The organism is Pseudomonas sp. LH1G9 (assembly GCF_002949975.1).
Classification (GTDB): domain Bacteria; phylum Pseudomonadota; class Gammaproteobacteria; order Pseudomonadales; family Pseudomonadaceae; genus Aquipseudomonas; species Aquipseudomonas veronii.
In genome coordinates this window covers 2626743-2740426 of record NZ_CP026880.1, presented here as the reverse complement: position 1 = coordinate 2740426, position 113684 = coordinate 2626743, and the positions used below count along the sequence as shown (strand labels likewise).

Sequence of the window (113684 nt, the reverse complement as noted above, 5' to 3'; positions counted from 1 at the left end):
CACCTTGGCGACCATGCAGATCGTGCGCGGCCTGGCCTATATCTTTGCCGACGGCAAGGCGGTAGGAGTGTCCCAGGATCAGTTCTTCGTGTTCGGCAACGGCCAGTTATTGGGCGTGCCGGTGCCGATCCTGATCACCATCGTCTGCTTTGTGTTCTTCGGCTGGCTGCTCAACTACACCACCTACGGGCGCAACACCATGGCCATCGGCGGCAACCCGGAAGCCGCGCTGTTGGCCGGGGTCAACGTGGACCGCACGAAGATCCTGATCTTTGCCGTGCATGGCCTGATCGGTGCGTTGGCCGGGGTGATCCTCGCGTCACGCATGACCTCGGGCCAGCCGATGATCGGCCAGGGCTTCGAGCTGACGGTGATTTCCGCCTGTGTGCTGGGCGGGGTGTCGCTCAGCGGCGGCATCGGCATGATCCGCCATGTGATCGCTGGGGTGCTGATCCTGGCGATCATAGAGAACGCGATGAACCTGAAGAACATCGACACGTTCTACCAGTACGTGATCCGCGGCTCGATCCTGCTGCTGGCGGTGGTGATCGATCGCATGAAACAACGCTGAGCTCCTTCCTTTGCATTAGCGGAAGAACTCGCCGGGAGTGGCGTCGAATTGCTGGCGAAACGCGTTGATAAACGCCGACGTGGATTCATACCCGCACGCCAACGCCACATCCGTCACCCGCTCGCCTTGCTCCAGGGCGGGCAGGGCGCCGAGAAGGCGCAAGCGCTGGCGCCAGGCGCGGAAGGTCAGCCCGGTGTCACGCAAAAACAGGCGGCTGAGGGTCTTCTCGCTGACCGCCAGCTTGCGGCTCCAATCCTCCAGCGTGGTGGGTTGCTCCGGGTGCAGCTCCAAACTGCGATAGATCTGCCGCAAGCGCGGGTCGAGGGGCAACGGCAGCATCAAATCCACCTGGGGCGCCGCCGCCAGTTGGTCCAGCACCACCTGGGCCAGCCTGCCGTCCGGGCCCTCTTCGGCATATTCCACCGGCAGTTCGCTGAAGCGGCGGATCAACTCGCGCAACAAACTGCTCACCTCCAACACCTGGCAACGTTCGTCCGCCCAGGCGGTGACGCTGCAATCCAGGTACAGGCTGCGCATCTCCGTGTGCGGCGAGCTGTAGACCCGGTGCGGCATGCCCGCCGGAATCCACACCGCGCGCTGCGGCGGCGCGACGAAGCGGCCGACGCTGGTCTGGATCTCCAGCACCCCGGAAATCGCGTAGGACAACTGCACCCACGGATGGCTGTGCCGACGGGTCAAGGCGCGGTTGGGCAAGGATTCGGTGCGTCCGTACACCGGGCGTGGCAGGCTGGAAAGCCCGGGCACGCTGCGGCGGACGGTCTTGTCATGTCCTTTAGGCGGCATTTACTGGCTCATTGGCGTTAGTCGGTAATAAAGCGTTACGTTAGAGTCGCGATGACGTTCTTGGCAACCCCGGAAGATCCGCTTATGACTCGCCCGCGTTTTCTGCCCGACAATTTCACCCTGACCCTGATTGCCACTGTGCTCCTTGCGTCCTTGCTGCCCGCCAGCGGCCAGACCGCCGTGGCTTTCGGCTGGGTGACCAACCTGGCCATCGCGCTGTTGTTTTTCCTGCACGGCGCCAAGCTGTCACGCCAGGCCATCGTCGCCGGGGCCGGGCACTGGCGCCTGCACCTGCTGGTGTTCAGCCTGACCTTTGTGCTGTTCCCCTTGCTGGGCCTGGCGCTCAAACCGCTATTGTCGCCGCTGATCGGCAAAGACCTGTACATGGGCATGCTCTATCTGTGCGCGTTGCCGGCCACGGTGCAGTCGGCGATTGCCTTTACGTCCCTGGCGCGCGGCAATATCCCGGCGGCGATCTGCAGCGCGGCGGCGTCGAGCCTGTTCGGGATCTTCCTCACGCCGCTGCTGGTGACGCTGTTGCTGAATGTCCACGGCGAGAGCGGTTCGACCGTCGACGCCATCCTGAAAATCAGCGTGCAACTGCTGTTGCCGTTCATCGCCGGGCAGATCGCCCGCCGCTGGATCGGCGAGTGGGTCGGCCGCAACAAGGCCTGGCTGAAGTTCGTCGACCAGGGCTCGATCCTGTTGGTGGTCTACGGCGCGTTCAGCGAAGCGGTCATCCAAGGCATCTGGCAGCAGATTCCGCTGTGGGAGCTGGGCGGCCTGGTGGTGGCCTGCTGCGTGTTGCTCGCCCTGGTATTGCTGGCGTCCACGCTGCTGGGCAAGGCTTTTGGCTTTAATCAGGAGGACCGCATCACCATCCTGTTCTGCGGTTCGAAGAAAAGCCTGGCGACCGGAGTGCCGATGGCCCAGGTGCTGTTCGCCGGGGCGACCATGGGTGTGTTGATCCTGCCGTTGATGCTGTTTCACCAGATCCAGTTGATGGTGTGTGCGGCCTTGGCGCAACGTTATGCGCAGCGCCCGGAAAGCATTCCGGAACTGATGGGGCAGGTGGACCCGTGATCGGTCTATCAGACATTTCTTAAAGCGACGAAAGGCCTAAAGCCTGCGTCAAAACGGACGACTCACTTCTTGTCAACCCAAGAAGGAGCGTCGACATGAACGTTATACGTTTGTCACTGGTTACAGGCTTCCTCGCTGTATGGACGGGGACGTGCATGGCGGCGCCGCAGGGTGGCGTCGTCCGATTCTACGGCAGTATCGTCGAGCCGGGCTGCACCACGGCGGCGGCGAGCGGCTCGATAATGGACTTGAAAGGCTGCCCGCAGGCCAGTCGCGGCAACCAGCTCGCGGTGCAGCCGGTCCGCAGCGTCAAGGCGGTGGGCGCGCCCAACGCCCATGTGCGGTTGATGGCCGACACCCCCAACGGACGTTATTACGACCAGCGGTATGTCCTGGTGGACGCCTTCGATAAGCCCATTCAGACGGGTAGCTACTTGATCACCCTGACCTCGCCCTGATCGATCCGCAGGCGATTTGCTCCGGATGAGCGTCAACAGCCGCCCGAGAAACCTATAGAATGCTCGGCGGCGGCGCTTGTCCTGGGTGGCCGTTTGATCATCGTCAGAGTGCCGCGCCCTTCAATGAGCCTTTCAACCGCAACGCCCCGTGCCAACTGGCAACCGGTCATCGCCCTCGCGCTGGCCGCCTTTGTGTTCAATACCACCGAATTTGTGCCCGTCGGCCTGCTCAGCGCCATCGGCGCCAGCTTCGACATGCCCATTGCCAGCGTCGGCCTGATGCTCACCATCTATGCCTGGATCGTGTCGCTGACCTCGCTGCCGGTGATGCTGCTGACGCGCAACATCGAACGGCGCAAGCTGCTGATCGTGTTGTTCGGCCTGTTCATCGCCAGTCATATCCTCTCCAGCGTCGCCACCAGCTTCGGCCTGCTGATGGTCAGCCGGATCGGCATCGCCTTGTCCCATGCGCTGTTCTGGTCGATTACCGCGTCCCTCGCGGTACGCCTGGCGCCGGCCGGCAAACAGGTGCAAGCCCTCGGCCTGTTGGCCACCGGCACGTCGCTGGCGATGGTGTTGGGCATTCCCCTGGGCCGCCTGCTGGGCGAAGCGATGGGCTGGCGCACCACGTTCCTGGTGATTGCGGCCTTCGCCGCCGGCCTGGTGTTCTGGCTGGCGCGCACCTTGCCGCTGTTGCCAAGCCAGAACTCGGGCTCCCTGCGCAGCCTGCCGCTGCTGTTCAAGCGCCCGGCGCTGGTGGCGCTGTACGTGCTCACCGCCATGGTGGTCACCGCGCAATTCACCGCCTACAGCTATATCGAACCGTTTGTCGAACGTGTCGCTGGCCTGAGCGGTAACGTCGTGACCCTGTTCCTGCTGGTGTTCGGCGGCGCGGGCATCATCGGCTCGCTGTTGTTCAGCCTGGTACACCGCTTCAACCCGCATCTGTTCGTGGTCGGCGCGGTGTTCCTGCTGGGCGCGTGCCTGGCACTGATGCTGCCGTTGAGTGGGGCCGAATCCTACCTCGTCGGCCTGAGCGTGTTCTGGGGCATGGCGATCATGGGCTTCGGCCTGGCCATGCAGTCCAAGGTCCTGGTACTCGCCCCGGACGCCACCGACGTGGCCATGGCCATGTTCTCCGGCATCTACAACATCGGCATCGGCGGCGGCGCGTTGCTGGGCAGTTGGGTCGGCAGCCACTTCGGCTTCGCCTGGATCGGCGCGGCGGGCGGGTTGTTGGCGGCGCTGGCGTTGATCGGTTATTGCCTGGCGATCCGACGGTTCGGCCAGGGTGTCGCACGCGACTGAAATCAGACAAGTCTTACAGGGCAATTTGATGCCTGTTGCTACCGTCTCCCTGGACCTCCCACATCCTGTGGTGACGGCGATCACCACGCCCTTCGATCAGGGCCGTGGTGTTTGAAAAGCAATGGAGTCGATTGTGCAAAAGCGTTTGACCGCAGAGTTTGCAGGTACCTTCTGGTTGACGTTCGGCGGGTGTGGCAGTGCCATCCTGGCGGCGGCATTCCCGACGCTGGGGATCGGGTTTCTGGGGGTGTCCCTGGCGTTCGGGCTCACCGTGCTGACCATGGCCTACGCGGTGGGCGGTGTCTCAGGCGGGCATTTCAACCCGGCGGTGACCATCGGCCTATGGGCCGGGCGCCGCGTTCCCGGTGCCGATGTGCTGCCTTACATCGCCGCCCAGGTCGCAGGAGCGATTGTCGCCTCTGCCGCCCTGTACGTGATTGCCAACGGGCAGTCGGGTTTTGAGCCGGGTGGTTTTGCCGCCAACGGCTATGGCCCGCTGAGCCCCGGCCAGTTCGACATGAAGGCGGCGTTGCTGGCCGAACTGATCGCTACGTTCTTCTTTGTCCTGATCATCATGCGCGTGACCGCACCGGGCGCGGTTGCCGGCTTTGCGCCGATTGCCATCGGCCTGGCGCTGACTTTGATTCACCTGATCCTGATCCCCGTGACCAACACCTCGGTCAACCCGGCGCGCAGCACCGGGCCGGCGTTGTTCGCCGGGGTCGAGTACCTCGCGCAACTCTGGGCGTTCTGGCTGGCGCCGATTGCCGGCGGGGTGTTGGGGGCGTTGGCGGCGCGCGGGTGGGAGGCGCGCAGCCCGGCTTGAATCGAAAAAGGGGGGAATCAAGCGCATTCCCCCTGCATCACTTCCAGGTCTGCACGTCCTGTGCATCCACCGCCTTGAAGAACGCATCCGCGATCTTCTGCTGCTCAGCCAACTGATCGATCGTCCCCGGTTACAGGTGCGGTTTCACCCATTTCCCGGCCTGTACTCACTGCGCGCACACCCCCGATAAATACTGTTCCGATCTGAGCTTAGGACGCTTTTTGTGCGTTTCGAGGCATCGGGCATAACCATAGAATTATATGGTTCTTTCATAATTGCCGCTGATTAATATAATTAAATTGTAGTTTTGCCGCAGGTGCCCTGCATGACGCAAGGCGCGCAATCTACCTAGCGAACACAATCATGGGAGTTTTTGCATGGCCGCTTTCGATCCTTTAACCCGCCGCCGCCTCCTGGGCATGGCCGGTATTACCCTGGCCAGCCCCTTGCTGCTGTCGCTGCCCCGCCTGGGCTTCGCCGCCGACGAGCACGCCGCGCACCACACGCCCCAGGAGCCCGCCGGCACCGGTGAGTTCATCCGCCTGGATGCGCCTCGCGCGCTGAAACTGGCGGTCAACCTGAATGCCGTGTGCCTGGCCCCGGTGGTGATCGCCCACGCTCAAGGTTTCTTCAAACAGCACAACCTGGATGTGGAACTGGTCAACTTCGGCAATTCCACCGAGGTGCTACTGGAAGCCATCGCCACCGGCAAGGCCGATGCCGGTGTGGGCATGGCGCTGCGTTGGCTCAAGGCCCTGGAGCAGGGCTTCGATGTCAAGCTGACCGCCGGCACCCATGGCGGCTGCCTGCGTTTGCTCAGTGCGGCGAACGGCGGCGTAAGCACACTCGAAGCCCTCAAGGGCAAGACGATCGGCGTGACGGACATGGCCAGCCCGGACCGCAATTTCTTCTCGATCCTGCTCAAGAAGCACGGCATCGACCCGGTGCGCGACGTCGAATGGCGCCTGTACCCGGCCGACCTGCTCGGCACCGCCCTGGAGCGCGGCGAGGTGCAGGCGGTCAGCGGCAGCGACCCGTTCATGTATCGCCTGATCAAATCCGGCGTGGCGCGGGAACTGTCCACCAACCTGGTGGAGGCCTACGCCAACCTCAGCTGCTGCGTGGTCGGTGTCACCGGCAAGCTGGTGCGCGAAGACAAGCGCGTGGTCGCGGCGCTAACCCAGGCGATCCTCGAAGCCCACGACTATTCCGTGCAACACCCCGAGGTCGTCGCCAAGGGTTTCCAGGCCTATGCGTTGAACACCTCCACCGAAGAAGTCCAGGCGATCCTCCACGACCACACCCACGGCCACCATGCGGTCGGCGCCGCGCTGACCGCGGAAATCACCACCTACGTCACCGACCTGAAAACCGTGGAAGTGATCAGCCAGGGCACCGACCCGCTGGCGTTCGCCAAGGAGATCACCGCCGATGTCTTCAGTTGACGCGACCACCCTCAACCCACCCGTGGCGTTCAAGGTCTGGTGGTCGGGCCTGGCGGTGGTCGGCGCCTGGTTGGCCGTGGCGCTGCTGATCAGCTACTGGCCCAATGCGACGCGCGACTGGCCGATGACCCAAGGCTTGGCCCATCTCTGCGTGGGCGTGGCGGCGGTGTTCGGGGTGTCGAGTGTGGCCGGGCGCCGGTTCGCCAGGCTCGGCCTGCGCCTGCGCGGAGCCGCGTCATGGCTGATCGCTTTACCGCTGCTGTTGGGCATTTGGGAGCTGCTCACGGCGAAACTCGCGCTGCTGCCGGTGCCGTTCTTCGCGCCGCCCCAGGCCCTGCTCGCGGTGTATGTCGAAGACTACGCGCGCCTGGCCGACAGCCTGCTGCATTCGGCGTTGCTGCTCGGTGCGGGCGTGGCGTTGGGCGCGGCGACCGGGTTTATCGCCGGCGTGGCCATCGGTTGGTCGACGCGTATCGGCTATTGGCTGCATCCGGTGCTGCGCATCCTCGGCCCGGTGCCGTCGACGGCGCTGTTGCCGTTGTGCTTTTTCCTGTTCCCCAGCAGTTGGAGCGCCAGCGTCTTCCTGATCGCCCTGGCCACTTGGTTTCCGGTCACGGTGCTGACCTGGTCCGGCGTGGCCAGTGTCGATAAAGCCTATTACGACGTGGCGCGCACCCTTGGTGCAAAACAGCCTTTTCTGATCTTCAAGGTGGCGATTCCCGCCGCCTTGCCCCATGTGTTCGTTGGCCTGTTCATGGGCCTCGGCGCCTCGTTTTCGACCCTGGTGGTGGCGGAAATGATGGGCGTGAAATCCGGCATCGGCTGGTACCTGCAATGGGCCCAGGGGTGGGCGGCCTACGCGAATATGTATGCAGCGTTGTTAATCATGGCGCTGGCCTGCTCGGGGTTGATCAGCGGCTTGTTCCGGCTGCGCGACCACTTGCTGGCCTGGCAGAAAGGAGCGATGAAATGGTAGCCCTGGCAACCGCAGTAGAAGCCGCGGCGGGATTGACGCTGCGCATCGAAAACCTGAGTCACGGGTTTGCCTTGGACGGTGAGCATCTGCCGGTGCTGCAGCGGGTTTCGCTGGACGTGGCAGCGGGGGAGTTCGTTGCCTTGCTCGGGCCTTCGGGGTGCGGCAAGTCCACCTTGCTGCGTCTGGTCGCTGGGTTGGAACCGGCGGATTCCGGGCGCTTGCTCGCCGATGGTGAGCCGATCAGCGGCCCGGACCCGAGCCGCGTGGTGGTGTTCCAGGACCCGACCTTGTATCCGTGGCGCCGCGTGTGGGACAACGTCGCCCTCGGCCTCGAAGCCCAGGGCCTGCTCAAGACCCATGCCGCCAAAGTCGATGAAGCCTTGGAAAAAGTCGGCCTCAGCCAATTCGCCCGCGCCTTCCCTCGGCAACTGTCCGGCGGCATGGCGCAGCGGGTTGCGCTGGCCCGTGCGCTGGTGAACCAGCCGCGTCTGCTGATCCTCGACGAGCCCTTGGGCAAACTCGATTCCTTGACCCGCATCACCATGCAAAAGGAACTGATCGACCTGTGGCAACGCCAGGGCTACACGGCGTTGCTGGTGACCCACGATGTGGAAGAAGCCTTGCTCCTGGCCAACCGCGTGATCGTGTTCAGCGACCGCCCGGCGACCCTGCAGGCGCAATTGACCATCGAGCGGCCATACCCCCGGCACCGCGACGATCCTTATCTGGTGGACCTGCGCCGGCAGATACTCGGCTTGCTGGGGTTGGGGGAGAGCTGGTAGGTATGACTTGATCAGTCTGAGCAGCGCCTGGCGACTCAATCTATAAAGCTGTCGATGACAAGGGCCGGTATCTGCATTGGGACGAGTTTCGTCGATATCCAGCGCCGGGTCTCAAGAAAGAGGCCGCATGGGCAGCTATCAAGATGTCCCGGGCTTGCGCGAGTAAGACCCTGGAGCTTCGCAGCGAGTGCGGCAGTGCGTTTTTTTGTGCATCACTGACTTTTGTGAGGCGGTTGTTCACGGCGTCGAGTCGTTGACCTCCAGCTTGGGCGGGGCAGTGGCGTCTTCTCTCCAATACCGCCTGGTGGACTCCTATATCCAGCGCGCAGTTGGAAGGCGCCGCGACGACTCGTAAAATCGCCAAGGACATGTTGGCCAAGGCGCGCATGCCTCAAGACGATGATGAGCGGATGATCCTCAATCCTGTTCCTCGCCTCGCAACTGCACGCTCATCGCCTCGCAACTCTGCGCCCAGTCGCTCAGCCACTGCGGCAGGGGCGGCGATGTTTCGGCCAGCCCCAGCTCCCGCAGGAAATCCGCCGGGGGCAGGGTGCCCTTGGCTGAGCGGAACAGCCCGCGCATCACCACCACGCCGACCACCCGACCCTTGCTGACGAAACGGTGCTCCATCAGGCTCCACTTGTGGTCCCAGCCGAGTATGCGGGTGTGTACCTCGAACACTTCGAACACCTTGAGTTCGCGGCGGAACTTGCCCCAGGTATCGCCCACGATCGGCAGCGCCTTGTTGCGCAGGGCCACGCGAAAAGCGCCAGTGCGCAAGACAAAATCCATCCGTGCAACGTCCGCCAGGGTGAAGTAGCGGCCATTGGTGACATGCCGGTTGAGATCCAGGTCCAGCGGCCACACCCGCATGCGTACCACGGTGGTGGCCAGGCCATGGGCAGGCTTGCGCCAGGGGCGACGGCAGAGCATGTAGAGCAATCGAAACCAGAGATTCATAAAGACGCCACAGAGTTGAACAGTGGCAGCACTGTAAGGGCGCCAAATCGGCTAAGGTAGGTGCGCAAATGACTTATTTAATGCGAAAAGCGCAAAAAGGTCCGTGAATGCACATTACCTTGCTCCTGGCCGATCACTGCTCCGCCGCCAGCGCCACCCTGGCCCTGGAAATGCTCAGCGCCGCCAACCTGTTTGCCGACCATCCGCCCTTCGAGATCGTGGTCGCGTCCCTCGACGGCCAGGCCGTGAATGCCTGGGGCGGGCAGCGTCTGCAAGTGGCCTGTTCGACCGCGCAGATCGCACAGACCGACCTGGTGTTGATCCCCGGCTTTCTCTTCACCTTGAAAGAGGCTTTGCCGACGTTTGCCGCCTTCGGCCCCTGGCTGCGCGAACAGCATGGGCGCGGCGCCGTGCTGGCGTCGATGTGTACCGCCGCCTTTCTGTTGGCGGAAACCGGTGTACTGCAAGGCTTGCGCGCCACCACCCACTGGGCGTTTGCCGAGCTTTTCCGGCGACGCTACGCAGACGTAAGCCTCGATGACGCGCAGATGCTCTGCGAAGAAAACCGCGTGATCACCTGTGGTGGCGCCAGTGCGGCAATGGACTTGATGCTCCACCTGATCCGCCGCTTCGGCTCGCCGGAACTGGCTCACACCTGTGGCAAATACCTGCTGATCGACACGGTGCGGACGGTGCAGTCGGTGTACGCGATGTGGTCGTTGCCCAAGAGCCACGGCGACGCGCAGATACTGCGCGTGCAGCATTGGCTGGAGCAGCACTGCGCCGAGGCGCTGGTGATTGACGAGGTGGCCCGGCACTTTGGTTTTGGTGTGCGCAATTTCAAGCGACGTTTCAAGGATGCCACCGGCTATACGCCGATCGCTTATGTGCAGACCCTGCGCCTGGAGCGCGCCAAGCAGATGCTGGAGTCGACACGCATGACCCTCGAAAGCATCACCTATGCGGTGGGCTACGAAGACAGCAACTCGTTCCGGCGCCTGTTCCAGCAGCGGGTGGGGATGCTGCCGGCAGCGTATCGCAAGCGATTTCAGGCCAGTACCCGATAAGCAGGCGAAAAAAAACCGGCTGATCAGGCCGGTTTGGGGTGCCGCGCACACAGCGAGGGGTCAAGCGTTGTTGCCCTGCAGGCGATCTGCACCGCCTTCAGCCAGGCCACGTTCCTGCAGACGATCCGCACCGCCTTCAGCCAGGCCACGTTCCTGCAGACGATCCGCACCGCCTTCGGCCAGGCCACGTTCCTGCAAGCGATCCGCACCGCCTTCAGCGACGCGACGTTCCAGCAGGCGTTCAGCACCGCCTTCGGCGACACGGTTGCCTTGCAGACGCTCGGCACCGCCTTCGGCGACGCGGTTTTCGTTGAGGCGATCAGCGCCGCCTTCAGCGACGACTGGGTGGGCAAAAGCGTTTGCAGCAAGTACCGAGAAAGCGAGGCTAAGCAAGAGTTGGCGTTTCATGAGAGTGTGCTCCGAGTGTTTGATTAGGGTGTTGCCTGGTGTGGGTTTGATGTTACGCGTTGGCATTTTTAAGAGAACTTCATTGGGCTGATGGTGACTATCGACGCCAGCGATAGCCCGCGTCGGCGGGCTATCGTGCAGCCGTCATGGCATCTGCGGCAGTTCCAGAGGGCGCAGGTCAAATACCAGCACCTCGGCATCGTCACCGTGGCTCAGGCGGATCTGGCGCTCATCGCGCACGCGGGCCCCGTCGCCTTCCTGTAGGCGTTGGCCGTTGATCTCGACGCTGCCGCGGGCCACATGGATGTACACGTGGCGGTCCGGCGCCAGGTCCAGGCTTGCGCTTTCGTCAGCGTTGAACAGCCCGGCATAGACCCGTGCATCCTGGCGCACGTGAAGGGAGCCTTCGGCGCCATCCGGCGAGATGATCAACTGCAAGCGTCCACGTTTCTGCGCTGCACTGAAGTGCTCCTGCTGATAGCGTGGCTCGGCGCCGGAGACATTCGGCACGATCCAGATCTGCAGGAAATGCACGCCACGGCTCTGGCTATGGTTGAACTCGCTGTGGGCCACGCCGCTGCCGGCGCTCATCAGTTGCACATCGCCGGGGCGGATCACCGAGCCGGTGCCCAGGGTGTCCTTGTGTTCCAGGGCGCCTTCGAGCACATAGGAGAAAATCTCCATGTCGCGGTGCGGGTGCTGGCCGAAGCCACGGCCTGCGGCGACGCGGTCATCGTTGATCACCAGCAGGTCGGAAAAACCCTGTTCGGCGGGGTTCCAGTAGTTGGCGAACGAGAAGGTATGGAACGACTTCAACCAACCGTGATTGGCGGCGCCGCGGTCGGAGGCTTTGCGAAGGGTCAGCATGGTGGTGTCCTCAAGTCAGAGCGGGCTGCGAAATGCAGGGCGCTTGCGTTGAGAAGAAGGTTACTGGTTACTGGAATATTCATTAAGGAGCTGATATCTGAATAACTGTCGCATTGAGGTTGACAGTTGCGGACGTGGCATAATACCCGCTGCCTTCCTTCCTGATGGACGTCTCCCTCTATGAACACCGTGGCCATGGCGCTGTTTCCGGACTTCCTCCTGCTCGACATGGCTGGGCCGCTTGAAGTGTTTTCGATTGCCAACCGCTACCTGCCAGCGGCGCAGCACTATCGGATCCTGATCGTCGGCACCGAGCCCGGCCCGCTGCGTGCGTCCAATGGCGTGGTCGTGCAGCCCGACCTGCTGCTGGCCCAGGCGCACGAGGCCTATGACCTGCTGCTGGTGCCCGGTGGTCCCGGTGCCTATAACGAATGCCACCCCGACCTGTTGCCCTGGCTCCAGGCCGCTGCTCCACGCGCGCGGCGCTTCGGCTCGATCTGCACCGGTGCCTTTGTGCTGGGGCATGCCGGGTTGCTCGACGGCCACCGCGTGACCACCCACTGGCATTACACCGAGCGGCTGATCAAGGCCTTCCCCCAGGCCGTTGTCGAAACCGACCGCATCTACCTGCAGGACGGCCGCCTGATCACGTCCGGCGGGGTGACGGCGGGTATCGACCTGGCGCTGTCGGTTGTCGCCCAGGACCACGGCAAGCAGGTCGCGGTGGACGTGGCCAAAGTGCTGCTGGTGGTGATGAAGCGCCAGGGCGGGCAGGCCCAGTTCAGCCCGATGACCGCCGCCGTGGCGCCCCAGGAAACCGCGATCACGCGGGTGCAGAGCCATGTGCTGGCGCATCTGGACCAGCCGTTCACCATCGAATCCATGGCGGCACTCGCCGGCATGAGTGCGCGGCACTTTGCGCGGTTGTTCGCCAAAGAGGTGCAGATGACGCCGATGGCCTTCCTGCAGGGCGCGCGCATCGACCGCGCCCGGCACCTGCTGGAAACCACCGACCTGCCGCTCAAGACCGTGGCCTTTCACGCAGGCTTTGGCAGCGTGCGGCATATGCGCTTTCTGTTCAGTGAAAAACTCGGCCTCAACCCCACCCAATACCGACAGCAGTTCAGTTAACGACAGGATGTCCGTCTCGCTCACCCGATTGTCCGTATCGCTCCCCGTGCCAGCATTGTCCTGTTACAACGAGCTGGCAAGATAACGGCAGGCCCATGGAAGAAGGATGCGCGGAAGCCCAAGCTCGGGTGTTTCAGCGCTTTTACGCAGATGAACAACGACCATGCGATGCGCTTTGGCCCTTACACCTTTCATCGCCAGCAGCGCCTGGTCAGCAAGGCGGGCATGCCCGTGCCGTTGGGCGGGCGCGCGCTGGACATCCTGGCGGTGCTGCTCGAAACGCCCGGGCAATTTGTCAGCAAAGACACCCTGATCGCCCGCGTCTGGCCGTGCAGCGTGGTGGAAGAGAACAACCTGCGGGTGCATATCGCCGCCCTGCGCCGTGCGTTGGACGGTCGTCGCTATATTCTCAATGAGCCCCAACGCGGCTATTGCCTGGTTGCGCCGCTGCAGGAGGCCGCTGGGAACGCGGCACCGCGGCACAACCTGGCGACCCGGCTCAGCCCGCTGATCGGTCGCGACGAACTGGTGGGGACGCTGGTCCGACGCCTGTCGGGGCAACGCCTGATGACCCTCACCGGAGGCGCTGGCGTCGGCAAGAGCAGCCTGGCGCTGGCGTTGGCCGAGCGTGTGTCGCCGCGTTATCGCGACGGCGTGTGGTGGCTGGATCTGGCCGGTGTCGATACGCCCACGGCAATGCTGCGCCACTTGGCCGAGACCCTCGGGCTCGACGCGGCTGACAGTGGCGCGGCACTCTTCCGCCAATTGGCCTCGCGCCAGTTATTGCTGGTGCTCGATGGCGCCGACGTGTTGCTCGGCGCCTGCCGTCATCTGGTGCGCGCGCTGCAGGCCAGCGCGCCTGGGGTGACGCTGTTGTTGAGCAGTCGCGAAGCCTTGCGGGTGCCCGGCGAGTGGGTGCAGCGCGTGCCTCGCCTGGCGCTGCCGATGCCGTCCGCCTGGGGCAGCGTCGAGTAGGCGATGGCCTACTCGGCGGTGCAGGTGTTCGTCGCGCGCGTGCGCGCCAGTCAGCAAGGGTTTGCCCTGCGGCCCCAGGACTTGCCGGCGCTGCGCGATATCTGCCGCCGGCTCGACGGTATTCCGTTGGCCCTCGAACTGGCGGCGGCCCAGGTCGATGCTCTCGGCGTGCAGGGCTTGCAGGTGCAATTGCGCAGCGGCCTGCAAGTGCTGGCGCGCGGTCGGCGCACGGCGCTGGAACGCCACCGATCCCTGGCGGCGGCCCTGGACTGGTCATACGAGCGCCTGAGCCTGCCGGAGCGTTGGCTGTTCCTGCAACTGGGCCTGTTCAAGATGGCGGTGAGCTTGCCCGTCCTGGGGCAGTTGATCGCCGGCACCGAGCTGGCTCACGCCGACCTGCCATACCTGCTGCGGCGACTGGTCGACATCTCGCTGCTGAGCGTGGAGCCCGGCCTCGGTCCCGAGCGTTACCGCCTGCTCAACAGCGTGCGCAGCTACGCCCTGGCGCAACTGCGCGACCCGCTGCAAGTGGCGCGTCTGCAGCAAGGGTATGGGCATTATCTGGGGGCGTTTTCAGGCCGGCCGTTTGTCCTGCAACTCGTCGAGCAGGCGGCGCACGCCGATTAGCTCCTGGGTGGCGAACCCTTCGCTGAATCGCCCGTAGACCGAGTCCAGCAACTCGCGTGCCGCTTGCCGGCGGTCTTGGCGCTGCCACAGCCGCGCCAGCGCGGTCGCACTGCGTAACTCCCAGGCCAGGGCGCCTTGCTGGTGCGCCAGGCCGAGTGCCTCGAGCAACAGCGCTTCTGCCGGGATGTCGTCACTGTGCTCGGCGCGCACCCGCAGGATCTCTGCCGAACACCAGCCGGCCGCGCCGCTTTTGGCGCGTTCGAACATCGCCGCGTCCACCGCGCCCGCGTTAAAGGTCACCAGGGTATCCGCGATCAGGCCGAGCCCGGGCATGGCTTGCGTCGGCGCTGCGCCCGCGTAGTGTCGGGCCCAGGTATGAAACAGCTGCACCGAGTGCTTTTGCGCTTGTTGCAACAACAGTTCCTGCAGCGAATGGGCCGCGGCCGCGTCGCCGTTGTAGCGGGCGATGACCACCCCGGCCAGGGCCAGGGTGTAGCAGATCGAGGTGCCGTGGTTGATCTGCAGCGCCAGTTCCAGGGCCTGGTTCGCGGTGCGCCAGGCCCGCTCCGGGAACCCCCGCAGCCACAGGATGCGAGCGAGGATCGTCAGCGAGGCCACGCCCTGGTCGTACTGCACGCCGAAGCCATGGGTGAACCGGTTCAGATGGCCGCTGTGGGCCATGCGCTGGATCACCTGTTCGGCATTGCGCAGGGCCAATGCCTGGTGACCGGCAAAGTGCTGGGCCAGTACCCGCAGGCGCTGGGCGCTGAGGTCGAGCAAGGGGTCGGCCTGGGGGCCGAGTTGATCGAAGTGCAGGCTTTGCGCAAGTGCCTGGCGATAATTGCCGCAGCACAGGTTGACCGCCATATGGCCCGACACCGCACGCAACTGGCCGCTCAGATCGTTGTTCGCTTCGGCCAGGCGCCGCGCGTAGGCAAAGGCGTCAATGGTCTGCGGCGTACCGCCCTGGGTGTGATACGAAAAACTGCCCAGCGCCAGTTGCAACGCCATGTGCAAGTGCGGGTTCGGCGCGGGCGATTGCGCCAGCCGTGCGAGCGCCTTGCCCACGTACAGCCCGTGTTCCCCCAGCAATGACAGTTCCTGCCACAAGGGCATCGCGCTGACCGTCAGGCGAATACCCAACAGGTGCGTGCCCTGGTCGCCCAGGCCCCAATCCAGTGCGGCGCGGATGTCTTCGCGCAGGGGCGCGTAGCGGTCGATCCAGGGCTGCGTCGCGGTCAGTTCCCAATCGTCCCGGGCCTGTTCCATCAAGGCCAGGCAGCGTGCGGCGTGGCGCTCGCGGGTGGTGTCGAGTTCAGCGGCCACGCTGAGCTTTTCCAGGGCGTAGGTGCGGGTGATGTCCAGCAGGCGGTAGACCATCTCGTCATCGCCGGGCTCGACATTGAGCAAGGACTTGGCCACCAGTTGGGTGATCGAACCCAGCACCTCGGCCGGTGCGATCTGTTCCCCAGCGATCACCGCCGCCGCGCTGGCCAGGCTGAAGCCGCCGCGAAACACCGCCAGGCGGCGCAGGCAGATCTGTTCGCAGGGCGCGAGCAGGTCGAAACTCCAGTCCAGCGTGGCGCGCAGCGTCTGTTGACGGGGCAGGGCACTGCGGCGGCCACGGGTCAGCAGGCGAAAGTTGTCTTCCATCTGCACCAGCAGGCCTTGCAGGCCGAAACGTTCGATCTGCGCCGCCACCAGTTCAATGGCCAGCGGGATACCGTCGAGGCGCTGGCAGATATCAATCGCCAATGGCAGTTCGGCTTCGCTGAGGGCGAAGCTGTCCTGATGGGACATGGCGCGCTCGATCAACAGTTGCAGGGCCGGATAGCCCAGCGCCTGGGCACGGTTGCCGGTGGCGGGCGGGCAGGCCAGCGGCTCCAGGCGCTGCACGTATTCACCCTCGGCGCGCAGTGCTTCACGGCTGGTGGCGAGGATGTGAACGTTGGGGGCGTGGCGCAGCAGGGTCTCGCTGATCAGGGCGATGTCATCGAGCAGGTGTTCGCAGTTGTCGATCACCAACAGCAACTGGCGCGTGTGGAGACTGCGCGCGAGGGTCAACAGCGGCGCGTGTTCGTCGGGGGTGAGGTCGAGCAGGGCGGCGAGGTTGGGCAGGATCATCGACGGTGCGCTGAGGGGGGCGAGGTCGAGCAGGCGAATGCCGTCGCGGTAATGCCCGATCAACAACTCGGCGACACGCAGCGCGACCGTGGTCTTACCGATGCCTCCCGCGCCGGTCAGGGTGATAAAGCGTTGTTGCGGCAGTTGCTGCACCAGCGCATCGATCAGCGCCTGGCGGCCGATCATCCGCGTGCTGCGCAGCGGCAGGTTATGGGCCTGGCTTTGCGCACTGCCGTCGGTTGGAAGGGCCATCGGTTCGATGCTCAGTGGCGCAACAAAACTGTAACCGCGCTGGGCCACGGTGACGATATAGCGCTGCCCGGCCTGGCCATCGCCCAGGGCCTTGCGCAACGCCGCCATATGCACGCGCAGGTTGCCGTCTTCGACCACGCTTTTGGGCCAGACCCGCGCGATCAGTTCCTGCTTGCTCACCACATTGCCGGCCTGTTCCAGCAGGATCAGCAGGATGTCCACTGCCCGCCGTCCCAGGCGCAACGGCCGGCCAGCCTCCAGCACCAGGCGTTGGCGCGGGTGTATCCGATACGGGCCGAAGTGTACGGCCTGTTCGCTGAGGTCGTTCATGCCAGCGCGAGCTCTGAAAAAAGGGTTCGCCCAGCATATTCCACGCTTGCGCTGACCACTAGGCGGCAATCGCCTGCTTGCGACGCAATTGGTGATTACGCCAGGTCATCGGGTTGACGCCTTCGCTGCGCGTGAACATATGGCAGAAGTGCGCCTGGTCGCAGAAACCACATTCCAGGCTGATTTGCGTCAGGCTCAAGGACGTGCCGGTGATCAACTCCTTGGCGCGCTGGATGCGCTGTTGGCGAATCCATTCCTGCGGCGACAGCCCGGTGGTGCATTTGAAGGCGCGGGAGAAGTGGCTGCGCGACAGTGCGCAGGCCTGGGCCAGGTCGGCAATCGCCAGGCTTTCGCCGAGGTTGGCGAGGATCAGTTGCTTGGCGATACGCTCGCGCCGGGGGCAGAGGCCGCCGGTCGCGCAGAAGCTTGGAGCACCGTGCTCAAGTCGGGCCATGACGAAATATCCGCAGTCGATGGGAGCGTTCCCGGTGAATGGATGCAGTGTAGACGGCCTCATTCTTGGTGCCGTGCCGTCCGACTGACGAGTTAATCGTTGTTAATTTCGCCAGTTGTTGGCGTGGAAAAGACAGCACAGGTGTGCAATCGCGCTCGCCGCGCTGCGTGCTTAGCTGGTGCTCTGTCAACTGTTTGGGGACCGCCATGAACCGCAACGACCTGCGCCGCGTCGACATGAACCTGCTGGTGATTTTCGAAGCGCTGATGTTCGAGAAGAACCTGACCCGGGTCGCCGAAAAACTGTTTATGGGCCAACCGGCGGTGAGCGCGGCCTTGGGCCGTTTACGCGATTTGTTCGACGACCCGTTGCTGCTGCGCAATGGGCGCGGCATGGAGCCCACACCACGCGCAATGGCAATACTCAAGGAGCTGCAACCGGCCATGGACACCATCTCGAGCGCGGTCAGCCGCGCCAAGGATTTCGACCCTTCCACCAGCTGTGCGGTGTTCCGCATCGGCCTGTCCGATGACGCCGAATTCGGCCTGTTCCCGCCGTTGCTCAGCCAACTGCGCGACGAGGCACCGGGGATCGTGGTGGTGGTGCGCCGCGCCAATTACCTGTTGATGTCGTCGCTGCTGGCCAGTGGCGAGATCACCGTGGGAGTCAGCTACACCACGGATCTGCCGGCCAATGCCAAGCGCAAGAAACTGCGCGACATTCCGTGCAAGGTGCTGCGCGGCGATGGCGGCACCGCACCGCTGAGCCTGGACGAATACTGTGAACGGCCGCATGCCATGGTGTCGTTCTCGGGGGACTTGAGCGGCAATATCGACCTCGACCTGGCGCGCATCGGCCGGGCGCGCCGGGTGGTGCTGGCGGTGCCGCAATTCAGTGGCTTGCGGGCGTTACTGGCGGGCACGCAGATCATCGCGACCGTGCCGGACTACGCCGCGTGCGCCTTGACCGAAGGCACCACGTTGCGCGCGCAGGACCCACCGTTTGCGATCGACGCCGCAGAGCTGTCGATGGTGTGGAGCGGGGTGCATGACAACGACCCGGCGGAGCGCTGGTTGAGGAGCCGGATCAGCGCGCACATGTCCAGCTTCCCCGCGTAGGCGGCCCGGCAAGTCACCGCGCCAAACAGCACAAACATCCAATTCCGAATCGCCCGTCGCCGCCAAACTCGCCTCATCGCTCAGCTCTCCAGGGGGGAAGAACACACCATGGACCCAACACCTGAAACCGGTTCCGACGAAGTCGTCACCCTGATCGTCAAACACCGGATCAAATCCGGCAGCGAGGCCAACTACGAAGCGTGGCTACGCCGCATAGTACGCATCGCCGGCGAACGCCCGGGCCACCTCGGCGTCGACGTCGTGCGCGGTAAACACGACGGCCTGGCGCTGTTCACCTGCGTGTTGCGCTACCGCTCCACCGACGACCTGCAACGCTGGCTCGACTCCCCCGAGCGCAAAACCCTGATCGAAGAAGCCGCGCCGCTGCTGGCCGACGGCGACCACACCGAAATCGGTGCGGTCAACGAGTTCTGGTTCACCCCCCAAACCGACAGCGTCGCCAAACCGCCGCGCTGGAAACAGGCCGTGGTCACCCTGTGCGTGATCCTGCCGCTGACCCTGCTGGTACCGATCGTGTGGGGCCCGATATTGGGCCTGCACCCGTTCCTGTCCAACTACGTGGTCGCCACCTTCCTGATCACCCTGACCATCGTGTTGCTGGTGGTGTACCTGCTGATGCCGGCGGCTACCCGCCTGTTCGCTCCCTGGCTTGAAGCCTCTGTAAAGGAAACCCTATGAACGCCGATCTGATTTTGTTCAATGGCCAGTTCCACACCGTGGACCGTGAAAACCCACGCGCTACCGCCGTCGCCATTCGCCAGGGGCGCTTCGTGGCCGTGGGCACCGATGGCGAGGCCATGGCCCTGCGCGGCAGCGGCACCGAGGTCATCGACCTCAAGGGCCGCACGGTGATCCCCGGCCTCAACGACTCGCACCTGCACCTGATCCGTGGCGGCTTGAACTACAACCTCGAACTGCGCTGGGAAGGCGTGCCGTCCCTGGCCGACGCCCTGCGCATGCTCAAGGACCAGGCCGATCGCACCCCGACGCCGCAATGGGTGCGCGTGGTCGGCGGCTGGAACGAATTCCAGTTCGCCGAAAAGCGCATGCCGACCCTGGACGAACTCAACCAGGCGGCGCCGGACACGCCGGTGTTCGTGCTGCACCTGTACGACCGCGCCTTGCTCAACCGCGCCGCCCTGCGCGTGGCCGGCTACACCAAGGACACCCCGAACCCGCCGGGCGGCGAGATCGTGCGTGACAGCAACGGCAACCCCACCGGCATGCTGGTGGCGCGGCCCAACGCGATGATCCTGTATGCGACCCTGGCCAAGGGCCCGAAACTGCCGTTGGAATACCAGGTCAACTCGACCCGCCAGTTCATGCGCGAACTCAATCGCCTCGGCCTGACCAGTGCGATCGACGCCGGCGGCGGCTTCCAGAACTACCCCGATGACTACGCGGTGATCGAGCAACTGGCCAAGGATGAACAACTGACGGTACGTATCGCCTACAACCTGTTCACGCAGAAGCCCAAGGAAGAACTCAGCGACTTCAAGCACTGGACCGGCAGCGTCACCCTGCATCAGGGCGACGACTACCTGCGCCACAACGGTGCCGGCGAGATGCTGGTGTTCTCCGCCGCCGACTTCGAAGACTTCCTCGAACCGCGCCCCGACCTGCCGCTGAGCATGGAGCAGGAACTGGAGCCGGTGGTGCGCCACCTGGTCGAGCAGCGCTGGCCGTTCCGCCTGCACGCCACCTATAACGAATCGATCTCGCGCATGCTCGATGTGTTCGAGAAGGTCAACCGCGACATCCCGTTCAACGGCTTGCCGTGGTTCTTCGACCACGCCGAAACCATCACCCCGCACAACATCGAGCGCGTGCGCGCCCTCGGCGGCGGGATTGCGATCCAGGACCGCATGGCGTTCCAGGGTGAGTACTTTGTCGAGCGCTACGGCGCCAAGGCCGCCGAAGCCACGCCGCCGATCAAACGCATGCTCGCCGAAGGTGTACCGGTCGGCGCGGGCACCGACGCCACGCGGGTGTCGAGCTACAACCCGTGGACCTCGCTGTACTGGATGGTCAGCGGCCGCACCGTGGGTGGCCTGGAGCTGCACGCCGAAGGACTGCCGCGCCTGACCGCGCTGGAACTGTTCACCCACGGCAGCGCCTGGTTCTCGTCCGAGCAGGGCAAGAAGGGTCAGATCAAGGTCGGCCAGTTGGCGGACGTCGCCGCGCTGTCGGCGGATTTTTTCAGCGTCGATGAAGAGGCCATCAAGTGGATCGAGTCGGTGCTGACCGTGGTCGGCGGCAAGGTGGTGTATGGCGCCGGCGACTTCGAAGATTTCGCACCGCCGCGCGTGCCGGTGCTGCCGGACTGGTCGCCGGTGGTCAAGGTGCCGGGACACTGGCGTCCCGCTTCGCCGCTGCAGGCGCAGGCTCACCACTGCAGTGGCCCGTGTGGCGTGCATGCTCATGGCCATGAGAAAGCGCGTCTTTCCAACGTGCCGGTCAGCGACTTCCAGGGCTTCTGGGGTGCGTTTGGCTGCTCGTGCTTTGCGTTCTGATACCTAAACCCACAAAGGAGTTAACCCATGACTTACAAGCGCTTGAACAAAGATGACGCCGTGGTGCTGTTGGTGGATCACCAGACCGGCCTGATCTCCCTGGTGCAGGATTTCTCCCCCAACGAATTCAAGAACAACGTGCTGGCCCTGGCCGACGTGGCGAAGTTCTTCAACCTGCCGACCATCCTCACCACCAGCTTTGAAAGCGGCCCCAACGGCCCGCTGGTGCCCGAGCTCAAAGCACTGTTCCCGGACGCGCCGTACATCCCGCGCCCTGGCCAGATCAACGCCTGGGACAACGAAGACTTCGTCAAGGCGGTGAAGGCCACCGGCCGCAAGCAGATCATCATTGCCGGTGTGGTGACGGATGTGTGCGTAGCGTTCCCGACCCTGTGCGCTCTTTCCGAAGGCTTTGAGGTGTTCGTGGTCACCGACGCTTCCGGTACCTTTAACGAAACCGTGCAACAGGCTGCCTGGGCTCGTATGACCGCAGCCGGCGCGCAACTGGTGAACTGGTTCTCCGTGGCCTGCGAGCTGCAGGTTGACTGGCGCAACGACATGGAAGGCCTGGCCAACCTGCTGTCGCCGCGCATTCCCAACTACCGCAACCTGATGAACAGCTACTCGGCGTTCACCACCAAGTAACCCGACCTCGGGAATCTCGGTAATCCCCTGTGGGAGGGGGCTTGCCCCGATAGCGGTGGATCAGTCATGCATGTAGTGGCTGACATATTGCTATCGGGGGCAAGCCCCCTCCCACTTTTGATTGTGTTGGCACATTAGGTTTGTGGTGCAGCACCTGACAGGCTATAAATCAGCAAAATGTCCACCGAGACGCGACAATGAATCCCTTCGAAGACATGCGCCTGTTTTGCCAGGTCATGGAGTCCGGCAGTTTCACCGCCGCCGCCGAGCAATTGGGGCTGTCCAAGCAATTCGTCAGCCGCCGCCTGATCCAACTCGAAGACCGCCTCGGCGTGCGCCTGCTCAACCGCTCGACCCGCCGCCTGGATGTCACACCCCTGGGGCAGAGTTACTACGAATCGGCCTTGCGCCTGCTCAGCGAAGTCGAGCAAGTGGAGCAGGGCATCGCCGGGCAGAACAGCGAACCGCGCGGCACCATTCGCCTGAGTGCGCCGTTGTCGTTTGCCATGGCCCATCTGGGTTGTCTGCTGCCGCTGTTTTTGCAGCGCTATCCGCAGGTGTCGGTGGAAGTCGATCTGAGCGACCGCCCGGTGGACTTGATCGGCGAAGGCTACGATCTGGTGTTGCGCATCGGCATCCTCGAAGACTCCACCCTGATCGCCCGGCGTATCGCCAGCGTGCAGCGTGTGTACTGCGCCAGCCCCGAGTACCTTGCGTTGCGTGGCACACCGCAGAAACCTGACGATCTGACCGACCACGATTGCCTGCCCTACGGCCACGGCCGCCAGGTGCAATGGCGGTTCCAGAGCAAAGGCAAGCCGCAGTCGCTGAACGTCAGCGGGCGCATGCGCGTCAATAATGGCGAGTTGCTGCGCGACGCCGCCATCGCCGGGTTGGGCGTCACCTACCTGCCGACCTTTATCGTCGCCGATGCCTTGGCGGACGGGCGCCTGGTGACGCTGTTGCAAGACTTCGCCCCCGAAGCCCTGACGCTGTCGGCGGTGTACCCGCAGCACCGGCAGAGTTCGAGGCCGGTGCAGGCGCTGGTGGAGTTCCTGCGCGAGCGCCTGGCTAACGGCTGTTGAACAGCTGACGGATCAGGTTCGGCGTGGTGCCTGTCCAGCGCTTGAACGAACGCCGGAAGTTCGCCGCATCGTTGAAGTTCAGGTACGCGGCCACTTCATCGTTGCTGAACCCCTTGACCTGATACAGGTGCAACGCGACGTGCTTGCGCACCCGATCCACCTGCTGCTGAAAGCCGGTGTCGTGCTTGTGCAGTTTGCGCTTGAGGGTCGCCGGGCTCATGGCGAACGCCTGGGCCGCCTGTTCCAGGCTGGGCGGCTGGCGCACCTGTTCGCGCAGGTAGTCGTAGAGGCAATCGAGAAAACTGTCGGCAAAACCGAGCTGTTCGATCTGCTCGCGGGCCTGCTGGCGCGCGACTTGGCCGGCGGTGGCGGACGCGCCGGGCCAGGCCATGACCAGGTATTCGCGCGGGATGCACATCATGTCCAGCGGGCGCGCGAAGCGCGTGTGTTCGCCCAGGTGAACCCAGTATTGTTCGACGTAATGCGGCTCGCCATGGCTGAAGCTGCATTGCCACGGCAGGCGCTGGCCGCTGAGCCAGCGGCTCATGGCGACCAGCGAGGTCATGCTGGCTTCCAGCAGGAACCGCCAGTGTTCGCCGGCGCCGCAGCTGTCCCGCCAGTACAGGTAGGCATGGTGTTCATCCCGCTCCAATTGCAGCGTCACCAGCGGGCTGAGCAGCACCTGTTGCTGGATCAGGATCTCCAGCGCCTGATCCAGGTTCTGCGCGTGGCCCAGGGCATGGCTGGCGGCGCCGTAATAGCCGGGCAGCAGGCGTTGGCCAAACAGGAAGCTGCTCTCATCGGCAGCGAGCAGGCGCCGGCTGTTGCCGATCAATCCGAGAAACTGCTGCGGGCTCAGTTGTGCTGTACCGGCGAGGATGTCCTCGTGGAACAACCCGGTGCCGCGCAACAGGCGATGGCTGTCGATGTCGCGGGACAAGGCCAGGTCGATCAACGTGGCGGGTTGGTAATGCCCTGGGATGAAGCGGCTGTCGGCCTCATACCAACGTGTTTTCACGGCCATCTCAGGCGCTTTTCGCAAGCGGTTGTTTGGCCCGGGCGAGCGTCAGGTTCAGGCGCTTGAGCAAGTCCTGGGGCGGCTCGTCCAGGGCCATCACCACGGCCGTGCTCGCCGCCAGTTGCAGGCGCTCGCCGTGTTGTCGCGTCTTGTGCGCCAGGCTGCGCACCGCTTGCTCCAACTCCAGCGCCAACGCCTGGGCCTGGCGCTCGCCGGTGTTGGGCAGCACCACCACAAAGCGGTCGCCGGCCAGGCGGCAGAGTAAGTCCTGGCGGCGCAGATTGAGCAGTAGCACATGGCTGAGGGCCTGCAATACCGCATCGCCCTCGGCGTGGCCGTAGGCCTGGTTGATCGCAGTGAAATTGTCCAGGTCCAGAGCCAGCAGCGACAGCGGTTGTTGCTGGTCGCGGCTGTCTTGCAGGCTGTCGGCCAGTTGGCGCTTGAGGTAATCGGCGCCGCCCAGAGGCGTGAGTGTGTCGAACAGCCGGTGCTCGCGAAACAGCCGCTCGCGCTTCTCCATTTGCGCGCTGATCGCCAGTTGTTCGCGGTGCCAGTGGTAGATGCCCAGGGTCAGCAGGATCATGCCCACCGGCATCGGCCCGGACTCCAGCCAGTGATCCCAGGTGATGCTGGCAGGCAGGCGAATGAATTCGTCGAGGCTGTCGATCCACCAGGAGAAAAAGATGCACGACAGGCCCAGTGCCAGGTAATTGGTGACGCGCCCGGCGGGGCGGCTTTTCAGCACCAGGCCCAGCCATACCAGGGCGAGCAGGGCGGAGCCGCCTTCGCCGATGATATCCAGCCATACCCACTCGCTGACGCTTTTGAGCTCGCCGCAGGCCAGGTGCAGGATCAGCCCCAGATTGGCCGCGAGCAGCAGCAGGGCGAGTTTCCAGCGGTGGGGTTTGAGCACGCAAAACATGGCCGCGAGTCCTCTGGCGAATGAGCGATGGGCGCCAGCACAGCAGATGGATGTGACGATTGGATGACGCTGGGGGAGGGTCGAATCAGCTCACCCCACACGCGATGAAAACCAACGGTGGGAGGGGGCTTGCCCCCGATTGCGGTGTGCCAGATGGCTTATCTATTGACTGACCCACCGCTATCGAGGGCAAGCCCCCTCCCACCGTTGACCTCCAGAGGTCATTTCGGCTCATTCCACGTTGAGAACCAGGCAAAACTCCCGGTTTACGGGCCTTGCGGCCAACCCCTGTCACAGAACCGTCATCCCCCGGCCCTAGCGTGCCCTCCCAGTTGCCGGGCCTCTTGCCTGGCGCCAACGGACTCTTGGGGAGGACTTCATGTACAAGCGCACCGGGCTCGTCAGCTTTACGCTCACCGCCTTGGCCCTGGCGATGGCCAGCGAGCGGCTCCAGGCCGCCGACGCCACCCACACCGAGCACGTCGACGTGGTCGGCCAGGCGGCCGCCATCGACCAGGCGCTCAAGGAACAGCGCTCCTCCGACAGCATCAAGAGCGTGGTGCATGCCGACGGCGTGGCGCAGTTGCCGGATGAAAACGTTGCCGAAGCCGCGCAGCGCCTGCCCGGCATCAGCGTCGAGCGCGACCAGGGCGAAGGGCGGTTCGTCAGCGTGCGTGGCCTTGGCCCGGACCTCAACAGCGTGACCATCAACGGCACCCTGGTGCCGTCGCCCGAAAGCGAACGTCGCGCCGTGGCCCTCGATGTGCTGCCCTCCGAGCTGGTGCAGTCGCTGTCGGTGATCAAGACCCTGACCCCGGACATGGACGCCAACTCCCTCGGCGGCACCGTCGATGTGAAGAGCCTGTCGGCGTTCGATCACAAAGGCCTGTTCTACACTGGCAGCACCGAGGCCAGCTACGACAAGAACACACGCCAGACCAGCCCGAAATTCTCCGGCGCGGCGAGCAACCGCTTCAGCCTCGGTGATGGTATCGACAACTTCGGTGTCGCCGCGGCCCTGAGCTGGCAGAAGCGCGACTTCGGCTCGGACAACGTCGAAACCGGCGGCGCCTGGGACTTCAGCCAGGGGGCCAAACTCAACAAGTTCGAACAGCGTGACTACGACATCAGCCGCGAACGCGCCGGCGGTGGCCTGAACTTCGACTACAAGCCCGATGACCTCAGCAGCTACTACCTGCGCACCCTCTACAGCCGCTACACCGATACCGAGACCCGCAACGCCGCCAGCCTCGAATTTGCCGACCCCCAGGCCCCTGGCGAGCTGGGTGTGGCCGAGGGCAAGCGCAAGTTGAAGAGCCGTGAGGAAACCCAGGAAATCCAGTCCTATGTGTTCGGCGGCGAACGCATGCTCGGCCTGTGGACCCTCAGCGGCCAGGCCGGCTACAGCCAATCCAGCGAAGACAGCCCGGCGCATATCGCCGGCGCCACCTTCGATGGCGGCGACTTTGCCGACAGCGGCTTCTACGACAAAGACAAACCGCGTCCGATCGTCGGCGCCGGCTTCTACGACGCGAGCAACTTCACCCTGGACAAGGTCGACTGGGAAAAGCAGAACACCCAAGACACCGAGAAAAACCTGCGCCTGGACCTGGCCCGCGACTACGACCTGAGCGGCTACGCGTCCCAGGTCAAGTTCGGCGGCAAGGTCAGCCGTCGGCACAAGGACAACGACCTGGAAGCCTGGGTCTACAAGAACTTCGACGACCTGGGCTTCACCGACGAACAACTCAACCTCACCCGGTTCCAGAAGGGCAGCGTCGACTACCGTCTCGGCAATTACGGCCCGGGTATCAGCGCGGGGAGTATCAAGCAGCTGATCGGCAGCCTCAACCGTGATGACTTCTATGACGAGACCGAATCCCGGGTCAACGACTTCACCATCCGCGAAGACATCAACGCCGGCTACCTGATGAACACCATCGACATCGACGACTGGCGTTTCATCGCGGGCATGCGCTACGAAGGCACCGAGTTCGAAGCCAAAGGCACCGGCGCCACCGACGGCCAGTTCAGCGCCACCGAGACCAAGCGGCGTTATCACCATTGGTTGCCGGGCCTGCATGCGCGTTACCAGATCGACAAGAACACCCAGGTGCGCGCGGCCTGGACCAAGTCCGTGGTGCGCCCGACCTTTGGCCAACTGGCGCCGGGGTTCGTGATCGACGATGACGAAGCCACCTTCGGCAACCCGGACCTCAAGCCCCTGGAGTCGAGCAACCTCGACCTGGGCATCGAGCACTTCATGGGCCGCGCAGGCACCGTGTCGGCGTTCGTGTTCTACAAAGACATCAAGCACTTTGTCTACAACACCGACGTGGCCGGCACCGGCGCCTGGACCAACTTCGCCGAGGCCCACACCTACGCCAACGGCGACAGCGCCAAGCTCTACGGCCTGGAACTGGCCTATTCACAAAAGTTCGACTGGCTGCCTGCGCCGTGGAACGGCCTGTTGGTCGGTGCCAACACCACGTTCAGCCGCTCCAGCGCCGATATCGAAGGCTTCGACGCGGCCAGCGGCGGCAACCGCACACGCAACATCAGCTTGCCCAACCAGTCGGACACTGTCGGCAACCTGATGCTCGGCTGGGAAAACGACAAGCTCAGCCTGCGCGTGTCGGCCAACTACAAATCGGCCTACCTGTATGAGTTGGCCTCGATCAACGACAAGGCCCACGACCTGCACGTCGACGCACAGACTTTTGTCGACTTCAGCGCACGCTACTCGCTGACCAAGAACCTGCAAGTCAGCTTCGAGGCGCAGAACCTCACCGACGAGTCGTACTTCGTCTACACCGGCCACCGCAGCTACAACGGCCAGTACGAAGAGTACGGCCCGACCTACAAGCTCGGCCTGACCTTCACCCATTTCTAACCACCACCTCGACCCGAGTGTGGGAGGGGACTTGCTCCCGATAGCGGTGTGTCAGTCGCCGGATTTATCAGCCGAACCACTGCCATCGGGAGCAAACCCCCTCCCACATGGGTTGTTCATCGTTTTCGAAGGATTTGCCTGTTCATGAGATTTTCCAAGCTATACCTGCTGATGGCCCTGGCCACCTGCGGCCATGCGCTGGCCGCCGACCTGGCCCTGACGCGTTGGGCGCCGAACCTGAACGCCGAGGCGCTGGCCTTCCTGCCCAACGGCCCCGAACGCCTGGCCGCCAGCACCCGCGACGGCCTGTTGCTGCTCGACGAAAAAGGCGCCGAACTGGCGCGTTTCAAGGGCAACTTCAGCAGCCTCGACAGCCGTGCCGCCGGTGCCCAGGTGCTGGTGGCGACCCTGGATAACCAACGCCAGCAGGCCATGCTGATCAGCCTGGATAGCGCCGGCAAACGCTGGGGCGCGCCGCTGTACCTGCCGACCCGCGACTATCCGGTCAACGGCGTGTGCCTGTATCGCGACTCGGCGGCCAACCTGTTTGTGTTCCTGGTGGGCGAAGAGGGCAAAGGCGAGCAATGGCTGGTGGGCAATGGCCCGACGTTGCTGGCCCGACCCCAGCGTGTGCGCGGCTTGCCGCTGCCGCCGTCGGCGCAGTTCTGCCAGGTGGACGATGCGACCCATCAACTGGTGGTGAACGAAGAAAACGTCGGCTGGTGGGCCTACCCGGCGCACCCGGAAGCCGAGGTGAAACGCACCCCGGTGGCGCTGTTCGACAATCCCGGGCGCGCCGCCGGGGCCATGGCGCTGGTGCCGGGTGGGCTGGTCGCGCTTGATCCGAAGACCGCGCAACTGCAGCTGTTCCAGCAGGACGGCGAGCGCTGGGTGGCCCAGCCGAGCCTGCACCTGCCGGGTGTGAAGGAGGCGGAAAACCTGGCAATCAAAGGCCGGCAGCTGCTGCTGCGCGACGACGACAGCGGCAACCTCTATCAGGCCGAGTTGACGTGGCAGGCTACGCCCGTCGCGCCGCTGCCGGTGCTGCCGGAAGTCGCCGCCCAGCGCCAGACCGACCCGGTCGGGCGTCAAGGCGATGCGGCGGACGACCCGGCGATCTGGATTCACCCGCAACGACCGGCGCAGAGCCGCGTGCTCGGCACCAACAAAAAACAAGGCCTGCTGGCCTACGACCTCGACGGCAAGCTGTTGCAGGAGCTGGCGGTGGGGCGCCTGAACAACGTCGATGTCCGCCCTAACTTCAAGCTCGGCCAACAGACCGTCGACCTCGCCGTGGCGAGCAATCGCGATCACAACAGCCTGAGCCTGTTCAGCATCGACCGTCAGAGCGGCGAGTTGCGCGAAGCCGGCGAAGTGCCGACGCCGCTCAAGGAAATCTACGGCATCTGTCTGTTCCAGCCGGCCAGCGGTGAACTGTACGCGATCGCCAACGGCAAGGACGGCACCTTCCTGCAATACCGCTTGAGCGCGCCGGCTGGCCGCGTGCAGGGCGAGTTGGTGCGCCAGTTCAAGGTCGACAGCCAACCCGAAGGCTGCGTCGCCGACGACCAGCGTCAGCGCCTGTTCATCGGTGAAGAAGATGTCGGCGTCTGGGCGGTGGACGCCCGAGCCGATCAGCCGGCGACGTTGACCAGCGTGATCAAGGTCGGCGCGCAACTGCACGCGGATGTCGAGGGCCTGGCGCTGTACCAGAGCGGCGCGCGCGATTACCTGGTGATCTCCAGCCAAGGCAATGACAGCTACCTGGTGGTGGATGCCGAACCGCCGTTCGCCGCCCACGGCGCCTTTCGCGTCGGTTTGAACGCTGAGGCCGGGATCGATGGGGCGTCGGAAACCGATGGCCTCGAAGTCACCGCCGTCAACCTCGGCGGGCCGTGGAGCCAAGGCATGCTGGTGGTGCAGGACGGGCGCAAGCGCATGCCCGAGCAAACCCAGAACTTCAAGTTCGTGCCCTGGCGCGATGTGACCCGCGCGCTGAAATTGCCGTAAGCCGTCATCACCCGGTCATCACTTTTTAATCGAATAGGAGTTCACCACCATGCACGCGACGATGGAACATATGACGATCTGGGGGTTGATCAGCGACGCCAGCCTGTTGGTCAAGGCGGTGATGGTCACGCTGCTGTTGGCGTCCTTGCTCAGTTGGTACTTGATTCTCCAGCGCGGCAGTGTGCTGCGGCGCCTGGAGCGCCAGTTGAACGGGTTTTTGCCGCGCTTTCGCGCGGCTCCAGACCTGCAGGCGCTGTACCGCGACACCGTGCAGGCGGGCGAGGGCGGCGTGGCGCCGATCTTTATCGCCGGGGTCGAGGAATACCAGCACCTGCACAGCCACGATCCGGCGGTGCTCGAAGGGGTGGAGCGCGCCTTGCAGGTGGCGATCACCACGCAGGAAATCGAGTTGGAAAAGGGCCTGCAGTTTCTCGCCACCGTGGGTTCGGTCAGCCCGTACATCGGCCTGTTCGGCACGGTGTGGGGCATCATGAATTCCTTTCTCGGCTTGTCCCAGGTGCAACAAGCCACGCTGTCCACGGTGGCGCCGGGCATCGCCGAAGCCTTGATCGCCACGGCCATCGGCCTGTTTGCCGCCATCCCTGCGGTGATCGCCTACAACCGCTTTTCGGCGCGCAGCCAGACGCTGCTCACCCGCTACTACGCCTTCGGCAATGAACTGCAAGTGCGCCTGCATCGCAGCCTGAGCGGTATGCCGACCCACCTGGCCACGGCCGCCTGAACAGGAGCAAGCCCATGTTAACCAGGCCGCAACGCAAGCACGGGCCCAAGGCCGAGATGAACGTGGTGCCGTATATCGATGTGATGCTGGTGCTGCTGGTGATCTTTATGGTCACCGCACCGATGCTGACCCAGGGCGTGAAGATCGACCTGCCCAAGGTCGCCGCCGAGGCGCTGGCCACCGACACCCGCCAGCAGATCCTCACGTTGTCGGTAAAGGCCGACGGCAGTTACTACTGGAACCTCGGCGACGAGCTGGACACGCAGCACCAGACCGACAGCGCCGTGAGCCTGGAGGACATGGGCGCAAAGGTCATGCAAGTGGTGGCGGCGCGCAGTGACACCCAGGTCTATATCCGCGCTGACGAAGACGCCGGGTATGGGCGGGTGGTCGCGGCGATGGCGGTGTTGCAAAAGGGCGGCGTCAGCCACCTGGGGCTGGTGACCGAGGCCCCGCAATGACGGCGATGATCATGCACAGTCCGAGCCTGGTGATGGCGCCTCGGGATTGCAGCGGGTGGTGGCGCAAAGGCTTGGCGGCGAGCCTGGCCGTTGCGCTGCATGTGGGCGTAGTGGCCGGGCTGATGCTGAGCTGGTCACCGCAGAAGCCGATGGTGCAAGCGCCGCAGGTGATGCATACGCAACTGGTGATGCTGCCGCCGGCTGCGGCCCCCGTGCCTGAACCGCTGCCTGAAGCGCTGGCGGTGGCGGTGCCGACGCCGGTGAAACCCACCCTCGACCCGCAGATCCAGGCGCAAAAACTGGAGAAAGCGGCCCTGGCGCGTAAGCGCGTCGAGCAAAAGCGCCTTGAACAGCAACAGGAACGTCAGGCCACCGAACAGCACAACCGCGAGCTGGAGCAACAACGGCTGAACCAGGCGCGGCTGGCCGCTGAAACCGCGCGGGTTGCCACACCTGCTCCAGCCCCGGCGTTCGACAGTCGCCAATACTTGCCGCTGAGCAAAGAAGCACCGCAGTACCCCGAACGCGCCCTGGACAAAAACATCGAAGGCGATTGCTCGGTGGAGTACACCGTCAACTCCCTGGGCCGCGTGGAAAACCCCAAGGTGCTGGACGGCTGTCATCCGCTGTTTATCCGGCCTTCATTGGCGGCGGCGAATACCTTCCGCTACCAGCCGAGGATCGTTGACGGCAAGGCGGTAGCGGTGCCGGCGGTGCGCAATACCTTTCACTACCGCATCAAATGAGATTGGCCAGCCGACACAAGGCCCCAGCCACATTTTTTAACCGAGTCAGGCGTTGGCCGAGCGCACCTCAGACGAGGATGCTCAGAGTGGTGCCCTTGCTCATGTGCGTTCCTTCTGCCGTTGGGCGAAGGCCGCCTTGCCGACGCCTTGCAGCACGGCATCGTTCTGCGGGGTGTGGACGCGGCTGCACAACACGTCGCGGTAGTGGCGCTGCAGCGGGCTGTGGCGGGACAGGCCGGGGTTGCCCGAGGCTTCGATCGCCAGCTCCACGGCGCGGATCGCGTTGCCGGTCACCAGGTACTTCAACTGCGCCGCATTGCCGGCCGGGGTATGCCCTTCGGCGGCGGCGTCGAGCAGGCTGCGGTTGGCAAACAGCAGGGTGTCGATATGCCCGACGGTTTCCTGGAAACGCGGCAATGTCGCCAGCGCGGCGCCGAGGTTGGACGGCTGGCGCGTTTGCAGCCAGTTCACCAGCCAATCGCGCGCGGCCTGGGCCACGGCGTCATACACCGACGACAGCAGCACTGACATCCACAGCAACCCCTCGGCATCCAGTTCCGGCTGCGGTGCGCTCCAGGGGCTGACGCTGACGGCGTGGTCGAGCGGCACCAGCACGTTGTCGAACACCACGTCATGGCTACAGGTAGCGCGCATGCCCAGGTGGTCCCAGCTGTCGATGATGCTTATGCCGGGGCTGTTTTTGGGGACCAGCCAGGCGCCTACCAGCGGGTCGGCATCGTCACTGCGCGCCCACACGCTGAACCAGCTCAGGCCGTGGCTGCCGGTGGAGTAGAGCTTGCGCCCGCTGATGCGCCAGCCTTCAGGGCTGCGCACTGCGGTGGTCGCCGGCAGGCCGCCGCGGGCGGGGGTGCCGAGGTCCGGCTCGACGCGCAGCGCGTTGATCAACGCACCGTGGCGTACCGCGTCTTCGGCGACTTTTACACGCAGGTGCGCGGGCCAGGTTTTGCTGTCTTGCAGGCGCGTGTGTTGCAGGTACTGCATCACCAGGATCAGCGCGGTAGAGGGTTCGCCCTTGGCAATCGCGCTGATGGCTTTGCGTGCCTGGGCCAGGCTGGCGCCGCCGCCACCGAGGGCCTTGGGCACGGTGAGGGCGAGCAGGCCGTGTTCATGCAGCCGTTTGAAGTTGGCGTGGGGGAAGGCGCCGCTCTCGTCGAAAAGCTGAGCGCTGCCGGCCAGTTCGGCGCTGAGACGGTCGAGCAGGGCGTCGAAGTTGGCGACTTCCACGGCGCGCAAGGACGGTGGCGAGGATGACGTCATGATGCATGGACTCGGTCAGAAATCGGGGCGCGGGCTGGCTCCCCGTTGTGGAAGGATTCGCTCATGCCAATGCCTCCTGCTGTGCTTCGACCTCGGCGGCGACGCTGTAGCGGTTGGCCGGTACGTGCAGGCCGAGGTTGTCGCGCAGGGTCTGGCCGCTGTATTCGCTGCGGAACAGGCCGCGCTGTTGCAGCAATGGCACCACCCGTTCGGTGAAGTATTGCAAGCCATCGGGCAGCACCGAATTGACGATGAAACCATCGCTGGCGCCGGTCTCGAACCAGGTCTGGATCGTATCGGCGACGTGCTCCGGGGTGCCGACAAAATCACGCTTGGGCCGCGAGAAATGCAAGGCCACTTCGCGCAGGGTCAGGCCTTTGTCCCGGGCCAGTTGCTTGATGTGGTCGGAGCCGCCTTTCTGGCTGTTGGAACCCAGCTCGCCCAGCTCGGGGAACGGTTCGTCCAGCGGGTACTGGCTGAAGTCGTGGTCGTTGAACGGGCGACCGAGGGCGACAATCGCATCTTCCACGGTCACCAGGTCCACTGCCTGCTGATAGCGGCGTTCCACTTCGGCGGCGTCGCGGCCGACAATCGGGCGGATACCCGGCAGGATCGACAGGCTGTCGGCGTCGCGGCCGAAGCCTGTGGCGCGGCGTTTGAGGTCTTGGGTGTAGGCCAGGCCATCTTCGATGCTGTCGACATGCACAAAGATCGCATCAGCATGCTCGGCGGCGAAGTTGCGCCCGTCCTCCGAGGTGCCCGCCTGGAAAATCGCCGGCTGGCCCTGGCGCGAACGGGCGATGTTGAGTGGGCCTTTCACCGAGAAAAACTCGCCCTGGTGATTCAGCGTGTGCAGCTTGTGCGGGGTGAAGAACTCACCGCTTTGCTTGTTGTAGGTAAAGGCGTCGTCCTCCCAGGAGTCCCACAACCCCTTGACCACATTCAGGTGTTCCCTGGCGATGCGGTAGCGCACCGCATGTGGCGGGTGCTCGGCCTTGCCGAAGTTGTCGGCGGTGCCGCTCAGCCACGAGGTGACCACGTTCCAACCGGCGCGGCCGCCGCTGATGTGGTCCAGCGAGGCGAACTGGCGCGCGACCTGGTAGGGCTCGGTGTAGCTGACGGTGACGGTGGCGACCAGACCGATGTGCGTGGTCAACGCGGCCAGGGCCGAGAGGATGGTCAGCGGTTCGAACCGGTTGAGGTAATGCGGGCTGGATTTGGCATGGATGTGCAGGCTGTCGGCGATGAACACGAAGTCGAACTTGGCGGTTTCGGCCAGTTCAGTCTGCTGTTTGTAGAACGCAAAATTCGTACTGGCATTCGGTTGCGCCTGTGGGTGGCGCCATTCGCCCCAGCCGTGGCCGACACCGTGGACCATGGCACCGAGTTTCAATTGACGTGGCTTGCTCATGTTCTGCTCCTGTTAACGCGATGCTTGGTTTTGGGGGGCACGCTTGGCGTTAAAGCTCTTGTCGAAACCCAGCGACACGTCGATGTGCCGGGGCAGCAGGCCTTCTTGTTGGTAGGTGTCGGCGGTCGCTTGCAGGCCGCTGATCACGGCGTCGTCAATCAGCACCGGGGTCAGGTGGGTTTCTTTGGCCACGGCCACATGCACAGCCAGCGGCAGCCCGGTGATTTTGCTCTGGGCGGCGGCGTACTCGTTGGGGTGCGTATTGGCCCAGGCGTAGGCGCGGTCGACGCGTGCGACAAAGTCGTCGAGCTGCGCGCGTTTTTCGCTGATGGCCTGGCTGGTTGCCGCGAGGTACAGGTGGTTGCTCAACAGCGTGTTGCCGCTGGCCACGATCCGCGCCTGGCTTTGTGAGGTGACCACAGTGGTGTAGGGGTCCCAGGTCGACCAGGCATCGGCGCTGCCATTGTCCAGCACCAGGCGCGATTCGCTGGGCAGCAGGAAAATGAACTGCACGTCCTGGGTGGTCAGGCCGGCGCTGGCCAGGGCCTTGATCGCCAGGTAATGCCCGATGGAGCCTCGGCCTGTCACGATGCGCTTGCCTTTGAGGTCCGCCACGGTCTTGATGGGTGAGTCCTTCGGCACCAGCAGGGCGGTGGTGCTACGCCCGTCGGCGTGGATGATGCTGACCACCTTGAGCGCCGCACCGGCACCGAGGGCGAACACATACGGTGCATCGCCCAACGCACCGATATCCACGGCGCCGGCATTCAAGGCTTCACCCAGCGGCGAGGCGGACGGGAATTCCGCCCACTGGATTTCATAGGGCACATTCTTGGCTTCGCCGGAGACTTCCAGCAGCGCCTTGATCGTCGATTTCTGATTGGCCACCCGCAGCGGTTGCAGGTCGGCGGCATGGGCGCCGGTGCTCAGGCCGAAGGCCAGTGCGGTGCCCAGGAGCAGGCGTTTGAACGGGAAGGCAAAGACCATGGGATACAGGCTCCAGGCAGATCAAGAAAGGGTTCGGCTACCTCCGCCTGGAGAAGGGGTCGGTGAGGGGTTAACGTTATCCCCATAAAAACCTGCTGTGAAGTTCTTTTTGGTTATATGGTAATTATTAAAATAACTGATTATCTGGTTTATGATTATTCCTTTGATGCATTTAGTTTGGCTGCTGATTCGGAGTATTCCTACGAGCGCATCGGAAAGTCTCACCTGAGCAAGGCAACCACCGCGTGATTTGATCCGGGTCTTTTTCAAACACGGATCGTTGCGCATGACTGACACGCCTTGGGCTGCCCGCGAGGGCGATGCGCTTCTGCACAGTTCCATGCTGGCCGACGTGTTAGGCGGCGTCCTGGAGATTGCCGCCAATGTGGCCGTGACCGCATTGGCGACAGCGGCGGTGGTTGCGGCGGCGGGTGTCACCGTGGCGACTGGCGGCCTCGGCTGCGTTGTACTCGGCGCCGTGGTGGGTGCGGTGGTCGGCGTCGGCATGAGCAAATCCGGCGCGGATAAAGGCCTTTCACGATTATGTGAGTATTTTGCCAATGCCCTGTTTCCTCCCGTCATCGACGCCTTCATCAGCAGCGGTTCGCCCAACGTATTCATCAACGGCAAACCCGCGGCGCGGGCGGCTGGCAAGATCTCGGATGTAATCGCGGCGCCAGAGGGTGAGCCTACTTATCTGGATATCGCTGAAGGCTTTTTCTCTCAGCTATGGCGCCCGACAGTCGCTACGCCAGCCTTGGGCGCCGTGCCTTGTCCTGGCGATAAAGTCGACTGCGATAAACACCCGCCGATGCCAGAGCAGTACATGGCCGAGGGTTCCAGTCGCGTATTTATCAACGGCCAGCCCGCCGTGCGCAGTGGGGATCGCAGCACCTGCGAGGCCAAGGTTGGGACGGCGCAGGTTTCGCCGAATGTAATCATCGGCGGCGCCCCGGTCGTCGTCCGCGAAATCCGCAGCGGCAAGACGCCCGGTGTCGGGCTGGCGGTGACGGCGCTGCTGACCTTGCGCGGCGGTGGCGCGAAGTTTTTCAGCAAGCTGCCGTGCATGGCGGTGAGCGGGCTGGTGTCGTGGGGCAGCAGCCAGGTGAGCAATGCCATTACCTCGGCGGTCGCCGGTTCGCCCAACCCGGTACACAGTGCCACGGGCGCGAAAATTCTCGACGGTGAAGACGACTTGGACTTCACCCTGCCTGGCCTGTTGCCGATCGAGTGGCAGCGCTACTACAGCAGTCGGGACGAACGCCGCGATGGCCTGTTCGGCGCCGGTTGGAGTGTGATCTACGAGGTTTTCGTCGAAATGCAGGGGCTTGCTGAGTGCGGCGAGCGCCTGATCTACACCGACGAGCAGGCCCGGCAGATTGACATGGGCGTCATCCCCCTGGGCGGTGCGGTGTTCAGCGCAGGCGAAGGCCTGAGCGTGCGGCGCCATGCCAACGGGCAGGTGCTGATCGAGAGCGTCGATGGGCTCTACAGGTTGTTTGAGCCGGCGCCAGGCAACCCGTTGCACCTGCGGCTGAGCCAGTTGGGGGACCGCAATGACAACCGCATCCTCCTCGACTACGACGCCCAAGGTCGCCTGAGCCAATTACGCGATTCCTTCAATGATGTACGAATTGAACTGGGCTACAGCCGTCAATGGACCGGGCGCGTGGAACAGATCGAACGGCTGTTCCCGGATCAAAGCCGCGAAGTGTTAGCCAGCTATCACTACGATGCCGCTGGCGACCTGGCCGAAGTTCGCGATGCTGCCGGGCATGTGCAGCGCCGCTTTGCCTACGACAGCGGCCAGCGCATGGTCGAGCACCAACGGCCCACCGGACTGCGTTGCTATTACCAATGGGCCTGTGTGGACGACGCCGAATGGCGCGTAGTCCGACACTGGACCGACGAAGGCGACGACTACCAGTTCGACTAGGACCTACACGCCGGAACCACGCGGATTACCGATGGCTTGCAACGGGTCAGCACCCGTCGGTGGAATGCCCAGTACCAGATCACCGAGTACACCGACAACCTCGGTCAAACCTGGCAATTCGACTGGAATGACCAGCGCCAGTTGCTCGGCGCCACCGCCCCTCAGGGCGGTCAGTGGACGTTCGGTTACGACGAGTCCGGCAACCTGTGCGAGACGCAAGATCCGCTGGGGCGGATCGAATCCACCGTGTGGCTGGAGCATTGGTCGCTGCCGTTGGTGGAAACCGATGCAGCCGGACAGGTTTGGCAATACCGGTACGACCCGCGCGGCAACTGCGTCAGCGAAATCGATCCCCTTGGTCAGACAACGCGCTATCGATACGACCGCTTTGGCCAAGCAGTGGAAATCATCGACGCCACCGGCAAAAGTAAAAAGCTGCGCTGGAACCCGTTCGGGCAACTGGTCGAGCATGTCGATTGCTCGGGCTACCCCACGCGCTTTCGCTACGACGAGCGAGGCTATTTGCAGGTCATCACCGACGCCCTCGGCGAACGCACTCAATTTGGCTACAACGCTCAAGGACGCTTGCTCAGCAGCCAACTGCCGGACGGGCGCACCGAGCAGTATCAGCGCGATGCCAGCGGTCAGTTGGTGGGCTATACCGACCCCGCCGGTCACACCACGCTCTACCAGCACAACCGTCGCGGCCAGGTACGCCAGCGCACCGACGCCCATGGACGACAGGTGCAATTCGGGTATGACAGCTACGGGCGGCTGCAAGCGCTGGTCAACGAGAACGGCGAAAGCTATCGGTTCGCGTGGGATGCCGGGGATCGGCTGACCCAACAACAAGACCTCGACGGCAGCGCCAAGCGCTACACCTATGACCTGCTGGATAACATCACGGCGGTGAGCGCCGTTGCGGCGACTTATGGCAATGACTTGGCGATAGTTCCCGAGGAGCCACCGGCCCCCATCATTCATCGGCTGGAGCGCGATGCGGTTGGGCGGTTGATTGCCAAGACCACCGACGATGGCCGCACCGACTACAGCTACGATGCGGTGGACCAGCTAACCGCCGTCACCTTCACCGACTTGCAGGGCAATACCCAGGCTCTTGGTTTCGCTTACGACGTCCTTGGCCAGTTGCTTGCCGAACAGAGTTCGGCGGGCAATCTGCACCACCACTACGACGAACTCGGCAACCTGATCCAGACGCAACTACCGGACGGCCGCTGGCTCAATCGCCTGTACTACGGCAGCGGCCACCTGCACCAGATCAACCTCGACGGCCAGGTCATCAGCGACTTCGAGCGCGACCGCCTGCACCGCGAAGTGCTGCGCACCCAAGGCCAACTCAGCACCCGCAGCGAATACGACCGCAGCGGCCGCCTGCGCGCACGCCAGCGCCGCCACGCCAGCCAGCCCTCGTTGATGCCGGCGGCCACACAAAAACACTTCGAGTACGACCCCGCCGACAACCTGATCGGCAAACTCGACCAGCAACCCGTAGCGCAACATCGCCAACTGCTGCACTACGACGCCACCGGCCGCATCATCGCCAGCCAGGACAACCTGCACGGCCAGCGCGAAACCTTCGCCTACGACGCCGCCGCCAACCTGCTCGACGGCCCGCAAACCTCTGGCGGCTTGGTGCGCCATAACCGATTGCTGACCTATCAGGACAAGCGTTACCGTTACGACGGCTTTGGCCGAATGATCGAAAAGCGCAGCGCTGCGCGAGGTGTGCAGCATTTTGCCTACGACGCCGAAAGTCGGCTGATAGAAGTACGCAGCCAGAAAAACGGGCGAGAAACGGTCGTGAACATGACCTACGACCCGCTCGGTCGACGCATAACTAAAACCGAACACGACAGCCGGGGTTATGCGCTGGGAGAAACCCGATTCACCTGGGATGGCCTGCGTCTGTTGCAGGAGCATAAACACAGCCAGACCAGCCTTTACGTCTACGCAGACGAAGGCTACGAACCCTTAGCGCGAGTCGACGGCATCGGCCCGCTGCAAAAAATCCGCTACTACCACAACGACCTCAACGGCTTGCCGGAACAATTGACCGAAGGCGACGGGCATAACGTCTGGCGCGCGACTTATCGGGTGTGGGGCAATACGCTGGAGGAGGTGCGTGAGCCTTATTACATCGAAGAACAGAACCTGCGGTTTCAGGGGCAGTATCTGGATCGGGAGACGGGGCTGCATTTCAATACGTTCAGGTTTTATGATCCCGATGTGGGGCGGTTTACGACGCCTGATCCGATTGGGTTGATGGGTGGGGTTAACTTATACGTATATGCACCAAACCCTTTTGGATATGTCGACCCTATAGGATTAAACTGTGGCTCATCGAAGGGTTTTTCCAGGAAATCTACGATAGCCAAACGCTGGATTGATAAGTTGACAGGCAAGAAATCTGCTGACCTTGATGGCTATCTAAGCACTCGTGGCTGGACTAAAAGTTATCCTCAAGCTGGCAGACCTGATGCCATTCAGCACGTTCAATTTTCTCGAACTACAAAATCCGGGTCCATATATAAGCTGGATTATCACCCGGGTGGAAATAAAAGCCAAAAAAATATTCACGGTAACGACTACTGGAAGATTTATAAAGTAAATAAATCGGGGGAAGATGTGGTTTTTGGCCGAATCGGTCACGGGGGATTTAAAAATTACGATTTAATCAAAGATTCTCCAGTCTATGTCGATGGCGCACTAATGAACGGGAGTTTATAAATGATTGACTTCAATGCTGAAATAAAATCCGGGGAGTCTCTCGCAAACATTGTACTCGATAGCAATGTTTCTATTTACCTTAAAGAGCTGTATGAGTACCATGAGGTCGTAGTTAAAAACTATACTTTGCCTGATAGCGAAATCAGGACGGCTTATTGGGTGGATAATACAATAACTATTACTACCAAGGCTGACGGTGCTATATGTTCGCTGGGTTGCAATAAGAACTACAAGGGTACGTACCGGAAAACATTCAGGACTGGCATGTTTTTTTATGAAATAGCTGAGCTATCAAAAAGACAACGCATTTTCAATGGCTCCCTCATCCTAGAGGACGACTTCGGTATTTCATACGTAATACCTTCACCTTTCGATGAAATTGCCGACAGTATTCAAGATATCCCCGCAAATCTAAAATTAGATGAAATCTATATTTCTGATTTTTCCTCATGGGTAAAATAGTGTGTACGATCTGCCAGGTAAATTATCGACTTCTAGGGGGCGGTTTACGACGCCGGATCCGATTGGCTTGGCGGGGGGCTAAATCTATACCAATTCGCGCCTAACCCGATTGAATGGGTAGACCCTCTCGGGTTAACTTGCATTAAAGCCCTTAATGGAGGGAAAAACATTTCTAAAAAGTGGGCGAGCAAGCTTTTCGGCAAAACGCCTCAGCAAGTTGAAATGTCGTTATTGAAAAAAGGCTATACCAAAAGTATCACAAATTTTAACACCAACAAGACTCAGCAGACGCAGTTTACTAGGATCACAAAATCCGGAAACAAAGATGTCCCGGACTACCATCCGGGTATTGTAAGGTGTACCGAAATGGGGAAGTCCAAGGACGCGTAGCCCCAACAGATTTTGTAAAATACGAAAAAATTGTCGATAGCCCAGTTTTTTTAGGCAGGGCATTAGTGAACGCTCCGAAATAGAGGTGGTTATGAATTTGACTAACGCAATGGTATCAAAAGTTTCGAACGGTGGAATAACCATTGGAGAAAGCATTGCACAAGTACAAGCACGTCTGTCAGATAAGTACAAAACCCATAACAGCCCCAATTCGTTCACCATCGACAACGGGTTTGTTGCTGCGTATCAGGTGTATGATTTTTAGACTCAATATCCATCAGTACACACCTAATCCATTCATGTGGATTGACCCCTGGGGTCTTGAAACCTGCTATCAGAAGAGAACGAAAAGTGAAATCAAGAAGATGCGTGCCAACCTTGGAAAAAAGGCGGAGCTAAGGAAAAGTATCTGAAGAAAGTGGCAAAAGATCCAAAATTGCTTAAAAAACATGGCCGGGCAGAGGTAGATAGAATGACAAAAGGCCAAGTCCCTGATGGCTTTGACGTGCATCATAAAAATCCGAATTGATATTACTGCCAACTCGATATCGCCCAAGCCAATCTACTACTGACAGGCAGAGCAACCCACCATGACCTATCGACTCAACGAACTGCAATTCACGCTGCCCACTGATGATGTCCAAGACTCATCCATCAACATTCTGAAATTCGCCGACCTGAGCACTTCATTGATCATCACCCGTGCCGTGCTCGCTGATGGAGAAACCCTGCGCAGTAACTTTACAGAGCAACTGAAAAAGCTTGAGCAGCAGGTTCAGGAACTACGCTACCAACCACTGCAAAATGTTCGCGTCGGTGCCAGGCAAGATGTTGACGCCCTCGAGGTCCACAACCAGTTCAGCAGAGGTGGCGAACGCATTTATCAGTATCAGTTAGGGCTGATCGTACCTGGCACTCGCCAACTGCTTGCCCTGAGTTACATCAAGGCCCAGCCCATGGGCGATCTCGAAAACGCGCAGTGGACGGGCCTGAAAAACACACTGGTGCTTAACTAACAACCTACAAGCCGTTCTTCCATGTCGACGCACATTTGGCGGCTCGCCCGGACATCAACGTCGACGGCGCGTCATCAGCGATTTCGAATGCGGCCGCGTCTGCCTATGCACACGCAGCCAGCGTAGCCCGCGCTGATGGCAGACTCAGATCACATAAAACCCATGTGTCCCATCCCGAGCCAATTGCTCCACCAGCCCAAACTCCCAATCCAGATAGGCCTGCATGGCTTCCTTGGGATTGTCGGTGCCTTCATACGGCCGGCGGTAGCGGTCGATGCGCGGCGAGGCCAGGCGGGTTTCACCTGCTTCCAGCGGCAGTTGGGCGGCGATCCAGCCGGCGGTGCCGTCTTGCAGCAGGAACACGTGTTTGCCGGTGAGGGCTTCGACTTCGGCCACGGCCAGGCGCGCCAGTTGGCTGCTGCCGCAGGTCAGGACGTAGCGCTCGGCGTTCGGCACCTTGGCCAGAGCTTGCGGCAGTTGCGCGCGCAGGGCCCACCAGGCGCCGGGGATGTGGCGCTTGACGTAGTTGGCGCTGGCGGTGAAGTCCAGCACCACGGTGTCGCCATGGGCCTGCCACTCGGCCAGGGTTTGCGGGCTGATCAGTTCGGCCTGGGGCGCGGCGGGCACCGGGGCGACCCAGGCGCCGGTTTCACTGAAGTGTGCCGGTTGCAGGTCATCCAGCACATGCACTTCCCAGCCCAGTTGGGCCAGCCAGGACGCAGACATATTCGCCCGCACGCCATCGTCATCGGCCAGCACCAATCGCGCACCGCGCACGCTGGCGACATGGTCGGTTTCCTGGACCAGTTGGCCGCCCGGGGTGGAACGGGCGCCGGGCAGGTGGCCGGTGTCGAATTCTTCCGGGGTGCGTACATCGAACAGGTAGGTGGTGCGCGTCGTGTCCTGTTGCCAGCGTTGCAGGTCGGCCAGGCTTGCGCGGCCGACGCGGGCGCGGTCGGCCACTCGGCGTGCATCCTGGGCGGCGAGTTGGCGGTGGGCTTCGCCGGTCGGCGCAAAGCGGCGCGACTGGTCGTGGGCGAGTGTCTGCCCGGCCAGGGTCCAGCCGATGGTGCCATTGCGCAGGGCCGACACGGGGTTGGCTACGCCGGCATTGATCAGCGACTGGGTGCCGATAATGCTGCGGGTGCGTCCGGCGCAGTTGACGATGATGCGGGTGGCCGGGTCGGGCGCCAGCTCACGGGCGCGCAACAACAGCTCGGCGCCGGGCACGCTGATGCCGGTGGGGATGCTCATGGTCTGGTATTCGTCGAAGCGGCGGGCGTCGAGCACCACCACATCGGCCTGGCTGTCGAGCAGGGCCTGCACCTCTTCGGCAGCCAGGGACGGCGTGTGGCGCTCACTCTCCACCAGCTCGCCGAAGGCCTTGCTCGGCACGTTGACGTCGATAAACAGCTCGCCACCGGCGTTGCGCCAACCGTCCAGGCCGCCCTCCAACAGGCTGACTGCGGTGTAGCCCAGCGCAACCAGGCGTTCGGCGGCGCGGCTGGCGAGCCCTTCGCCGTTGTCGTAGACCGTCACCTGGGTATTGCGCCGCGGGATGCGCGAGTACACCTCCAGTTCCAGCTTGGACAGCGGGATGTTCGCGGCGAACAGCGGGTGGGATTCGGCAAACGGCGCTTCTTCGCGCACGTCCACCAGGGCGACTTCTTCGCGGTCCAACAGAGCCTGGCGAATCTGGGCAAAGCTGCGGTGCGATACGGTGCTCATAGGGCAGGGCTCTTTTCTTTGGACAAGTCCCAGATGTTCGGGAGAAAGGCGTTGGAATAACCGGAGATAAACAGCTTCTCGCTGCCGTCAGGCTGGTACACCGCGCGGCGCACGGCACCGATATTGGCGCCGTACACATGAATGCTGATCGACACCTGATCGGGGTGAGCATTGCTTACCTGATGGATATCGCCGACCTTGGGCGACACGGCCTCGACCTGGCCCGGCACCAGTTGGATCGGCTGGCCCGCGGCGACCAGGCGCCCGTCGGTGGCGCGCGCGAAGCCTTGGGAGAATTCCGAACCGCGCAGCATGCCGATCAGGCCCCAGACCCGATGGTCATGAATCGGCGTGCTTTGCCCCGGCCCCCATACGAAACTGACGATGCTGAAGCGCTGGCGCGAATCGGCATGCAGCAAAAATTGCTGGTAGCGCTCGGGGTCGGGTTGGGCGTATTCGTCGGGGAGCCAGTCGTCATGGCTGACCAGTTGCGCGAGCAGCTTGCCGCCACGGTGCAACAGGTCGCCTTCGCGTGGATTAGCGTCGATCAATTCCGCCAGGGCGCCTATGAAGGCCCTGAGTCTTTCGGGGTGCTTGGCCTGGGTCATGACACTTCCATCGGCTACTGTTGATCGGTTTATCTAAGCATAATGTTTGTAGTTAATATGCTATTTTTTAATGATTAGCTTATAGCTGAAGGTGATTTAGAACCGCTCTGCATCGTGTTAGACGTTATCGAACACAGCCCGGGCTATCCAGAAAACGTGCCTGCAACTATGCTTCGCACACATCTTAATGACTGTTTTCTATGTGCGGCCCAAATGAAAATTGACGATATCGATGCTTTTGTCGAAGTGATTCGGTGCCAGTCCATCAGCCATGCTGCCGAGTCGTTGCAACTGACCCAGCCGGCCATCACCCGCCGTGTGCAGAACTTCGAGCAGGCGTTGGGCGTGGAGCTGTTCGACCGCAACACCAAGCCCCTCAAGCCTACGCTGATCGGCACGCGCGTCTATGAGCAGTGCCGACTGATCCTGCGTGAGATGGACGCCCTGCGCGAACTGGTGGCCACCGATGCGCCGCCCACCGGGCTGTTGCGCCTCGGTGTGCCGCAAACCATCGGCGACGTGGTGCTGCTCGATGCGCTCAAGCACCTGCGCACCGAATACCCTGACCTGCGCGCCCAGGTCGCCACCGGCTGGGGCAGCCAATTGGTCGGCAAGATCGAACGCGGCGAGCTGGATGCGGCGGCGGCGTTGTTCCCGGCGGGCAAGATTTTCCCGGACAACGTGGTGGGGGAATCCATCGGCAAGATGGAGTTGGTGGTGGTCTGCGCCAAGGCACAGTTGCCGAAGAAACCGTGCAAGCTGGCCGATGTGTACCAGAACGGCTGGATCCTCAACCCGGACGGCTGCGGCTTCCGTGCCGGCTTGCAACGCACCTTGTCCGATCAGGGCCTGGCGTTGCGGGTGAACCTGGAAACCTTCGGCACCGAGCTGCAACTGGGCCTGGTGGCGGACGGCCTGGGACTGGGCTTGGTGCCGCGCCCGTTGCTGGAGCGTAGCGCCCACCGTGAGCAACTGGCAGTGATGCCGCTCAAGGACTTCAAGCCGGTGATGAACCTGTGGCTGATCTACCCGCACTTCCTCGGTAACCTGCAAGGGCCGGTGGATGCGTTCGGCAAGTGGGTGGCGGACGCCTTGCACAAGATCCGCAACGCCGCTTGACCCCTGTGGGCGTGTAGGGGCGCGGGCGGCAAGGGCTTTAACCTGACCGTAGATAACGTTGTGTTTTCCCTGGGCCTGAGGTCTGATGGGCGCGGAAAATTGCTGGGTCAGGTGGGTCACTCATGCGCGAAGAACTCGCACACTATGGCGGTATTACCGTCATGATTCCGGCCGCGCTGGTCATCGCTGTGTGGCTGCGCTATTCGTCGCCGCGGGCGCTCAAGGGATGGCTCATCACCGTCGCTTGCACTTATTCAATCGTGGCGTTCAGCAAGTTGCTGTTCAAGGGCTGGGGCGTTTCGTTTCAACACCTTGATATTGCCGTGCTCAGTGGCCACGCCATGAACACATGCCTGGTGGTCACCGTGGCAATGAGTTTGGTGGCGCGCCAGTTCAACCCGGCCTTGCGCTGGCCCGCGGCGCTCGCCGGATTGATCGCCACCGGTTGGTTCAGTGCTTATTGTGTCGCGCCGTACATCCACCCTCTGAACGAGGCGCTGGCGGGCGGGTTATTGGGCGCGGTGGCCGCGCTGACGTTCTTGTGGCGAATAGATGTCGCGCAGGTCAATGTGTCGCCATCGCTGATCGGCGCTGGGGCAGTGGTCGTGTTATTGAGTGCGCTGGTGCCCAAGTACAACGCCGAGAACCTGCTTAACCATGTCGCCGTCAGCGTCTCCGGGGCGTCACGCGCCCATCAGGAGCCCGCGTGGCGCGTCGGCTCCGGGCCGATCAAGGCGCAATGAGTGGCGGCGTGTCTTGAACGGGCATACCGGTTGATGGGCGTCCCTCGGTGCTGAAGATGTTCGCCAGCAGCTCGTCGGTCTTGGTTTGCATGAAATGGCGGTCGCCACGGCTCTCTACGCACAGGCAGACGGACAGGGCATTACTGACTTGCAACTTGAAGCGCCAGTCGGCGAAGACCATGGACAGCCCGGAACCGGATTCGTCGAAGTCTAAAGAGTTGCTGGCATATAACATGTGCATTCGCTCAACCACCGTTGTCGAGTTGTCGACATTGACATGAATGTTTCCCGAAGACGGGAACAGGCCAATACGCTCTACCAGTAACTTTGAACTTTTCATGGCCGTGCCTCGTTGCTGTGCTCGGTGGGCACTTTATTATGAAGAGGCGCAAAAGTAAGGGAATGTTATTTTTAGTCGGTCAATAGGCGATTATGTTATTTATTGTCCGGCTGAAGAGATGGTCGAAACTTATTGCCTGTGAACATAATTGCCTGGCTTGTTTCAGGGTGCTATTGGCTGGCGTTGATGTTATTTATTCTTTGCTTTGGCTCATGAGTACTTTGCGGCGCGTGGGAGATGGCGGTGTTTAATAAGATTTTGATTGTGTGTGTCGGCAATATTTGTCGCAGCCCCATGGCGGAAAATTTACTGCGTGCCGCACTTGCTTCCAGTGATATACAGGTGAGTTCGGCGGGGTTGGCGGCGCTGCATCAACACCCGCTGGAAGCCACGGCTTCGCGGGTACTGGAAGAACACGGGCATGCTTTTCAGCCCCACCAGGCACGGCAATTGACGAGCGGGGCGGTGAGTGAAGCGGACCTGATTCTTGTGATGGAACAGTGGCAGATCGAGGAGGTGCTCAAACTCGCGCCGGTGGCTCGGGGTAAAGTATTCCTGCTGGGCAAGTGGCAGTGCAATAGAGAAATCAAAGACCCTTACCGCCAAGGCAAACCGGCATTTCTACAAGCGTATGGCTTGATTGAAGAAGCGACGGGTGCGTGGGCGCAGTTGTTGGCGGGTTGAGGTTGTTTGAATGTTATTTAAGGTCGGACATGATCGCTTGAACCCTCTACTGGAATATTGGGAAAGTGACTCGTGAATTGAGCGTCAAGTGTTGAGAAAATTGTGTTGTCAGGCTCTAGTGAGCGTTTGTGTGTCGAGTATAGCCGTTGTACGTGCATGGAGCCGGGCGTCTTGCACCCTGTGCCATTCCTAGACTATCTGTAAGAAAAAGAACTGACTTATGCAATCAGCAACTGCGGTAACTTCACACCATTCGGATGACACTGATTTAGACTTTATGGCGCTGGTGGGTACTCTACTGGATCATAAATGGCTGATCGGTGGAATCAGTATTGCCTTTATGGCCCTTGGCGCGGCCTATTCGGTATTGACGCCGCCGATCTATCAAGCGACCGCGTTAGTTCAGGTCGAACCGAAGAAGGGCGACATGCTGGGCTTCTCGGATGTCGGCAGCCTGCTCGGTAAAGAATCGCCGACGGTGACCGAAATCGAACTCATCCGCTCGCGGATCACCATCGGGACCGCCGTCGATAACCTGAACCTGGACCTTGACGTCAAACCCAAGCGTTTTCCATTGCTGGGGGGCTTTGTTGCCCGTCGTTTCAAGCCCACCGAACAGGAGGCAGTGGCTGCACCGTGGTTGGGGTTGAGCAGCTTCGCCTGGGGTGGTGAGGAGCTGAAGTTTTCCGAGCTGCGCCTTCCCACCAAACTGCTGGGCCAGGAGCTGACGTTGACCGCCGGCAATGGCGGCAGCTTCACGCTGTCGGACCAGGACGAGGCTGTTTTGCTTGAGGGCCAAGTGGGGCGCGCCTACGACAGCAATGGCATCAAGCTGCGTGTCGAACAGCTTCGGGCCAACCCCGGCACCACTTTCAGCGTGGTCCGTTCACCGCGCCTGAGCACCATTTTGCGCTATCAGAAATTGCTGGATGTGGCTGAACGCGGCAAGGAATCGGGGATTATCGGGCTGGCCCTGGAAAGCCCGCGACCTGCCGACGCGATTCAAGTGCTCAATGAGGTCGCACGCATCTATGTGCGGCAAAACATTGACCGCACCTCGGCAGAAGCCGCGCAAAGCCTGGCGTTTCTCAAGGGCCAGTTGCCGCAAGTGCGCAAGGATGTCGAGCAGGCGGAAGCGGCGTTGAATCAATTTCAGATCCGCAACAAGACCATCGATATCAGCCTGGAAGCGAAAGCCATCCTGGATCAGATCGTCGCGTTGGATGCCAGCATCTCCGAACTCAAGATGCAGCAGGCGGAAATAGAGCGCAAGTTCACCCCTCAGCATCCCGTGTACCGGGCGTTACTGACTCAATTGGCAGAGCTGACCGATCGCCAGAATGAGTTGGCCAAGAAGGTCGAGAGCCTGCCCACCACCCAGCAGGAACTGCTGAGCCTGACCCGCGATTTGAAGGTCAGCACCGAGATCTACACGCTGCTGCTGAACAAGTATCAAGAGTTGGACGTGATGCGCGCCGGCACCGTGGGCAATGTGCGGCTCATCGATACCGCCGATGTCGATTTGCGAAGCCCGGTCAGGCCGCAGAAAGCGCTGATTATCGTGATTGCGACACTGCTCGGTGCCTTTATCGCGATCGCATTGGTGATGTTCCGCAAAGCGCTCAACCGCGGTGTTACCAACCCGAATGACCTGGAAAAGCTCGGCTTGCCGGTCTATGCCGCGATCCCGTTCAGCACGATACAAAAAGAGCTGGATCAAAAAACCTTTCGTAAAGACCGGGTCGGTGGCGCACGACTGTTGGCCATGACTCACCCCTCGGACCCAGCGATCGAAGGCTTGCGCAGCCTGCGTACCAGCTTGCATTTCGCCATGCTGGAAGCCGCTAACAATCGCCTGATGATCTCCGGGCCGAGCCCGCAGGTCGGCAAGACATTTGTTTCGGCGAACCTGGCGGCGGTGGTTGCCCATTCAGGGCAGCGGGTGTTGTTGGTCGACGTGGACATGCGCAAAGGCTACTTGCACAAGGTCTTCGGCGTATCGGTTGAAAACGGCTTGTCTGACGTGCTGGCCAAAAACTGCGAACTCACGGCAGCCATCCACCACACGGCCGTGGACAACCTCCACTTCCTCGGGCGAGGGCAAGTGCCGCCGAACCCCTCTGAATTATTGATGCACGCCAATTTCAGCGCGTTCCTCGAACAGGTCAGCGCGCTGTATGACCTGGTGATTCTGGATACCCCGCCGTTTCTCGCGGTGACGGACGCAACCATCGTAGGGCGTCAGTCGGGCACCAACCTGATCGTGGCTCGCTTCGAGGTGAACTCCGTGCGTGAAGTGGAGTTGACGATGCGTCGCTATCAGCAAAGTGGCATCGAGCTCAAAGGCGCGATTTTCAATGGCATCGAAAAACGCTCATCCGCCAAATACGGCTATGGCGCCTACAGCTATTACAACTACGACTACAAGTCAGACAGCGTTTGATCTTGCGCTACCGGCAATCGACGTCCAACGAGCAGCCTTTTTACCACTGGCCGCAGGTTCAAAGAGAAACGCTATGAAAGTTACAGTTTTTGGCATCGGTTATGTCGGCCTGGTCCAGGCCGCGGTACTTGCTGACGTCGGTCACGACGTGCTTTGCATCGACATCGACGTTTCGAAGGTCGAACGTCTCAATCAGGGGCATATTCCGATCTATGAACCTGGCCTGGAGGCCCTGGTCAGGGATAACCGTGCTGCTGGTCGCCTGAACTTCACCGCCGATGGCGTGGCTGCGGTCAAGCATGGCGAAGTGCAGTTTATCGCCGTGGGTACGCCTCCCGACGAAGACGGTTCCGCGGACCTCAAGTACGTGCTGGCGGTGGCTGAAACCATCGGTCTGCATATGGACGCGGCGCTGACGATCATCGACAAATCCACCGTCCCGGTGGGCACGGCCGATAAGGTCTGCGCGCGTATCGCGGCCATGCTGGCTCAGCGCGACCGCAGCGATTTGAGCTTCGAGGTGGTGTCCAACCCGGAGTTTCTCAAGGAAGGCTGTGCGGTTGCCGATTGCACACGGCCAGACCGCATTGTCATCGGCACGGCCAGTCCACAGGCCGAAGCGGTCATGCGCGAGCTGTACGCGCCGTTCAATCGCAATCACGACCGAATCATCGTGATGGATGTACGCAGCGCTGAGCTGACGAAGTACGCAGCCAACTGCCTGCTCGCCACCAAGATCAGTTTCATGAACGAGATGGCCAACCTGGCCGAGCGCTTGGGCGCCGATATCGAGATGGTTCGCCAGGGGATCGGCTCCGACCCGCGCATCGGCTATCAGTTTCTTTACGCGGGCGTCGGTTACGGCGGCTCGTGCTTCCCCAAAGATGTCCAGGCGTTGATCCAGACCGCCGACGGCATCGACTTCGATGCCACGCTGCTCAAGGCCGTGGAACGGCGTAATGCCGAACAGAAACAGACGCTGTTCAACAAGCTTTCCAGTCGCTTCAACGGCGAGCTGGCGGGTAAGACCTTTGCGCTCTGGGGGCTGAGTTTCAAACCCAACACCGATGACATGCGCGAAGCACCCAGCCGGGTGCTGATGGAGGCCTTGTGGCGCGCGGGCGCCAAGGTGCAGGCCTATGACCCGGAAGCCATGGAAGAAACCCAGCGCATTTATGGCGACCGCGACGACTTGCGCTTGTGCGGCACCCAGGAGGCAGCCCTCAAAGGTGCGGATGCATTGATGATCGTCACCGAGTGGCAGGCATTCAAGGCGCCGGATTTCAACGTGATCAAACGGCAACTCAAACAGCCGTTGATTTTTGACGGACGCAACCTGTTCGACCCCGGCAGCGTGCTGAAGAAAGGCATTGAGTACATTTCCATTGGGCGACCTCTCAATACGGTATAGGTCTTCCCATGAGTGTGTTTAAAAGAGTCGTCAACGGCATTGGCGCCAACTCGTTTGGTCAGGTGGTCAATCTGCTGATCCAACTGGTGAGTGTCCCGGTCCTGATCGCCAGTTGGGGGTTTGGCGCCTACAGCGAATGGGTCGTGCTGTCCGCGATCCCCACCTACCTGGCGTTGTCCGACCTGGGGGTTACCACCGCCGCCTCGAGCAAGGTGGTGATATGGCATGAGCGAGGCCGGTTGAAGGTTGCCAGTGCGGTCTACAGCACCAGCTTTGCGTTTTTACTGTTGGTGGGGGTTAGCGTGTTATTGCTGGCTGTTGGCTCTCTGGCGTTTTTCGACCTGTTCAGCCTGCTCAATCTCAAGTCCATCCGGAGCGGCGATGGGGTGTTGATCCTCTCGGCGTTGACTGGGTATTCGTTGTTGTGCCTGCTGACCAACATGGTTTCGATACGTTACCGCGCATCCAAGGCGCTGCCTTTGTCGTCCTTCATCATGAATGTGATCAGGATGCTGGAATGGTCGGCCGCCTTACTGTGCGCGTATCTCACCCATAGCCTGGTTGCCACCAGCCTGGCGCTGTTGATCGTCCGTTCGAGCGGAATTGTGGTCAAGAATCTGCTGGCCGACCGGCTGGGCATCAGCTTGCGCTTCGATCCTTCGGTGGTCGGGAAGCGGGCGTTCATCACCTTGATCAGACCCTCGCTGGCGTCTTTGGCCTTTCCGATCGGGCTGGCGCTGAATGTTCAAGGGCTGACGATTTTGTTGTCGATACTGCTGTCACCGGCCCATGCCGCGATATTCGGTCTTTACCGAACGATCTCAAGGGTGTTGGTGCAGTTTTCCACGGTGGTGAATCAGTCGATCTGGCCGGAAATCTCTTATGCATTCTCCGTCGGTGACAACCAGTTGGTCAGGAAAATGATTCGTTATGCGCTGAGGTTTTCACTGCCCATTGCCTGTGTGATGGGTGCGCTGATCGTGGTATTCGGCGGGTCGATATTCGATGTCTGGTCGGGCAGAAAGGCGGATTACTCGGCAACCGTCATGCTGGTACTGATTGTCGGCGCACTGACGCATGTGGCGTGGCAGGTGTACTGGGTGGCCATGATGGCAACCGCTTCCTACTCGGCGTTTGCAGTGGTGTTCATGTTGGTGTCGATGGTCAGTGTGCTCGCGGTTTTTTGCCTGGCTCAAGACTTCGGACTGCTGGGTGTCTGTTATGTGCTGGTGGCCACGGAAGGGGTGTTGTTCTGCTTTGCCAAACGCGGGTTTTATCGTCTTGAACAGAGGATGGCCCGTGTTAATTAATTACCTGTTCCAGCACCGGCTGAGGGTGAGCCCGTTCAAGCTCGCCGGGTTGAAATACCTGGCCAAGCGTGCGCTGCTGCTCAGCCGATTGCTCCAGGCCAACCACCGCCAGTGCCGGCTGCGCCGACAGGGCGCGACCATCGGTGCGCTGGTGATGATCAACGATGCGGAGTTTGAAGGCGCCGTTGGCCGTTTCAGCATCGGCGCGGGCAGTTTTATCGGCAAGCGCACGTTTATCCAATTGCACGCCCCCGTGAAGGTTGGCGGGCATGTTGCGATCAATGACGGTGTGCGAATCCTGACGGGCACGCACGGCGTGGACGATCCCGCTTGGCGGTTGAAGGTCGCGCCGGTGGTGATTGGCGATTACGCGTGGATTGCCACGGGCGCGATCATCTTGCCGGGGGTGACCATCGGTGAAGGCGCCGTGGTCGGTGCGGGCAGTGTCGTTGCCCGCGATGTAGCGCCTTTCACGATCGTCGCGGGTAACCCGGCGGTCGCGATCAAACGTCGCGCCGAGTGCGCGTTCACCTATAGCCCGGTCAGGTCGAGTGCCGTGGTTGAAGCCTGGATGGGTAAATAAGATGATCCTGGTCGCTCATCCGGTGGGTAATCAAAACGTTCGCGCGCTGTTGGGTGCGTTGAATCAACGGCGCTTGCTGCATTCGTTCCATAGCTCGCTGGCGTTGCATAAAGACTCTTGGCTTTGCCGTCTTCCGGTCGTTGGCAAAGAGTGCCTGCGGCGCACGTTCGACATGGTCGACGGCGCGTTGCTGCACAGCTACCCGCGCTACGATGTGCCTCGCGTGCTCTGTGACAAGTTGAAGTGGTACAGCCTTACGCAGCGCAACATCGGGATGTTCTGCCCGGAAAATGTGTACGAACACATTGATCGGGCCAGCGCGCAGTTCTTGTACAACACCGTGCGCAAACCCAGCCAGGTGTACGGTTATGACGGCAAGTGCAAGGCCCTGTTCACCGCCGCCAAGGCGGTTGGCGGGATCACGCTCAATTATGAGGCGGCCTTCGGCTCCATTTCCTACGCGTGCGGGATGCTGGACCATGAGCGTGAAGCGAACCCCGCGTGGCGGGCGAGCATTCCCAACCTCAGCGAAACCACCATTCGCAAGCAGACCGCCGAACTGGCGTTGGCGGATCGGATCATCGTGGCCAGCACGTTTGCCAAACGCACTCTGGGTGAATCCGGCATCGCCCACCAAAAAGTTGCGGTGACCCCCTATGGCGCACCCGCACCGATGGTCCACAAAGAGGTGAATGTCCGGGCCGGGGGGCCGCTCAAAGTGATTTTTGTCGGTGCGCTGACCCAGCAGAAGGGCATCTCGTATTTTTTCGAGGCGCTGAAGATCGCCTCGGGCAGCGTTGCCCTGGATGTCACCGTCATCGGTGCCGACTATGCCAATGGGCGTAACCAGGCGCTCAATAGCGAGCTGAAGAAGTATCGCTGGCTCAGCTCGGCGCCCCACGATCAGGTCATCCGCCAATTGCTGGCGGCCGACGTGCTGGTCTTGCCTTCACTCGCCGAAGCGTTCGGCCTGGTGGTGGGCGAGGCACTGTCCACGGGGACGGCGGTCATCGTTTCGCAGAATTGTGGCGCGGCGGATTTGATCATCGACGGTTTCAACGGGTATGTGGTGCCGATCCGTTCCGCCGAGGCCATTGCTGCCCGTCTGGTCGAGCTGGCCGATGACAGTGAAAAACTCAGTGCGCTGAAGCACAACGCGGTGTTCTCGGCAGGTAGGACGACCTGGGACACCTACGCCAAGGAGGTGCTGGATGCAATCCTTGGCCAACCCTGAGCTGTCCAGCCTGAAGGAGCGTTACAGAAAGCGCGTGGTCAGTGCGTTTGTCCTGATCTATCTGTTCATTTTGTTTGAAGGGGTTTTGCGCAAGTGGCTGCTGCCGGGCCTGAGCTCGGCCATCTATTTCATCAAGGATCCGATCGTTCTCTATATCTATTGGTACGCGTTCAGGTTCGGCTTTTTTTCCAAGAACCTGCTGTCGGCGTACTTCGTCATGTTGTTGGTGGTGTTCTTTGTTCTGGTCTCCGCATTTTTGTTGAGCAGCCCTGAAGGGCTGGTCATCTACGGCTATGGCGTCAGGAACTACTTGCTGTATTTCCCCCTGATATTCGTTGCCGGAAAAACCCTGCAGTTGGCCGATGTCTACCGTTTTGCCCGGATCACGCTGTTTGCGGCGATTCCCATCAGCGTGCTGGTGGTCATGCAGTATTCGTCTGGACCGCAAGCCTTCGTCAATAAAGGCATTGGGGACGATGACTTCATTTTCATGATCGCTGACGGGGTTGTCCGGCCGTATGGGACGTTCACGTTCACCGCCGGGCACGTTGTTTACGTGTCTGCCTGCTTTGCTTTCCTGGTGGCGGCGATTTTCGACCGGGCCTTGTTCCGCGCAGTGTTTGCCGGGCGATACCTGTTGTTCCCGGTGTCGGCCATCTCGGTGGCGGTGATGTGTTTCTTGACCGGATCGCGGGCCATCTATGCGTATGCCGCCATCGTGCTGTTGGCGGCCTTGATGGTCGCCTTGATCAAGAAATCGCAAAGAAACCTGTTGTCGCTGTTTTTCCTGGTGGCGGCACTGTTTGTCAGCCTGCTGATTTTCATGTCGTCCGACAGTTACCAGATTCTCGTCGAACGCAACCGGAGTGCCGTCGCCAGTGAAGGTTCGCCGGTGACCCGGGCATTCTCCAGTCTGTATGCGTTCACTCGCGTGATCGACGATGCACCGCTCTGGGGACACGGCATCGGCTCGGGTACGAATGCCGCCTCGGCGATATTGCGCGCGGGGCGCGAGCAAGGCGCGGGGTTTTTGCTGGCCGAAGATGAATGGTCGCGGATCATCCTGGAACTGGGCCTTCCCATCGGGGCGCTCTTTATCCTGTTCAGGATCTTCTTGCTGATCTGGTTACTGCTCAAAGCCTATAAAGCGCTGATCAGGCAGGGCACCGGCGTTCCATTGCTGCTGTGCGGTTTCCTGGCGCCGATTTTATTCAATGGGGTCATGACCATGCAGGGCACGTTTCTGGCCTTTGGCGTGTTCTACGCCTGCCTGATTCTTGCCGCTTGCAAGAAGACTTGAATCAATTCAACGGATGAGCGGACAGCACTTGAAGTTATTAAGAATCATCTCTTCGGTTAAACCGGAAAAGGGCGGCCCCATCAACGCTGCCCGCGAAATCGACAAGATTCTCCAGCAGAACGGGCATCTCGTGGATGTCTTGACGCTGGATGCGGACTTCGCCGTCGACTACCCGGGAACCGTTCACTTCATGGGGCCGAGCCTGTTTGGGTATGGCGTAAACGCCAGGATCCGCCAATGGCTGGAACAACACGCCAGTGACTACGATTTTTTTATCGTCAACGGTTTGTGGCAGTACCACGGGTTTATTGCGCGCCAGGTCCTGCACAAGTTGGGGCGGCCTTACATCGTTTATACCCATGGCATGCTCGACCCCTGGTTCAAGCACGCATATCCGCTCAAGCATTTGAAGAAATGGCTGTACTGGCCATGGGGTGAATACCGCGTATTGAGGGATGCCCAGCGCGTGGTGTTTACCAGTGAAGAAGAGAAAATCCGTGCGCGCGAGTCATTTTGGCTGTACCGCGCCAAAGAGACGGTCACCGCCTATGGCACCGCCAGCCCACCTGCGGGCGGTGCAGCGCTGGCGCAGCGCTTTGTTGATGAGCATCCGGTGTTGAAGGGCAAACGGGTGCTGTTGTTCCTGAGCCGCATCCACGAAAAAAAGGGCTGCGACCACCTGCTGCAAGCCTTTGCCCAAGTGGCTGGCGAAGACGAACGCTTGCACCTGGTCATGGCCGGGCCCGATCAAGGCGGCTGGGTGCAGGCGCTGCAGGCGCAGGCCGTGGAACTGGGGATCGCCGACCGCGTGACGTGGCCGGGCATGTTGCAGGGCGCCGCGAAATGGGGCGCCTTTTACGCCGCCGAGGTGTTTTGCCTGCCGTCCCATCAGGAGAATTTCGGCGTGGTCGTGGCGGAGGCGCTGGCCTGCGGCAAACCGGTGCTGATCAGCAACAAGGTCAACATCTGGCGCGAAATCGAAGCCGACGCGGTTGGCTTTGTGAGCGACGACACGGTGCTGGGCGCCGTGCATAACCTGCGCCGTTGGTTGCGGCTCGACCCGCAGCAGTATGCGGACATGTCCGGGCGCGCCCGCCGCTGTTTTACCGAGCGCTTTCATATCCAACGCGGCGCGCAGCGTTTGCTGGAGATCGTGCGGGAGTGCCTTGCATGATTCTCCAAGGCAATGATCCGTATCGCGCCGCTTCATTTTCATTGTCCCATCGGTTGCGGCGGCAGCTGTGGAACACGGTCTATGTGCTGCTATTCCGTACCAGCCCGCGTCCCTTTCATGGGTGGAGGGCGTTTCTGTTGAGGCTGTTCGGCGCGCGCCTGGGCAAGGGTGTGCATGTTTATCCGCGGGCCAAAGTGTGGGCGCCGTGGAATCTCGAGCTGGGTGACCATGTCGGTATTGCCGATGACACCAATATTTACAACATGGCGCTGATTTCTATCGGGCGTTACAGCGTGATTTCCCAGGGCGCGCATTTGTGCGGCGGGTCGCATGACTACAACAGTCGCAACTTTCAACTCTACGCCAAACCGATCGTGCTCGGAGAGCACGTATGGGTGTGTGCCGATGCCTTTATCACGCTGGGCGTGTGTATTGCCGATGGCGTCGTAGTGGGCGCCCGCGCGCTCGTCATCAAAAACATCGCGCAAGCGTGGACCGTGCATGCCGGGCATCCGACCCGGCTTATCGGCCAGCGTACCCAGCATCTGCAAGAGCCTGCACCACGACAAGGGAGTCAAGCCTGATGACCGCACCGCATAACCTGCCTCACCTGCACGGTGGCTGACATGAAACGCGAAACCGTCAGTGTGATCATCCTCACCTACAACGAAAGCCTGCATATCGCCCGCGCGATCGAGTCGGTGCGCGCCTTCAGCGACGAAGTGCTGGTGGTCGACTCGTTCTCCAGCGACGACACCTGCGAGATCGCCCGGCGCCACGGCGCCCTGGTGGTGCAGCACGCGTTCGTCAACCAGGCCAAGCAGTTCCAGTGGGCGCTGGATAATTTGCCGATCACCGGTAACTGGACGATGCGCCTGGATGCCGATGAAATCATCGAGGCCGATCTGGCGGCGCAGATCAACACGCGGCTGCCGACGCTGGACCAGGGCATCACCGGCATCAATTTCAAGCGCAAGCATATTTTCATGGGCCGCTGGGTGCGCCATGGCGGCCGCTACCCGTTGAAGATGCTGCGGCTGTGGCGCACGGGGCAGGGGCGCATCGAAGATCGCTGGATGGACGAGCACATCTCGGTGGCCGAGGGTCGCACCATCACCCTGGAGGGCGGGTTTGCCGATCACAACCTGCACGACTTGACGTTCTTCACCCACAAGCACAACCAGTACGCGACCCGTGAAGCGATTGAGATCATCAACTCGCGCCTGGGGTTGTTTGCGGTGCGCCATGAATTGAATGAGGGCCACAGTTCGTTCCAGGCCAAGCTCAAGCGCCTGGTTAAAAACCGGGTGTATAACCGCGTGCCGTTTACCTTGAGTTCGACGGCGTACTTCCTCTGGCGCTACATCGTTCAACTGGGTTTTCTCGATGGCCGCAGCGGCCTGGTTTATCACTTGCTGCAAGGTTACTGGTACCGCTTTCTGGTGGGCGCCAAGGTGCTTGAACTGGAAACCGCGATCGCTCACTTAGACGATAAGGACTCAATCGTCCGCGAACTTTCAAAGTTGACCGGACATAACTTGACGCTGCCCATACCGAAATAACTGACCGTTTTTAACAAACACCCAAGTTCGGGTGTCGGCCTTCGCTCGCCTATTATTTGGGAGATAGACATGAAAAAAGTCGCGCTTATTACCGGGATTACCGGGCAGGATGGTTCTTACCTGGCGGAACTGTTGCTGGAAAAAGGCTACGTCGTGCATGGCTTGAAACGCCGCTCTTCGTCGTTCAATACCCAGCGCATCGATCACATTTACCAAGACCCCCAAGCCCTGCATAAAAACCTGATCCTGCATTATGGCGACCTGGCGGATTCGTCCAACCTGACGCGCATCATCCAGCAGATCCAGCCGGACGAGATCTATAACCTCGGCGCCCAATCCCACGTGGCCGTCAGCTTCGATTCGCCGGAATACACCGCCGACGTAGACGCCCTCGGCACCTTGCGCATCCTCGAGGCCATCCGTCTGCTTGGCCTGGAAAAGAAGACCCGCTTCTACCAGGCCTCCACGTCCGAGTTGTACGGGCTGGTGCAGGAAACCCCGCAAAAGGAAACCACGCCGTTCTATCCGCGCTCGCCCTATGCCGTGGCCAAGCTGTATGCCTACTGGATCACCGTGAATTTCCGCGAAGCCTACGGGCTGTATGCCTGCAACGGCATCCTGTTCAACCACGAGTCGCCCCGTCGTGGCGAAACCTTTGTCACCCGCAAGATCACCCGCGCCTTGACCAACATCGCCCTGGGCCTGGAGCAATGCCTGTACATGGGCAATATGGACGCCTTGCGCGACTGGGGTCATGCCAAGGACTACGTTCGCATGCAGTGGATGATGCTGCAGCAGGACAGCCCCGAAGACTTCGTGATCGCCACCGGGGTGCAGTATTCGGTGCGCGATTTCATTCGCTGGTCGGCGGCGGAACTGGGGCTGCGCTTGCGCTTTGTCGGCGAGGGCGTGGAGGAAGTCGGGGTGGTCGAGCACATCGACGGCGACCTGGCGCCCGGCATGCTGGTGGGTGACGTGATTGTGCGGGTGGACCCGCGTTACTTCCGCCCGGCGGAAGTCGAGACGCTGCTGGGCGACCCGTCCAAGGCCAAACAGAAGCTGGGCTGGGTGCCGGAAATCAGCGCCCAGCAGATGTGTGCGGAGATGGTCCGCGAAGACCTGCAAATCGCGCGGCGCCATGCGTTGCTGCGCCTGCACGGCCACGATGCGCCGATTGCCGTGGAGAACTGAGCATGGCACGTGATCTGAACGCACGGATCTTTGTCGCCGGCCATCGCGGTATGGTCGGCTCGGCCATCGTGCGCCGCCTCTGGGCCTTGGGTTATACCCAGATCCTCACCGCCGGCCGCGATCGACTGGACCTGTTGGACCCGGCGGCCGTGCACGCGTATTTCGCCGAACAACGGGTCGACCAGGTGTACCTGGCGGCCGCCAAGGTCGGTGGGATTCACGCCAACGCCACGTACCCCGCCGATTTCATCTACCAGAACCTGATGATCCAGGCCAATGTGATCCACGCCGCCCACACTCATGGGGTGTTCAAGTTGTTGTTCCTCGGATCGTCGTGCATCTACCCGGTGCTCGCCGCCCAGCCGATGACCGAGCAGGCGCTGCTTGCCGGCTCGCTGGAACCGACTAACGAACCCTACGCCGTGGCCAAGATCGCCGGCATCAAGTTGTGCGAAAGCTACAACCGCCAGCACGGGCGCGATTACCGCAGTGTGATGCCGACCAACCTGTACGGCCCGGGCGACAACTACCACCCGCATAACAGCCATGTGATCGCCGGCTTGCTGCGCCGTTTCCACGAGGCGGTACAGCGCGGTGACGAAGAAGTGCTGATCTGGGGCAGCGGCGCGCCACGGCGCGAGTTCCTGCATGTGGATGACATGGCGGCCGCCAGCGTGCATGTGATGGAACTCAGCCAGGAGGGCTATGGCGAACACACCGAGCCCATGCGTTCCCACGTCAACGTCGGCACCGGCGTGGATTGCACCATCCGCGAACTGGCCGAGGCGCTGGCCCGGGTCACGGGCTTCAAGGGCCGTTTGCGGTTCGATACCAGCAAACCCGACGGTGCGCCGCGCAAGTTGCTCGATGTCAGCCGTATCAACGCCCTCGGCTGGGAAGCCTACGTGCCGTTGGAGGAGGGGCTGCGCGATGCCTACAACGCGTATCTCGCGGCCCTCGAACAGCCTCGGGGCCATTAATGAAGATCCTTTTGTATGGCATCAACTACAGCCCCGAGCTGACCGGCATCGGCAAGTACAGCGGTGAACAGGCGCGCTGGCTCGCCAGCAAGGGCCACGCGGTGCGGGTAGTCACGGCGCCGCCGTATTACCCGCAATGGCAGGTCGGCGAGGGCTACTCGGCGTGGCGTTTTCGCACCGAACAGGTCGACGGCGTGACGGTGGTGCGCTGCCCGTTGTACGTGCCGCGCAAGCCCACGGCGCTGAAGCGCTTGCTGCACCTGATCAGCTTTTCCGCCAGCTCGTGCCTGGCGGTATTGGCGCAACTGCGCTGGAAGCCGGACCTGGTCATCCTGGTGGTGCCGACCTTGTTCTGCGCGCCCCAGGCCTTGTTGTTGGCCAGGCTGTGTGGCGCCAAGTCCGTGCTGCATATCCAGGATTATGAAGTCGATGCGATGTTCGGCCTGGGCCTGGGCGGCAGCCCGTTACTGCGGCGACTCGCGTGGGGCGTGGAGCGCGGCTTGCTGCGGCGCTTTGACCGGGTCTCGACGATATCCAGCGGCATGCTGGAGAAGGCGGCCGGCAAAGGCGTCGAGGCGCAGCGCCTGCTGTTCTTTCCCAACTGGTCGGAGACCGAGCGTTTCCTCGACGTACCGCGCAACAGCGGGCTGCTGGAACGGCTCGGCGTGCCGGCGGGAAAGCGGGTGCTGTTGTACTCGGGCAACATCGGTGAGAAGCAGGGGCTCGAACTGATCCTCGATGCCGCCCAGGCTCACGTCCATCGCCCGGAGCTGGTGTTTCTGATCGTCGGCCAGGGCGCCGGCCAGGCCCGCCTGCTGCAGCGCGCACACAGCGAGGGCCTGCATAACGTGGTCTTCGCCCCGTTGCAGGCCTATGAAGACTTGCCTGCGCTGCTGGCCTCGGCGGACGTCCACCTGGTGATCCAGAAACGCGGCGCGGCGGATTCGGTATTGCCCTCCAAGTTGACCAACATTCTGGCCGTCGGCGGCAATGCAATCATCACCGCTGACCCCGACACCACCCTTGGCCGGCTGTGCGACGAGCATCCGGGCATTGCCGTGCGGGTCGAACCCGAATCGGTCAGCGCCCTGAATGCAGGGATCGAGCGGGTGCTGGCATTGCCTGTGCGCAACGTAGTGGCGTTGAACTACGCCGCGGATTTTCTTGATAAAGAGCGTGTCCTCCAACGCTTTATGGCACAGGTCTGACGCTTATGTGGCTTGATTTACCGACCTTCAATACGGTCGTGATGTCGACGCCGTTGGTGGCCATCGACTTGATCGTGAGGAAACCCAACGGCGATACGTTGCTGGGCTTGCGGATCAACCGGCCGGCCTATGGCTTCTGGTTCGTCCCCGGCGGGCGCATCCAGAAAAACGAAACCCTGGATGACGCCTTCCGCCGCCTGACCCACGAAGAACTCGGCCACACCTTCGAACGCGCCGATGCGCAGTTGCTGGGCGTGTTCGAGCACTTCTACGACGACAGCATCTTCGCCAACGCCGGGAACGGCCCGGACACCCACTACGTGGTGCTGGGTTATTGCCTGACCCTTGCCGAGAATCAGGTCCTGGAACCGCCCACCGAGCAGCATCGGCACTACCGCTGGTGGCCGCTGGATGAGCTGCGCTACAGCCCACGTGTACACGAGAACACCCGTGCCTATTTCTGACCCTCTATCGAAGGACGCGTTCATGTTATTACCGGTGATCTTGGCGGGCGGTTCGGGTTCGCGCCTGTGGCCGCTCTCGCGGCAACTGAACCCCAAACAGTTCTTGCGCCTGACCCATAAAAGCCTGTCGATGTTGCAGCAGACCATCGGCCGGCTGGAGGGCGCGGATGTCGCCTTGCCGCAAGTGATCTGCAATGAGCAGCACCGTTTTCTGGTGGCCGAACAATTGCGTCAATTGGGCATGGAGCAGGCGAGCATCCTGCTCGAACCCATGGGGCGCAATACCGCGCCAGCGATTGCGCTGGCGGCCTGCAAGGCGCTCGACGAGTCCCGCGACCCGATCCTGCTGGTGCTGGCGGCGGATCATCTGATTGAAGATGTTCCTGCGTTTCATGCCAGCCTCGCGGTGGCGCTGCCGCTGGCCGAGGCCGGCAAGCTGGTGACGTTCGGCATCACGCCGACCAGCGCGCACACCGGGTACGGCTATATCGAGCAGGGCGAGGCGGTGGGCGAGGGCGGGTATGCGGTGAAGCGTTTCGTCGAGAAGCCGGATGCCGCCACCGCTGCCGACTACGTGGCGCGGGGCGATCATTACTGGAACAGCGGCATGTTCATGTTCCGTGCCAGCCGTTACCTGGACGCCTTGGCACGCTTGCAGCCGGCGATTCTCACGGCCTGCCGTGCGGCGTTGGCCGCGGGGAGCCAGGATCAGTTGTTCACCCGGGTCGATGAGGCGCTATTCGCCGCCTGCCCGGACGACTCCATCGATTATGCGGTGATGGAAAAAACCAGCGACGCGATCATGGTGCCGTTGCAGGCCGGTTGGAGTGATATCGGTTCCTGGTCGGCGTTATGGGAAGCCAGCGAGAAAACCGACGGCGGCAACGTGCTGCAGGGCGATGTGCTGCAACTGGATACCCGCGATACCTACGTGAACGCCGACAGCCGCCTGGTCGCCACGGTGGGCGTGCAGGACCTGATCATCGTCGAAACCAAGGACGCGGTGTTGGTGGCGCACAAGGACCAGGTGCAGCAGGTCAAGGGCATTGTCGACCAACTCAAGCGCGACGGGCGTCATGAGCACCTCAACCATCGTGAGGTCTACCGGCCCTGGGGCATGTATGACGCCATCGACAGCGGCCACCGCTACCAGGTCAAACGCATCACCGTGAAGCCCGGCGCCAAGCTGTCGGTGCAGATGCATCATCACCGTGCGGAGCACTGGATCGTGGTCAGCGGTACGGCCAAGGTCACCAATGGCGAACAGACGTACCTGGTCTCGGAAAACCAATCGACCTACATCCCGATTGGCCAGGTGCATGCCTTGGAGAACCCTGGCGTGATTGCGCTGGAATTGATCGAAGTGCAGTCGGGTTCTTATCTGGGCGAGGACGATATTGTGCGTTTCGAAGACAAGTACGGCCGGGCCTGAGGTTTTCCGACAATTAATAACATTTGCTCCGATGTTAAACCGCCAGCCTTGTTAGTTTCGCGGCCTCAACGTGTTGATACACGGGGGCTGGCTTCGAGAAATGTTATTTTCGAACGAATACGTTCAACTTTCCGGGTAATGAGCGGGCTGGTGCGTTGTTTACTTGAGTGGCACTATCAAGGTGTATTTCAGCGGCACCCGCTCGTTTGCTAAATGCTCACTATCGATAAGGAGTCTGATATGAGAAAACAACTGGCTATTATTGTGCTCAGTCTCTTGAGTACTTCTGCCATGGCTGCCGAGTTGCCGCTTGGCCTGAGTACCGCGGTGGTCGGCTCTGTGACGGTGGGGGAAACCCTGCTGGTCGGCGCGGCCCTGGTCGCGGGCGTCGCCGCCGCGTCCAGCAGCGGTGGCAGCGCCAATGGAGGCACCACCACAGGCACCACTGGCACCACGGGTACCACCGGTACCGGCAACTAACAGAACGCCTTCCGCTTTATAAGACTGCTTGGAAACCCCTCCCAAGTAGTCTTTTTTTCTTGTCGTTTATCGCGAGTGTCTTAGCACTATGATGCGTATTTTTTCTGTGGCGGTCGTGGCCTCCGCATTGTTACAAGGCTGCATGTTTGCGCCCGGTCAATATATGGACACCGAGGCAATGACCAAGGAGGGCGGTGCTGAAAGCAGTCGCGTGGAGTTGATCCCGATTACTCCAAAGTTGCTGGCCATGGACGCGGCGACTCAAGTCTCTTATGCGCTTCCCAAAGAACTGCTCGATTATAAACCCGGGCCCTATTTGATCGGCCCAAATGATGCGTTGTACATCACGGTCTGGGACCATCCGGAATTGACTGCGCCTTCCGGTCCGCAGCAGCAAATCGATGCCAACGGGCGCCTGGTCAACCCCGACGGCAACCTGTTCTACCCCTACGTGGGCGAAGTGGTTGCCAAGGGCCGCACCCTCGCGGCGCTGCGCAGTGAAATCACCGATAAGCTCCGTCAGTACATCGACAGCCCCCAGGTGGATATCAGTGTGCTGCGTTTTGCCAGCCAGCGAGTGGTGATCACCGGGGCAGTGCTCAAGGCTGGGCCTGTACCGATCACCACCACCCCGATGAGCGTCATGGAGGCCATCGGTGCTTCCGGCGTCGATCCGATCAATGCCGACCTCTCGAACCTCACGCTGACCCGCGGCGGCAAGCGCTACACACTCGACCTGGACACGTTCAATCTCAACCCGTCGCGCTTGAACGATATCTACCTCAAGGACGGTGACCAGTTGTACCTGCCCTACAACGACCGCAAGCGCATCTATGTGATGGGCGAGGTCATGCAGCCCCGCGCGTTGAGTTTCAAGACACGCAGCATGAACCTCACGGATGTGTTGGGCTCGGTGGGCGGCATCAACCAGAACACCTCGAACGCCGATGCGATCTACGTGATCCGCGGCGCACAGAACCTGGACACGCAACCGGCCAAGGTCTTCCATCTGCAAGCCGGCTCCCCGGCAGCCATGGCCCTGGCCACGCGCTTCGATGTGCAGCCCCAGGACGTGGTGTTCGTCGGCCCCGCCAATATCACCCGCTGGAACCGGGTCATCAGTCAGTTGATACCTTCCGCCTCGATCATCGGTACCGGTGCTTCCACCCAAAACAACCTGAGCGAAGCCAACAGCCGATAAGGGTGGAACCTGCGTGAACAGTGTGAAAACCGGTATTTACGTGTGCCTTGCGTGGCTGTTGTGCGGCTGCAATCCACTGATGCAGGCCTCGCTCGATACCTTCAAGGCGGCCGTCGTCGGGCCTGCGCCATTGGCGCTGAGCCAGGCCCAGGTGGACGCCGTGCCGTTTCCCCAGATCAAAGTGACCACGGTGTCCAGCGAAGGCGTGATGGCGTTGATTCGCCAGCGCGACGACCTGCAGTTCTGGGTCGCCTCCGGCAAACAGGTGCTATTGATGCGCGATGGCCTGGTGGTGCGTACCGTTGGCCTCGGCACTGATCTGGATGGCACGCGCTGGCAAGGGCAGTCGCCGTTCCAGCAGGGGCTGCACCGCGTGCCGGACGGCTACCGCAGCAGCCGGCAGATCGACCTGGTGGATGGCTATCGCGTCGGCATCACCGTCACCAGCCGCCTGACCCGCGAGGGCATGGAGACGCTCGAGATCCTCGACAAGCCTTACACCTTGTTGCGCGTCGATGAGGACATCGAAGCCCAGGCCCTGGGGTTTCGTGCGCGCAACCGTTATTGGGTCGACCCCACTGACGGCTTCATTGTGCAAAGCGAACAGCACCTCAGCCCGCGCCTCACGTTGAAAATCACCCAACTGCAACCCGCCCGCAAGGAGGCCCGATGACCGCCCGCAAACGATGGGCGCTGGCGCTGTTGTGGAGTTGTGCCAGTGCATGCCACGCCGCCCTGACGGTGAGCGGCCAAGTCCTGCACCCCGGGCCGATCGCCCTGCCGCCCGAGGCGCGCTTGCTCGACGCGATCATCGCGTCACAACCGGATGCCCAGGGCTATTGGCTGGCGGCGGCCTGGCTGCACCAGCCATTGATCGAGCCCCAGGCCCGGCTCAAAGCCGGCGTGCTGTTTGACCTGGATACGTTGCGCCAGGCGGCCTTGGCCGCCGGGTACGACAGCCGGGCCGACTTGGCGGCGCGCGTTTATCGACAGGTGCAGGCCTTGCCGGTGACCGGCCGGCAACGCGCGATGCTGGACCCGGTGGCGGTGGAGGTCGGCTTTGCGCCCAACCTGCGGGTCAGCGAGGGCGATCGACTGATCTACCCGCCCAGGCCGGCAGGTGTGCGCGTCCTGGGCGCGGTCGCGCAGCCTTGCACCCTGGCGTTCCAGCCGATGCGGGCGGCACGCGATTACCTCGACGAATGCCCGGCGGTGGCGGGGGCCGACGTCGACTACCTGTGGCTGATCCAGCCCGACGGCCTGGTCACGCGCCTGGGCATTGCCCCCTGGAACCGCGAGACGGCGGCCGCGCCTGCACCGGGCAGCACGCTGCTGGTGCCGCTGCGCAGCGACGACCTGGAACCGCCCACCCCTGAGCTGAACCAACAACTGGCCGAGTTTCTTGCCACCCAACCCCTGGCTGAGGTCACGCCTTGAAATTATGTATTGCAGCCGTGCTGCTGGTGCCCTGTGGCGTCGCGCACGGCGATCCGCGTTACACCCAGAGTGATTTTGGCGGGGTCGGGCTGTTGCAAACCCCGACCGCACGCATGGCCCCGGCCGGCGAACTCAGCGTCAATGCCAACCGCACCGAACCTTACAGTCGCTACAGTTTTTCCGCGCAACCGCTGGACTGGCTCGAAGGCACCTTTCGCTACACCGCCATCACCAACCGCCCCTATGGCCCCGAATCGTTCAGTGGCAGCCAGAGCTACAAGGACAAGGCCGTCGACGCCAAAGTGCGTCTCTACGAGGAAAGCCACTGGTTGCCCCAGGTCGCGCTGGGGATGCTCGACCTGGGCGGCACCGGGCTGTTTTCCAGCGAGTACCTGGTGGCCAACAAGCGTTATGGCGAATTCGATTTCAGTGCGGGCATCGCCTGGGGTTACCTGGGCAGCCGGGGCGATTTTGGCAACCCGCTGGGCGCACTGAGTGATCGCTTCAACGAGCGGCCCACCGCCGAAGGTTCCGGCAATTTCTCCAACGGTTACTTCCGCGGCCGGCCCGCGCTGTTTGGCGGCGTCGCCTACCAGACACCCTGGGCGCCGTTGAGCCTCAAGCTGGAATACGAGGGCAACGACTACCAGAACGAGCCTCGAAACAACCATCTGCGCCAGGACTCGCCGGTCAACCTCGGGCTGGTTTACAAGGTGGCCGACTCCGTCGACCTGAGTGCCGCGTGGGAGCGCGGCAACACGGCGATGTTCGGTATCACCCTGCACACCAATTTCGTCAGCCGCAAGGCGCCGGTCAAAACCTACGACCCGCCGGCCCCCAAGCTGCCCGCCCAGGCGCCGAGCGTCGCGATGGATCAGGTGGATTGGGCCGCGGTGTCCAAGCGTTTGCAGGACAATGCCGGCTATAACGTGCAGCGTATTGCCCAGCGCGGCCCTGAGTTATTGGTGTATGGCGAGCAGCAGCGCTATTTCTACAGCGCCAAGGCCGTGGGTCGCGCCAGCCGTATCCTGGACGACAGCGTCAATGACCAGATCAGCTGGTTCACCCTGGTGAGCGAGCGGTACGCCATGCCGATCGAAGAAACCAGCGTGCCCCGCGAGACGTTTCGCGAGGTGGTCAACCAACGCGAGCCCCTGCAGACCCTGCATCGCCAGACCGAAGTCAACCCGCCCAGCGCCCCGGCGCAAACGCTGCTTTACACCCAAGCGCCCAAGCCCTTGAGCTACGGCGTCGGGCTGGGTTACAAGCAGAACGTCGGCGGGCCGGATGGCCTGCTGTATCAGATTTCCGCCGACCTCGACGCCGAATACCGCTTCACCCGCAACACCTGGTGGAGCGGCCTGCTCAGCGTCAACCTGCTGAACAACTACGATGGCTTCACCTACGACGCGCCCAGCGGCTTGCCGCGCGTGCGTACCGATCTGCGCAAGTACATGACCAGCTCTGACGTGACCGTGCCGACGTTCCAGCTCAACCACGCGGTGCGACTGGATCAGGACCTGTATGGCATGGTCTACGGCGGGTTGCTGGAATCGATGTACGCCGGTGTCGGCAGTGAGGTGCTGTACCGGCCGATGGGCCAGCGCTGGGCCTTGGGCGCCGACCTGAACTACGTGCGCCAGCGCGGGTTCGAACAGGACTTCAGCCTGCGCGACTACCGCACGGTCACGGGGCATATCACCGGCTACACCGACTTGCCGTTCAACACACAGGGTGCGCTGAGTGTCGGTCGCTACCTGGCCCGGGACTGGGGCGCCACCCTGGACTTGTCGCGCGAGTTCAACAATGGCGTGCGGATTGGCGCCTGGGTCACCCGCACCACCGCGTCAAAAGAAGCCTTTGGCGAAGGCAGCTTCGACAAAGGCCTTTACCTGTCAATTCCCTTTGATGAGCTGATGAGCCTGTCGACGATGCGCCGCGCCAATCTGGTGTGGGCACCGCTGACCCGCGATGGCGGCGCGCGCCTCAATCGCGCGTATTCGCTGCATACGATGACTGATGGCCGCGACAGTGACCTGTTCTATCGGAACTTCGAGAAGATCACTGAATAGACAAGGAAAGGGGGACCTGAAGTCCCCCTTTGTTTGCCTCAGTAAATGTCTTTGGACAGCAGTGTGAACGGCGTTTTCAGCAGGATCTTGATGTCCAGCCACAGTGACCAGGTGTTGATGTAGCGCAGGTCGATGTCGACGCGCTTTTGCATCTTCTCCAGGGTCTCGGTCTCGCCCCGGCACCCATTGACCTGCGCCAGGCCCGTGATACCGGGCTTGATACGGTGGCGCGCCATGTACGCGTGAATCTTCCCTGAGTAGTAGTCATTGTGCGCAACCGCATGGGGTCTTGGACCGACCAGGGCCATGTGCCCTTGCAGCACGTTGAACAACTGCGGCAGTTCATCGATGGACGTGCGGCGCATGAAACGCCCCACGGGGGTGATGCGTGAATCGTGGCGGCTGGCCTGGCGTACTTCGTGGTCGTCATGCACGCGCATCGAGCGGAACTTCCAGACCTTGATCACCTGACCGTTCCAGCCGTGACGGTCCTGCTTGAAGATCACCGGGCCGGGGGAGGTCAGTTTGATCAGCACGGCGAACAGCAACAGCAGCGGGCTCAGCAGGATGAGCGCGAGCAAGGCCACGCTTTTGTCCAGCAGCGACTTGCTCAGTGCGGCGGTCGGACGGCTGGTCAGCGGGCTTTCATTGAGGAAAATCGCCGGCAGGCCGTCCACCTCGGCCACGCAGTGATTGAGCAGCAGCATGTTGTTGAGGTCGGGGACCCAGATGACGTCGACGCTGATCTCCAGCAGGTTGATGTACAGCGCCTCGATATGGGTGGCTTCCTGCAGCGAATGGGTGATGTACAGCCTGCGGATGCCGTGCTGCCGGATCAACTGCGGGAGGTCCGGCAGCTCGCCGAGTATCTGCGATTGCACGCCCGGGGCTGCGGTCGCCGTGGCGCCGACGAGGCCGACCAGCGGTGAGCGTTTTTGCCGGGAAAGTGTTTTCGCCAGGTCGGCAGCAAGTTTACCGGTACCCACGATCAGCGATTTATGTCGCTCGTGAAGTTGCCCGTGGTAATAGCGGGAAAGACTGTGGATAGGGATGTAACAGAGCGCCAGCACGGCATAACTAATCGCCGCCCACAGTAGCAGGATTTCGACGGGGAACAACGCGTTAGCATTGCAGGCGATACCCACCGCAACCAGTATCAGCAGGGTAAGTAACCAGCCCATGAAGAGTCGGCCCAGTCCCACTGCGTAATCATCTTTCTTGCTGTAGACGTCACATAACATATAGGCCGGGATCGAGGCCAATATGCTAAAGGCAGCCAATACCCGGTAGGGATATTCCAGCTGGCCAGTCTTTAAAATAACCAATGCAAATAACAGTGTGACGACCAAACTTGACGCCAGCGTCCACTGTCCCCAAAAGGTCAGACCTTTGGGTGTTAGGTTACGATGCATTCTCCGGTTATTCAGCATACTACTGCTCCCAGTGGTGACCACTCATGGTGGCAGGCTTAAGCGAGGCGTGGCATTGAAACAGCCAAATAGACAGGCACGCGTAGGCGCGCACAGATTGATATTAATCAACGGCAGGGGGCAGTAGCTGACGAGTTATAACAGGCACATAGCGATAGTTAAGTGGCTGTTGGGTGAGACGGATTGTTATAAAAAGGCAGATAGTGGAGCGTGACCAACGCCAAGATTAACGACTCTGGAATTATTATATTTTTTCAGCGAAACTGCTGGGCGAGTTCCAGGGGGTTTTTTATCCTCTGGGTCAAGCAATAGCCCCGATTTCTCACCGAACGGAACAACCGCTCGCCATCGTTGACGCGCTTGAATTTTTCCTGAAGTCGGCTGAGGCACATTTCCAGGCCGCGATACAACTCGGGTTCGCGACCAATATTGCGAATAAGTTCTTCTTTACTCACCACACGTTCTTCATGGTGTAACATTTTTTTGATAAGTGCTGACTCGATCGTGGTCAAGGAAATGCGTAGGCCACCCTTGACCAGCATTCGATCATGTTGTGTAAAGGTCCAGTAGTCAGGTGCTTGTAGCGGAGGTTTTTCGGTGTGGGTCGCCAGTGCTTTTTGAGGCCTGTCGGTGCTGTGGAGTTGAACATTTAGTTCCAGTTTATTATAGGGCTGTAATGTTTTGTAAATGACCGGCGTTGATGCGTTATTGGCGCTGTCGGGTTTTTCGATCGTTGAATTGTTGGTGTAGTGCGAATTGAAATACTGGTTGCCAAACAATGGCGTGCTGGTTGTCTGGGTTTCTGCTGTCTTGGTTCGCGGCGGGCAAGCGATATCGCCATAGAGTAACTCCACATTCGACGCAAAGTCGGGCAGCGGAATAAAGACGGGCGTAGCGGTGGACAGGTGTTTTTTGAGTGAGCTCATAGTGGTTACCATGGTCCTGTGGGTTGAGTGTTATAAATTTTCGGCCGGCGAGTAGTAACCGCCCTGAAAGTAATTGAAAGGCAAGCGTTTGGCGAGTGTTGCACTGTCAGAGAATTCAACTTTGTCTGCAATGAATGAGACTCGACTGGCGCTTATCAGCTCTAACATGCGGTCATAGAGCCGGTCGAAAAAATCCGAGCGTATATTCAGACTCAGTCTCAGGGGCGCATCCGGAAATGGCATTTTTATATAGTCATAGAGTTTCAGTTCGATCAACAGGTCGGCCTGCTTTGTATCCAGTGTGTAGTTATTGTAGGCAAGCTTGATACTGCTGCGGTCTTTGAGGTTATACAGTTGGCGCACCATCGCGCGGCGCTCCGTGGGGCCGGGAAGTGCGTCCAAGGGGTTTTCTATACTGATAACGAGTTGCTGCTTATAGCTGTCCAATACATGCGCGACCTGGATAAGTTCCTTGAGCGTGTCTTCGGACATAAGCGCTGATTGCTCGATGCGTAGAAATTTATGAGTCGCCGGCTGTGCAGAAGCAAGTGTTAAATGACTGAAATCGGCAGTCATGCGTGGGTCGATGCGCGATAGGGCGTCACGGTAGGCGCATTTAAGTTGAGCGCGATACAAGGGCTGCGAATGCTCTGGAAGATTGAGCAGATTATGTGTGCTGGTTACGCGAATCTCATTGCCCCAAAGTGCGCAGCTGCGTTCAACTATCGCTTGCCTGAAGAGCTTGGGTTGGGCTATTGCGACAGGCGATATTTTCTCGTTATTCACGATGCTGTCTCTCTTGGGCTGGGTGCAAATACTGGGCGGAAATAATCCCACGGCTCAACTTGTAACCGTAGCCACGGATGTTCTGAATGATATTTTCGCCATAGCGCGCCTTGATTTTGCTGCGCAGGCGGCTAATGGATTTCTCCAGGGCTCGAGAGTCGTAGAATTTGGTGTTGAGCCCCATAACATTGGCGATTTCATCGTGACTGAGCAGTCGGTTATAGATCAGTGCCTCGAGAACTTTCATTTCGATGAAGGAAATTTCAAGTTTCTGGTCGTTGCCGTAAATGCACATCCGGTCTTGATCGAGAATAAGTTTGCAGCAGTCCAAGCGATACGTTTCATTGAGAAATGCCTCGACTAAACTCAACTTTTCTTCAGGGGAAGTTTCGGTGGCTTTTAGGCAGTAGTCCGCGCCGGCCAAATAATATTTGGTTTTACTTTGAGTAGAGGCAAACGTGATGAAGACAACTATCAGGCAGGTCGGGTTTTTGTGCCTGGTTTTTTTTATGATGTCCAGGGTTTGATTGCTGGCAGAAGGTGTGTCGATTTCTATGACGATGGCGCGATAGTCGACGTGATCTTCATGATGACCGACTAGTTGACCGTAGCTGCGTGTATCGACTTTTAAATCATTCGGTACAGTACGAACTATAAGTGCTCTGAAATCCTCAGTTTTAGACGCAGTCCGTGCAATAGCGAGGACGTTGGAAAAATGCATCACCTACTCCCTTTTCTGGCATGCAAGGCCGACAGTTCAATCGCTGCTAGCGTTAGATACTAATCGAATTGATTCCGCCAAAACGTGACAAATTTTAACATTCGTAGCTTTATTCTAAAGGCGGCGGCGGGGTGAGAGGGAGGTGTTGCGGGTGCGGCGTTTGCATGGGTGTACACATATGCTAGTGCAGATTGTTAGTGTGCAATAAGTATCTTAGGTCAATTGGTTTTTAGGCCTGTGGCGATTTAATTTTTTCTATAAATGAGGCCAGGTGACGGGGCGACTAATTGCCTTAAACCGCCAGGAATTTGCCATCGACGCCTGCCCGGTGCTGTCGATTCTGCGCTTTACTTGCGCGGTCCTCCCGGATCCGACGACGGCTTAAGCTAATTCTAAAAAGGTATTTATTGCCGATTTTTAAGATCGTTTAGCTTGATCGCTCCCCCAAGACGTTCATGGAGTGAGCCGCCGATGCTGCAATCAATCACCGCCTTGCCGCTGCTGGACCTGTCGTTGCTCGATGGCAGCCCGGCGCAGCGCAGCGCGTTTCTCGATGAGCTGCGTTTTGCCGCGCGGCATGTCGGCTTCTTCTACCTCACCGGTCACGGTATCGCCCCGGCGTTGCTGGCCGAGGTGCAGCAGCAGGCGCGGGCTTTTTTCGCTTTGCCCGAGGCAGACAAGCTGGCTGTCGGGATGATCAACTCCCCGCACTTTCGCGGCTATAACCGCGCGGCCTCGGAAATCACCCGGGGCCAGCCGGACCTGCGTGAGCAGTTCGACGTCGGTGCCGAGCGCGAACCCTTGGCCGTCGCGCAACACCCCGCGGCCTGGGCGCGCCTGCAAGGCCCCAATCAATGGCCGGCGGCGTTGCCCGAGCTCAAACCTCGGGTGTTGGCCTGGCAGCACGCGATGACCCGGATGTCGTTGCGCCTGCTGCGCGCGTTCGCCCAGGCCTTGTCCCTGCCCGAAAATGCGTTCGACGCGCTGTACGGCGACAAGCCCAACGAACATATCAAGCTGATCCGCTACCCCGGTCGCCACGCCGGGCAGAGTCGCCAGGGCGTTGGCGCGCACAAGGACTCCGGCTTCCTGAGTTTCCTGCTGCAAGACCAGCAGGCCGGTTTGCAGGTGGAAGTGGAGGAGGGGCGCTGGATCGACGCCGCGCCGCGGCCCGACACGCTGGTGGTGAATATCGGCGAATTGCTCGAGCTGGCCAGTAACGGCTATCTGCGCGCCACGGTCCACCGCGTGGTGTCGCCGCCGGTGGGCAGCGAGCGCGTGTCCCTGGCGTTTTTCCTTGGCGCGCAGCTGGATGCGGTGGTGCCGGTGTACCCGCTGGCGCCCGAACTGCTGCGCGATGCCCACGGCCCCACCAGCGACCCGCGCAACCCGTTGCTGCGCGACGTCGGCTGGAACTACCTCAAGGGCCGCCTGCGCTCCCACCCGGATGTGGCCCAGCGTTTCTACGCCGACGCCACGCTGCCCCATGCACTGTCCGCCTGATCAGGAGATCACTCTGTTGAAGACATTCACACTAACCCTGGCGGCCTTGCTGAGCGCTTTCAATGTGGCGGCCGCCGATGCCTTGCGCGTCGCTGCCGACCCGATTCCCCATGCGCAAATCCTCGAATACGTGCAGAAGCTCGACCCGGACCTGAAGCTGAACATCATCGAGATCCCCAGCGGCGTGAACTCCAATGAGTTGCTGGCCCATGGCGATGTCGACGCCAATTACTTCCAGCACCTGCCGTATCTCAAGGCCCAGGAACAGGCGCTCGGCCAGACGTTCGCGGTGGCGGCCGCCGTGCATATCGAACCGTTGGGGATCTATTCGCACCGCCACACCCGCTTCGACCAGGTGCCGGACAACGGCACCGTCGCCGTGCCGAATAACGTCACCAACCTCAGCCGCGCCCTGTACCTGTTGCAAGCCAATGGCCTGATCACCCTCAAGCCGGGCTTCAACGATGCGTCCAAGCACCAGGCCACGCCCAGGGACATTGCCGAGAACCCCAAGCACCTGAAGATCCTGGAAATCGAATCGCCGCAGATCCCCCGGGCGCTGGAGGATGTCGACCTGGCAGTGATCAATGGCAACTTCGCCCTGGAAGCCGGGCTGCAACCGGCCAAGGATGCGCTGGGGCTGGAGAAGGCTCAGGGCAACCCTTACGCAAATATCCTGGTGACCACGCCCAAACTGGCGCAGGACCCGCGCATCCAGCAACTGGCCAAAGACCTGCGCTCGCCGGCGGTGGCCAAGTTCATCAGCGAGAAATATGCCGGTTCGGTGATCCCGGTGGCGCTCGAATGATCGTCGTCGAGGGTGTCAGCAAAACCTACGCCGACGGCCAGCCGGCGGCGCTGGACAACGTGTCGTTGCAGATCGCCGATGGTTCGATCTTTGGCATCGTCGGCCGCAGCGGCGCCGGTAAAAGCACGTTGCTGCGCTGCCTTAATCTGTTGGAGCGGCCGACGTCCGGGCGCATCCTCATGGATGGCCAGGACCTGACCCGGTTAACCGGCAAGGCGCTGCGCCAGCAACGCCAGCGCATCGGCATGATCTTCCAGGGGTTCAACCTGCTGCACTCGCGCAACGTGGCGGATAACGTCGCGGTGCCGTTGGAGATTGCCGGGGTGCCCAAGGCCGAGCGCGTCGCGCGGGTGGCGCAGTTGCTGGCGTTGGTTGGCTTGAGCGACAAGGCGGCGGCGTTTCCGTCGCAACTCTCCGGTGGGCAGAAGCAGCGTGTCGGCATCGCCCGCGCACTGGCCGCGCGCCCGGCGTATTTATTGTCGGATGAAGCCACCAGCGCCCTGGACCCGGAAACCACCGCTTCGATCCTGGCGCTGTTGCGCGATATCAATCGGCAGCTGGGGGTGACCATCGTGTTGATCACCCATGAGCTGGACGTGGTCAAGGCGATCTGCGACAGCGCGGTTTCCCTGGCGGCGGGGCGCGTGGTGGAAAGCGGCACGCTGCTGCAACTGCAGGCCGACCCGTCCTCGCGCCTGGGCCGCGCGCTGGCGCCCAACCTGCAGGTGGTGAGGGCGGGATGAAAACCGACTGGAATGAAGTTCTCCAACTGCTGCTCAACGCCACCGGCGAAACCCTGTACATGGTGCTGCTGGCAGGGCTGTTCACCTTGTTGATCGGCCTGCCATTGGGCGTGCTGCTGTTTATCAGCCGCGCGGGTGGGCTGTTCCCGCTGCCAAGGCTCAACCGTGCGTTGGGTGCGGTGATCAACCTGGGGCGTTCGCTGCCGTTTGTGGTGATGCTGATCGCGCTGATTCCGCTGACCCGCCTGATTGTCGGTACCACCCTGGGCAGCACGGCGGCGGTGGTGCCGATCACCATCGGTGCTTTTCCGTTTTTCGCACGCATCGTCGAGACCGCCCTGGATGATGTGGACAAGGGCCGCATCGAGGCAATCGTGGCCATGGGCGGCGATATCCGCCATGTGATTTTCAAGGTGCTGCTGCCCGAAGCCTTGCCGGCGCTGGTGGCCGGGGTCACGTTGACCCTGGTGATGCTGATCGGCTTTTCCTCCATGGCCGGGGTGATCGGCGGCGGTGGGTTGGGCGACTTGGCGATTCGCTACGGCTACCAGCGTTTCAACAACCAGATCATGGTGGTGACGGTGGTGGTGTTGGTGGTGCTCGTGCAGGGCGTGCAAAGCCTGGGCGATCGCTGCGTCAGGTCGTTGGCGCATCGCCGATGAGCCCTCATGTCGATAGTGATCGCGGCTCGCGCACAGTTTTGAGCAACAGCGTTTCGAAGGCTTGTTGCACCCCGGGCCCGTCACTGTGGGCCACATTGAAGCGCATCGAATCAGGCAGCGCCGGGTCGTAGCCGAACAATGCCCCCGGCGCCAGCACCATGTTCTGCTTCAACGCCTCCTGGGCCAACTGTTCGCCGTTCACCCCCGGCGGCAGGCGGGCCCAGATGAACATGCCGCCTTCATACGCCATCGGCAATTGACAGCCGCAGCGCTTGAGCCATTGTTCGACACGCGCACCGGCTTCCAGCAAGCGCTGCACCATGCGCTTGCGGTGCCGGGCGTAACTGCCTTCGCTGAGCATGCGGTAGACGATCTGCTCGAACAGCTCCGAGGTCACGCCGCCGCTCATCAACTTCATATGGGTCAGGTTGGCCGCCAGTTGCGGTGCGGCCACCACGTAGCTGACGCGGGTGTTGGCGCTGAGGATTTTCGAGAAGCCCGACAGGTAGGTGACCTGGTCCAGGCCGGCGATGGTGGCCAGGCGCGGCGGCGGGTTGGGATGCAGGTCGCCGTAGAGGTCATCCTCGACGATATGGCAGTGGTACTGGCGGGTCAGTTGCAGCAGACGAAACGCCTGGCTGGGGCTGAAAGAGTGCCCGGTGGGGTTATGCAACACACTGGTGGTGAGGTACAGGCTGGGGCGATGTTCGGCCAGCAACTGTTCGAGGGCGTCGAAATCGAAGCCATCCGGGCGCCGCTCGATCGTCACCACCTTGACCCCGTGCAGGGCCAGGTTGGCGTGGAAGTTGAAGTAGCAGGGCGCGTCGAGCAGCACCGTGTCGCCGGGGCGGGCGAGCAAGCGCATGAGCATGTCCAGGCCTTGCAGGGTGTTGGGCGTGGTGATGATTTGCTCCACCGGCACCGACAACCCTTCGGCATGCAGTTTGTGTTGCAGTGCCTGGCGCAACGGCAGGAACCCGGCCGGCGTGCCCATCCCGGCAAGGCGCAGCGACGGCGCGCGCACCACGCTACGCATGGCTTGGCGAAGCGCCTCGCTGTTCAGCCACTCCTCCGGCAAATGCCCGCCACCGGGGCGCAGATCTCCATTGACGGTGACCAGCGGCCGGCGTAACACGCTGAGCAAGTCCTGGGGCAACAGGTCGACCCAGCTCGTCGAGGTGGCGCGGATGATGTCTGTTGTCACAAAGTGGCCAAGGCCCTGGCTCGAGGTCAACAGGTTGCGCCCGCGCAGGCGGTCCAGCGCTTCATTGAGGGTGAACTTGCTCACGCCCAGAGTTTGGGTCAGCTCACGCACCGACGGCAACTTGCTGCCGGGCGCCCATTCGCCGTTCTCGATGGCCTGGCTGAACGCCTCGACGATCTGTTGCACCTTGGGTGCGCCAGCCCGAAAGGCGATGGCGGATACAAACATGCGGCTTCCTTGTCTTTGCTAGTGATTTTACCGGTGAAGTAGGGCCGGATTAGGCCTTACTTTACCTGCCCTGCGCAATGCCGCGGCCCTAGACTGCCGGCTATCCCGCCACTTTCCGGCTGTCTTCCCAAGGTCCAAGGCTATGACAAGCGCGTTGACGCTCTCTTCGTTTCTCTACTTTCTGCTGTTTTGCGCCACTGTGACGTTCAGCCCCGGCCCCATGACCTTGCTGCTGCTGAGCCTGGGCTTGAAGGACGGCCTGCGCGGCTCGATCCCGGCGCAGCTCGGCGCCAGTGTGTCGTACCTGGTCTCTATCCTGATCTTTGCCGTGGGTTTCTCGGAATTGATCAAAGGCAACCTCGCCATTACCCAGGGTATCCAGATGGTCGGCGTCGCCTACATTATCTACCTGGCCTACAAACAGTGGACCGGCAGCGGCGTGTCCATCGACGGGGTCGTTGCCGTGGAAGGCGCACGCAGTCTGTTCGGCAAGGGCTTGCTGACCGGGTTTTCCAACCCCAAGGCGATCATTATGTTCAGCGCCGTGTTCCCACAATTCGCCGGGGCCGGGGAACACAACTCGATGTCGGACATCGCTATCCTCGGGCTGACCTTTCTGTTGCTGCAGTTCGCCAGTGGCTGCCTGTATGGCTATTTTGGCCAGCGCATCAAGCCGGTGCTGGAAAACCCCCGGCGGCGGGTCTGGTTGCAACGGATCACGGCATTGTTGTTGCTGGGCGTCGCCGGGATGCTGGCGCGGGGCTTTTCCCACTGACGGCGCTGAGCTTACAAGGGGTAGTGGCGATATGCTGTTGCCCTGATAGACTCCAGGCACCTACCCAGGATCGCACCTCACCATGCCAGCCGCCGGAGGAAATGGAGTTCCGCTCGCTACCCGCTTGTACAAAACCCGCACGTTGGGGCTGACACTTGGCTTTGCCTGCGTGGCCTTCGGCATGTCCGCGTTGAACCCACCGCTTTGGGTGTGGGCGTTGATGCTGATCAACGGCTTTGTCTGGCCGCACCTGGCTTATCAATGGGCACGCCGCACCGCCAACACATTGCGTTGCGAGCGCCACAACCTGCTGTTCGATTCGTTTTGCGGTGGCTTCTGGGTCGGTGCCATGCACTTCAACCCACTGCCCAGCGTCACCACCTTGTCGATGATGACCATGAACAATGTGGCCATCGGTGGTCCCCGTTTCATGCTGGCGGGCTGGGTGGCGCAGGCGTTGGGCGTCGGCGTGTCGCTGCTGATCTTCACCCCGGCGTTCATCGGCATAACCAGCCAGGCGCAGTTGTATGCCTGTTTACCGATCCTGGTGCTGTATCCGCTGGCCCTGGGCTGGATTTGCTATCGCCAGGCCGTGTCCCTGGCCGGGCACAAGCGTGAGCTGCTGGCCCTGAGTCGCACCGACAGCTTGTCCGGCCTGCTCAACCATGGCGCGTGGAAGGACCATCTGGACATCGAGTTCCAGCGCTGCCACGGCGGGCAGCAGGGCGCGGTGATTGCCCTGATCGACATCGATCATTTCAAAGTGATCAACGACACCTACGGCCATGTCACCGGCGATCTCGTCCTGCGCCAGCTCAGCAAAGTGCTGCGCCAGAACCTGCGCGCCACCGACCTGGCCGGACGCTACGGCGGTGACGAGTTCTGCGTGATCCTGCCGGACGTGCCGCTCAATCGCGCCACGCAAGTGATGGATACCCTGCGCGATCGCTTCAATGCGCTGGCCTATACCCAGGACCCGACCCTGCGTGTCAGCTTGAGCATCGGCCTGGCGCCTTATCGGGTCGGGCATAGCGATTCGACCAGTTGGCTCAACGATGCCGACCAGGCGTTATATGACGCCAAGAGCAGCGGGCGCAATCGGGTCAGCGCGGTGCAGGGGCCTTGGTTGAGGTCGGTCTAGCGGGACGGCGTCCCCAGCCAGCAAAAACAAACTGAGGACGTGTTGATTGTCCTATGCATAGAACGAACAACGCCGCGTTTGCCGGCTAGTCCCCAAGACCCGTGGGACTTATGGTGTAGGCACTTTGGAGGTACACCATGAAAAAACTCATCGGCATCTACACCAGCCCCCGCGCCCACTGGGTCGGCGACGGTTTTCCGGTACGCACGCTGTTTTCCTACGACACCCTGGGCAAGCACATCAGCCCCTTCCTGTTGTTGGACCACGCGGGCCCGGCCGATTTCACCCCGACCACACAGCGTCGCGGTGTCGGCCAGCACCCGCATCGCGGCTTTGAAACCGTGACCATCGTCTACGACGGCGAAGTCGAGCACCGCGACTCCACCGGGGCTGGCGGCACGATCGGCCCCGGCGACGTGCAATGGATGACCGCCGCCAAGGGCATCCTCCACGAAGAGTTCCACTCCGAAGCCTTCGCCCGTAGCGGCGGGGTGCTGGAGATGGTGCAACTGTGGGTCAACCTGCCGGCCAAGGACAAAATGGCCGACGCCGGTTACCAGACGATTGTCGACAGCGATATTCCGCTGCTGCCGCTGGCCAATGAGGCTGGCCAACTGCGCCTGATTGCCGGTGAGTTCGCGGGCACCAAAGGCCCGGCACGCACCTTCACGCCGATCGACGTGTGGGACCTGCGCCTCAACGCCGGCAAGGCGCTGACCCTGAACCTGCACGCCGGACGCAACACCGCGCTGGTGATCTTGCGCGGCACGGTGCTGGTCAATGGCGAAGAAATCGCGCGCCAGGGGCAATTGGCACTGTTTGAGCGCGACGGCACGCAACTGTCGCTGGAATCCAGCGACGACGCGAGGGTGCTGCTGCTCAGCGGCGAGCCGATCGACGAGCCTATCGTCGGCCATGGTCCGTTCGTGATGAATACTGAGCAGGAGATCCATCAGGCGTTTGCTGATTTCCACTCTGGTCATTTCGGGCAGATGCAGCACTGAAAGGCTGACGCCAAGCCTAATGTGGGGGCGGGCAAGCCCCCACATGCGTAATTGCATGGACTTGACCCGTGAGGCCGAGAGTGGTCGTTATGCTGTAAACGTTCGGCGGCGATCATGAGTTCGAACCGGCAGACTCTTCTTTGCGGACATGATCCGTATGCTTCCTTGGAAAATGCTTACAAGCCTGCCGACGCAACTTTCTATTTTCCGGCTTCTTGGTCAGCCTCGAGAATCAAGCTCGGGGATGGGCCGCGAGCCTTTGCGAACCACCACATGGCAAATGTCCCAAGAATAGTCGTTAACACGGCCAAAATCAGGATTACGGTCTGGGTGCCCAAGGGCGCAGCTAACAAAGCCACCAGTAAACCTGCCAGAGGCTGGGACATGTTGTTCAGCAGCGTGATCACACCTACCGTCTTGCCGAAGTCCTGAGGCGGTATCACCTGCTGCCGGATAGTGCGTATGTAGACGTTGAACATTTTGTCGAAGCCTGCGATCAACAGGAAACCCAGCACATAGCCGAGCAGACTCGGACTCAGGGCGCTGATGAATGCCCCCGTTGCGATCATCGAATATCCGACACCCCCGAGGACTCGCAGAGGCAGCACCACCCGAGCGAGAAGGAACAGGATCACGATTGTTGTCACCGCACCCGCCGCCTGAAGCCCTGCATAGCTATCCTTGCCGGCGCTGTACTGGCCGATCACCATGGCCGCCGAAGTTGCCAAGGTGCCACCAACGATCAGGTTGACGCCTACCGCCAGAATGATGATTTTTTTCAATTCCGCCAGGCTACGGATATGCCCAAAAGCGATCCGCAACGGCTGCAGCCAGATGTCTTGATGCTGCTCGAACACCTCTAGCGTCATACGGCCAAGACGTTGCCACGCCAGCATGCTCAGGTCTGCCAGCAGGAACAATCCGGCGATCCAAAGCACCACCCAGTGCCAAGCCCAAACCTCAAGCATCAGTGCCGCCACCAGAGGCCCGAGGACCAGTCCCGCCTGGTCGGCGATCTGGGAGTAGGACAACGTCTTGGTGTAGCTGTAGTGCTGGAAGATATGCGGCATCAGCACTTCGCGAGCCATGATGCCTTGCGTGGTCAGCACTCCGCACAGTGCCGACAGCACCACTATCCAACCGATGCCACCAAAGATTCCGTAGAGCACCACCCCCAGCACACAGAGCCATGCCCGGTAGACCTGACTGATATGCAGGATCTTAATAGGCGGGTACTTGTCGCACAGCGCGCCGCACAGCGGGAACGCGAGAAATCGCGGCAGCGATTCGACGAAAAACGCTAGCCCTGCCCATGAAGCGCTGTTGGTGGTCTGGAACACCACCAGCGGCACAATAAACAACAGGATCTGATCCGCCAGCCTCGATAGAAAGAGCGCGATAAAAAAGGCGAGGTAATCCTTACGCATAGGGAACTCCTTTGTGTAAGCGACGTGGCATAGCGGTCTGAAGAAACATCAGTATGAGTTTACAAGGTGTCTAGATAATCCGGCGCGATGCAAACGCCTGGTCAGTGCTGATGCAATCAGGTGGTCAGATACGGTGCAATTTCCCACCCGCATTTCGCTCCGCGCTATACCCCCACATCCCCATTTCATGCGATCTTCTCGGCATTCACCCTGGAGTCGCCTGGATGCCCTCATTTATCGCTGAGCACCCCATGTTGTGCGCCCTGGCGCTGATCTTTATCGACATCGGTGTGTGGCGCTTGATTTCCGCTGAGCTGGCCAATTGGAAGCTGGCGGCGCGGTTGGTGATTTTTGCGGTGTTCAGCGCCGTGTTGTTCAACGACGGCATGAACCCGATGCTCGTCGCGCCGTATGCCGACAACACCGCGCTGCACCTGGCCGCCACTGCGTTGCAGATCGGTTGGTGGCTGTTCGCGGCGCGGACCCTGACGGTGTTGCTCGGCGCGGTGATGATGCAGCGCGTGGGCCACACCGGTCGGCTGTTGCAGGACCTGCTGGGCGCGGTGATTTTCCTGATTGCGATCATCGCCGCCATGGCCTACGTGCTCGACCTGCCGGTCAAGGGCGTGCTCGCCACCTCCGGTGCGGTGGCGATCATCGTCGGCCTGGCGCTGCAAAGCACCCTCAGCGATGTGTTTTCCGGGATCGTGCTCAACACCACCAAGCCGTACCAGCTCGATGACTGGATTTCCATCGACGGCACCGAGGGGCGCGTCACCGATATCGATTGGCGCGCTACGCGGTTGCAGACCTCCCAGGGCAGCATGGCGGTGATCCCCAATTCGTTGGCGGCCAAGGCCAAGATCGTCAACTTTTCGCGCCCGGCGGATATGTTCGGCCTGTCGGTCTGCCTGCAAGTCAGCCCCCACGCCCGCCCGCAAACGGTGATCGAGGCGCTGGAGCGGGCGATGCAAGGGTGCCGGCTGCTGCTGGCCAAACCGGCGCCGAGCGTGGCGTTCAAAACCTCGGCCAGCGACGGCGTGGAGTATGAAATCAGCGGCTTTGTGCCGTCGATGCCGCTCAAGCGCGAAGTGCGCAACCAGCTGTACGACCTGGCTTTCCGGCACTTGCAGGCGGCGGGCGTCGGTTTGCTGTCTGCCACCGAAAGCAGCGCGCCGCCGGCGCTGTCGGGGGCGCGGGCGTTGCTGGAGCGCTCGTCGATTTTCTCCACCCTGCGCCAGGAAGAGAAAGACACCTTCAGCCAGAACATGACCCTGCACAGCTATCGTGCCGGCGCGGTGATCCTGCCGGCGGGGGAGGTCAGCGATCATTTGTTTATCGTCGAATCCGGCGTGGTCTCGGTGATGATGGACAAGGCTGGGCACATGTTCGAAGCCGGGCGCATGGGGCCGGGGGAGGTGATCGGCGAGGCTGGGATCTTGTCCGACGAGGCCACGCTGGCGGACTTTCGCGCCAAGACCTTCTGCACCCTCTATCGCATCGAGAAGGAATACCTCAAGCCGTGCCTGGATGCGCGGCATGACATCGGCGAAGCGATGAAAGCGCTGCTGGATTTCCGCATACATGCGGCGCAGACCCTGACCCAGGAAGCACCGGTGGTGCCGGTGAAGAAGGGGTTCCTGCAGTGGTTGCGCAAGCGCCGGCTGTAGTGCGATCAGGGTGCCGGGGCGAGGCGGCAACGCTCGTCGAAATCTTCGGCCAACTGCGCCAGCGTCACATCCCCCAGCCGCGCCAGTAACAGTGCCTGGGCCTGGTCGAACGCGTCGCTCAGTGCCGCGTTCACTGCCTGTTCCACCAGGCATTGCGGGTGGTCGGTGGACAAGCCGATGGCGAATATCGACGGCGTGCCCAAGGCATTGTGGATATCCAGCAAGGTGATTTCACTCAAGGGTTTGCCCAGGGTCCAGCCGCCCTGATGACCTTTTTCCGAGCGGACATAGCCTTTTTCCTTGAGCAGCCCCAGTGTGCGCCGCACCACCACCGGGTTGGTGCCGAGCATCTGCGCGATGGTCTCCGAGGTGGCGCGCGCTTCATGGCGGTCCATATGGATCAGCACGTGCAGCATGCGCGAGAGGCGGGTGTCGTTTCTCATCAAAAAACCTCAAGTCGATTCGGTCGAAAGTATCCTTCGTAACCCAAAAAGTTGCGAGACACTTGACGTGCTATTTTTACGTAACTTATGGTGTGTCGTGAAAGCGCGCGGATAACCGCGCGCACCTGACAAGGGGCACTTTCATGATGCATGACGTCATTATCGTGGGCGGCAGCTATGCCGGCTTGTCCGCCGGCCTGCAATTGGCGCGGGCACGACGCAAGGTTCTGGTGATCGACGCGGGGCAGCGGCGCAATCGGTTTGCCGCCACCGCCCATGGCTTTCTCGGCCAGGACGGCCAGGCGCCGGACGTCATTGCCGCCGAAGGTCGCAGCCAATTGATGGAGTATCCGAGCGTCACCTGGGTGCAGGACAGCGTATTACAGGCGGCTACGGCGCCGGGCGGTTTCAGGCTACACACGCAATACAACGGCGGATTCGAGGGGCGACGCCTGATCCTCGCCACCGGGGTGGTGGACGAATTGCCCGCCCTCGAAGGCTTGGCGGAACGCTGGGGCAAGCACGTGTTTCATTGCCCTTACTGCCACGGCTATGAGCTGGATCAAGGCCGCATCGGTGTGTTGGCCACCTCGCCGCTGGCGATGCACCATGCGCTGATGTTGCCGGACTGGGGCAGCACCACCTTGTTCACCAACGGCGTGTTCACCCCGGATGCCGAGCAACAGGCGCAGTTGGATCGGCGCGGGGTCCGCGTGGAGCGCACGGCGGTGACACGGATCAGCGGTGAGCGCGTGGCTCTGGAACTGGCTGATGGCCGTGTGATTCAACTGGACGGCGTATTCACGATGTCCCGCACTCGCCTCAGCCCCTTGGCCGAGCAGTTGGGCTGTGTGCTGGCCGACGGCCCCACCGGCCCATACCTGCACACCAACGAAACCCGCCAGACCTCCGTGGCCGGCGTGTTTGCCTGTGGCGATGCGTCCCTTGCCGCCGGTTCCGTGGCGCTGGCGGTGGCCGAGGGCGTGCGCGCCGGGGTGGGCGCGCACGTTTCGTTGATTCACGGTTGAGGCTGGCCGGGATCGGCGCTCAGCGCACCAGGCACGGGCGATTGTTATCGAAACTCCAACCGGGGATCAGGAACTGCATGGCCACGCTGTCATTGCGCGCACCCAGGCCCATGTCTTTGTAGCGTTCGTGGGCCTGGGCCACCGCGTCCATGTCGATCTCGACGCCCAGCCCCGGCTTGGTCGGCACCTGGATGTGACCGTCGACAATCTGCAATGGCGCCTTGGTCAGGCGCTGGCCGTCCTGCCAGATCCAGTGGGTGTCGATCGCAGTGATGTCGCCCGGTGCGGCGGCGGCCACCTGGGTGAACATCGCCAGGGAAATATCGAAGTGATTGTTGGAATGCGAGCCCCAGGTCAGGCCCCATTCATGGCACATCTGCGCCACGCGCACCGAGCCTTGCATCGTCCAGAAGTGCGGGTCGGCGAGGGGAATGTCCACCGATTGCAGCTGGATCGCGTGGCCCATTTCGCGCCAGTCGGTGGCGATCATGTTGGTGGCGGTGGGCAGGCCGGTGGCGCGGCGGAATTCAGCCATGACTTCGCGGCCCGAATAGCCGTTTTCCGCGCCGCATGGGTCTTCGGCGTAGGCCAATACGTGATGCTGGTCGCGGCACAGGGCGATGGCTTCCTTGAGTGACCAGGCGCCGTTTGGGTCCAGGGTGATGCGTGCGTCGGGGAAGCGCTCGGCGAGGGCCGTGACCGCTTCGATTTCTTCGGCGCCGCGCAACACGCCGCCCTTGAGCTTGAAGTCGTTGAAGCCGTACTTGGCCTGGGCGGCTTCGGCCAGGCGCACGATGGCGTCCGGGGTCAGGGCCGGTTCATGGCGCAGGCGGCACCAATCGTCACCATCGGCTTCGCTGCGGTAGGCCAGGTCGGTCTGCTGGTGGTCGCCGATGTAGAACAGGTAGCCGAGCATCTTCACCGCGTCGCGCTGCTGGCCTTCGCCGAGCAGGGCGGCCACCGGCACTTCAAGGAACTGGCCGAGCAGATCGAGCAGCGCCGCTTCCATCGCGGTGACGGCGTGGATGGTGATGCGCAGGTCGAACGTCTGCAGGCCACGGCCGCCGCTGTCGCGGGCGGCAAAGGTGCGGCGCATGGCATTGAGAATGCTCTGGTACGCGCCGATCGGCTTGCCGATCACCAGGCTGCGCGCGTCTTCCAGGGTTTCGCGGATGCGTTCGCCGCCCGGTACTTCGCCCATGCCGATGTGCCCGGCGCTGTCCTTGAGGATCACGATATTGCGCGTGAAAAACGGCCCGTGGGCGCCGCTGAGGTTGAGCAGCATGCTGTCGTGGCCGGCCACAGGGATCACTTGCAGGTGGGTGACGATGGGGGCATGGCTGGCGTGGTGCTGGTGTTCTGTATTCATCAAAACGCTTCCTTATTTGCTCAGGACGGGGGCGGGGTGCAGCACGCTCGGGCTCTGGGCGCCGGGCCGGGTCTTGGCGAAGAACACCAGGATCGCCGCGAGGATCGAGGTGCCGGCCAGCCCATACAAACCACCCTGGATCGACCCGGTGGTCTGCTCCAGAAAGCCGAAGGTGGTGGGCGCGACAAACCCGCCGAGGTTGCCGATGGAGTTGATCAGCGCGATCACCGCCGCGGCGATGCGCGCATCCAGGTAGCCCTGGGGGATCGGCCAGAACAGCGACGATGCCGACTTGAACCCGATCGCCGCAAAACAGATGGCGACAAAGGCAAAGATCGGCCCGCCGGTGGTGGAGAAAAACATTCCCGCCGCGGCAATCAACAGCGCCGTGGCCACCCACGCCTGTTGGTGCTTGTACTTGCCGGCCAGGGCCGCGAACGAATACATGGCGATGATCGAAATCAGCCAGGGAATGGAATTGTAGAAACCCACCTGGATGTCACTCAGGTCGCCCATCTTCTTGATGATGCTCGGCAGCCAGAACGTGGCGGCGTAGATGGTCAGTTGGATGCAGAAATACAGGGCGCAGAACAGCATGATCTGGCGGTCCTTGAGCAGTGTGCCCAGGCTCGGCTTGACCGTCGTGGCGGCGTCACGCTCGCGTTGTTCGCGCTCGATCTCGCCCACCAGCGCGTCCTGTTCGGCGCGGCTGAGCCACTTGGCGTCATGGGGTTTGGAGTCGAGCCAGAACCACACGAAAAAGCACAACAGCACCGAGGCCATGCCTTCGATGATGTACATCCATTGCCAGCCGTGCAGGCCCAGCCCGCTGATTTGCAGCAGCACGCCGGACAGCGGACCGGAGATCAGCGAGGCCAGGGCCGAGCCACTGAGGAAGATCGCAATCGCCTTGCCGCGCTCCACCCCGGGCAGCCAGCGGGTGAAGTAGTAGATCACCCCCGGAAAGAACCCGGCCTCGGCCACGCCCAGCAGAAAACGCAGGATATAGAAGTGGGTTTCGTTCTGGATAAAGGCCATCAGCGTCGCGGTGATGCCCCAGGTGAACATGATGCGGGTCAGCCAGATACGCGCGCCGACTTTTTGCAGCAGCAGGTTGGAGGGCACTTCGAACAACGCATAACCGATGAAGAACAAGCCGGCGCCGAAACCGTAAGCGGCCGCGCCGATGCCCAGGTCGTGTTCCATGTGGGTGCGGACAAAGCCGATGTTGACGCGGTCGATGTAGTTGACGATGAACATGATCACGAACAGTGGCAGCACATGCTGCTTCACTTTCTTGATCGCGCGGGCCAGGACGGGGTCGAGGGCAGGCGCAGCTGTCGCAGGGTTGGAAGCGGTCACGGGGTAGAACTCCCACGGATTATTGTTGTGCGGGGATGGGTTCAGGGCTGCCGGGGGTGCCTGGCAACTTGATAGACATCATACAACTGCTTTTTTCCGCGTCGCAACGTAAATTTTGGCTGTACGAGCACGCGACAGGGCTGGTAATCCTGTTTTACAGGCGTCATAGCGCATGAAATCAATCGCGCCGATGCAATCGCAGGCAATCCAGCTTCCATGAAAACGCGGCGCAGTTGCGGCGTAATTTGTTTGTTGTCATACAAGTTGGTGGCGGAGGGGGATGTTAGTATTGACCGGGTCCAACCGATGGAATGACCGATGCACAACGACACCCCCCGCAAGCGCTCCCAGGGCCTGGCCCATGACATCGTGACCACGCTGACCCAGCGCATTCTCCTCGGCCAACTGGCGCCGGGCGAGAAGCTGCCCTCCGAGTCGGCCATCGTCGGCGAGTACGGTGTCAGTCGCACGGTGGTGCGTGAGGCGCTGTCGAAGTTGCAGGCGGCAGGGCTGGTGGAAACCCGGCACGGGGTGGGCACCTTTGTGCTGGCGCGGGACCAGCGCCAGGGCCTGCACCTGAACCACGACACCGCCGTCAGTGTGCGCGGCATCCTCGAGTTGCGCCTGGGCCTGGAAACCCAGGCCGCCGCCCTGGCCGCGCTGCGCCGCAGCGAGGTGCAGTTGCAGCACATGCGCGAGGCCCTCGATGACTACCAGGCCTCGCTGGCCAACAACGACAGCAGCGTCGAACCCGACGTGCGCTTCCATCAGTTGATTGCCCAGGCCACCGGCAACACCTACTTCACCGATGTGATCCAGCACCTGGGCAACTCGGTGATCCCGCGCACGCGCATCAACGCCGAAGAGCGCGGCGATACCGACCTGATGAAACTGGGCCAGTTGGCCAACCTGGAACACGAGGCGATCCTCAACGCCATCCGCCGCCAGGACCCCGACGCCGCCCGCGCCGCGATGTTGTTGCACCTGAGCAACAGCCTGGAACGCATGACCGGCGAGTAGCAGGGGCATTTTCTTCAATACCCGGCTCGCCGGGGTGTTTACCGTGGCCCCTGTTCATCACCACAACAGGGAACCGCAATGAGCTTGATCCTTTCCATGGCCGCCTTCGCGTTGGCCACCTCCATCACACCGGGCCCGGTGAATGTGGTCGCCCTCAGTTCGGGCGCGCGCTTCGGTTTTGTCGCCAGCCAGAAACACGTGTTCGGTGCCGCCACCGGCTTCACGCTATTGCTGGTGCTGATCGGCCTGGGGCTGCATGAAGTGCTGCTGCGCTGGCCCATTCTGACCCAGTTGATCCAGTGGGGCGGGGTCGCCTTTCTGCTGTACATGGCCTGGAAACTTGCGGTGGACGATGGCCGGCTGGACGCCGAAGGCACCGCAACGGCGCCGTCGATGCTCTACGGCGCGATCATGCAATGGCTGAACCCCAAAGCCTGGCTGGCCTGCGTGGCGGGGATGGGGTTGTTTGTCGCGGATGGCGACGCCCGGCAAGTGTGGCTGTTTGCGGCGCTCTACCTGGTGATCTGCTACCTGTCGGTAGCCTGCTGGGCCTACGCCGGCACGTTTTTGCGCCGTTACCTCGGCAACGCGCAGGGTGTGCGGGTGTTCAACCGTTCGATGGCCGCGTTGCTGGTGGCCAGTGTGGGTTATTTGCTGATGGCTTGAGCAAGTCGCGGTACTGCCCCGGCGTGGCGGCGAAGTGCAGCTTGAAGGTGCGCTGGAAGTGCGCCTGGTCGGCAAAGCCGGCGGCCAGGGCGACGTCGGCGATCAGTTCGCCGTTGCGCAATTGGGTGCGGGCGAACTGGATGCGCCGGTTCACCAGAAACGCATGGGGCGTCAAGCCGTAATACTGCTTGAAGGCGCGGATCAGATAAGACGGCGACAGCTCGGCCGCCAGGCAGATGTCTTCGAGTTTCAAGGCCTGGGTGCAGTGTTCGCGGATGTATTCGGCGGCGCGTTCCAGCTTGTGATTGACCTCCCGCACCGGCGTGTTCGAAGGGTTCAGGCGCTGCTGCACCTCACTGAAATAACTCACCAGCATGCTCTGTTTTTGCAGGAGTTCGGCGTGCTCATCCAACAGCGTCCGGTACAGCTCGATCAGGCCGTTGTACAGCACCGGGTCGCGGGTATAGGGCGTATTGAACGGTCGATAACCCTGGTCGGTGCTGAAACCCAACTGGTATTGCAGGTCCGTCAGCCAGGGCGTGTCGAGGTAGAGCATGTGATACGACCAGGGTTGGTCGTGGATCGGGTTGCACGCATGCACATCGCCGGGGTTCATCAGCACCACCGTGCCGGCGCTGATCTGGAAGGTGTCCGCGCCGTAGTGGTAATAGCTGCGCCCGGTGGTGATCGCGCCGATGGAGAAATGCTCGTGGGCGTGGCGGGTGTAGGTGACCTTGCGCCCATCGGCGATGGTCCGCGCTTCGATGAACGGCAAGCGCTCGTCGCGCCAGAAGCGCGGCGCTTGCGCGGGGTGAGTGGCGGTGTTCAGCGACATGGCGGCGGCTCCATCCCTCGGGAGATCGAGGGAGGATCATTGCACAGACTGCCGGGGCCGTCAGCCTAGAAGTCCCATTTAGTCGCCAGTTGCAGGCTGCGCGGTTCGCCGTAGAACCCGGTGCCGAAGTTGCCCAGGCCCGTGTAGTACTTTTTATCGAACAGGTTCTTCACGTTAAGCGTGGTGCTCAGGTGCTCGTTGAAGCGGTAGCGGGCCATCAGGTCGACCAGGTAGTAACTGTCCTGGGTGATGCGTGCGTTCTGGCCGAAGTTGACCGTGTCGTTCGGGTCGGGTTGGAACACGTTGCCGAAGAACTCGCTCTGCCAATTCACGCCACCGCCCACGGTGACATGCTCCAGCGCGCCGGGCAGGCGATAGCTACTGAACAGGCGCACCACCTGCTGCGGCGTGGTGGTTTGCAGCACCGAGCTGTACACATAACCGTTGTTGGCATCGCGGGTGTGCTGGTAGGTGTAGCCGGCCGAGATGTTCCAGCCGTCCAGCACTTCACCCGACAGTTGCGCCTCGAAGCCCTTGGTGGTGGCGCCGGCAATCGGGCGGTACACCGAATCGGTCTCGAAGCCCGAGACGTACTCGGCGACATTGTCCTGCTCGATGCGGAACGCGGCAAAACTGGCATTCAGGCGGCCGTCGTAGAACGCTGCCTTGAGCCCGGCTTCATAGGTGGCGCCTTCGATCGGATCGAGCAGTTTGCGGTCGGCGTCCTTGCTGCTTTGCGGGCGGTAGATCTGGGTGTAGCTGGTGTACACCGACCAGGTGTCGTTGAGGTCGTAGACGATTCCGGCATACGGCGTGACCACGCCGCTCTGGCGGTAGGTGGTGCGGTTGTCGGCCTTGGTCGGGTCATAGAAATCGGTGGTGTCGGTGCCGCTGAACGTGCTGACGCGCGTGCCGAGGATCACTGACAAATCGTCCGTGGGTTTCAAGCGCGTGGCCAGGTAGGCGCCGGTCTGGCGTTGCACGATATCGTTCTGGCCGCTGCGCGGGATATCCGGTTTGGCGTACTCGCCGTGCCAGTCGAAAATGCTGCCGCCCACGGCGGGGTAAATCGAACCGTAGACCGGCACGTCCTGCTTCGAGCGGGTGGCCATAAAGCCCATGATCAGCTCGTGCTCGCGGCCAAACAGGTTGAACGGCCCGCTGAGATTGACGTCCAGGGTGTTCTGTAACTGGTCGCCCTTGTACTTGCCCATGAACATGTACATGCCGTCGCCGCTGACCGGGTCCGGGTTGCCGCCGCTGGCGGAGGCGAGCAGGGTGTCGTGCTGACTGCGCTTGCGGTCGAGGCTGACCTTGAGCGACCAGTCGTTCGCCAACTGCTGTTGCACCGAGGCGAACAGCGTCTGGTTCTGGAAGTCGCGGCGGCTCCAGTCGGCCGCCGGGTTGAACGAGCGCGAGAAGTGCGTGCGCGAGCCGTCGCTGAAGAACATCGGGAAACCGGTCCAGCTGGCGCCACGGGAGCGGGTGTCTTGCTGGTCGATACCGAAGGTCAGCAGGGTGTCGGGCGTAAGGTCCGCTTCAAGGATGCCGTAGCCGATGTCCTTGGTGTGCTGGTAGTGATCGAGATACGACTGGCGGTCCTGATACACGCCGACAAAGCGTCCGCGCAGATTACCCGACTCGGTCAAGGGGCCGGAAATATCGCCTTCGGTGCGGTAGTTGTCCCAGGAGCCGAAGGTCTGGGTGACCGAGGCCTTGAATTCCCGCGTGGGCTTTTTGCGGATCAGGTTGACCGTGGCCGACGGGTCGCCGGAACCGCTGAGCAGGCCGGCCGAGCCCTTGATGATTTCCAGGTGGTCGTACACTGCCATGTCGGTGCTGGTGGTGCCGTAGTCGTACACGCCGTCATAGGTGGCGTTGACGCCGTCGTACTGGAAATTGGTGATCGGCAGGCCACGGCTGGAGAACTCCCAGCGTTCGCTGTCGTAGTTCTGCACGCTCACGCCGGGGGCGCGGCGCAGGGTGTCGGCGATGCTGTTGGAGCCCTGATCGTCCATCTGCTGGCGGGTGATCACCGTGACCGACTGCGGGGTGTCGCGCATCGACAGCGGCAGGCCGGTGGCCGAGGCCATGACACCGGTAGTGTAGGCATGGGTGTCTTCGGTGATAGCGCCCAGGCCCTGGCCGGAAATCGTCGTGGCGCCCAGCTCCAGCGCGCCGCTGTGGGCGGGGATCAGCTCCAGCACGTAACCGTTGTTGCCTTGGGGCAGCGCCTGCAAACCGCTGCCCTGCAACAGGTGCTGCAAACCGCTGGTCGGGGTGTAGCTGCCGTTCAGGCCGGGGCTGGTTTTACCGGCAGCGAGGCTGTTATGGCCGGCGATGAACATTCCGGACTGTTCGGCGAAGCTGTTCAGCACGGCGACCAGGGCGCCGCCCGCGATGCGATAACTGCGCGCGGCTTCCTGGGTCGAGGTCGGCTCGGCGGCGTACAGCGTCGGTGCGCCGAGGCAAAGCAGGGAGGTGGCCAGCGCCAGTGGGCGCAGCGCGAAGCGAGCAGGTTGCGGCATGGAGGTGTCCCTTTGGATCAAGTCGATCGGCGAGTTGAAAGCGTCTGCAGGGTTAACCGAACGAGTGTCGAAAAAGGGAACTGGCGGGTGAAGTTTTTTACTGCGGCCCCACGCTGACCCACCACGGCATCGGCCGCTCGACCCGAATCGGCAGCGCGGCTTGCAGCAGGTGCAGGGCCTGGTCGCTGTCCTTGAGCGGGAACGAACCCATCACCGGCAGCTGCGCCACGGCCGGGTCGCAGCCCAGGTGGCCGGGGCTATAGCGGTTGAGTTCGGCGATCAACTCGCCGAGCGGCAGGTTGTCCGCCAGCAGCACGCCACGGCTCCAGGCTTCACGGGCCGGGGAGGCGACGCTGGCGGTGTTGAAGTGGTTGCGGGTAAACGTCAGCTGTTGGCCGGTGTCGACAATCCGTGGGTGCGGGTTGAGCGTACTCACCCGCACCCGGCCCTCGAACACCGTGAGCTGGGTATGTTCATCACCTTGCACCACGCTGAAGCGCGTGCCCAGCGCCTGCAGCCGGCCTTGTTCGGTGTCCACCAGGAACGGACGGTTGGGGTCCTTGGCGGTGTCGATCAACACTTCGCCAAAACGCAGGCGCAGCAAGCGTTGCGCGGCATCGAAGCGCACATCCAGCGCGCTCAGTGCGTTCAACCACACATGGCTGCCATCGGTCAGCAGCGCGTCGCGGGTCTCGCCGTTGGCGGTTGCATAGTCGGCACTCCAGCCGCTTGCCAGGCGGGGCAGGGGGCTGTGGCGCCAGGTGCCCCAGGCCAGTGTCGAGCCGACACCCAGCACCAGCAGGGTCTTGAGTGTCTGGCGCCGCGAGCTGCGCAAGGCCCGGCTGGCGCCATGGGGTTGCTCCAGCAACGGCGCAAAACGCTGGCTGACGCGCTGTACGTACTGCCAGGCCGCCAGGTGCTCGGGGCTTTGCGCAACCCAGGTTTGCCAGCGCAACTGTTCGAGCGCACCGCCTGGGGCCTGCAGGCGCACGTACCAGTGCGCAGCCTGCTCCAGGCTGGCGTGGCTGAGCTGGCCGGGGCGGCTCATTGCACCAGCATCCCGTCGAGTTCGGCTTCCAGAATCGCGCAGTGCAGCAGGGCCTGGGCCATGTACTTCTTGACCATGCGCTCGCACACGCCAAGCTGTACGGCGATCTGCTTGTAGGGCAGGCCGTGCAAGTGCGCGAGTAAAAAGGCCTCGCTGACCTTCTTCGGCAGGCGCGCGAGCATCGTGTCCACTTCGTAGAGGGTTTCGACGATGATCGCCCGCTGCTCCGGCGACGGCTGCTGCGCTTCCGGGCGTTCGGTCAGGGTTTGCAGCCAGGCGCGTTCCAGTTGGCGGCGGCGCCAGTGGTCGATGCACAGGCCACGGGCGATGGTGGCCAGGTAGGAGCGTTGGCCGACGTGATCGGTCTCGGCCAACGGGCGGCCGAGGATGCGGATAAACGTGTCGTGGGCCAGGTCGGCGGCATCCCAGCGGTCGTTCAGGCGCCGCCGCAGCAGGCCGAGCAGCCAGCTGTGGTGGGTGCCATAGATGTGGGTGAAGGAGGTCGACACACTGTCCATCCAGCGCAAAGGCTTTGGCGTAAATAAGAATTGGTCGCGATTAAACCAAAGCGTCGGGTTGTGCGCAAATGATATTGGTTTGCTTTTGGGAGGCTGTATCGATGGATTGAAGAAATCAGCTCGGGCATCAAGAACCTGGATACCCAGGCCATCATCTATTCACCCGTCGGTACCGGCACGTTGATCTCCAACGAGTGAACGCCTGAATCTCACAGCTGTTTCGACAGAAACACCCGGCTGTTGCCCTCGGGTTCACAGGCGATTTCGCCAAACCGCACCCAGCCGTTCTTCTCATAGAACCCCGGCGCCTGGAAGCTGATGGTGTAGAGCACGGCATTGCGACAACCGCGGCGTCGGGCTTCGTCTTCGAAGGCGCGCAGCAATCGGCTGCCGATACCGGAACCGCGCAGGGTCTCGGGCAAGTGGAAGAGGTCGAGGAAGGCCATGCCGAATGCGCTCCGGCCGGTGATGCCGCCGAGCACCTGCTGGGTGTGCGGGTCTTTGACCAGCACGCTCAGCGGGCGCCGGTCATGGTAGCCGGTGGCTTGTTCGTTGAACGCCGCCAGGCCGTTGCCGAGGATGCGTTCGGCGTCGGGGTTGGGCTGGTCGCTGATTTCAATGAGAGGAGGCTGCATCGCGCTGGATTCCTTGTGGCCCGTTGTCCGACAAGCGTCTAGACAGTTCTTTATACGATTGAGTGTGGGCGTGATCAGGGTTTTTCGAGCAATAAAGCGCGTACCTCCTCTTCCTGCAACTGCTTTTCCCTGGCTTCCTGGCGCGCCTGCTCCTCGGCGCGTTACTTGGCCTCCCGGCGGAACTGGTCGACGGATAAGTTTCGGAGGTGCTCGATGTCCTGCGCAGTGGCACCGAATGCAACCGGCACCATGGCCATCAACGGGGCTGCGATCAAAGAGGAGGTCAACAAGCGGCTGATACGTGCCCTGGACATCAAAGCACTCCGAGTCAATTCGTGGTGCCTTGTTGGGCGCTGCAACAGGGATAAGCTCCCAGGGTGACTATTAAAAGGCCATCACCATCTCATGCCACGCCATCCCGCCATGATCCGACGCCGACGGCTGCACATAGCGGTAGCCCAGGCGCGTGTACAACGCCACATGGCGGTCCTTGCACATCAAGTGAATCGTCTGCTTGCCCAGCGCGCGCATGCGCTGCACAAACTCGCGCATCAACGCGGTGGAATAGCCCTTGCCCTGGTGCGCCGGGGCGACCACCACCGACATGATCACCACATTCGGCGCCTCGGCCGCATGGCCGACCAACTCCTTGAACGCCTCATCCGACATCACCACCTTGTGGGCGCAGCCGCTGTTGATGAAGCCCACCACCTCGCCATCTGCCTCCAGGATCAAAAAGCCTTGCGGGTATTGGGCAATGCGCGTGGCGATCTTTTCCAGGGTCGCGGCTTCGTCGCCTTCGTAGGCGCTGGTTTCGATGTCGAAGCAATGGGCGGCGTCGCTGGGGAGGGCGTTGCGAAAGGAGAGGGCGGGCATGCGGTTTCCTCGGAGGGTAAGCGAAAGGCCACATGATAGCCGGGTGCCAATAGCGCCGCCATTGTGGCCTCTGGGTCGACCAGGATGTTCGGCCAGCGTGGTTCAACGGGGCCAAGTGACGGGGCGTGGTGACCGTCCAACTGCTGGAGGCCGGACTCGGTCAACTGTGGGAGCTGTCGAGCCCCAGCGAGGCTGCGATGGCGGCGGGACAAACACCATCAAATCCACTTCCCCGCCAACTTCCAGTTCACCAGAAACCAGAAAACCCGCCAAAGCGGGTTTCCTCAACACTTACATCACATCAACTCACCGCAGGCGAATCAAACCCACGCCGCTCCATCACCGTAAACACATCCGCCACATCCTGGACCATGATCCGGGCGGTGTTGGCGACGGTATTGATGTCGTGCTCGGCATAGTCGGACACTTTGGAACAGGCCATCAGGTGCAGGTAGGCGAGCGCGGCATTGAGGCGCTCGCTGGCGCAGGCGTGCAACTCGCTGAGCGGGGCGTCGCTGTCGATCAGCAGGACCGGGTAGTCGGTTGCGGTTTGGGACATGGGGGTGAAGCGGCGGGGCGGATTTTGATTGGTCATGAGGTTCGATTCTATTTGGGTAAAAAGAATCACCACCTTGCTGCTGCGAAACAGATTGGGTGGCAACTGTGCGCGGGTTCGCAGACCAGGAAGAATCACCCCCGGCAGACCCGAAGGTCTCCCACGCACAGCCGCCATAAACGAGGCGCAGGCGGACTTCGCCTGAGGGTCTGATGACTGTGCAGGTTGATTCTATTGTGTAGGGCTGCGAAACCCTGTCGCCGACCAATGCCAGCGACGGGGCGAACTATAAGGTGCGGTTAATCGAGGCGCAACCGACAGGCTGTTTCAAACTCCACCCACCAGCGTCCCCTCCGCCATCCGCCGCTTATACGCACTGTCCCGACTCGCCAACCAGAAATACAACGGCGACGTCACCACCAACCCCACCACCCACGACAAATCCGCGCCGTTGATGTGCTGCGAAATCGGCCCCACGTACAGTGGCGTGTTCATGAACGGAATCTGCACCGCGATCCCCACCGCATAGGCCAGCAGCGCCTGGGGGTTGTAGCGCCCGTAGATCCCGCCGTCCACGCGGAAGATCGATGCAATGTCGTACTTGCCTTTATGGATCGCGTAGAAGTCGATCAGGTTGATCGCCGTCCACGGCACCAGTACCACCAGCAGCACCAGGACCATGTCGACGAAGTGGCCGATAAAGTCTTTCGAGGCGAATACCGCGGCCACCGAACAGGCCGCGAGTACGATGATCGAGATCACGGCGCGGCTTTTCGCGGTGGGGATCCAGCGGTAGGCGAAGGTCTGCACCAGGGTGATGATCGACAGCACCGCACCGTACAGGTTGAGGGCGTTGTGGCTGATCACGCTGAGCAAGAACAGCACCAGCATCAATGGGCCGATGGCGCCGGTGGCGAGTTTGACCGCGTCCATGGTGTCCATGCCCACCGGGGTGGCGAGCACCGCGACGGCGCCGAAGATGAACGACAGGCTCGAACCCAGCGCCGAGCCCAGGTAGGTGGTCCAGAAGGTCGACGCGACGGGTACGTCGGCCGGCAGGTAGCGCGAATAGTCGGAGACGTAGGGCGCGAACGCGATCTGCCACAGCGCCGCCAGGGACACGGTGGCCAGCCAGCCGGAGAGGTTGAAGCTGCCGCGGGTCAGAAAGTCGCTGGTCTGTATATGGCTGAAGATGTAGCCGAAACCCAGTACGATCCCCGCGCCCAGTACCCAGGTGCCGATGCGGTTGAGTACGTGGATGAAGCGGTATCCGATGATGCCGATGATCCCGGAACCGATGGCGCCGATCACGATGCCCACCGGCACGGGCACGCTGTCGACCACGCCATGCAGGGATTTACCGGCCAGCACGATGTTGGAGGCGAAGAAACCGATGTACATCACCCCGGCGATCACCACCACCAGCAACGCGCCGAGGGAGCCGAATTGTGCGCGGCTCTGGATCATTTGCGGGATGCCCATCTGCGGGCCCTGGGCCGAGTGCAATGCCATCAGCACGCCGCCGACCAGGTGGCCGACGAGGATGGCGACGATGCCCCAGATCAGGTTGAGGTGGAACAGTTGCACGCCCAGCGCACCCGTGACGATCGGCAACGGCGCGATGTTGCCGCCGAACCACAGGGTGAACAGGTCTCTTACCTTTCCGTGGCGATCTTCCGGGGGCACGTATCCAATCGTGTGTTTTTCGATAAGCGGGGCGCTGGATGTTGCAGTGGTAACCATGACGAGCTCCAAGGCAAGGTGAGTACGTTGACGTACTTCGCTGTGCGCCGCTCAGCGGCGCTTTGTTGTTGGAGCGATCATCTGCAATGGGGGCGGGGAGGTAAATTAGTAAGTTTGTTGCTATAGACCTTAAAAAAAGTATCTCGCGTGGCCACGCGCTCCGGTATGTTGCCCGCTTGTGTCCTGGGGCGAAGTCCCACATTTGCGGAGGGCCCGATGGCTGCCTATAACCTGCGCCAGCTCAGATATTTCGTCACCACGGCCGAGTGCGGCAGCGTCGCCGAGGCGTCGCGCAAGCTGTATATCGCGCAACCGTCGGTGTCCACCGCGATCAAGCAACTGGAAGACAGCTTTGGCGTGCAGCTGTTTATCCGCCATCACGCCCAGGGCGTGTCGCTCACCCCCAGCGGCGCGCGCTTTTATCGCAAGGCGCTGGAGCTGCTGCGGGTGGCCCACGAGTTCGAGCAGAACGCCCTGGCCGACAATGACGTGGTGGCGGGGCAGATCGATATCGGCTGCTTCGAAACCGTCGCGCCGCTGTACCTGCCGCGTTTGATCGCCGGTTTCAAGGCGCGCTGGCCGGGGGTGGAAATCCGCATGCGCGATGGCGAGCAGCAGGAGTTGGTGCAGGCGCTGACGGCCGGCAGTATCGACGTGGCGATGCTGTTCGAGCATGACCTGGGCGCGACCATCGAGACCACGCCGTTGATGCCGCCGCAGCAGCCGTATGCGCTGTTGCCGGCCGATCACCGCTTTGCGCAGCAGGCCAAGGTGTCGCTCGCGGACCTGGTGCTGGAGCCGATGATCCTGCTGGATGTACTGCCGAGCCGCACGTACTTCGTGAGCATCTTTGAAGAGCGCGGCTTGACGCCGAACATCGTGTTCAGCTCGCCGTCGATCGAGATGGTGCGGGGCATGGTGGGGCGCGGGTTTGGCTTTTCGATCCTGGTGACCAGGCCGTTTACCGAGTACACCTATGATGGCCAGAAAGTCGTGTGCCTGCCGCTGGCGGAAACCGTCACCGGCTCGGGCTTGTCGGCCGTGTGGTTGCGCCGCGCACCGTTGACCAAGCCGGTGCAGTTGTTCGTCGATTACTGCCGCGAGGAGCTGGCGCGTTTGCTCGCCTGATCGGCGCGCTCAAGCCTGGGCCAACAACGCATCGGCCCGGCTGTCCTGGGTCACGCAGGCGTCAACTCGGATCGGCGCTGGGATTACTCCTCGGGCCCGACATTCCGGATGTTCAGTTGCTTCAACCGTGCGTCGAGTTGTGTGCCGAAGTTGTTGACCGCCTTCAAGTGCCCCGGGCTGTAAGTGTCATCCGGACGGTCCGGGCGGAAGTGGACGGACAGCGGCACCACGTTGCCCGGAGGGTTCAAGTTGTTATCGAGGTAGGGCCTGCCGTGGCTCGGGTTCAGATCCTTGATGCCGTTAGCTTCTGCCACGTCAAAAAAGACATCCAGCGTGCGGTATGCATCCTCTTCTCTTACGGCCATGCGTATGCTTTCCCTGTCAGGTACACCCGCTTCGGGGCGCTGACGCAACTCTTCAGGCGGCGCAGCGTTGAGCGGGTTGTTCAACGGCGAGTGCGGTGGAATTCCTATCATGGTCAATACTCAAAGGCTGTTGAAGTGAAAACGGCTATTAGCCGTTTTCCTATGTGGGCCGCCTTCAAGTACGGTTCCATCAGCTGCGGGTAGCGATTGATGCAGGGTATGTCGCCGGCACAGCCGAGGGCCGTCAACGCAGCGCGTTCAGCATGCTGTGCAACATCTGATCGCACTGTGCCAACTGCGCCACACTCACAAACTCGTCCGGCTTATGCCCCTGGTCCATGCTGCCGGGCCCGCACACCACCGTGGGAATGCCCACCGCGTCGAACAACCCGCCCTCGGTGCCGAACGCTACCGTGCCGAACGCCCGCGAGCCGCAAAATGCCGCGATCAACTCGGCCGCCTCGCTATGCTGATCGGTCATCAGCCCCGGATACGCCGACAGCTCGGTAAAGCGAATCGCACTCTGCGCGCTCACCGCCTGCATGCGCGGCAATACCTGCTGCTCGGCGTAGGCGCGCAATTCATCCGCCACCGCTTGTGGGGCCTGGCCCGGCAGCGCGCGGACCTCAAAATCAAACCGGCAGTCGGCGGGCACGATGTTCAGCGCCTTGCCCCCGCCAATCACCCCGGTTTGCACCGTACTGAATGGCGGATCAAAGCGCGTATCCTGCTTATCGCGCAGCCGTTGGCCGATGCGTCCCAGTTCGCCGATCAATTCGGCGGCATGCTCGATCGCATTCACGCCATGGGGCGCATACGCCGAATGACAGGCCGCGCCATGCACATCGCAGCGCATCGCCAGCTTGCCTTTATGACCGAGCACCGGTTTGAGTTCGGTCGGTTCACCGATGATGCACAGCATCGGCTTCACCGGCCGCTGCGCCAGCACGCTGAGCAACGAGCGCACGCCCAGGCAACCGACTTCCTCGTCGTAGGAGAGGGCGATATGCACCGGCCGGCGCAACGTCGCTGCGACCAGCGCCGGCAGCAGGGCCAGCACGCAGGCGATGTAGCCCTTCATGTCCGCAGTGCCCCGGCCGAACAGCCGACCGTCGCGTTCGGTCAGTTCAAACGGCGGCACGCTCCACGGTTGCCCATCCACCGGCACGACATCGGTATGCCCGGACAGCACAATCCCGGGCACCTCCACCGGGCCGATGCTGGCAAACAGGTTGGCCTTGGTGCGGGCTTCGTTGTAGATCAGTTCGCTGGCCACGCCGTGACTCGCCAGGTAATCGCGCACAAAGGCGATCAACTGCAGGTTGGACTCGCGGCTGGTGGTATCGAACCCCACCAGCGTCTGCAGCAACGCGCGGCTGCGGCTCATCGCTCGTCCCCGGCGACGCCATAGCCGGGCGCGTGGTCGGGGGCCAGGGCGCGGTCGATGTAGGCCTGCACTTGTGGGCGATAGGCATCCCACAGCGTGTGCAGTTGGCCGATCGGGTCGGCGTCGGCCCAATCCACCCGCAGGTCGATGATCGGCCAGGTCAGCTCGCCCACCACCTGCAACGCGGCCGAATGCACCGGGCCGGCTTCGCCACCGGCGGCGATGGCGGCATGCATCGCGGCCAAGAGTCGATCGGCCAGTTGGCCTTCGCCTTGCTCGAAGGCCTGGACCATCGCCTCGATCACTGCGCGGTCGGCGAGCATATTGCCGGCCGCGACGCACTGTTCGCCCGACACCGCGTGGTGCTTGCCGAGGGTTTGGCTGCCGCTGAAATGCACGCTGCGGCCCAGGTGATCGATCGCGGTCAGTTGGCGGTATTGGCTGTAGCCGTTGCGGGTCAGCGCCTCATCGATTGCGGCGGCGGGGGCCAGGCCTTGTTCCAGCAGGTCGAGCACGTCCGGGCCGAGGGCCGGCAGCGTGATGTTCTGGGTCGCGACCGCACCGACACCCGGCCGCAGCCAGGGGCAGCGTGCGCCGACGGCGATGCTCGAAGAGCTGATGGCGATGCCCAGTTGGCCGGTGTCGGCGCAACGGCCGACGATTGAAAAGGTCATGTACGGCTCCTTACTCGGGAATCACGGCGATCACATCGATTTCCATCAGCCACTGCGGCTGGCCCAGGGCCGATACCACCAGCCCGGTGGAAATCGGGAACACGCCCTTGAGCCATTTGCCGACTTCCTGGTACACCGGCTCGCGGTAGCGCGGGTCGATCAGGTAGGTGGTGGTCTTGACGATATGGCTGAGGTCGCTGCCGGCTTCTTCCAGCAGTTGCTTGACGTTGCGCATGGCCTGCTCGGCCTGGGCACGCGGGTCGCCGAGGCCGACCAGGTTGCCGTCGAAATCGCTGCCGACCTGGCCGCGCACATACACGGTGTTGCCGGCGCGCACGGCCTGGCACAGGTCATTGTCCAGGCTCTGGTTGGGGTAGGTTTGTTTAGTGTTGAACATGCGGATGCGCGTGTGGGTAGGCATCAAAAAACTCCGGAAAAAATGATCAGGCGCTGACAGGGGATGGGCGCACGAGCGGGGCCGCGACGCGATATTCGAGGTACTGACGCTGGGTGGCGATATGGTCGGCGAGGTATTTGGCGTCATGCCACACGCCCCAGATAAACGACGAGCCACGGCGCGACTGCCAGGGCAAACCGAGGAAGTAGATGCCGGCCTCGCTGGACACGCCGCGCTGGTGCTGCGGCTTGCCGGCGGCGTCGAACGCATCGACCTTCAGCCAGCCGTAATCCACGGCAAAGCCGGTGGCCCAGATGATCGAGGTGATGCCGGCGCGGGCCAGGTCCAGTTGCAGGATCGGCTGTTTCACGCACTCGGCATCGGCGAAGACGCGCCGGGCTTCGGGCTCCATGGGCAGGTCGAGGCCGTTGCGTTCGATATACGCATCCGCCGCGTCCAGCAGGGCCAGGTAGTTTTCGTCGCCGCGTGCGAGGTTCTCCAGCAGGGTGGGTTGGAAGGTGGCCACGCCGCCATGGAAAGACTCGGTGGGCCCGACCAGAGTCATGCCGCGCAGGGCCAACTCGCGGAAGTCGATGGTCTTGCCGCCGTGGGCGCCGCTCACGGCAATGGTCACGTGTTCGCGGCCGGGCTTGATCGCGGCCTGGTCCCATTCGCCCAGTACACCGAGCCACCAGCAGAAATCACGCTGGCGATAGGCGCGCGGCGGGCGGTCGTGGGCGCCGACCGACAAGTAAACCTGACGGCCGCTGCGCTGCAGTTCATCGGCGATCTGCACCCCCGACGAGCCGGCGCCCACCACCAGCACCGCGCCTTGGGGCAGTTGGCCGGGGTTGCGATAGTCGGCGGAATGGATCTGATGCAGTGCTGTGTCTGTCGGCGCGATCGCCGGGATCACCGGCGTCTGGAACGGCCCGGTCGCCGCCACCACGCGGTTGGCTTCGATCACGCCGTCGCTGGTGTGTACGGTAAAACCGGGGCGGCCGACATTGCGCAGCACCGAGGTGACTTCCACGCCGGTGCGGATCGGCGCATTGAACTGGCGTGCATAGGCTTCGAAGTAATCCGCCACGCGCTCTTTCGGCGCGAAGGCATCCGGGGCGAGCCCTTCGAAGGCCAGGCCGGGAAAACGGTCGTGCCAGGCCGGCCCGTTGGCCACCAACGAATCCCAGCGGCCGCTGCGCCAGCGCTCGGCGATCCGGCTGCGTTCCAGCACCAGGTGCGGCACGCCGTGCTTGCTCAAATGCTCGCTCATGGCCACGCCGGCCTGGCCGGCGCCTACCACCAGGGTGTCTGTTTGGGTGATTGCTTGCGTCATGTGTCTGTCCTTGCGTAATGCAGTTGGATTCAGCTTGGGCATGACTTCAAGGTAGGGGCCGGGCGGTTTTTAATAAAATATTATTAAGCTGGGAAGTGAGCATAAATATCGGATGCAAAGGGCCTCGGCAGGCGATGGCAAGGCGATGCTGGATCACCTCGAAGCGCTGGCGAGGACGCTCAGGATCGAGGAGTTGGTGCTGGATGCGAGGTTGAATGCGGCCACCCGTTACCGGCGGTGCGGGTAGGTGGGGCACGATGAGGCGATTCACCACTCGCCGTCGGGGTTGCAGTGGGCGTGTATCCCAAAAAAGCCGGCGATCTGTGTCTGTCGCGCAGCATTCCAGGTGGTTAGGGTCGGTTCACGTTAACTGACGACCGAGCCCACCATGGAACTCACTGCTGTCCCGTTTGGCATCACCGACTGGTCCACCCTCGAACCCGAGCTTCATCCAGGTATCACCGGCAGTGCCTGGTGGCGCACTGGCCACTTCGGCACCACCCGTGTACGCATGGTCGAATACACCCCCGGCTACCTGGCCGATCACTGGTGCTGGCGTGGGCATGTGCTGCTGTGCCTCGAAGGCGAGCTGCACACGGAACTGGAAGATGGCCGTCAATTCACGCTGACGGCCGGGATGAGTTATCAGGTGGGAAACAACATGGAAGGGCATCGCTCCTCGACGCGGGTTGGCGCCAAGCTGTTCATCGTGGATTGAACCGGCGCCAGCCCATCAATGCATCTTGCCAGGGGCCATGCCATCCAACCCACGGGCAGCGGCCTTGACCTCGACGGTCTGCCGCTCGCCCTTGGCGTTTTCCACGGTCAAGGTCAGCGGCACCTGGTCGCCTTCCTTGATCTGCCCGGTCAGGCCCATCAGCATCACATGATAACCGTCCGGGTCGAGCTTGACCGGGGTGCCTGCGGGCAGGGTGATCGAGTCCACCGGGCCCATTCGCATCACGTCGTCTTTCATGCTCATTTCATGGATCTGCACGTCCTTGGCTACCGGCGAGGCGACGCGCAGCAGTTTGCTGTCGCTGTCGGCCGTCACGGTCATGAACGCGCCACTGGATGGCTGGCCCGGCACCGTGGCGCGCACCCACGCGTCGCTGACCTGGACCTGGACCTGGGCGCTGGCGTGCGCGGCGAGGCCCAGCAGGGACAGGCCGATCAGGGTGCGCTTGAGGTGTTGAACGGCAGTCATTAGCAGACCTCCATGACGGTGAGCAGGTCTTCTGCACACTCTTTAGCGTTAAGGGATGCCGACAGGCCCAGGCGCAGGTTGCCGCGGGTGTCGAACACGAAACTGGTGGCGGTGTGGGACAGGGTGTAGGTGTCGCCGGCGGGGACCTTTTCATAAAAGATCCCGAATTCCTTGGCGGCCACGGCGATCTCTTCCGGGGTGCCGTACAGCGCTTCGAAGCTGGGGTCGAAGGCCTTGACGTAGCGGTCTAGGATCTCTGGCGTGTCGCGCTCGGGGTCGAGGGTGATAAAGATCACCTGCATGATCTCGCCGTCGCGGCCCATCAGTTTCTTGGCCTGGGCGGCGCGGGCGAGGGTGGTCGGGCACACGGCCGGGCACTGGGTGAAGCCGAAAAACACCACCGGCATCAGGCCACGGTACGAACTCAAGGTGACGGTTTCACCCTGGGTATTCTTGAGCTTGAAGGTGCGGCCCATGATCTTGTCGCTCAAGTCCTTGCCGTACTTGAAATTCAACTTGGGGCTGTTGTCACAACCGGCCAGCAGGCCCAGACCCAACAGGCCCATGCCGGTCAGGACCTTGCGGCGGGTGAATAACGTACTCATCAACTGTGCATCCTGTGAAGCGCCTGCCTTGCCCTGGATCTATACGCCAGGCGTTGAAAAGGAGTAAACGCGGAGGGCGCCAAGTCTACCAACCCTGGCCGATGCGCGTAATCTGCGACGTTCTGCCACAGGGGCGCGCCGCGCTTCATCCCTGCGGGGCTTCGATGGTAGAGTCGCCGCCATGAAACTGCGCCGCTCGGACCGTTCGCTGATCGCCTGGACCCTGTACTTCTGCGTCCTGCTGAACCTGTTTGTGTGCGGTTTGGGCCATGGCCAGATGCTCGGCCAGCAGCTCAATGGTGTCGGTGGCGCGTTCTGTTCGGTGGACAGCAACCAGGCGCCACTTTCCGACAAAGGGTTGGGTAGCCCGGCTTCCAGCGATATCTCGAATTACTTTGCCTGCCCGGTGTGCGCTGCCGTGAGCGTGGCCATCGTGTTCCTGATCGGCCTGGCCTGGCTGCTGGGCCTCGGCCAGACCCCGCGGCCGGCCCATGAACGGCGCAACAAGGCGCCGCCGCGTTATTCCTGGCCCTCGGCCAACCCCCGCGCATCCCCCGCATTCTGACGTGTGCCTTGGGCTTCCTGTGATCAGGAGGCGTTTTATCGTCACGACTGTGAGTGCGTTTTATGAACCCTCTATTGCCTGCCGGCGCCAGCCGCCTGGTCAGCAAGGCGTCGCGCCGCCTGCACACGGAGCCGGCGCGGCCGGAATACCCGAGCAATTCGCGTAGCTTCGTGCATCTGGATGCACGCCTGTTGCCCTATTGGCACACCTTGTTCGACATCTGCCCGGCGCTGCTCAAGCTCGACCCGCCCGAAGGCTTGAACCTGTTTCGCAGCTTCATGACCTGGGCCTACCGCAACCAGCTGGCGCAGGACTGGACCTGGCACCTGAACATCGGCCGCTGGCTGCTGGGCTCGCCGTACCGCGCGCAGATCGACGATGAACCGATCGACACGTTCATGGCCGCGGCGGCGGCGCGGTGGGTCGACACCGATGACAGCCAGGCCCAGGGTGTGGTCCTGGCCTGGCAGGGTTCGGAAGTCTTCGATTGGAAGGGCAGCGCGTTTGCGCTCGACAAACAGCCGCCGTTGCCGCCTCCCGCCTGGGACTTCGCCTGGTGCCCGCTGACCCGGCGTGGCGGTTTTAGCGCTTGGTTGCCGGTGCCGTGAAGTGCCTGCCGCCGGCACCCCGTGGAGGCTTGCACGCCCCGGCGAGGCTGGTGGGCTCCGGCGATTGTTACAAAAAGTGAAAAACTGAATAACGGTTTTAGCGACTATTTCCCGGCTGCCCAACGCTATACCGTGCGCGCACCCGTTAGATGCAGCACCACCCGACCAACAAAGAACAGGGTTGGGCTGTGACGGGTCGCCTCAATTACTTTCAGGAGCCTTCATGAACCACAAGACTTGCATGGCGCTCGCCGTCTCCCTGGGCGCCGCGCAGCAGGTGGCTGCGTCGGGTTTTATCGACGACAGCAAAGCCAGCCTCGACCTGCGCAATTTCTACTACAACCAAGACACCCGTAACGCCAAAGCCCCTACGGATAAGGAGTGGGGCCAGGCGTTCATGTTCAACTACCAGTCCGGTTTCACCGAGGGACTGGTTGGTTTTGGTCTGGACCTGCAAGCCATGTATGGCCTGCGCCTGGACGCCTCGGGGCGCGCAGGCAAGGCTGGTGAAGACAACACCCCCGGCAGTGTTTTCCCGTTGTCCGATGGCAAGGCCGCCAACGACTTCAGCAAGACCGGCGCCACCGGCAAGATGCGTATCTCCCAGACTCAGTTCAAAGCCGGCACGCTGATGCCCAAGCTGCCCGTGCTGACGACTGAAGACGGCCGGCTGTTGCCGCAGACGTTTCGTGGCTATCAAGTGGACTCCAAGGACCTGCAGGGCTTCAACCTGATCGCCGGTAAAATCGAGCAGGTACTGGACCGTAACTCCAGTAACGGCCAGGGCATGTCCATTGTCGGTGCGAATGATCCGGTCAAGGGCAAGTCCAGCAACCAGTTCTACTACGGTGGGGTGGATTACGCCGTCAGCAAGCAACTGCAACTGCAGTACTACTACGCCAACCTGGAGAACTTTTACCAGCAGCACTTCTTGGGCCTGATCCACAACTGGCAGTTGCCGGTGGGCCAGTTCAAGACTGACCTGCGCTATTTCTACAGTACCGCCGACGGCAAGAACGCCAGCGCCGCCGGGCGTGGCGAAGGCTATGTCAGCTCCGGGTATTACGGCGCGGGCGTCAACGCCGGCAAGGTCGACAACCGCCTGTGGAGTGCGCTGTTCACTTACGGCCTGTACGGGCATTCGCTGAGTCTCGGTTATCAGAAGACCACCGGTGAAAGTGACTTTCCGCATATCAACCAGGGGCAGGGCCGTTCGCTGTACCTGATCACCAACTCCCAGTCGCTGAAGTTCGTCAATGCCGGGGAACAGGCCACGGTAGGCAGCTACGCCTACGACTTCAGCAGCCTTGGCCTTCCGGGCCTGCGCTCGAGCGTGACCTACATCCGCGGCAGCCACATCCAGACGGCAGGTCGCGACAACAGCGAGTGGGAGCGCGACCTGCGTGTCGATTACGTGATCCCCTCGGGCACGTTCAAGGGCCTGGGCCTGACCTGGCGCGGTGCGGTGTGGCGCGGTAACGACTCGGCCGACAAGGACGAGACGCGACTGATCGTCAGCTACAGCATCCCACTGCTGTAAGCCGCACTCTCGCAACGCTTGATCGGTATCAAGGCCTCGCGTTGCGCCAGGCCGCACACTGAAGTCCCAACGGCCGGTCCCCTTGAGAGGCCACCATGCTTTACCCCGTGTTTTTAGTGGCTCACCTGTTCGCCGCGCTGATCTTCATCGGCACGGTGTTTTTCGAGGTGCTGATCCTGGGGCACCTGCACCGGCAATTGCCGGCGCGGGTGATGGTGTTGGTGGAGCAGGGCGTCGGCCAGCGTGCCCGGGTATTGATGCCGTGGGTGTTGCTGGTGCTGTTCGGCGCAGGCCTGGGCATGGTCTGGCTGCGTTACCTGCCGGTGCTGGCTGCGCCGTCGGCCTCGGCTTTCGGCACCTTGCTGACCCTCAAGCTGATCCTGGCGGTCAGCGTGCTCCTGCATTTTCTGCTGACCATGGCGCGCATGCGCTGGGGCTCGGTGAGTGCGCGTTATGTCCGCTGGGTGCATCTGAGCCTGTTCGCGCACATGGTCGCCATTGTGCTGCTGGCCAAGGGCATGTTTTACCTGAACTGGTAGACGGGCGGGGCTGCGACCTTGATGCACATCAAGGCGTGTGGCCCAAGCGCACCGGACAATGCACCACCGCCGCCCGAACCGGAGTCCGTCATGCGTACCCTTCTTCATCCCGCTCGCTTTCGTCACGATCAAGGCGTGTTGGACTTGGCTTGCCAAACGGACACCCGTCGCTTCCATGCCGGTGTCGGCTCCCTGGACCTGTTGCGCGCCTTGCGCAACAGCCGCCAGTGCCAGCGGCCCCTGGCATTGAACCTGCACTGGCCGGCGGGCGACGTTGGCGCTGAGTATTTGCACAGCCTCACCCAGGAAATCCAACTGATCGGCTGCCAACTCGGCGGCCGCCAGCCGGTCGATCACTTTCACCTGCGCGGCACCACACCGGCGTTCGCCCAGGTGCAGCAGTTGATGGCGCAGTTGCACGAGCGCTTCAATTTTCTCGACCACGACCGGGGTGACTACTGCGTCGACCTCGACCCCGGGCACACGGACTGGGCCACCATGGGCCTGCTGCGCGAACAAGGCTTCAACCATGCAAGCATCGGCGTGCCGGACGCCAACCGCGAGGGGCCGCTGTGCCAGGCGCGGTATCAGGACCCGGCGCCGATCGAATCGCTGGTGGATGCGGCCCGCACCTTCGGGTTTCGCTCGGTGAACATCGACCTCGGCTACGGCCATGCCTGGCAGACCCCGGCCAGTATCGAGCTGAAACTGGCCAGCCTGATCGCCCTGGAGCCGGATCGCTTGCAGGTATTCGATTACGCCCATGCGCCTGTGCGCTATCAATCCCAACAACCCCAGGCGTTCAGCAGCGAGGCGGATAAGAGCGCGATGCGCCGTATTTGCTTCCAGCTCCTGGCCGCGGCGGGCTATCACTACATCGGCCTGGGGCAGTTCGCCCGGGCCGACGACGACCTCAAGCAAGCCCAGGAACGCGGGCGCCTGAGCCGTAACTGCGAAGGCTTCACCCTGCACGGTTACTGCGACCACATCGGTTTCGGCGTGGGCGCCATCAGCCAGATCGACACGTTGTGCGCGCAGAACACGGCCGATGCCCGCGAGTACCGTGAGCAACTGGGCAATGGTCAGCTCGCCACATGCCGGGGCTGGTTCCGCGAAACCTCTGACCCGGTGCGCCTGCACGTGGCCGAACGCCTGGCCTGTGACCTGGAGCTGGATGTGCAGGCGGTGGAACGGCGCTACGGCCTGGTGTTCGCACGCTATTTCGCCTACCTCTGGCCGTTGCTGGAAGCGCTGCACCGCGACGGTCTGATCGAGCTGTCCCCGACGTTCATCTGGTTGCTGCCCGCCGGCCTGCCGCAGGTGGACGGTATTTGCGCATTGTTTGAACGTGCCGTGCTCGCCACCCCGGTCAGCGCCAACGACGAGGTGATCGACACATGAGTGCTTTTGAATTCGACCGTGCCCTGGTCCACAAATACGACCGACCGGGGCCACGCTATACCTCGTACCCGACCGCGCCGCAGTTCAACAGCGCCTTTGCCCTGGATGACTATCACCAGGCGGTCCGCGCCAGCCATGAGGTGGCCGTGCCCAAGGCGTTGTCGGTGTACATCCACATCCCGTTTTGCCAGAGCCTTTGCTATTACTGCGGTTGCCACAAGATCATCACCCGCAAGACCCATCGGGCCGTGGAGTACCTGGCGTATCTCAAGCGTGAGATCCAGATGCAGGCGGCGCTGTTCGAGCGTTCCCGGTGCCTGACCCAGTTGCACCTGGGCGGCGGTACGCCGACCTATCTGGACGACGCGCAATTGGCCGAGCTGATGGCCTGCCTGGCCGAACACTTCACCCTGGATGACAGCGACGCCCATGAGTTCTCCATCGAGGTCGACCCGCGCACCATCAGCGTTGAGCGGATCAACACGTTGCGCGGCCTGGGCTTCAATCGCCTGAGCTTCGGCGTGCAGGACTTCGACCCCGACGTGCAGGCGGCGGTCAATCGGGTGCAAAGCGAAGCGCAGATCCTGCAATTGGTGGCCGCGGCGCGTGAGGCGCGCTTCAAGTCGGTGAGCGTTGACTTGATCTATGGCCTGCCGCTGCAAACCGTGGACAGCTTCGACGTGACCTTGAGCAAGCTGATCGCCCTGCGCCCTGATCGGGTGGCGGCTTACAGCTACGCACACCTGCCGAGCCAGATCCGCGCCCAGCGCATGATCCGTCCCGAAGACATGCCGCCGCCGGCGCGCAAGCTGGAACTGCTGGAACTGACCATCCGCCGCCTGACCGAGGCCGGTTACGTCTACATCGGCATGGACCACTTCGCCTTGCCCGACGACGAACTGGCGCTGGCCCGTGCCAACGGCACCTTGCAGCGCAACTTCCAGGGCTATTCGACCCATGCCGACTGCGACCTGATCGGCCTCGGCGTGTCGGCCATCGGCAAAGTCGGTGACAGCTACAGCCAGAGCGTCAAGGAACTGTCCCAGTACTACGCCCGACTCGACGCGGGGATGCTGCCGGTGCAGCGCGGCTATCGGCTCAACCCGGATGACGTACTGCGCCGCGAGGTGATCAATGGCCTGATGTGTGATGGTCGAGTCGACTTCCCACAGATCGAGGCCACCCATGGCGTGCGCTTCAACGACTATTTCGCCGAGGCACTGCTGCAATTGGACGAGCAGGTGGCGGACGGGTTATTGCTGATCCAGGCCGATGCGCTGCAACTGTTGCCCAAGGGCCAACTGATGGTGCGCAGCGTGGCGATGGCCTTTGACGCCTACCTGGGCGGCGCGCACAAAGGCCAGTTTTCCCGCACGGTTTAAGCGAAGAGGCCTGCATCCGCTGTGGGAGCTGTTGATCGCCATGTCCGCCCGCAGCGCGGTCCCACATTTGATCGTGGTTGTTTTTGAATACCGTGCTAGTCGGCAAAACTGCGATCGAAGAAATAAATCTTCCCAGGCTTCAAGTTCTCCATCGTCGCCTGGGGCCTGCCGCCTTCGCCTTGTTTCTTGCGCCCCGTTTCCCGCAAATACCCCTGCTCAGTCAGCTTCAGCAAGCGCTGGCGAATGCTGGTCTTCAACACCGGCCGCGCGAGCACCAGTGAGAAGATCGCCGTCGCTTCCGGGGCGCTGAATTCCTGGCCCAGGAACATCAGCGGCAAGCTGCTGTACAGCGACTTGGACAGTAACCGCTCCTGCACGGCGGCCACGATGGTGTTGTGATCGAACGGCAACTTGATGCGGCCGTCGGCTACCGCATCCAGCGAAAACCAGCCTTGATGCTCGCCCAGCGTCACCTCATCCGCGATGATCGCCAGGTAGAACGTGGACGACGACCAGCAACGCGGGTCGCGGAACGCGTCGCCCACCGTACCCACTTGCTCGCTCCACACCAGGTCGAGGCCGACTTTGTCACTCGCGCGCAGGCGCTCCACGGCATCCGTGAGGCTCAGGTCCTGCACGTCGCCATTCACCACCACACCCGGCAGGGCCCAATGCCCGGCGAAGGGTTCGGCGTCGCGCTTGTTCAGCAGCAGCTTCAGTTCTCCTGCGGCGCGGCAGTAGAACAGCACGCACAGGTCGACGGTGTGGAGGTAGGCGCTAAGTGGCATGTGCAGTCCTTCTAAACAGCGGGGGGCACAGTCTAACGGATCGAACAAATATGTCATGTACTGACTAAAGCCTAGATAAACAAATCTTTCTTGCAATGAAAGTACATGACGTGTACTTTTGTTTTCAGGCCACAGGAGACCCGCCATGACCCTCTCGAAACATGCCATCGCTTCATTCGACGTCGACGCCCAGAAGAGCTTTACGCCGCTGTGCCCCAACGAATTGCCAGTGGCCGAAGGGGACCTCATCGGTGCCGAACTCAACTACATGGCCAGCCTCGCGGGCTACCGTGTCGGCAGCAAGGACGCCCACACTCCGCATGCGCCGTGGGTGGTCAAGCAACACAGTGAGATGCTGCAACCCACCGGCCTGGCTCACGCCGATGTCACCTGGGTCAGCCACTGCGTGCCGGGCACCGAGGGCTTCACCCTGCTCGACGAACTGCCCGCCCCGTATGACTACGATTACTTCATCTGGAAAGGTGTCGAACCCGACCTGCACCCTTACGGCGCCTGCTACCACGACCTGCACGACAAGCTGTCCACGGGCGTGATCGAGTACCTCAAGGCCCAGGGCGTAAGCCGCGTGATCGTCGGCGGCCTGGCCCTCGACTACTGCGTCAAGACCACCGCGTTGCAACTGCTCAAGGCCGGCCTGGAAGTGGTGCTGCACCTGCCGGCGTGCCGCGGTATTACGCAGGAGGGCGGCGTACAGGCCGTCAACGAGTTGCTCAAGGCCGGTGCCGGCATCAGCCGCACCCGCGAAGAACTGGCCGCGATGGCCACGCGTTAAGGAGATACGCCATGGAAAGTGCCTACGACTACGAAACCCCGGTGATCCAGGGTTTGCTCGACACCGACTACTACACCTTCACCATGATGCAGGCTGTGTTGCACCAGCATCCGAATGTCGACGTCGAGTACAACTTCATCGTCCGTTCCAAGGAAAAACTGGGCCACTTGATCCCGCAACTGCGCGATGAACTGGAAAAACTCGCCGGCCTGCAGATGCGCGAAGGCGAGCTGCGCTTTCTGTTCAACCCACGCTTTCGCGAATACCTCACGCCGGATTACGAGCGCTTCCTCGGCCTGTTCCGCTTCAACCTGCGCTATATCCACGTCAGCGAAGTCGACGGCCAACTGAACATCCGCGTCGTCGGCCCGATGTTGCACTGCATCATGTTCGAACAGCCGGTATTGGCGCTGGTCAGCGAGCTGCGCAACCGTGACAAATACCCCGATGTGAGCCTGGAGGACGTCACCCGCAAGCTCTACCAGAAATTCGACTGGCTGGAGAAAAACCTCAGCCGCGACGAACTTGCCGACCTGCGCGTCTCCGACTTTTCCACGCGCCGGCGCCTGTCGTTCAAGGCCCAGCGCGAAGTGGTGGACATCATGCGCCGCGACTTCCCCGGCCAGTTCGTCGGCACCAGCAACGCGCACCTGGCCTACGCGTTCGACCTGCCGCTGATCGGCACCATGGCCCACCAATGGTTGATGGTACACCAGCAACTGGGCCGCCTGCGCGAAAGCCAGAACGCCGCCCTGGAAAA

The 113684-nt window shown here is 62.0% G+C and carries 104 protein-coding genes and 4 pseudogenes (2 of these 108 cut by a window edge); 69 read left to right on the top strand and 39 right to left on the bottom strand.

Features of this window, described 5'->3' with window-relative positions; genetic code table 11:
- On the top strand, window positions 1–571 hold the 3' portion of the coding sequence (gene araH, locus C5F70_RS12505) for an L-arabinose ABC transporter permease AraH (RefSeq protein ID WP_046489319.1). It extends 398 nt beyond the left edge of the window; 571 of the gene's 969 nt are visible here — the last part of the coding sequence; its start codon lies beyond the left edge, outside the window; its stop codon occupies window positions 569–571.
- Between the two features lie 15 nt (window positions 572–586).
- Here the strand turns inward: araH and C5F70_RS12500 are convergent, their stop codons facing one another.
- Window positions 587–1375: a helix-turn-helix domain-containing protein gene (locus tag C5F70_RS12500; protein WP_104903438.1), complete on the bottom strand. Its 789-nt coding sequence runs from the start codon at window positions 1373–1375 to the stop codon at window positions 587–589.
- Between the two features lie 84 nt (window positions 1376–1459).
- Here C5F70_RS12500 and C5F70_RS12495 point away from each other — a divergent pair, with 84 nt between their 5' ends.
- The 7 genes from C5F70_RS12495 to C5F70_RS12460 all read left to right on the top strand — a co-directional run bounded on the left by C5F70_RS12495 (window position 1460) and on the right by C5F70_RS12460 (window position 8253).
- Entirely contained in the window at window positions 1460–2458 is a 999-nt protein-coding gene (locus C5F70_RS12495) for a bile acid:sodium symporter family protein (RefSeq protein ID WP_046488538.1), read from the top strand.
- 95 nt (window positions 2459–2553) lie between these two features.
- Window positions 2554–2916 carry a hypothetical protein gene (locus C5F70_RS12490; RefSeq protein ID WP_102618585.1) on the top strand — a complete coding sequence of 121 codons (363 nt, stop codon included), beginning with the start codon at window positions 2554–2556 and terminating at the stop codon, window positions 2914–2916.
- Between the two features lie 123 nt (window positions 2917–3039).
- Window positions 3040–4224 (top strand): sugar transporter, encoded by a 1185-nt coding sequence (locus tag C5F70_RS12485; RefSeq protein ID WP_046488537.1) that lies wholly within the window; start codon window positions 3040–3042, stop codon window positions 4222–4224.
- A gap of 121 nt (window positions 4225–4345) precedes the next feature.
- Window positions 4346–5050, top strand: a complete 705-nt coding sequence (aqpZ, locus tag C5F70_RS12480) for an aquaporin Z (protein WP_046383876.1) — start codon at window positions 4346–4348, stop codon at window positions 5048–5050.
- 377 nt (window positions 5051–5427) lie between these two features.
- Window positions 5428–6495 (top strand): ABC transporter substrate-binding protein, encoded by a 1068-nt coding sequence (locus tag C5F70_RS12470; RefSeq protein WP_104903437.1) that lies wholly within the window; start codon window positions 5428–5430, stop codon window positions 6493–6495.
- Window positions 6482–7471 carry an ABC transporter permease gene (locus tag C5F70_RS12465; RefSeq protein ID WP_102618583.1) on the top strand — a complete coding sequence of 330 codons (990 nt, stop codon included), beginning with the start codon at window positions 6482–6484 and terminating at the stop codon, window positions 7469–7471. The genes C5F70_RS12470 and C5F70_RS12465 overlap by 14 nt, the downstream gene beginning before the upstream one ends.
- On the top strand, window positions 7465–8253 hold the full coding sequence (locus C5F70_RS12460) for an ABC transporter ATP-binding protein (protein ID WP_104903436.1): 789 nt from the start codon (window positions 7465–7467) through the stop codon (window positions 8251–8253). Before C5F70_RS12465 ends, C5F70_RS12460 begins: the two co-directional genes overlap by 7 nt.
- 417 nt (window positions 8254–8670) lie before the next feature.
- Here C5F70_RS12460 and C5F70_RS12455 read toward each other — a convergent pair whose 3' ends face one another.
- Window positions 8671–9213 carry an acyl-CoA thioesterase gene (locus tag C5F70_RS12455; RefSeq protein ID WP_079443558.1) on the bottom strand — a complete coding sequence of 181 codons (543 nt, stop codon included), beginning with the start codon at window positions 9211–9213 and terminating at the stop codon, window positions 8671–8673.
- 107 nt (window positions 9214–9320) lie between these two features.
- Here C5F70_RS12455 and C5F70_RS12450 point away from each other — a divergent pair, with 107 nt between their 5' ends.
- A complete protein-coding gene (locus C5F70_RS12450) occupies window positions 9321–10280 on the top strand; it encodes a GlxA family transcriptional regulator (RefSeq protein ID WP_057004844.1) in 960 nt (319 codons plus the stop codon).
- Between the two features lie 60 nt (window positions 10281–10340).
- On the opposite strand, the gene C5F70_RS12445 is transcribed toward C5F70_RS12450, so the two are convergent.
- The gene (locus C5F70_RS12445; RefSeq protein ID WP_104903435.1) at window positions 10341–10688 is read right to left on the bottom strand and encodes a hypothetical protein; all 348 of its coding nucleotides are present in this window, start codon (window positions 10686–10688) and stop codon (window positions 10341–10343) included.
- A gap of 144 nt (window positions 10689–10832) precedes the next feature.
- Window positions 10833–11555 (bottom strand): pirin family protein, encoded by a 723-nt coding sequence (locus tag C5F70_RS12440; protein ID WP_046383868.1) that lies wholly within the window; start codon window positions 11553–11555, stop codon window positions 10833–10835.
- A 180-nt stretch (window positions 11556–11735) separates the two neighbouring features.
- On the opposite strand from C5F70_RS12440, the gene C5F70_RS12435 reads away from it, so the two are divergent.
- Entirely contained in the window at window positions 11736–12686 is a 951-nt protein-coding gene (locus C5F70_RS12435) for a GlxA family transcriptional regulator (protein WP_104903434.1), read from the top strand.
- Window positions 12687–12836: 150 nt separating this feature from the next.
- Window positions 12837–14288 (top strand): annotated as a pseudogene (locus C5F70_RS12430) (winged helix-turn-helix domain-containing protein).
- Here the strand turns inward: C5F70_RS12430 and C5F70_RS12425 are convergent.
- Together C5F70_RS12425 and C5F70_RS12420 are read right to left on the bottom strand one after the other, a co-directional pair.
- Entirely contained in the window at window positions 14235–16994 is a 2760-nt protein-coding gene (locus C5F70_RS12425) for a winged helix-turn-helix domain-containing protein (RefSeq protein ID WP_104903433.1), read from the bottom strand. The pseudogene C5F70_RS12430 and the gene C5F70_RS12425 sit on opposite strands and share 54 nt — an antisense overlap.
- A gap of 58 nt (window positions 16995–17052) precedes the next feature.
- A complete protein-coding gene (locus C5F70_RS12420) occupies window positions 17053–17448 on the bottom strand; it encodes a helix-turn-helix domain-containing protein (protein ID WP_046383864.1) in 396 nt (131 codons plus the stop codon).
- A gap of 206 nt (window positions 17449–17654) precedes the next feature.
- On the opposite strand from C5F70_RS12420, the gene C5F70_RS12415 reads away from it, so the two are divergent.
- The 5 genes from C5F70_RS12415 (at window position 17655) to C5F70_RS12395 (ending at window position 22830) form a co-directional block, all read left to right on the top strand.
- Window positions 17655–18566, top strand: coding sequence for a LysR substrate-binding domain-containing protein (locus C5F70_RS12415; protein ID WP_046383863.1), 912 nt, complete (start codon window positions 17655–17657; stop codon window positions 18564–18566).
- 108 nt (window positions 18567–18674) lie between these two features.
- Window positions 18675–19265: an antibiotic biosynthesis monooxygenase gene (locus C5F70_RS12410; RefSeq protein ID WP_046488522.1), complete on the top strand. Its 591-nt coding sequence runs from the start codon at window positions 18675–18677 to the stop codon at window positions 19263–19265.
- On the top strand, window positions 19262–21100 hold the full coding sequence (locus tag C5F70_RS12405; RefSeq protein WP_104903432.1) for an amidohydrolase: 1839 nt from the start codon (window positions 19262–19264) through the stop codon (window positions 21098–21100). Before C5F70_RS12410 ends, C5F70_RS12405 begins: the two co-directional genes overlap by 4 nt.
- 27 nt (window positions 21101–21127) lie before the next feature.
- A complete protein-coding gene (ycaC, locus tag C5F70_RS12400) occupies window positions 21128–21745 on the top strand; it encodes an isochorismate family cysteine hydrolase YcaC (protein ID WP_057004838.1) in 618 nt (205 codons plus the stop codon).
- Window positions 21746–21942: 197 nt separating this feature from the next.
- Window positions 21943–22830 carry a LysR family transcriptional regulator gene (locus C5F70_RS12395; RefSeq protein WP_046488517.1) on the top strand — a complete coding sequence of 296 codons (888 nt, stop codon included), beginning with the start codon at window positions 21943–21945 and terminating at the stop codon, window positions 22828–22830.
- On the opposite strand, the gene C5F70_RS12390 is transcribed toward C5F70_RS12395, so the two are convergent.
- Together C5F70_RS12390 and C5F70_RS12385 are read right to left on the bottom strand one after the other, a co-directional pair.
- Window positions 22817–23854 (bottom strand): AraC family transcriptional regulator, encoded by a 1038-nt coding sequence (locus C5F70_RS12390; RefSeq protein WP_046488516.1) that lies wholly within the window; start codon window positions 23852–23854, stop codon window positions 22817–22819. The two genes, C5F70_RS12395 and C5F70_RS12390, sit on opposite strands and share 14 nt — an antisense overlap.
- A 1-nt stretch (window position 23855) precedes the next feature.
- On the bottom strand, window positions 23856–24770 hold the full coding sequence (locus tag C5F70_RS12385; protein ID WP_046383857.1) for a GGDEF domain-containing protein: 915 nt from the start codon (window positions 24768–24770) through the stop codon (window positions 23856–23858).
- A 379-nt stretch (window positions 24771–25149) separates the two neighbouring features.
- Here C5F70_RS12385 and C5F70_RS12380 point away from each other — a divergent pair, with 379 nt between their 5' ends.
- From C5F70_RS12380 to C5F70_RS12360, 5 genes are all read left to right on the top strand, one after another.
- On the top strand, window positions 25150–27663 hold the full coding sequence (locus C5F70_RS12380; protein WP_104903431.1) for a TonB-dependent receptor: 2514 nt from the start codon (window positions 25150–25152) through the stop codon (window positions 27661–27663).
- 144 nt (window positions 27664–27807) lie between these two features.
- Window positions 27808–29673 (top strand): phytase, encoded by a 1866-nt coding sequence (locus tag C5F70_RS12375; protein WP_104903430.1) that lies wholly within the window; start codon window positions 27808–27810, stop codon window positions 29671–29673.
- A 49-nt stretch (window positions 29674–29722) separates the two neighbouring features.
- On the top strand, window positions 29723–30415 hold the full coding sequence (tolQ, locus tag C5F70_RS12370; protein WP_104903429.1) for a protein TolQ: 693 nt from the start codon (window positions 29723–29725) through the stop codon (window positions 30413–30415).
- Between the two features lie 14 nt (window positions 30416–30429).
- Window positions 30430–30876 carry a protein TolR gene (gene tolR / locus C5F70_RS12365; protein WP_046383853.1) on the top strand — a complete coding sequence of 149 codons (447 nt, stop codon included), beginning with the start codon at window positions 30430–30432 and terminating at the stop codon, window positions 30874–30876.
- Entirely contained in the window at window positions 30873–31622 is a 750-nt protein-coding gene (locus tag C5F70_RS12360; protein ID WP_104903428.1) for an energy transducer TonB, read from the top strand. Before tolR ends, C5F70_RS12360 begins: the two co-directional genes overlap by 4 nt.
- A gap of 99 nt (window positions 31623–31721) precedes the next feature.
- Here the strand turns inward: C5F70_RS12360 and C5F70_RS12355 are convergent, their stop codons facing one another.
- The 3 genes from C5F70_RS12355 to C5F70_RS12345 form a co-directional block, all read right to left on the bottom strand.
- Window positions 31722–32900: an acyl-CoA dehydrogenase family protein gene (locus tag C5F70_RS12355; protein WP_104903427.1), complete on the bottom strand. Its 1179-nt coding sequence runs from the start codon at window positions 32898–32900 to the stop codon at window positions 31722–31724.
- A gap of 61 nt (window positions 32901–32961) precedes the next feature.
- Entirely contained in the window at window positions 32962–34311 is a 1350-nt protein-coding gene (locus tag C5F70_RS12350; protein ID WP_104903426.1) for an LLM class flavin-dependent oxidoreductase, read from the bottom strand.
- Between the two features lie 12 nt (window positions 34312–34323).
- On the bottom strand, window positions 34324–35298 hold the full coding sequence (locus C5F70_RS12345; RefSeq protein WP_104903425.1) for an ABC transporter substrate-binding protein: 975 nt from the start codon (window positions 35296–35298) through the stop codon (window positions 34324–34326).
- Window positions 35299–35584: 286 nt separating this feature from the next.
- On the opposite strand from C5F70_RS12345, the pseudogene C5F70_RS12340 reads away from it, so the two are divergent.
- From C5F70_RS12340 to C5F70_RS12325, 4 genes and pseudogenes are all read left to right on the top strand, one after another.
- Window positions 35585–39982: pseudogene (locus C5F70_RS12340) on the top strand (RHS repeat-associated core domain-containing protein).
- A complete protein-coding gene (locus C5F70_RS12335; protein WP_102618567.1) occupies window positions 39983–40444 on the top strand; it encodes a hypothetical protein in 462 nt (153 codons plus the stop codon). It abuts the pseudogene before it with no gap.
- A 37-nt stretch (window positions 40445–40481) separates the two neighbouring features.
- Window positions 40482–40621 (top strand): annotated as a pseudogene (locus tag C5F70_RS31480) (RHS repeat-associated core domain-containing protein); the annotation flags it as partial.
- A gap of 803 nt (window positions 40622–41424) precedes the next feature.
- Window positions 41425–41850, top strand: a complete 426-nt coding sequence (locus C5F70_RS12325) for a DcrB-related protein (protein ID WP_046488501.1) — start codon at window positions 41425–41427, stop codon at window positions 41848–41850.
- A gap of 144 nt (window positions 41851–41994) precedes the next feature.
- Here the strand turns inward: C5F70_RS12325 and C5F70_RS12320 are convergent, their stop codons facing one another.
- Together C5F70_RS12320 and C5F70_RS12315 are read right to left on the bottom strand one after the other, a co-directional pair.
- Window positions 41995–43578, bottom strand: coding sequence for a rhodanese homology domain-containing protein (locus tag C5F70_RS12320; RefSeq protein ID WP_104903423.1), 1584 nt, complete (start codon window positions 43576–43578; stop codon window positions 41995–41997).
- A complete protein-coding gene (locus C5F70_RS12315; protein WP_046383845.1) occupies window positions 43575–44186 on the bottom strand; it encodes a cysteine dioxygenase in 612 nt (203 codons plus the stop codon). The genes C5F70_RS12320 and C5F70_RS12315 overlap by 4 nt, the downstream gene beginning before the upstream one ends.
- Before the next feature lie 213 nt (window positions 44187–44399).
- Here C5F70_RS12315 and C5F70_RS12310 point away from each other — a divergent pair, with 213 nt between their 5' ends.
- On the top strand, window positions 44400–45305 hold the full coding sequence (locus tag C5F70_RS12310) for a LysR family transcriptional regulator (protein WP_046383844.1): 906 nt from the start codon (window positions 44400–44402) through the stop codon (window positions 45303–45305).
- A 122-nt stretch (window positions 45306–45427) separates the two neighbouring features.
- On the top strand, window positions 45428–46048 hold the full coding sequence (locus C5F70_RS12305; RefSeq protein ID WP_046383843.1) for a hypothetical protein: 621 nt from the start codon (window positions 45428–45430) through the stop codon (window positions 46046–46048).
- On the opposite strand, the gene C5F70_RS12300 is transcribed toward C5F70_RS12305, so the two are convergent.
- Entirely contained in the window at window positions 46035–46388 is a 354-nt protein-coding gene (locus C5F70_RS12300) for a phosphomannomutase (RefSeq protein WP_232591609.1), read from the bottom strand. The genes C5F70_RS12305 and C5F70_RS12300 overlap by 14 nt on opposite strands.
- A gap of 243 nt (window positions 46389–46631) precedes the next feature.
- Between C5F70_RS12300 and C5F70_RS12295 the strand changes: the two genes are divergently transcribed.
- The 20 genes from C5F70_RS12295 to C5F70_RS12200 all read left to right on the top strand — a co-directional run bounded on the left by C5F70_RS12295 (window position 46632) and on the right by C5F70_RS12200 (window position 68554).
- Window positions 46632–47072, top strand: a complete 441-nt coding sequence (locus C5F70_RS12295; RefSeq protein ID WP_173677819.1) for a low molecular weight protein-tyrosine-phosphatase — start codon at window positions 46632–46634, stop codon at window positions 47070–47072.
- Window positions 47073–47292: 220 nt separating this feature from the next.
- Complete coding sequence (locus tag C5F70_RS12290; protein ID WP_104903422.1) at window positions 47293–49515, top strand: polysaccharide biosynthesis tyrosine autokinase; 2223 nt, start codon at window positions 47293–47295, stop codon at window positions 49513–49515.
- A 73-nt stretch (window positions 49516–49588) separates the two neighbouring features.
- Complete coding sequence (locus C5F70_RS12285) at window positions 49589–50926, top strand: UDP-glucose/GDP-mannose dehydrogenase family protein (RefSeq protein WP_104903421.1); 1338 nt, start codon at window positions 49589–49591, stop codon at window positions 50924–50926.
- An 8-nt stretch (window positions 50927–50934) separates the two neighbouring features.
- Complete coding sequence (locus tag C5F70_RS12280) at window positions 50935–52236, top strand: lipopolysaccharide biosynthesis protein (protein ID WP_104903420.1); 1302 nt, start codon at window positions 50935–50937, stop codon at window positions 52234–52236.
- Window positions 52226–52819: a DapH/DapD/GlmU-related protein gene (locus tag C5F70_RS31360; protein ID WP_288078433.1), complete on the top strand. Its 594-nt coding sequence runs from the start codon at window positions 52226–52228 to the stop codon at window positions 52817–52819. The genes C5F70_RS12280 and C5F70_RS31360 overlap by 11 nt, the downstream gene beginning before the upstream one ends.
- Window position 52820: 1 nt before the next feature.
- Window positions 52821–54053: a glycosyltransferase family 4 protein gene (locus C5F70_RS12270; RefSeq protein WP_104903419.1), complete on the top strand. Its 1233-nt coding sequence runs from the start codon at window positions 52821–52823 to the stop codon at window positions 54051–54053.
- Window positions 54031–55353 (top strand): O-antigen ligase, encoded by a 1323-nt coding sequence (locus tag C5F70_RS12265; RefSeq protein ID WP_046383837.1) that lies wholly within the window; start codon window positions 54031–54033, stop codon window positions 55351–55353. Before C5F70_RS12270 ends, C5F70_RS12265 begins: the two co-directional genes overlap by 23 nt.
- A gap of 28 nt (window positions 55354–55381) precedes the next feature.
- A complete protein-coding gene (locus C5F70_RS12260) occupies window positions 55382–56527 on the top strand; it encodes a glycosyltransferase (protein WP_102617947.1) in 1146 nt (381 codons plus the stop codon).
- On the top strand, window positions 56524–57111 hold the full coding sequence (locus C5F70_RS12255; protein ID WP_046383836.1) for an acetyltransferase: 588 nt from the start codon (window positions 56524–56526) through the stop codon (window positions 57109–57111). Before C5F70_RS12260 ends, C5F70_RS12255 begins: the two co-directional genes overlap by 4 nt.
- A gap of 42 nt (window positions 57112–57153) precedes the next feature.
- Window positions 57154–58089 carry a glycosyltransferase family 2 protein gene (locus tag C5F70_RS12250; protein ID WP_046488486.1) on the top strand — a complete coding sequence of 312 codons (936 nt, stop codon included), beginning with the start codon at window positions 57154–57156 and terminating at the stop codon, window positions 58087–58089.
- Window positions 58090–58158: 69 nt separating this feature from the next.
- Window positions 58159–59280: a GDP-mannose 4,6-dehydratase gene (gene gmd, locus C5F70_RS12245; RefSeq protein ID WP_046383834.1), complete on the top strand. Its 1122-nt coding sequence runs from the start codon at window positions 58159–58161 to the stop codon at window positions 59278–59280.
- Window positions 59281–59282: 2 nt separating this feature from the next.
- Window positions 59283–60260 carry a GDP-L-fucose synthase gene (locus tag C5F70_RS12240; RefSeq protein ID WP_104903418.1) on the top strand — a complete coding sequence of 326 codons (978 nt, stop codon included), beginning with the start codon at window positions 59283–59285 and terminating at the stop codon, window positions 60258–60260.
- The gene (locus C5F70_RS12235) at window positions 60260–61468 is read left to right on the top strand and encodes a glycosyltransferase WbuB (protein ID WP_102617937.1); all 1209 of its coding nucleotides are present in this window, start codon (window positions 60260–60262) and stop codon (window positions 61466–61468) included. Before C5F70_RS12240 ends, C5F70_RS12235 begins: the two co-directional genes overlap by 1 nt.
- A gap of 5 nt (window positions 61469–61473) precedes the next feature.
- Window positions 61474–61932, top strand: a complete 459-nt coding sequence (locus tag C5F70_RS12230; RefSeq protein WP_104903417.1) for a GDP-mannose mannosyl hydrolase — start codon at window positions 61474–61476, stop codon at window positions 61930–61932.
- A gap of 22 nt (window positions 61933–61954) precedes the next feature.
- Window positions 61955–63364, top strand: a complete 1410-nt coding sequence (locus C5F70_RS12225) for a mannose-1-phosphate guanylyltransferase/mannose-6-phosphate isomerase (RefSeq protein ID WP_046383830.1) — start codon at window positions 61955–61957, stop codon at window positions 63362–63364.
- 240 nt (window positions 63365–63604) lie between these two features.
- On the top strand, window positions 63605–63844 hold the full coding sequence (locus C5F70_RS12220; RefSeq protein ID WP_046383829.1) for a hypothetical protein: 240 nt from the start codon (window positions 63605–63607) through the stop codon (window positions 63842–63844).
- 88 nt (window positions 63845–63932) lie between these two features.
- Entirely contained in the window at window positions 63933–65045 is a 1113-nt protein-coding gene (locus tag C5F70_RS12215) for a polysaccharide biosynthesis/export family protein (RefSeq protein WP_079443579.1), read from the top strand.
- Window positions 65046–65058: 13 nt separating this feature from the next.
- The gene (locus C5F70_RS12210) at window positions 65059–65718 is read left to right on the top strand and encodes a YjbF family lipoprotein (protein WP_104903416.1); all 660 of its coding nucleotides are present in this window, start codon (window positions 65059–65061) and stop codon (window positions 65716–65718) included.
- Window positions 65715–66482 carry a capsule biosynthesis GfcC family protein gene (locus C5F70_RS12205; RefSeq protein ID WP_104903415.1) on the top strand — a complete coding sequence of 256 codons (768 nt, stop codon included), beginning with the start codon at window positions 65715–65717 and terminating at the stop codon, window positions 66480–66482. Before C5F70_RS12210 ends, C5F70_RS12205 begins: the two co-directional genes overlap by 4 nt.
- Window positions 66479–68554: a YjbH domain-containing protein gene (locus tag C5F70_RS12200; RefSeq protein WP_104903414.1), complete on the top strand. Its 2076-nt coding sequence runs from the start codon at window positions 66479–66481 to the stop codon at window positions 68552–68554. The genes C5F70_RS12205 and C5F70_RS12200 overlap by 4 nt, the downstream gene beginning before the upstream one ends.
- Window positions 68555–68592: 38 nt before the next feature.
- Here the strand turns inward: C5F70_RS12200 and C5F70_RS12195 are convergent, their stop codons facing one another.
- The 4 genes from C5F70_RS12195 to C5F70_RS12180 form a co-directional block, all read right to left on the bottom strand.
- Window positions 68593–69984 (bottom strand): undecaprenyl-phosphate glucose phosphotransferase, encoded by a 1392-nt coding sequence (locus C5F70_RS12195; protein WP_104903413.1) that lies wholly within the window; start codon window positions 69982–69984, stop codon window positions 68593–68595.
- Between the two features lie 254 nt (window positions 69985–70238).
- Window positions 70239–70910, bottom strand: a complete 672-nt coding sequence (locus C5F70_RS12190; protein WP_104903412.1) for a helix-turn-helix domain-containing protein — start codon at window positions 70908–70910, stop codon at window positions 70239–70241.
- Between the two features lie 30 nt (window positions 70911–70940).
- Complete coding sequence (locus C5F70_RS12185; protein ID WP_104903411.1) at window positions 70941–71696, bottom strand: hypothetical protein; 756 nt, start codon at window positions 71694–71696, stop codon at window positions 70941–70943.
- Complete coding sequence (locus C5F70_RS12180; protein ID WP_046488460.1) at window positions 71689–72417, bottom strand: winged helix-turn-helix domain-containing protein; 729 nt, start codon at window positions 72415–72417, stop codon at window positions 71689–71691. Before C5F70_RS12180 ends, C5F70_RS12185 begins: the two co-directional genes overlap by 8 nt.
- A 471-nt stretch (window positions 72418–72888) precedes the next feature.
- Here C5F70_RS12180 and C5F70_RS12175 point away from each other — a divergent pair, with 471 nt between their 5' ends.
- Genes C5F70_RS12175 through C5F70_RS12160 form a run of 4 tightly spaced genes read left to right on the top strand, consistent with a single transcriptional unit; the run spans window position 72889 to window position 76133 of the window.
- Window positions 72889–73920, top strand: coding sequence for an isopenicillin N synthase family oxygenase (locus tag C5F70_RS12175; protein ID WP_104903410.1), 1032 nt, complete (start codon window positions 72889–72891; stop codon window positions 73918–73920).
- A 13-nt stretch (window positions 73921–73933) separates the two neighbouring features.
- Window positions 73934–74728: a MetQ/NlpA family ABC transporter substrate-binding protein gene (locus C5F70_RS12170; RefSeq protein ID WP_218276656.1), complete on the top strand. Its 795-nt coding sequence runs from the start codon at window positions 73934–73936 to the stop codon at window positions 74726–74728.
- Window positions 74725–75471: a methionine ABC transporter ATP-binding protein gene (locus tag C5F70_RS12165; protein ID WP_079443584.1), complete on the top strand. Its 747-nt coding sequence runs from the start codon at window positions 74725–74727 to the stop codon at window positions 75469–75471. Before C5F70_RS12170 ends, C5F70_RS12165 begins: the two co-directional genes overlap by 4 nt.
- Window positions 75468–76133, top strand: a complete 666-nt coding sequence (locus C5F70_RS12160; protein WP_046488453.1) for a methionine ABC transporter permease — start codon at window positions 75468–75470, stop codon at window positions 76131–76133. Before C5F70_RS12165 ends, C5F70_RS12160 begins: the two co-directional genes overlap by 4 nt.
- A 4-nt stretch (window positions 76134–76137) precedes the next feature.
- Here C5F70_RS12160 and C5F70_RS12155 read toward each other — a convergent pair whose 3' ends face one another.
- Window positions 76138–77565, bottom strand: a complete 1428-nt coding sequence (locus C5F70_RS12155; RefSeq protein WP_104903408.1) for a PLP-dependent aminotransferase family protein — start codon at window positions 77563–77565, stop codon at window positions 76138–76140.
- 142 nt (window positions 77566–77707) lie between these two features.
- Here C5F70_RS12155 and C5F70_RS12150 point away from each other — a divergent pair, with 142 nt between their 5' ends.
- From C5F70_RS12150 to C5F70_RS12140, 3 genes are all read left to right on the top strand, one after another.
- Window positions 77708–78340, top strand: a complete 633-nt coding sequence (locus C5F70_RS12150; protein WP_104903407.1) for a LysE family translocator — start codon at window positions 77708–77710, stop codon at window positions 78338–78340.
- A gap of 82 nt (window positions 78341–78422) precedes the next feature.
- Window positions 78423–79481: a diguanylate cyclase gene (locus tag C5F70_RS12145; protein WP_104903406.1), complete on the top strand. Its 1059-nt coding sequence runs from the start codon at window positions 78423–78425 to the stop codon at window positions 79479–79481.
- A gap of 137 nt (window positions 79482–79618) precedes the next feature.
- Complete coding sequence (locus tag C5F70_RS12140) at window positions 79619–80485, top strand: pirin family protein (protein WP_104903405.1); 867 nt, start codon at window positions 79619–79621, stop codon at window positions 80483–80485.
- 200 nt (window positions 80486–80685) lie between these two features.
- On the opposite strand, the gene C5F70_RS12135 is transcribed toward C5F70_RS12140, so the two are convergent.
- Window positions 80686–81912 carry an MFS transporter gene (locus C5F70_RS12135; protein ID WP_104903404.1) on the bottom strand — a complete coding sequence of 409 codons (1227 nt, stop codon included), beginning with the start codon at window positions 81910–81912 and terminating at the stop codon, window positions 80686–80688.
- Between the two features lie 224 nt (window positions 81913–82136).
- On the opposite strand from C5F70_RS12135, the gene C5F70_RS12130 reads away from it, so the two are divergent.
- On the top strand, window positions 82137–83582 hold the full coding sequence (locus tag C5F70_RS12130) for a mechanosensitive ion channel family protein (RefSeq protein WP_104903403.1): 1446 nt from the start codon (window positions 82137–82139) through the stop codon (window positions 83580–83582).
- 5 nt (window positions 83583–83587) lie between these two features.
- Here the strand turns inward: C5F70_RS12130 and C5F70_RS12125 are convergent, their stop codons facing one another.
- Complete coding sequence (locus tag C5F70_RS12125; protein WP_046383812.1) at window positions 83588–84025, bottom strand: Rrf2 family transcriptional regulator; 438 nt, start codon at window positions 84023–84025, stop codon at window positions 83588–83590.
- A 143-nt stretch (window positions 84026–84168) separates the two neighbouring features.
- On the opposite strand from C5F70_RS12125, the gene C5F70_RS12120 reads away from it, so the two are divergent.
- Complete coding sequence (locus C5F70_RS12120; RefSeq protein ID WP_046488443.1) at window positions 84169–85053, top strand: NAD(P)/FAD-dependent oxidoreductase; 885 nt, start codon at window positions 84169–84171, stop codon at window positions 85051–85053.
- A gap of 19 nt (window positions 85054–85072) precedes the next feature.
- Here C5F70_RS12120 and gudD read toward each other — a convergent pair whose 3' ends face one another.
- The gene (gene gudD, locus C5F70_RS12115) at window positions 85073–86422 is read right to left on the bottom strand and encodes a glucarate dehydratase (RefSeq protein ID WP_104903402.1); all 1350 of its coding nucleotides are present in this window, start codon (window positions 86420–86422) and stop codon (window positions 85073–85075) included.
- A 12-nt stretch (window positions 86423–86434) separates the two neighbouring features.
- Window positions 86435–87784, bottom strand: a complete 1350-nt coding sequence (locus C5F70_RS12110) for an MFS transporter (RefSeq protein WP_046488440.1) — start codon at window positions 87782–87784, stop codon at window positions 86435–86437.
- 318 nt (window positions 87785–88102) lie between these two features.
- Here C5F70_RS12110 and C5F70_RS12105 point away from each other — a divergent pair, with 318 nt between their 5' ends.
- Together C5F70_RS12105 and C5F70_RS12100 are read left to right on the top strand one after the other, a co-directional pair.
- Complete coding sequence (locus tag C5F70_RS12105) at window positions 88103–88804, top strand: FadR/GntR family transcriptional regulator (RefSeq protein ID WP_046488438.1); 702 nt, start codon at window positions 88103–88105, stop codon at window positions 88802–88804.
- A gap of 78 nt (window positions 88805–88882) precedes the next feature.
- Window positions 88883–89470, top strand: a complete 588-nt coding sequence (locus C5F70_RS12100) for a LysE family translocator (protein WP_046383807.1) — start codon at window positions 88883–88885, stop codon at window positions 89468–89470.
- Here the strand turns inward: C5F70_RS12100 and C5F70_RS12095 are convergent.
- The 8 genes from C5F70_RS12095 to C5F70_RS12060 form a co-directional block, all read right to left on the bottom strand.
- Complete coding sequence (locus tag C5F70_RS12095) at window positions 89412–90305, bottom strand: AraC family transcriptional regulator (RefSeq protein WP_046488436.1); 894 nt, start codon at window positions 90303–90305, stop codon at window positions 89412–89414. The two genes, C5F70_RS12100 and C5F70_RS12095, sit on opposite strands and share 59 nt — an antisense overlap.
- A 65-nt stretch (window positions 90306–90370) precedes the next feature.
- Window positions 90371–92833, bottom strand: coding sequence for a TonB-dependent receptor (locus C5F70_RS12090; protein ID WP_057004805.1), 2463 nt, complete (start codon window positions 92831–92833; stop codon window positions 90371–90373).
- Window positions 92834–92930: 97 nt separating this feature from the next.
- Window positions 92931–93881 (bottom strand): FecR domain-containing protein, encoded by a 951-nt coding sequence (locus C5F70_RS12085; RefSeq protein ID WP_104903401.1) that lies wholly within the window; start codon window positions 93879–93881, stop codon window positions 92931–92933.
- Entirely contained in the window at window positions 93878–94399 is a 522-nt protein-coding gene (locus C5F70_RS12080) for a sigma-70 family RNA polymerase sigma factor (protein ID WP_104903400.1), read from the bottom strand. The genes C5F70_RS12085 and C5F70_RS12080 overlap by 4 nt, the downstream gene beginning before the upstream one ends.
- 209 nt (window positions 94400–94608) lie before the next feature.
- On the bottom strand, window positions 94609–95034 hold the full coding sequence (locus C5F70_RS12075; protein ID WP_046383802.1) for a GNAT family N-acetyltransferase: 426 nt from the start codon (window positions 95032–95034) through the stop codon (window positions 94609–94611).
- Between the two features lie 384 nt (window positions 95035–95418).
- Complete coding sequence (locus C5F70_RS12070; protein WP_046383800.1) at window positions 95419–95910, bottom strand: GNAT family N-acetyltransferase; 492 nt, start codon at window positions 95908–95910, stop codon at window positions 95419–95421.
- A gap of 301 nt (window positions 95911–96211) precedes the next feature.
- Window positions 96212–96505 carry a hypothetical protein gene (locus tag C5F70_RS12065; RefSeq protein WP_046383799.1) on the bottom strand — a complete coding sequence of 98 codons (294 nt, stop codon included), beginning with the start codon at window positions 96503–96505 and terminating at the stop codon, window positions 96212–96214.
- A 288-nt stretch (window positions 96506–96793) separates the two neighbouring features.
- A complete protein-coding gene (locus C5F70_RS12060) occupies window positions 96794–98209 on the bottom strand; it encodes a cytosine permease (RefSeq protein ID WP_046488423.1) in 1416 nt (471 codons plus the stop codon).
- Window positions 98210–98425: 216 nt separating this feature from the next.
- Between C5F70_RS12060 and C5F70_RS12055 the strand changes: the two genes are divergently transcribed.
- Entirely contained in the window at window positions 98426–99337 is a 912-nt protein-coding gene (locus C5F70_RS12055; RefSeq protein ID WP_046383797.1) for a LysR substrate-binding domain-containing protein, read from the top strand.
- An 83-nt stretch (window positions 99338–99420) separates the two neighbouring features.
- On the opposite strand, the gene C5F70_RS12050 is transcribed toward C5F70_RS12055, so the two are convergent.
- From C5F70_RS12050 to C5F70_RS12030, 5 genes are all read right to left on the bottom strand, one after another.
- On the bottom strand, window positions 99421–99813 hold the full coding sequence (locus C5F70_RS12050) for a hypothetical protein (RefSeq protein WP_126586040.1): 393 nt from the start codon (window positions 99811–99813) through the stop codon (window positions 99421–99423).
- Window positions 99814–99946: 133 nt separating this feature from the next.
- Window positions 99947–101089: an acetylornithine deacetylase gene (argE, locus tag C5F70_RS12045; protein ID WP_104903398.1), complete on the bottom strand. Its 1143-nt coding sequence runs from the start codon at window positions 101087–101089 to the stop codon at window positions 99947–99949.
- Entirely contained in the window at window positions 101086–101763 is a 678-nt protein-coding gene (locus C5F70_RS12040) for a DUF1028 domain-containing protein (RefSeq protein WP_104903397.1), read from the bottom strand. Before C5F70_RS12040 ends, argE begins: the two co-directional genes overlap by 4 nt.
- A 10-nt stretch (window positions 101764–101773) precedes the next feature.
- Complete coding sequence (locus tag C5F70_RS12035; RefSeq protein WP_046383793.1) at window positions 101774–102184, bottom strand: RidA family protein; 411 nt, start codon at window positions 102182–102184, stop codon at window positions 101774–101776.
- Between the two features lie 22 nt (window positions 102185–102206).
- Window positions 102207–103538, bottom strand: a complete 1332-nt coding sequence (locus tag C5F70_RS12030; RefSeq protein WP_371920065.1) for a flavin-containing monooxygenase — start codon at window positions 103536–103538, stop codon at window positions 102207–102209.
- Window positions 103539–103626: 88 nt separating this feature from the next.
- Between C5F70_RS12030 and C5F70_RS31085 the strand changes: the two are divergent.
- Window positions 103627–103866: pseudogene (locus C5F70_RS31085) on the top strand (GNAT family N-acetyltransferase); the annotation flags it as partial.
- A gap of 18 nt (window positions 103867–103884) precedes the next feature.
- Window positions 103885–104214 carry a DHCW motif cupin fold protein gene (locus tag C5F70_RS12020; RefSeq protein WP_046383791.1) on the top strand — a complete coding sequence of 110 codons (330 nt, stop codon included), beginning with the start codon at window positions 103885–103887 and terminating at the stop codon, window positions 104212–104214.
- Window positions 104215–104229: 15 nt separating this feature from the next.
- Here C5F70_RS12020 and C5F70_RS12015 read toward each other — a convergent pair whose 3' ends face one another.
- Window positions 104230–104703: a copper chaperone PCu(A)C gene (locus tag C5F70_RS12015; protein ID WP_104903395.1), complete on the bottom strand. Its 474-nt coding sequence runs from the start codon at window positions 104701–104703 to the stop codon at window positions 104230–104232.
- A complete protein-coding gene (locus tag C5F70_RS12010; RefSeq protein WP_046383789.1) occupies window positions 104703–105308 on the bottom strand; it encodes an SCO family protein in 606 nt (201 codons plus the stop codon). The genes C5F70_RS12015 and C5F70_RS12010 overlap by 1 nt, the downstream gene beginning before the upstream one ends.
- Window positions 105309–105489: 181 nt before the next feature.
- Here C5F70_RS12010 and C5F70_RS12005 point away from each other — a divergent pair, with 181 nt between their 5' ends.
- From C5F70_RS12005 to hemN, 6 genes are all read left to right on the top strand, one after another.
- Window positions 105490–105873 carry a DUF2946 domain-containing protein gene (locus C5F70_RS12005; protein WP_102617913.1) on the top strand — a complete coding sequence of 128 codons (384 nt, stop codon included), beginning with the start codon at window positions 105490–105492 and terminating at the stop codon, window positions 105871–105873.
- Between the two features lie 62 nt (window positions 105874–105935).
- Complete coding sequence (locus C5F70_RS12000) at window positions 105936–106481, top strand: putative natural product biosynthesis protein (protein WP_104903394.1); 546 nt, start codon at window positions 105936–105938, stop codon at window positions 106479–106481.
- 223 nt (window positions 106482–106704) lie between these two features.
- Complete coding sequence (locus C5F70_RS11995; RefSeq protein WP_104903393.1) at window positions 106705–108021, top strand: OprD family porin; 1317 nt, start codon at window positions 106705–106707, stop codon at window positions 108019–108021.
- A gap of 95 nt (window positions 108022–108116) precedes the next feature.
- Window positions 108117–108560 carry a CopD family copper resistance protein gene (locus C5F70_RS11990; protein ID WP_046488406.1) on the top strand — a complete coding sequence of 148 codons (444 nt, stop codon included), beginning with the start codon at window positions 108117–108119 and terminating at the stop codon, window positions 108558–108560.
- Between the two features lie 90 nt (window positions 108561–108650).
- A complete protein-coding gene (locus C5F70_RS11985) occupies window positions 108651–109961 on the top strand; it encodes a coproporphyrinogen III oxidase (RefSeq protein ID WP_046488404.1) in 1311 nt (436 codons plus the stop codon).
- Complete coding sequence (gene hemN / locus C5F70_RS11980; protein ID WP_102617910.1) at window positions 109958–111343, top strand: oxygen-independent coproporphyrinogen III oxidase; 1386 nt, start codon at window positions 109958–109960, stop codon at window positions 111341–111343. Before C5F70_RS11985 ends, hemN begins: the two co-directional genes overlap by 4 nt.
- 95 nt (window positions 111344–111438) lie before the next feature.
- Here the strand turns inward: hemN and C5F70_RS11975 are convergent, their stop codons facing one another.
- A complete protein-coding gene (locus tag C5F70_RS11975) occupies window positions 111439–112131 on the bottom strand; it encodes an NUDIX hydrolase (protein WP_104903392.1) in 693 nt (230 codons plus the stop codon).
- Between the two features lie 145 nt (window positions 112132–112276).
- On the opposite strand from C5F70_RS11975, the gene C5F70_RS11970 reads away from it, so the two are divergent.
- On the top strand, window positions 112277–112924 hold the full coding sequence (locus C5F70_RS11970) for a nicotinamidase (RefSeq protein WP_104903391.1): 648 nt from the start codon (window positions 112277–112279) through the stop codon (window positions 112922–112924).
- 11 nt (window positions 112925–112935) lie between these two features.
- Window positions 112936–113684, top strand: partial view of a nicotinate phosphoribosyltransferase gene (gene pncB / locus C5F70_RS11965; protein WP_046488396.1) — the 5' portion only. Its footprint extends 469 nt past the window's final position; 749 of the gene's 1218 nt are visible here — the first part of the coding sequence; it begins with the start codon at window positions 112936–112938; the stop codon falls past the right edge of the window.

Excerpts from the sequence above, each read along its gene's own strand:
- C5F70_RS12500 (WP_104903438.1), bottom strand. The coding sequence starts at position 1,375 with ATGCCGCCTAAAGGACATGACAAGACCGTCCGCCGCAGCGTGCCCGGG.
- C5F70_RS12495 (WP_046488538.1), top strand. The coding sequence starts at position 1,460 with ATGACTCGCCCGCGTTTTCTGCCCGACAATTTCACCCTGACCCTGATT.
- C5F70_RS12490 (WP_102618585.1), top strand. The coding sequence starts at position 2,554 with ATGAACGTTATACGTTTGTCACTGGTTACAGGCTTCCTCGCTGTATGG.
- C5F70_RS12485 (WP_046488537.1), top strand. The coding sequence starts at position 3,040 with ATGAGCCTTTCAACCGCAACGCCCCGTGCCAACTGGCAACCGGTCATC.
- aqpZ (WP_046383876.1), top strand. The coding sequence starts at position 4,346 with ATGGAGTCGATTGTGCAAAAGCGTTTGACCGCAGAGTTTGCAGGTACC.
- C5F70_RS12470 (WP_104903437.1), top strand. The coding sequence starts at position 5,428 with ATGGCCGCTTTCGATCCTTTAACCCGCCGCCGCCTCCTGGGCATGGCC.
- C5F70_RS12465 (WP_102618583.1), top strand. The coding sequence starts at position 6,482 with ATGTCTTCAGTTGACGCGACCACCCTCAACCCACCCGTGGCGTTCAAG.
- C5F70_RS12460 (WP_104903436.1), top strand. The coding sequence starts at position 7,465 with ATGGTAGCCCTGGCAACCGCAGTAGAAGCCGCGGCGGGATTGACGCTG.
- C5F70_RS12455 (WP_079443558.1), bottom strand. The coding sequence starts at position 9,213 with ATGAATCTCTGGTTTCGATTGCTCTACATGCTCTGCCGTCGCCCCTGG.
- C5F70_RS12450 (WP_057004844.1), top strand. The coding sequence starts at position 9,321 with ATGCACATTACCTTGCTCCTGGCCGATCACTGCTCCGCCGCCAGCGCC.
- C5F70_RS12445 (WP_104903435.1), bottom strand. The coding sequence starts at position 10,688 with ATGAAACGCCAACTCTTGCTTAGCCTCGCTTTCTCGGTACTTGCTGCA.
- C5F70_RS12440 (WP_046383868.1), bottom strand. The coding sequence starts at position 11,555 with ATGCTGACCCTTCGCAAAGCCTCCGACCGCGGCGCCGCCAATCACGGT.
- C5F70_RS12435 (WP_104903434.1), top strand. The coding sequence starts at position 11,736 with ATGAACACCGTGGCCATGGCGCTGTTTCCGGACTTCCTCCTGCTCGAC.
- C5F70_RS12425 (WP_104903433.1), bottom strand. The coding sequence starts at position 16,994 with ATGAACGACCTCAGCGAACAGGCCGTACACTTCGGCCCGTATCGGATA.
- C5F70_RS12420 (WP_046383864.1), bottom strand. The coding sequence starts at position 17,448 with ATGGCCCGACTTGAGCACGGTGCTCCAAGCTTCTGCGCGACCGGCGGC.
- C5F70_RS12415 (WP_046383863.1), top strand. The coding sequence starts at position 17,655 with ATGAACCGCAACGACCTGCGCCGCGTCGACATGAACCTGCTGGTGATT.
- C5F70_RS12410 (WP_046488522.1), top strand. The coding sequence starts at position 18,675 with ATGGACCCAACACCTGAAACCGGTTCCGACGAAGTCGTCACCCTGATC.
- C5F70_RS12405 (WP_104903432.1), top strand. The coding sequence starts at position 19,262 with ATGAACGCCGATCTGATTTTGTTCAATGGCCAGTTCCACACCGTGGAC.
- ycaC (WP_057004838.1), top strand. The coding sequence starts at position 21,128 with ATGACTTACAAGCGCTTGAACAAAGATGACGCCGTGGTGCTGTTGGTG.
- C5F70_RS12395 (WP_046488517.1), top strand. The coding sequence starts at position 21,943 with ATGAATCCCTTCGAAGACATGCGCCTGTTTTGCCAGGTCATGGAGTCC.
- C5F70_RS12390 (WP_046488516.1), bottom strand. The coding sequence starts at position 23,854 with ATGGCCGTGAAAACACGTTGGTATGAGGCCGACAGCCGCTTCATCCCA.
- C5F70_RS12385 (WP_046383857.1), bottom strand. The coding sequence starts at position 24,770 with ATGTTTTGCGTGCTCAAACCCCACCGCTGGAAACTCGCCCTGCTGCTG.
- C5F70_RS12380 (WP_104903431.1), top strand. The coding sequence starts at position 25,150 with ATGTACAAGCGCACCGGGCTCGTCAGCTTTACGCTCACCGCCTTGGCC.
- C5F70_RS12375 (WP_104903430.1), top strand. The coding sequence starts at position 27,808 with ATGAGATTTTCCAAGCTATACCTGCTGATGGCCCTGGCCACCTGCGGC.
- tolQ (WP_104903429.1), top strand. The coding sequence starts at position 29,723 with ATGCACGCGACGATGGAACATATGACGATCTGGGGGTTGATCAGCGAC.
- tolR (WP_046383853.1), top strand. The coding sequence starts at position 30,430 with ATGTTAACCAGGCCGCAACGCAAGCACGGGCCCAAGGCCGAGATGAAC.
- C5F70_RS12360 (WP_104903428.1), top strand. The coding sequence starts at position 30,873 with ATGACGGCGATGATCATGCACAGTCCGAGCCTGGTGATGGCGCCTCGG.
- C5F70_RS12355 (WP_104903427.1), bottom strand. The coding sequence starts at position 32,900 with ATGACGTCATCCTCGCCACCGTCCTTGCGCGCCGTGGAAGTCGCCAAC.
- C5F70_RS12350 (WP_104903426.1), bottom strand. The coding sequence starts at position 34,311 with ATGAGCAAGCCACGTCAATTGAAACTCGGTGCCATGGTCCACGGTGTC.
- C5F70_RS12345 (WP_104903425.1), bottom strand. The coding sequence starts at position 35,298 with ATGGTCTTTGCCTTCCCGTTCAAACGCCTGCTCCTGGGCACCGCACTG.
- C5F70_RS12335 (WP_102618567.1), top strand. The coding sequence starts at position 39,983 with ATGATTGACTTCAATGCTGAAATAAAATCCGGGGAGTCTCTCGCAAAC.
- C5F70_RS12325 (WP_046488501.1), top strand. The coding sequence starts at position 41,425 with ATGACCTATCGACTCAACGAACTGCAATTCACGCTGCCCACTGATGAT.
- C5F70_RS12320 (WP_104903423.1), bottom strand. The coding sequence starts at position 43,578 with ATGAGCACCGTATCGCACCGCAGCTTTGCCCAGATTCGCCAGGCTCTG.
- C5F70_RS12315 (WP_046383845.1), bottom strand. The coding sequence starts at position 44,186 with ATGACCCAGGCCAAGCACCCCGAAAGACTCAGGGCCTTCATAGGCGCC.
- C5F70_RS12310 (WP_046383844.1), top strand. The coding sequence starts at position 44,400 with ATGAAAATTGACGATATCGATGCTTTTGTCGAAGTGATTCGGTGCCAG.
- C5F70_RS12305 (WP_046383843.1), top strand. The coding sequence starts at position 45,428 with ATGCGCGAAGAACTCGCACACTATGGCGGTATTACCGTCATGATTCCG.
- C5F70_RS12300 (WP_232591609.1), bottom strand. The coding sequence starts at position 46,388 with ATGAAAAGTTCAAAGTTACTGGTAGAGCGTATTGGCCTGTTCCCGTCT.
- C5F70_RS12290 (WP_104903422.1), top strand. The coding sequence starts at position 47,293 with ATGCAATCAGCAACTGCGGTAACTTCACACCATTCGGATGACACTGAT.
- C5F70_RS12285 (WP_104903421.1), top strand. The coding sequence starts at position 49,589 with ATGAAAGTTACAGTTTTTGGCATCGGTTATGTCGGCCTGGTCCAGGCC.
- C5F70_RS12280 (WP_104903420.1), top strand. The coding sequence starts at position 50,935 with ATGAGTGTGTTTAAAAGAGTCGTCAACGGCATTGGCGCCAACTCGTTT.
- C5F70_RS12270 (WP_104903419.1), top strand. The coding sequence starts at position 52,821 with ATGATCCTGGTCGCTCATCCGGTGGGTAATCAAAACGTTCGCGCGCTG.
- C5F70_RS12265 (WP_046383837.1), top strand. The coding sequence starts at position 54,031 with ATGCAATCCTTGGCCAACCCTGAGCTGTCCAGCCTGAAGGAGCGTTAC.
- C5F70_RS12255 (WP_046383836.1), top strand. The coding sequence starts at position 56,524 with ATGATTCTCCAAGGCAATGATCCGTATCGCGCCGCTTCATTTTCATTG.
- C5F70_RS12250 (WP_046488486.1), top strand. The coding sequence starts at position 57,154 with ATGAAACGCGAAACCGTCAGTGTGATCATCCTCACCTACAACGAAAGC.
- gmd (WP_046383834.1), top strand. The coding sequence starts at position 58,159 with ATGAAAAAAGTCGCGCTTATTACCGGGATTACCGGGCAGGATGGTTCT.
- C5F70_RS12240 (WP_104903418.1), top strand. The coding sequence starts at position 59,283 with ATGGCACGTGATCTGAACGCACGGATCTTTGTCGCCGGCCATCGCGGT.
- C5F70_RS12235 (WP_102617937.1), top strand. The coding sequence starts at position 60,260 with ATGAAGATCCTTTTGTATGGCATCAACTACAGCCCCGAGCTGACCGGC.
- C5F70_RS12230 (WP_104903417.1), top strand. The coding sequence starts at position 61,474 with ATGTGGCTTGATTTACCGACCTTCAATACGGTCGTGATGTCGACGCCG.
- C5F70_RS12225 (WP_046383830.1), top strand. The coding sequence starts at position 61,955 with ATGTTATTACCGGTGATCTTGGCGGGCGGTTCGGGTTCGCGCCTGTGG.
- C5F70_RS12220 (WP_046383829.1), top strand. The coding sequence starts at position 63,605 with ATGAGAAAACAACTGGCTATTATTGTGCTCAGTCTCTTGAGTACTTCT.
- C5F70_RS12215 (WP_079443579.1), top strand. The coding sequence starts at position 63,933 with ATGATGCGTATTTTTTCTGTGGCGGTCGTGGCCTCCGCATTGTTACAA.
- C5F70_RS12205 (WP_104903415.1), top strand. The coding sequence starts at position 65,715 with ATGACCGCCCGCAAACGATGGGCGCTGGCGCTGTTGTGGAGTTGTGCC.
- C5F70_RS12195 (WP_104903413.1), bottom strand. The coding sequence starts at position 69,984 with ATGCTGAATAACCGGAGAATGCATCGTAACCTAACACCCAAAGGTCTG.
- C5F70_RS12190 (WP_104903412.1), bottom strand. The coding sequence starts at position 70,910 with ATGAGCTCACTCAAAAAACACCTGTCCACCGCTACGCCCGTCTTTATT.
- C5F70_RS12180 (WP_046488460.1), bottom strand. The coding sequence starts at position 72,417 with ATGCATTTTTCCAACGTCCTCGCTATTGCACGGACTGCGTCTAAAACT.
- C5F70_RS12175 (WP_104903410.1), top strand. The coding sequence starts at position 72,889 with ATGCTGCAATCAATCACCGCCTTGCCGCTGCTGGACCTGTCGTTGCTC.
- C5F70_RS12165 (WP_079443584.1), top strand. The coding sequence starts at position 74,725 with ATGATCGTCGTCGAGGGTGTCAGCAAAACCTACGCCGACGGCCAGCCG.
- C5F70_RS12160 (WP_046488453.1), top strand. The coding sequence starts at position 75,468 with ATGAAAACCGACTGGAATGAAGTTCTCCAACTGCTGCTCAACGCCACC.
- C5F70_RS12155 (WP_104903408.1), bottom strand. The coding sequence starts at position 77,565 with ATGTTTGTATCCGCCATCGCCTTTCGGGCTGGCGCACCCAAGGTGCAA.
- C5F70_RS12150 (WP_104903407.1), top strand. The coding sequence starts at position 77,708 with ATGACAAGCGCGTTGACGCTCTCTTCGTTTCTCTACTTTCTGCTGTTT.
- C5F70_RS12145 (WP_104903406.1), top strand. The coding sequence starts at position 78,423 with ATGCCAGCCGCCGGAGGAAATGGAGTTCCGCTCGCTACCCGCTTGTAC.
- C5F70_RS12140 (WP_104903405.1), top strand. The coding sequence starts at position 79,619 with ATGAAAAAACTCATCGGCATCTACACCAGCCCCCGCGCCCACTGGGTC.
- C5F70_RS12135 (WP_104903404.1), bottom strand. The coding sequence starts at position 81,912 with ATGCGTAAGGATTACCTCGCCTTTTTTATCGCGCTCTTTCTATCGAGG.
- C5F70_RS12130 (WP_104903403.1), top strand. The coding sequence starts at position 82,137 with ATGCCCTCATTTATCGCTGAGCACCCCATGTTGTGCGCCCTGGCGCTG.
- C5F70_RS12125 (WP_046383812.1), bottom strand. The coding sequence starts at position 84,025 with ATGAGAAACGACACCCGCCTCTCGCGCATGCTGCACGTGCTGATCCAT.
- C5F70_RS12120 (WP_046488443.1), top strand. The coding sequence starts at position 84,169 with ATGATGCATGACGTCATTATCGTGGGCGGCAGCTATGCCGGCTTGTCC.
- gudD (WP_104903402.1), bottom strand. The coding sequence starts at position 86,422 with ATGAATACAGAACACCAGCACCACGCCAGCCATGCCCCCATCGTCACC.
- C5F70_RS12105 (WP_046488438.1), top strand. The coding sequence starts at position 88,103 with ATGCACAACGACACCCCCCGCAAGCGCTCCCAGGGCCTGGCCCATGAC.
- C5F70_RS12100 (WP_046383807.1), top strand. The coding sequence starts at position 88,883 with ATGAGCTTGATCCTTTCCATGGCCGCCTTCGCGTTGGCCACCTCCATC.
- C5F70_RS12095 (WP_046488436.1), bottom strand. The coding sequence starts at position 90,305 with ATGTCGCTGAACACCGCCACTCACCCCGCGCAAGCGCCGCGCTTCTGG.
- C5F70_RS12090 (WP_057004805.1), bottom strand. The coding sequence starts at position 92,833 with ATGCCGCAACCTGCTCGCTTCGCGCTGCGCCCACTGGCGCTGGCCACC.
- C5F70_RS12085 (WP_104903401.1), bottom strand. The coding sequence starts at position 93,881 with ATGAGCCGCCCCGGCCAGCTCAGCCACGCCAGCCTGGAGCAGGCTGCG.
- C5F70_RS12080 (WP_104903400.1), bottom strand. The coding sequence starts at position 94,399 with ATGGACAGTGTGTCGACCTCCTTCACCCACATCTATGGCACCCACCAC.
- C5F70_RS12075 (WP_046383802.1), bottom strand. The coding sequence starts at position 95,034 with ATGCAGCCTCCTCTCATTGAAATCAGCGACCAGCCCAACCCCGACGCC.
- C5F70_RS12070 (WP_046383800.1), bottom strand. The coding sequence starts at position 95,910 with ATGCCCGCCCTCTCCTTTCGCAACGCCCTCCCCAGCGACGCCGCCCAT.
- C5F70_RS12065 (WP_046383799.1), bottom strand. The coding sequence starts at position 96,505 with ATGACCAATCAAAATCCGCCCCGCCGCTTCACCCCCATGTCCCAAACC.
- C5F70_RS12060 (WP_046488423.1), bottom strand. The coding sequence starts at position 98,209 with ATGGTTACCACTGCAACATCCAGCGCCCCGCTTATCGAAAAACACACG.
- C5F70_RS12055 (WP_046383797.1), top strand. The coding sequence starts at position 98,426 with ATGGCTGCCTATAACCTGCGCCAGCTCAGATATTTCGTCACCACGGCC.
- C5F70_RS12050 (WP_126586040.1), bottom strand. The coding sequence starts at position 99,813 with ATGATAGGAATTCCACCGCACTCGCCGTTGAACAACCCGCTCAACGCT.
- argE (WP_104903398.1), bottom strand. The coding sequence starts at position 101,089 with ATGAGCCGCAGCCGCGCGTTGCTGCAGACGCTGGTGGGGTTCGATACC.
- C5F70_RS12040 (WP_104903397.1), bottom strand. The coding sequence starts at position 101,763 with ATGACCTTTTCAATCGTCGGCCGTTGCGCCGACACCGGCCAACTGGGC.
- C5F70_RS12035 (WP_046383793.1), bottom strand. The coding sequence starts at position 102,184 with ATGCCTACCCACACGCGCATCCGCATGTTCAACACTAAACAAACCTAC.
- C5F70_RS12030 (WP_371920065.1), bottom strand. The coding sequence starts at position 103,538 with ATGCCCAAGCTGAATCCAACTGCATTACGCAAGGACAGACACATGACG.
- C5F70_RS12020 (WP_046383791.1), top strand. The coding sequence starts at position 103,885 with ATGGAACTCACTGCTGTCCCGTTTGGCATCACCGACTGGTCCACCCTC.
- C5F70_RS12015 (WP_104903395.1), bottom strand. The coding sequence starts at position 104,703 with ATGACTGCCGTTCAACACCTCAAGCGCACCCTGATCGGCCTGTCCCTG.
- C5F70_RS12010 (WP_046383789.1), bottom strand. The coding sequence starts at position 105,308 with ATGAGTACGTTATTCACCCGCCGCAAGGTCCTGACCGGCATGGGCCTG.
- C5F70_RS12005 (WP_102617913.1), top strand. The coding sequence starts at position 105,490 with ATGAAACTGCGCCGCTCGGACCGTTCGCTGATCGCCTGGACCCTGTAC.
- C5F70_RS12000 (WP_104903394.1), top strand. The coding sequence starts at position 105,936 with ATGAACCCTCTATTGCCTGCCGGCGCCAGCCGCCTGGTCAGCAAGGCG.
- C5F70_RS11995 (WP_104903393.1), top strand. The coding sequence starts at position 106,705 with ATGAACCACAAGACTTGCATGGCGCTCGCCGTCTCCCTGGGCGCCGCG.
- C5F70_RS11990 (WP_046488406.1), top strand. The coding sequence starts at position 108,117 with ATGCTTTACCCCGTGTTTTTAGTGGCTCACCTGTTCGCCGCGCTGATC.
- C5F70_RS11985 (WP_046488404.1), top strand. The coding sequence starts at position 108,651 with ATGCGTACCCTTCTTCATCCCGCTCGCTTTCGTCACGATCAAGGCGTG.
- hemN (WP_102617910.1), top strand. The coding sequence starts at position 109,958 with ATGAGTGCTTTTGAATTCGACCGTGCCCTGGTCCACAAATACGACCGA.
- C5F70_RS11975 (WP_104903392.1), bottom strand. The coding sequence starts at position 112,131 with ATGCCACTTAGCGCCTACCTCCACACCGTCGACCTGTGCGTGCTGTTC.
- C5F70_RS11970 (WP_104903391.1), top strand. The coding sequence starts at position 112,277 with ATGACCCTCTCGAAACATGCCATCGCTTCATTCGACGTCGACGCCCAG.